Source organism: Akkermansia muciniphila, assembly GCF_002884975.1.
Lineage (GTDB): Bacteria > Verrucomicrobiota > Verrucomicrobiia > Verrucomicrobiales > Akkermansiaceae > Akkermansia > Akkermansia muciniphila_C.
In genome coordinates, this window is the sequence record NZ_PJKB01000002.1 from 57,672 (window position 1) to 172,004 (window position 114,333).

Here is a 114,333-nt window from a genome sequence, read left to right on the forward strand (position 1 = left end):
GCAGCCCGGGACCTTGGCAGAGGAAGGGAAAACCTGGAATTTCATCAAGCCCGCGGCCAATGCCGCCACGACCGTTTCCGCCCTGAAAACCACGGAGGGAGTATCCACGGAAGCCTCCTGCGCCATCAAGCCGGGTTACTGCGCAAGCAATAGTGTCTTTGCGTCAGGCAGGAACCGTGATTATGTGCTCATGGATTCGTGGGCCGGCCTCCGGGGAACGGAAGACGTCGTGATTTCCCAGCTTCCGGATTCCATGGCGGAATACTGCCATGTGGAGATTTACGGGGATTGCAATGATTCGGACCGGGACATGGTTTATACGGCCAACGGCCTCTCCGGAACCATTCAGGACCGCGGCACGTTTTCCGGCGCTTTTCAGGAGGGTGGCAACAAGTTGACGCTGAAGTATGTGCCGGTTACCAACGGAACGATTACCATCACGGGCAACGGGGCATCCCAGACTCGTTCCGCCATCAATGCCGTCCGCCTGACGGCTCCCTCACCCGGCATCGTATCCTTTACGGCTACCCCTGCGGAAATCATGGAAGATTCAGCGTCCGGAGCCGTTCTAAGCTGGAAAACCTGGAAATGCGGAGCGGTTACACTGGGCACCAGGGACGGGCAGGACATTCCGGCCACCACGGAGAACGGTACAGGCTCTGTCACGGTAAAGCCCGGGGCCACGACGACTTACGTTCTCCGCGCCGCTTGTGAGGACGGGACCTTTTCCACGGAAGAAGTGACGGTGACCGTCAAGAAGCAGGAGCCGGAAATCCTTCTCTTTGAATCGGACAAAAAGAAAATTGTTCCCGGCAGTCATGAAAAGGCCACCCTGACGTGGAGCACGGTGAAGGCGCAAACCCTCACCCTGACCGCCAATGGAACGGAGGTGCCCGTCACCAGCACGGCGGGAGCCGGCAGCGTGCAGGTAGCTCCTGAGGAAACCACGCAATACACGCTGACGCTGACTGCGGCGGACGGTACGGAGAAAAGCAAGTCCCTGGTTATTTCCGTTCTGGCGGAGAATGCGCCCAACGTCCTGGTGTTCCTGGTGGATGATATGGGCTGGCAGGATACGTCCGTGCCATTTTACTACAAGGACGGCCAGCCCTTCGTTACAGAGCTGAATTCCTTTTATAAAACGCCCTCCATGGAAAGGCTGGCGGCGCAGGGGATGAAGTTCACGAACGCCTACTCGTGCCCCTTGTGCTCCCCGGGCCGCACGTCCCTGATGACGGGCAAGACCTCCGCCCGCCACCGGGTTACCAACTGGACGGCCGTGAATGCCCCCACTCTTAATGAATTCAGCGGCGGCCTCCCCCACATCCGGGCTCCCCAGTGGAACATGGCGGGCATGAGCGAACAGGAGATTCCCCTCCCGCGGGTTCTTCAGGAGGCGGGTTACAGGACGATTACGGTGGGGAAGGCCCACTTTGCTCCGTCCAACCAGCGTTATTCCAACCCCGCCAATCTGGGATTTGATGTCAACATTGCCGGCTGTTCCGCCGGACAGCCCGCCTCCTACCGGGGAGAGGACCGTTTCGGCTCCGGGAATACCCATGTTCCCAACCTGGAGGAATATTACGGAACGACCACGGCGGAAGACAGGAAGAAGAATTTCCTGACAAATGCCCTGACGCTGGAGATGAAGAAGCAAATCAAGGCTGCCGTGGATGCAAATACGCCTTTCTTCGCGTACATGACCCATTACGCCGTCCACCAGAGGCATGACCAGCCGGACCCCAACGGTGATTATGACACCTACCCCTCGGGAACGTCTTTTGAGCCGGGAGTTTCCATCGGCGGCAACCTCCGCAACTTCGGCACGTTGATCGGGGGCATGGACAAATCCCTGGGGGACCTGATGGATTACCTCAAGGAACTGGGCGTCGCCAACAGGACTTTGGTCATCTTCATGTCCGACAACGGCGGGGACGCACCCATCCAGCAGAGCTATGACGGGAATATTCCATGGCTTGAGAAGATAAGCGCCGTAGCTCCCCTGAGAGGACGCAAGGGCAGCCGTTATGAAGGGGGGACCCGCATCCCGATGATCGTGGGGTGGGCGGAGGTGGACCCTTCCAGCCCCATCCAGCAGGAATACCCCATTCAGCAGAATGCCGTGAATCATGACATCGTGGCGATTTGGGATATTTATCCCACCATCCTGAATATGCTGAAGCTGAAGGTTCCGGTGGGCCAGCAGGTGGACGGGGAGGACATCAGCCCCTACTTCAGGGGAGACGCCTCCTTCCACCGCACCCAGAAGATATTCCAGCATTTCCCTCACCACCATTCCTACGCCAATTTCTATTCCACCTACCGGAAGGGGGACTGGAAAGTCATTTACAATTACATGGACCAGTACGCCCATACCGGCCTGTATTCCGGCAACGGCTACAAGACGGCGGGCCGCTTCCCGTGGCAGCTCTTCAACCTGAAGGATGACCTGGGAGAGAGCAATGACCTGGCCCGGGACCCGGCGCAGCAGGAACGCCTGATGCGCATGGCGCGCGCCCTCATCCGGGAGCTCCGGCAGGTGGATGCGCAATATCCCGTTCTTACCAGGAACGGACAGGTGATCGGCACGGCCTATATCCGCATGCCCGATCTTCCGGACGTGGATTCCGACGGGGACAGCGTCCCGGACCTTGTGGAAGACGCCAATGGAAACGGCCTTATCGATCCCGGGGAAACGGACCCGGATGATGCCTCCTCCGTGGTTCCCATCCGGCAATAAACCTCTCACCAACTGGACAAGACTTATGAAGAAAATACGTTGTTTTTCCGTTCTTCCCGGCCGTCTGCGTCTTCTCAGGATCGGCCTTGGGTCCGCCGCCTTCCTCTCCGGGGCGCTTTTGCTGGCGGATGTGCTGGTCAATGCAGGCGGAGGCTCCAGCAATGCGGATAAAACCGGCAACGGCGGCGGCACGCTGGATTACGGCCAGGTCACGTTCTCCGGTTCCGCCTCCTATGACAACAATACGGTGCGCGGCTTCTCCCAGGGCGGAGCGGTTTATGCAGGCTCCGTGGTGCAGCAGGCCGCCGTTTCCTTCTCCGGCAACAGGGCGGAGGAGGGCAGCGGCGGGGCCATATACAGCCGCGGAAACGTGCAGATAGCCGCTGGTTCCTCCTTCTCCGGCAACGCGGCGGCCCACAACGGGGGCGCCCTGTGCCTGGACGCCAATGACGGGGAAGATGAGCGCACCGTGAGTGTGGAAGGCGGCTGTACCTTTTCCGGCAACAGCGCAGGCAATCTGGGCGGCGCCGTCTATGTCTCCGGCAACAGTGCCGCGGCTCCCACCGTGCTCAATCTCCGTTCCACGGATTCCTCCCGGCCCGTTTCCTTCAGCGGCAATTTCCGGGGGCGTTCCGTGGGTTCCTCCACGGGAGGCGCGCCCAACTCCATCACAGTCATGGGCCATGTAAGCCTGGTGGTGCATGCGGACCGGGACTGCCTGGTCAGCATGGAAGATCCGCTTTATTCCTTCGCCGGATATTCCTCCTCCTCCAGCCTCAGGAAGACGGGGGACGGGACGCTGGGCTTTGGCGACGGAGTTTCCCTGTGCCATTTTCCGGTAAGCGTGGAAGGGGGAACGGTGCGGCTGGGCGCGAATGCCGGCATGCGGGGGATGACGCGGCTGGACGTGGCTGCGGGGGCATGCCTGTCCTTTTCTCTCCCCCGGAACCCCGGCCAGGAGGCCAAGTGGAGCGCGGAGGGGCCGGTGTCTCTGGACGGCACGGCGGAAATTCGCGTGGCTCTCCCTGACATGGACAGGAAGGCGCAGGAGCAAAGCTGGAAGCTGGTGGAAGGGACCGCTCTTTCCATGGCGGCGCTTCCTTCCGTTTCCTATGACGCAGCCAGTGCGGAGGCTTGGAAGCAGGCGGGCGGTTTTTCCCTGAAACAGGAGAATACGGCGGGTAAGAGCGCCCTGGTGCTGGCCTGGACGCGCACGCCTTCCCCTTATGACCAGTGGAAGAAGGACCATTTTCCCGATGGAACGCCGGAGGATCAGACGGTCCCGGGCGCCTGCCCCGCGGGCGACGGCATCACCAACCTGATGAAGTACGCCACGGGCCTGGATCCGGACAAGCCCTGCGGAAGCGTCACAACGCTGGCGGCCCGGGAAGAAAACGGAGGAACCCGCCTGGCGCTGGAATGGCCCGTGAACCCTGCGGCCACGGACGTGACGTTCAGCGTGGAAAGCTCTGAGGACCTGGTTACCTGGAGGGAAGAGACGGTGATTGAGCCATCCGGAAACCGGGCTGAATACCTTGATACGGTAGTGATAGACGGCAATGCTCCGGCGCGGAGGTTTTTGAGGCTGAAGGTGACCAGGGAATAGGCCGTCTTCCCTGCCCATTCTCCGGGCGCGGATGGCACGGGGCTTCAAGGACGGGAGAGGCCACTCCTTCTCCTGTTTTGAACCGCCATAAACAAAGGGCTGTTCCACATGCGGTGAAACAGCCCCTGAAAAGGAATGGCGGCAAAACGCCGCAAACTATTTGGCGAGCACTTTTTGAACAGCGGCAACGACGTTGTCCACGTTCATGCCGAGTTCTTCCAGCACCTGCGCCCCGGGAGCGGAAAAGCCGAAGCGGTTGATGCCCACGGCCTCACCCTGGCAGCCCAGGTATTTCCACCAGAGGTCCGTCACCCCGGCTTCCACGGACACCCTCTTCACGCAGGAGGAGGGGATCACGCTTTCCCGGTATTCCGCAGGCTGCGCGTCAAAGCGGAAGAAGCTGGGCATGGAAACCACGCGGATTCCTTCCCCGATCTGTTCCGCGGCTTTCAGGGCCAGTTCCAGCTCTGAACCGCTGGCCAGAATGACGGCTTTCAGTTCCCCCTGCTCCCGCCGGGCGATGTAGCCGCCTTTCAGCACGCCCTGGCGGCGCGTCTCCACGGGGATGTCATTCAGGGTGGCGACCTTCTGCCGGGTCAGGATCAGGGCGGTGGGGCCTTCGGCGCGCTGCAGGGCGGCCATCCAGGCTCCGGCGGTTTCTTCCGGGTCCGCCGGACGGATGACGTCCAGGTTGGGAATCACGCGGAGGCCGGAAACGGTTTCCACCGGCTGGTGGGTGGGGCCGTCTTCGCCCACGGCCACGGAATCGTGCGTCAGGATGTAGGTAACGGGCAGGCCGCTGAGGGCGGCCACGCGGATCGCGCCGCGCATGTAGTCCACAAACACGCAGAAGGTGGCGGCGCTCACGCGGAACAGCCCGTCATAGGCAATGCCGTTGCAGATGGCGGCCATGGCATGTTCACGGATGCCGAACCAGAAGTTGCGGCCTTCCGGATTTTCTGCGGAGAAGTCTCCCGCACCGGAAAGGTAATTCTTGTTGGAGCTGTACAGGTCCGCGCTGGTGGTCAGGAACCACGGGTCCGCCTTGGCGATGGCGTTGATGGCCACGGAACCGGCGGAACGGGTGGCGTCACTGTAATCCGCGGGGAAGGGGGGGATGTCCTTGTCCGTGATGGAGGCGTCCACGCCCCTGGCGCAGGCGTCCATGCCGGAATCCAGCTCTGCGGCCAGTTCCGGATAGGAGGCGCGCCATTTCCGGTACGTGGCTTCCCAGGCGGTGAAGGCGGCTTCCCTCCCGGCCCGGAGGCTGTTGAAGAAGCTGCGGACGTCTTCAGATACATAATAGCGTTCTCCTGCGGGAATTCCCCAGTTGGCGTGGGCTTCCTCCTGGAGCTTGGCTCCGCCTTCACCGTGGCCCTTGGTGGTTCCTTCAATGCCGGGAATGCCTTTGCCGATGACGGTCTTGGCAATGATAAGCTGGGGCTTGCCATTTTTGGCCGCCTTGGCGGCTTCCACCGCTTCCGCGATGGCCTTGAGGTCATGGCCGTCAATCTGGCGCACGTCCCAGCCCAGGGCTTCATACATGGCGCGCGGGTCCGCAATCTGGGTGCGGTCCGCCGGGGCGTCCAGCGTGATGTCGTTGGAATCGTAAATAAGAATAAGGTTGTCCAGTTTCAGGACGGCGGCCAGGGCGATGGATTCTCGCGCCACGCCTTCCTGAAGGCAGCCGTCCCCCGTCAGGCAGAAAACGTGCTGGGTGAAGATGTCCATGCCGGGCTTGTTGAACCGCGCGGCGGCGCGCCTGGCGGAAAGGGCGAAGCCTACGGCGTTCGCAATGCCCTGGCCCAGCGGCCCCGTGGTGCATTCCACACCCTCCGTATCCCGGAATTCCGGGTGGCCCGGCGTGATGGAGCCCTTGTGGCGGAAGCCCTTGAGGTCTTCAATGCCGATGTTGAATCCCGACAGGTGAAGCCAGCCGTAAAGGAACATGGAGCCATGGCCGGCAGAGAGAATGAAGCGGTCACGGTTGAGCCAGCGGGGCTGCGCGGGGCAGATGTTGAGCAGGTCGCCGAACAGGACGGCCCCGATTTCTGCGCATCCCAGCGGCAGGCCCAGGTGGCCGGAGGCACAGTCGTGAACGGCATCCATGGCAAGTCCCCGCGCCTGGTTGGCGGCTTTTTGGAGAAGGTCAAGATTCATGCCCGGGCAATATGAGCAGATCAGCCACATATTGAAAGCCTAAAATGCGTCTCCGGCAACGCTTTCGGCGTGATGGAACCGTCTGTGAAAGGCCGCAGGCGGAAGGAGCTTTTTTCTTTCTTCCCACGGGTGGAAACTCCGTTGACATGCTTGGAAAATTAGTTTTTAATAATTCTAACTAAAAGACACCATGAGCGACCAAAAGAATTTAACAACCGCCGTCGGAGCGCCCGTTCCGGATAATGAAAACGTACTTACGGCCGGCCCCCGCGGTCCCATGCTGCTGCAGGACGTATGGTTCCTGGAAAAACTGGCTCATTTTGACCGTGAAGTTATTCCGGAAAGGCGCATGCACGCCAAGGGCTCCGGAGCTTTCGGCACCTTTACGGTGACTCATGATATTACCCGGTATACCAGGGCGGCGCTGTTTTCCGGAGTGGGCAAGAAGACGGACCTGCTGATGCGTTTTTCCACGGTGGCCGGGGAGAGGGGCGCGGCGGACGCGGAGCGTGATATCCGCGGCTTCGCCATCAAGTTTTATACGGAGGAAGGCAACTGGGACCTGGTGGGCAACAACACGCCGGTCTTCTTCCTGCGTGACCCGCTCAAGTTCCCGGACCTGAACCACGCCATCAAGCGTGATCCGCGCACCAACATGAGGAGCGCGCGCAACAACTGGGACTTCTGGACCTCCCTTCCGGAAGCCTTCCACCAGGTCACCGTAGTCATGAGCGACCGCGGCATTCCCGCCTCCTACCGCCACATGCACGGCTTCGGCAGCCATGCGTTCAGCATGCTGAACGCGGATAACGAACGGGTGTGGGTGAAATTCCATTTCAAAACCCAGCAGGGCATCAGGAACCTGACGGATGCGGAGGCGGAAGCCATCATTGCGAAGGACCGGGAAAGCCATCAGCGGGATTTGTATGAAAGCATTGAACGGAAAGACTTTCCGCGCTGGACGATGTACATCCAGGTGATGACCCAGGAGCAGGCCAAGGCATGCCCCTTCAATCCGTTTGACCTGACCAAGGTATGGCCGCACGGAGATTATCCCCTCATTGAAGTGGGCGTGCTGGAACTCAACCGGAATCCGGACAACTACTTCGCCCAGATTGAACAGGCGGCGTTCAATCCGGCCAATGTGGTTCCCGGAATCAGCTTTTCCCCGGACAAGATGCTCCAGGGGCGCCTGTTCTCCTACGGGGACGCCCAGCGGTACCGGCTGGGAGTGAACCACAACCAGATTCCGGTGAATGCCCCCCGCTGCCCGTTCCACAGCTACCACCGGGACGGCATGATGCGCGTGGACGACAATGCGGGAAGCACGCTGGGCTATGAACCGAACAGCTACGGGGAATGGAAGGAACAGCCGGAATTCCGGGAACCGCCGCTTGAACTGGACGGCGCGGCCTGGCACTGGGATTTCCATGAGGACGACCATGACTACTATTCCCAGCCCCGCGCCCTGTTCCGCCTGATGGCTCCGGAACAGAGGGAAGCCCTGTACGGCAATACGGCCCGCGCCATGGGAGATGCGCCGGACTTCATCAAGCAGCGCCACATTGACCACTGCATGGAATGCGACCCGGAATACGGGGAAGGCGTTGCCAGGGCCCTCGGCATGTTTAAAGGGTAACCGCACCCGCTGAACCTTTCCCGGGCGGAAGCTTCCTGTTACGGAAACTCCCGCCCGGTTTTTTCTGGTGTTGGGGCGCCCTGTCCGGCGCTTGCCGGGAGGAGGTTCACAGGATGTTCCGGGCGCGGGACAGGCTCCTGCCGCCGTGGTTCCGGCTGATAAGGGGCTAAAAGAATCCGGTTCTGCACCAGGGTTCCCAGGCGGCCCAGCCTGTCCCGGACGGTTTCCATGAAAACGTCCGGAGGCAGGTACACCATCAGGCATTTTTTCTTTCCGCCCTTTATGGCTTTCAGGGAATCGTACATTTCCTGGTCCCTGCCCAGGGGATGGAAGCGGCCTGCCATCCATGTTCCCGTGCGGAACAGAATAACCGGGAAACGGACGTATTCCGGAATTTCCTGGATTTCATAAGGCTGGTCTTCGGGCTGCTGAAACCTCCATGACTGGAAAGCCGGCAATTCAAAAAGAAACACGGGCCCCGGAAAAGCGGGCTTCATGCGGATACGCACGGCATGGGGATACTTGTCCGTAAAGAGGCGGAGACGGTGTTCCAGTTCCCGGAGAGTATTACGGCGGCCAACGAGCAGGAAAGCGCCTTCCGCCTGTATTCCGTTTGCCGGCAGTTCTTCTTTCCCTTCTTCCGCGAAAACGGAAGAAGAGCATATGGCTCCGGCGAACAGAAGGGAAATAGCCCTGGTCATGGTTCAACTATGCTCCCTGCATGCGGTTGGTGTCAACGGACGTCTTTCCTCGGAAGCCTTTGTTACTCAAAAGTTATTTTGAATGGAATCTCCCTGGGGAAAAGAGCTGGCGGGATTTGCCAGGGTTTTTTAATGGAGAGAAAGCGCTTCCCATGCCCGCAACAATGAGGCGCCCGTTTTTCAGGAAAATGGCGGGGCGCCGGGCGGATGGGACTTTGGCCGGGAAGAACGTGCTTTCTCCTTCCCGCGGCAACGGCGCATGATGTATAGTGAGGGCAGACGTATGAAAATCGTAGTGAAGGTAGGGACGGGTGTTCTGACCCGTGAAAACGGGACATTGGACGGTTCTTCCATCGTGCATCTGGTGAGCGGCCTGGCGGACCTGATGCAGCAGGGGCACCAGGTGGTTCTGGTAAGTTCCGGCGCCGTCGGTTCCGGAGTGTCCGTGCTGGGGCTGCCGTCCTATCCGCAGGAGCTGTCCCTGAAGCAGGCTTGCGCGGCGGTGGGGCAGACGCGGCTGATGCAGACGTATGAGAATCTTTTCAGCCATTTTAATGTGGACGTGGCACAGCTTTTGCTGACGGCGGAGGATTTGAAGCGCCGCCGCCCCAACGTGCAGGCCACGCTGATGCGCCTGTTTGAACACGGGAGGATTATCCCGATTGTGAATGAAAACGACACCGTTTCCGTGGAGGAACTGAAGTTTGGGGATAACGACATTCTTTCCGTCCATATGGCGCGCATGGTGGGGGCGGATGCCCTGTTCATCCTGACGAGCGTGGACGGCCTGTACCCCCCCGGCGGCAGCCGTGACGCCATCATTCCCCGGGTGGAGGATGTAGACGCCGTCCTGGCGTTTGCGGAAGATGACCGTGGCCGCTTTTCCATGGGCGGCATGAGCGCCAAGCTCCAGGCCGTGCGGGAGGCCGTGAACGCGGGTATAGGCACTTACATGATGCATGGGCACCATCCGGAACGCATTGGCCTGCTGCTGGAGGGCAAGGCGGAAGGCGCGGGAACGTTTTTTGTACCGAAAGGAGCAGGAAAATGACGCTGGAAAATCCTCTTGAACCCGTAGGGCGCGCGGCCCTGGCGGCCTCCCGGGAGATGCTGGCCCTGGGACCGGAGGAAAAAGCGGACGCCCTGCGCCGCATGGCCGCGGCAGTACGCGCGGCGGTGGCGCGCATCTTGCAGGAGAACGCCTTGGACATGGAGGAGGCCGGGACCGCCGGGCGCAATGCCGCGTTTCTGGACAGGCTGCTGCTGACCCCTGACCGTGTGGAGCGCATGGCGCATGGCATGGAGCAGGTGGCGGAACTTCCCGATCCCGTAGGCGAGCGCATCCGTGAATGGACGCGCCCGAACGGGCTGCATATCCGCCAGGTGCGCGTGCCCCTGGGAGTAATCGGCTTTATTTATGAGAGCCGCGGCACTGTGACCTGTGACGCGGCGGCCCTGTGCCTGAAGTCCGGCAACGCGGTCATTTTGCGCGGCGGGAGCGAATCCCTGCGTACCAACCGCGTTCTGGCGGAGGCGCTGCGCGGCGCGTTAAAGGAGTCCGCCGTTCCGGTGGACGCCCTGCAGCTTCTGGCTTCAGGCAGCCGTGACGAGGTACGGCAGCTGTGCGAGCTGGATTCCTGCCTGAACGTCATTATTCCGCGGGGCGGGAAGGGGCTTATCCGCGCCGTCATGGAGTACGCCAGAGTGCCCGTGCTGAAGCATTTGGACGGCATTTGCCATGTGTACGTGGATGCCGCGGCGGATTTGGAGATGGCCGTCAATATACTGGATGACGCCAAGACGCAGCGTCCGGGCGTCTGCAATGCGGCGGAAACCCTGCTGGTGGATGCCGCCGTGGCGGAACGTTTTCTTCCCATGGCGGCGGACCGCATGCGCCTGCGCGGCGTGGAGTGCCGCGTGTGCGGACGGAGCAGGCCGTTTTTCGGCCCGGAAGCCGTTGCCGCGTCAGAGGAGGACTGGTCTACGGAGTATGAAGACCTGATCCTGTCCGTGAAGGTGGTGGACGGCGTCCGGGACGCCGTGGAGCATGTCAACCGCTACGGCTCCCACCACAGTGATTCCATTATTACGGAGGATGGAAAGGCCCGTGATTATTTCTTGCGGCGGGTGGACAGCGCGTGCGTCTACCATAATTGCTCCACGCGGCTCAGCGACGGGGAGGAATTCGGCTTCGGCGCGGAGATTGGCATAGGTACGGACAAGTTCCATGCGCGCGGACCGATGGCCCTGCGGGAGCTGACCTCCTACAAGTATGTCATTGAAGGCAGCGGGCAGATGAAGGACCCTTCCCGAATTCCGGGGGAAGACCGCGCCTGAACAGGCACGTCCGCAATCAGAAAGGGAGCACCGCAGCATGGCCGCGATGCTCCCCGCTTGTACACACCCCTGAAGAAGCCCCGTTAGAAAGTCAGCCTGTAGCCGATGCTTCCGTTGAAGCTGGTGGCGCGGCTGCGGAAGTCCGCATTGACATCCGCAAAGACGGAGCTGGTGTAACCCACCGGAATGGTGATGCCCGCGCCTGCCTGCACGCCGGTGGCGCCTTCCCTGGCGCCGTTTATGCGGAATCCTGCGCCGGGCACGCCGGCGGGCGCCAGCGCAGCCGTGGTTTTCCGGTCGCCCAGGAGCTGGACAACCTGAACCCGCAGTTCACCCATGGACGCGCGGCCTGTCAGGTTGCTGGAGAGCTCCCCGCGGAGCCTCGCCCCCAGTCCCACGGTTCCGTAGGTGGAATCCATGTCGTCCACGCTCATGCCCAGGCCCCCTGATTCCGTGAAGCCGTCCATCCGGCTCTTGTACACGGAGGCGTTCACCAGGGGCTGGAGCGCGGAGGTTTTGTTCTCATTCAGGTACAGGTCATACGTGCCTTCATAAAAGGCGCCGTAGCTGCTGCCGCTGGTGCTGCCGTGCATGGCGTACATGCCGGCTCCGGGGATGCCTGCGGTGCGGTCCAGGGAAGCGTCGTTCCATCCGTAGGTGAGGATGACGTTGTGCGCCCAGCGGCCTGACTGGATGCGGAAGAACAGATTGCCATAGTAGGAGTCCAGGTCTCCGTTCGCCATGTAGGCGTCCAGGTCGCCATAGTTGGCGGAAAAGGCCGCTCCCCATACGAAGCTGTCGCTGCACGTCACGTCAAATCCGAAGGTGCCGCCCCAGGTGTTAAGCTTGTAGCCTGATTCGTCCATCCGGTCATCCAGCTTGCGGTAGCCGCCTTCCCCTTCAATCCAGGCGTTGAAGCAGGGCAGGTCATCGTTGATGTACTGCGGGGAGGCTCCCATCTGGGTGAGGCGGTTGCGCAGGTGGAGCACCTGGTCCCGGAGGGCTCCCTTCTGGGCGGAGTGCAGGGCGGTGACGCCGCTGCCCGCATAGGAGGAGAGGGCGGATTGAAGGGCGCCCGCGTCCCCTATGGCCTGGGCGGTGCCCACGGCGTTGAGGAATTCCATCATGGCCGGGGTGATGCTTCCGGGGGAGGAAGTGACGGCCCACAGGCTGTCCACCGCGGCTCTCTGGTTTTCCGTGGAGGCGAAGTCCTTCAGCGGGCTGTCTCCCAGTTTGGTGAAGTGGACCTGGAACAGCTTGCCGTCGTCGGAGAGTATCTTGCTGATGTCATAGACGAGGTTGGCGAAGCCGGCATGGGTCAGGTTCACCATGTCCGCCGTCCAGGTTTCCCCGTTCGCCGTGGCCAGGCCGTTTTCCGCATAGAAGGCGTTGATGGTGAATTCCGGCAGGATGGCCCAGTCTCCCGCGGTACCCAGGCCGTAAATGTTGACGTTGATGGACGGGTCCGCCCCGTTGATGCGGATGGAGCCGTTTTCCGCCTTCACGGCGGCCCAGGCGTTGTCCGCGCTGTGGGCCAGCGTTTCCGTATTGACGGTGAGGTCCAGGGAGGCGCCGGAGGCCAGATCGGCCGCCACGCCGCCGTTATTGCCGGTCAGCACGAGCTGGACCGCCCGCTGGTTGGGATTGCCGCCCAGGTACAGCTTGCCGTTGGAGGCGATGGAGAGCGTGTTGGCCGTGGTATTGTTCATCAGGGAGAGGTCCGCCGTGGCGTCCAGGCCGGAGGCGTCCCGAGTGTTGCTGCCGATGGAAATGTTCCTGTAGGTCATGGAGCCGTCCGCGGCCAGGTCCTTGTCTCCCAGGACGAGGTGGCCGCCCGCCCGGGCATGGCTGACGTCCACGCCGCCATTCCCGGAGGAAAGGATGATCTGCGTGCCTTCGCCCCGGTGGGTGATGGCTCCCGTGCCGGTGATATCCCCCTTGAAGGAGTAGGTTTTCCCGTCGTTGGAGGCCAGTTCCAGACGTCCGTCTGCCCCCAGGTGGAGCGCGCCGTTTTCCTGCTCCTGGTGGAGCCCTTCCAGCGCGATCGTGGAGCCGTCCTGCAGGCGCAGGCTGCCGCCCCCCAGATGGAGCAGCACGTCTTCGCCCAGATTGCTGTCCGTGCCCAGAATCAGGTTGCAATTGTCCAGCTTCAGGGTGCCGGAGCCGGTGACGCTCGCATGAAGCGTCAGGTCTGAAAGAGTGTCTCTGGCGATGGTGAGCAGGGCGCCCCCGTTCAGGGTGATGGAGCCGGAGCCCGCCAGGTCCCCGGCGGCCAGGGAGGCGGAGTTCAGCGTCAGCGCGGCATCCTGCTCCACGTTCAGAGCGCCGGAGATGATGGAACTTTCCTTCGTGTTCTGGAGCACGAGCTCTCCCTGCTGCACGTCCAGAGCGGAGGCGGTCACCCTGCCGTCAACGGTCAGCCTCTGTTCCCCGTCCTTGACGAGCTGCGCCGCTCCTTCAATGGAGCCCGCGTAAGCGGTGTTGCCGGGTTTGTCCGGGTCTGCGGAGGTTTCATTCAGCAGCGTGATGATCACGTCGCTGTCCGTTCCCGTGTTCACGACGGCATCGGCTTCCGTGCCGGCCAGGTAGCGGATGGTGGTTGTTTTGTCTTCCGGCGCAGTGGCTGCGGACAGGTCAATGTTCAGTGTTCCGTTATTGGTGACGCTGGGGGTTGCCCCCAGGGTGCTGGCGGAGGTGACGTTTTTGGAAGCTCCCTTGTCAATGACCATGGCGTCCAGCTGGCCGAAGGAGATGATTACCTGGCCGCCTTCCGTCCGGGTAATGTCCCACGCCATGCCGTTGTATTCGCTCAGCGTGATGTGGTTGGTATCCGCGTGCAGGGCGGCGTTGGTGACGTGGAAGGCATAGTCCCCCGGAGCGGCGAGCAGCGCCACGGCATCCGCCGTCAGCGTCAGGGTCAGGTTCCCCAGGGTCAGAGTGGAATTAGCCGCGTCATTGAACTGGATGATTCCCGTGCCGTCCGCGCCCATGTTGGCGGCAGAAAGCCTCAATTGCGTGTCGGAGCCGGACAGGTCCGCATGGCCCGTCAGGCCGGAAATGGTTCCTGTGCCATTGCCCATGTTGATGGAGTTCAGCTTGCTGCCGTCCAGGCCGCCCAGGTTGACGTTTCCGGTAATGCCGGAGACGGAGACGCTCCCGGCTCCCAGTCCCGCCGTATTGGCGAGCGCCCCCGCGGAGATGGATATTTTCCCGGAGACGGCCTGCCCGGCCAGGTCCAGCGTTCCCCCTTCCACCCAATAGGTTCCGGTTCCGGTGTCTGCGGATTTGAGGGTCAGGTTGTGCGAGGTGCGAATCGTGCCATTGTTGGTGATGTCCAGCGTGGCTCCCTGGTCCTGGTTGAACCGGAGGGCGGAGCCTGCATCCACGGTCAGGAAGGCGACCGTGCTGCCCAGGGCCTTGTCCAGCGCAAGGTCTGAATTTCCGGTGACCTGCACCTTGTCAAAGTTCTGGAGCGTTCCGAGGAAGCCGGTAGTGTAGTGGTCGAAGACGAGCTTCTTTTCTCCGTTCACTGTTCCTCCCCCTTTGCCGTCGATGGTGCCGGCGTATTTGTCAAATTTGTGTTCGGAACCGTCTCCGGTGGTGGCGGCAATGTCCTTCAGGGTGATGGCGGTTCCTCCGTTGATGGTGCCGCTGGCCTTGTTGCCGCCGCACAGGAGCGTCCATGTCCAGTTGTCCCCGTCAGCCTTGCCCAGAATGGCGTCCGTGCCCGTGACGGTCAGGCTGGTTCCCTGGGAGATGGTGCCGTCCGTCTTGTTCCCGGCGTAGATTTCATTCATGAACGTTCCGCCGTTGATGTAAAGGGAGGTGGAGCCGGAGATGGTTTTGCTTCCCGTGTAAAGGCCGCCGAAAATGCGGTGGGAGAACACGCCGTCATTGAACACCATGGTGATGTCCCCGTTCACGGCGGTGGCGTAGGCTCCCGCCACGGAGGTGCGGTCCGCCTCCCCGTTGGTGAAGGAGGTGTCATAGGTCCCGGTGGAGGATGAGAATTCCAGGTAAATATCCCCGTGAACGGTACCGCCGTTAACGACGCCGAATACCGTGGATTTGCCGATGGCCCCTTCCGCCAGGCGCAGGTGGATGTCCCCGTACAGGTCGCCCGACGTGTGGCCTCCTATCCAGCCGTTATCGCTTCTGACGCCTTCCCCCAGCGTCACCCACAGGTCCTGGCGGCTGTCCGCGCTGCCATAGGCCCCGTTGTTGGCGTAAATGAATTTGGTGCTTCCCGTTCCCGTGATGCTGGCAATGTTGGAGTTGGTGCCGTTGCGGGCATTATACGTGGCATTGGCCCCGGCCGTGGCCACGGCGGTGGCGGCGGCGCCCGTTGTCCATTCGATCATGCCCGGCTTGAGGGCGGAGGAAGCTCCGCCGTTTGCCAGATAAAGGGCTTCCGGTCCGGTGATGCCGCTGGTGGAGGGCGCGTAGGAGAGGGAGCCGTCCAGCGCCAGATTGGACAGGATGGCGTCCAGCGTGCCGGAATAGCTGAAGGTGAGGCCGGAGGAGCTGCCCCCCGCCGCCGTCTGCGCCTCCCCGATGAGGACGTCCCCCAGCCAGATGTAGTAGCCCGCGTTCAGGCCGTGGGCGTTGTCCCCCGCCACGTAGGCCACGCGGATGGAATCCGCATTGGCGGACATGTCTTTGGAGTACAGGATGGTGCTGCCCCACTGGATGTACGCTTCATTGACGTTCAGCGTTCCGTTACCCAGATTCAGGGAAAAGTTGTTCGTGGTGTCCCAGCCGCCCGTGGCGCCGTTGCCCAGGCGCAGGGTGAAATCCACCGTGTAGCCCTTGTCCTGCCCCTGGGAGGGGCCCCAGTTGCAGGTGAGGGTGCTGCTGCCGGATTTGTTGAAGTTGATCGTATTATTGGAGATGGTGACGTTATTGGCGGTAAAGCCCTTGGCCGTCAGCGTCTGCTGGGTGATGGAGGGCGTCTGTCCGAAGTTGACGCCCAGTTCGTGGGCGGCTTTCCTTTCCTGCCCGGCGGACCGCCCCGCGTACCCCATGCCCTTGGCCAGGTTGCCCGCCATCAGCAGGTCCCCCTGGGCGTTCGGATGCAGGCCGTCCGCCGTGGGGTTGTGGAACATGGAGCGCACCCCGTAGAAAGGGGTGGAGGAGGCCACGTCAATGATGCCCGCGTTGATGTCAATGACTTTGACGCCGTTGGCGGCGTTTTTCGCGCCCCATTCCTTCAGGGATTCGTTGTAGGTGGCTACGGCCTGGTGCGTTTCAGCCAGGTTCCCGTTGGAATGCTGCGTCCAGCAGGGGATGGTCATCACTAAAATGCTTGCCTGGCTGTTGGCGGTGCGGATGGAGGAGACGATGGAATCCATGTCGCTCAGCAGAAGGTAGGTGACCCCGTCCAGCCGCAGGTGCAGCGTACTGTTGTTGTTGTCGGAAAGGAGGTCGTTGGTGCCGGCGAGCAGGAAAAACGTGTCCGGCGTGTCGGCCCCGGTGAAGGTCTGGCCCGTGTAGGTTCCCCCCTTGGTTTTTTCCGTGCTCAGGCCCAGCCAGTTCTTGATGTTGGAGCCGTCAAACCGCCCGTAGCTGCTGCTGTTCGCCCTGCCGGCGATTTCATAGGCCCGCGCGCTGGCCGCGGAGGAATGGAGATTCTGGAAAACCCTGCCGCCGTAGGAAGTCCCCGCGGCCACCCCGCCGCTGTAGTTGCCGGTCATGATACCTTTTTCGGTATAACTGATGCCGTTGTCTGCAAAAATTTTGTGCATGGCCCAGCGCCAGGAGCTGCTGTTGACGCCATGGGTGATGGAGTCCCCTACGTACATGACGTTGCCAAGGTTTCCGTCTGAAACAGAGGCGGAGGCCACGGTAGAGAACAGGGCGCTGCATGCAAGCAGGACGGACCTTAGAGAGAGGGGTAATCTTAAACGCATATCCTAGCAGTATGCGAATTAGGAATCCGGCCTCAACTCAAAATGTTGAAGTTTAGTGCATTATAAATTTCAATACATTGAGATTGAAATCATTGTGACACGTCTGGTCTTTTTGGAGCTTGCTTTTTTCCCTGATTTTTGCAGGGTTGCGGCTTTGCCGTTTTTTCAATGGTAACTGACGGATTCCTAATCCGTTGCAGGATTAGTCACAAAGGCACTGGTTCATGTCCAGCGCGGGATTGTCCGGAATGGAGTCGCTGACGATGACGGCGGGAACGCCTGCCACCGTGGTATGGGGCGGCACGTTTTCCAGAACGACGGAGCAGGCGGCGATCTTGGCGCAGGTGCCGATGGTGACGCGCCCCAGGATTTTGGCCCCCGCGCCGATCAGTACGCCGGATTCCACAATGGGGTGGCGGTCTCCTTCCTCCTTGCCCGTGCCGCCCAGCGTGACCTCATGCAGGATGGATACGTTATCCCGGATAATGGCGGTTTCCCCCACCACAAAGCTGGTGGCGTGGTCCAGCAGGATGCCGCAGCCAATGACGGCTGCCGGGTGGATGTCCACCGCAAAGACTTCACTGGCCAGGCTCTGGAACTGAAGGGCCATGATCGTGCGCCCGTGCTTCCAAAGCCAGTGGGAGATGCGGTACGTGGTGATGGAGTGGAACCCCTTGTAAAAGAGCAGGGGCTCCAGCGGAGTGCGGCACGCGGGGTCCCGGTCCACGATGGCGATCAGGTCATGGGCGATCTGGCTGAGGATATTCTGGTCTTCCGCCAGCGCCTCCCGGATGAGGGGTTCAATCAGTTCCCGCGGCATGTCCCGGCGGGAAAGCTTGCGCGCCAGCCGCGCCGCGATGGAGGTGGCCAGGGAATTGCGGGACAGGCACACGTCATCCAGAATGCCGCGCATGGCGGGTTCTTCCTCCGCCGCCTCGCGGGCGCATTCCACCACCCAGTCCCATACTCCGTTAATCACGCATTCGCAATTGGTGCAGTGCCGGAGTTTTAAGCGTTTCAGGCTGGTCATGGCTGGCGGAAGGTTGAAAAAGGAAGGAGCGGGCTTCCGGGCTGGAAGTCCGCTCCACCATGAGTACCAGAGTGCGCCGCGTTTGAGAACAGGAAAGTACGTCCTATGGCGCTGCGCAGGATATGCCCGTTAGCCGAAGATCACGTGGAAAATGTTCATGAACCAGGCGTCCACGGACCATGGGCCCGGTCCTGTCAGCAGCAGGGCAAGGGCGCAGCCTGCATAAAGAAGGTGGAATTCCACGCCTTCCCCTGCCTTTTTTCCGGACCAGTTGGCAAAGTAGCCGTTTTTGATATGCTTGGTCATGGCGACGGCCATCATGATGATGACCCCCAGGGCCGCAATGCGGGTGAAGAAGCCCAGCGCCATGCAGATGGGAGCGACGAATTCCGTGACCATGGCCACTTTGGCAAGGAAAGGCGGAATGCCCATTTTTTCCGTAAAGGCCTGGTAGGTCCCATTCCATCCCGCACCGCCGAACCAGCCGAGCACCTTCTGGGCGCCGTGGGGCCACAGGATCAGGGCCAGGGTGAGCCGGAGGACCAGCAGCCCCCATGCCGCCGCGATCAGGGTAATGGAATCAATGGTGTCCATGAATTTGAAATGATTGAAGAAAAGACCCTTTTCCTGTCTGCGCCGTTCATTGCGTGGAATAGGAAAGGCCGGAAAAGAAGGTCATTGCCTCCTTTTCCGGCCTTGGGAGCGGAACTGTTCCGGCTGGTTACCGGGGAATGGAGTGGTACAGCTGTTCCAGAGCCAGCACGCAGTAGGCGGTGACCAGCACGGGGTCCGCCTCCCACCAGCGGTTGTTGGTGTTTACCCAGGAGCCGTCGCTCTTCTGGATGGAGATGAGCTTGTTGGCCAGTTCATCCCGCCAGTCCACCTTGCGGCCGTCTTCCAGCGTCAGGGAGTCAATGCCAATGGCGCTCAGCGCCTTGGACATGGCCTGGTAGTAGTAATAAAGGCCCTGGACGCCCATGCCGGGGTTTTCATCCAGGTTGTAGCTGTTTTCCAGCCACTTGAGAGCCAGTTTGACGCGGGGGTCATTCTTGTCCACATTGGCGTAAATGAGGGACTGCATGCCGGCATAAGTCATGCTGCCGTAGGCCTTGGGGGGTTCCGCCTTGTCAAACGCGGCACTCTTTTTGTCCTTGGCGCTGGCTACGCCCGGCCGGTATACGAAGCCGCCGAGCTGGGATTTGTCATCAGACACCCAGGGTTCCTTGTTGACGGCGGGGTTCTGCTGGCAGCGGTTAATGAATTCCGTGGCGGCGTTCCAGTCCAGGTCCGGCTGTTCCCCGTACTTTCCGTCCTTGGCCAGCTTCTGGGAGTAGTAAATGGCTTCCAGCGCCAGGGAAGTGTTGGAAAGGTCCGCGATGGGGGGGGCCTGCTTGTCCCCGTAGCCGATGCCGCCGTTGTAGGGGTTGTCCGGCGCAAAGTGGTTCTGCTGCTTGATGAGGTAGGCGCGGCCCTTGAGGATGGCGGGGGCGTATTCCTCCTTATTGGCGGCCAGCAGGGCCATCATGCACACGGCGGTGTTGTAGGAGGACATGCCGCGGTTGAAGATGGAGCCGTCCTCCTTCTGGGATTTCAGGATGAAGTCATATCCCTTCCGGATGTATTCCGGGACGGGCTTGCCCTGGTTGGCGGGGTCGCGCATGTAGGAGGTGACGGCCAGGGCCGTCAGGGCCGGGTAGGACGGCTGCGCCCAGTAGCCTTCCGGGTTTTGCTTGCTCTTCAGGTATTCGTTCCCTTTTTCAATGGCGCGCAGGATTTCCTGGCTGATGGAGGCGTATTTGGAGGCGGCCGCTTCTCCGGGGACGGCCGTCAGGGTGGTCTGGCCGAAGGCGGCTGTGCCCAGCGCGGCGGCCAGCGTTAATGTAAGTACGGATTTAAACATGATGTCTTATTGCTTGGGTTGAACCGGTTTCTGGGAAATGGTGACGGTGACGTTGGTGCCGAGGGGCAGGTTTTTCTTCGGGTTGACAATCCAGCCCGTGTCGTTGACGCCGTCATGGAAGTCGCCGATGTAGTTGATGGGGGAAGTGCGGCTGGCGAAGATGGAGATTACTTCACCGCTCAGGCTGGCCTGGTAGGCGCCTTCGTAAAAGAAGGAGTTGGTGTAAAGCCAGTCCCTGGGGTCCAGCCCCTTCCGGGTCTGGGAGTTTACGACGATGTCGGAAAAGTCGCTCTTCTGTTCCTTGCCGTTCTCCGTGTAAGTCATGACGACCTGCACGTAACAGTCCGCATAGTCCGCAGGCTTGGGTTCCGTGAAGGGGAGCCATTCAAAGTTTTCATCCCGCACGGGGAAGAACTTTTCAAAGCGGTGGAATTTGAGCAGCGTCATGCCCAGGCTGATGTGCAGGGGGTCCGCCTCCGTCACCAGCAGGGATTCATGCAGCTTGCCGTTGGGCATGCAGCAGACATATTCCAGAATGCCCTCCTTCATGTTGACCTGGGCCTGAAAGCTGACGGTGCGTTCCTTATGATTCACAATCACGTTGCCAATCTTGATGCGGTGCTCGTCCAGGGGTTCGAATTTGGGGACCGTCTTGCCGTCCGGCAAGGGGACTTCCCGTGGAGCTTCCTCCGGCGCGGGGGCGTCCGGGCCACCCGCGGGGGTGGAGACATCCTGCGCATGGGCAAGGCCCCAGGAGCAGGCAAGCAGGGCGATCGTAAATTTCAGGAACATATTTATGGAAATTAGATTGTAAAAAGGAAAGCTTCGGTTCAATGAAAAAGGCATCCGTGATTGATTTGTTACTTTTGAATCACGGATGCCTGAAAGAAGTGGTAGGGCAGGGACCTTAGACCAGTTTCATTCTGGCGAGGTCCTGAAGGTCAATGATGCCTACGGGAGCCATCTCCGCGTTGAGCACCACCAGATCGTCAATATGGCGGTTGCTGACGGCTTTTACCGCCTCGGCGGCCAGGTCGTCTTCCATCACATAAATGGGATTGCGGGTCATCAGGCCGCTGACGGGCTGTTCCCCGATGAGGGGATTGGCTCCGTACGCCCGGACAAAGTCCCCGTGGGTAAAGATGCCGGCCAGCTTGTTATCCGCCGTCAGCAGGATGCAGGCGCCAGTGTGGGCCGTGGTCATCGCCTTCAGGCAGTCGTTCACGGAGGCGGTTTCCGGCAGGATGGCCATTTCTTCTCCCTTCCGCATGATGTCGCCCACCTTGGTGAGCAGGGCGCGGCCCAGAGAGCCGCCGGGGTGGCGTTTGGCGAAGTCCCGCGCGGTGAAGTGGCGCGCTTCCACCAGGGCCATGGCAAGGGCGTCCCCCATGACGAGCATGGCCGTGGTGCTGGAGGTGGGGGCCAGGTTCAGCGGGCAGGCTTCACGGGAAACGCCCGTGTCCAGCACGATGTCCGAGTACTTGGCCAGGGAGGAGGCCGTGTTGCCCGTCATGGAGATGATGGGCAGTTCAAAGCGTTTGATGAAGGGGAGCAGGGCCAGCAGTTCCGAGGTTTCCCCGGAGAAGGACATCGCGATGCAGACGTCCCCGTCCTGGACAATGCCCAGGTCACCGTGCAGGGCGTTCAGGGAGTCCAGAAGAACGGTGGGCGTTCCCGTGGAATTCAGGGTGGCTACGATTTTGGCTCCGATGTTGCCGGATTTGCCTACGCCTACGATGACGATCTTGTTGCCGCGGTCCAGCGCCTGGGACATGAGGTCCACAGCCTGGTTGAAATTGTCATCCAGCCGGGACAGGACGCCGCGCAGCTCTTCAATCTCCATTTCAAAAACGGATTTGGCGCGTGTTAAATGATTCATATCTGGCGGGAATGATGCCAGATGCCCCTGTGGGCGTCAATTTTTCATTGCGGCTCCCTCACGCCCGTTTTCCCGGCATTTGCACGCGGGGTTTGGCGCCAGGGGAACGATGGTGAAGCGCATGCGCAGCGTGTCTGCGGAGAGCATGGCCCCCACCAGCGGAGAGGGAATGCCGGCAAGGTATTTTACCGCTTCCAGCGCCTGGATGCAGCCGATCATGCCCGCATGCGCGCCCAGGATGCCGGCGGCGGAGGCGGTGTCTTCCTCCTCCATGGGCGTGCCGGAGGGAAAGAGGCAGCGGTAGCAGGCGGTACCCTCATGGGGGGCGAATACGGCCACCTGGCCCAGGAACCCCTTCACGGCCCCGTACACCAGGGGAAGGCGCAGGGCGCAGGCGGCGTCCGCCATGGCGAAGCGCGCCGCGTAATTGTCTGAAGCGTCCAGAACAAGGTGGCACCCTTCCAGCAGGCTTCCGGCGTTTTCCGGCGTAAGCCGGGTACAGACTTCCATGACGTTCACGGCGGGGTTCAGTGCGCGCAGGCTCCGGGCGGCGCTGGCGGTCTTGGCTGTGCCCTCTGCGTCCGTGGCGTGCAGGATTTGCCGCTGGAGGTTGGAAAGGCTGACCCTGTCCGGGTCAATCAGGGTGATGCTGCCCACGCCTGCGGCGGCAAGATAAAGGGCCGCGGGGGAGCCAAGCCCCCCGAGGCCCGTCAGGGCGATGTGCGCCCGTTTGAGTTTTTCCTGGCCTTCCTCACCCAGTTCCGGAAGGGAAAGATGCCTTGCGTAGCGTTCGGTTTCTTCCTGGGTGAGGGGCATTGCGCTTATGGGATTTAACGGCGGGAGGAGCTGCCGCTGAAAGCGTACAGGAGCAGTGTCCATCCGGAGAAGATCAGTTCCACCGCAATCAGGGTGCCGATGAACCAGGCTGTGGATTCAGGCCAGCCGAAGATGACCATGAGGCCCAGGATCAGCGTGATGATCACGTTAAACAGGCGCCAGCCGCTGGCGGCCAGGGAACGGGTCTGGAACCAGATGGCCCCCTGGAAGACGGCTGCGATGACCAGTCCCCACCCGATGATGAGCGTGGTGATGGCCAGGGAGACATTGGGGTCCCTGAACAGGAACCAGCCCGCGATGCCGTACAGGATGGCCGTCACCAGGTTCCACCAGCGGGAGGAGGGAACGGTGAAGGTGTGGATGAGCCGGACGACGGCCAGGACCATCAGCATGATGCCGATTACCCAGATGAAGCTGGCCCCGACAATCCAGGGAGAGGCCAGGGCGATAAAGCCAAGAAATAGCTCGATCACGCCAAGGATACCCATCCACCATGAGTTGCCGGATACCGAGGAGCTGCTGACTTGAGGTTGAGTTGTCATATGGCGGTATGACCGGACCCGCAGCGGAAACGTTGAAGAATGACGGTTTTATTTGCCGGGGACCGCCGCCTGGGGAGTGTTTTTGGGGTCCATGGTCTTCAGCAGCTCCGGAGTGACGTTGAACAGTACGGGGCCGCTCCTGGGGTGCGCCTGCGGGGGCACAAAGTAGGAGAACGCCCTGGCGGGGAGCTGCCCCGGGATTTCCGGCATGATGTACACTTCCACAAGGACGGCGCCTTTCTTGCCGTTCGGGCTGTCGGAAAAGTTCAGCGTAAGTGAGTTGGTTCCGTCCCGCAGGCCGCCGGAGATGACTTCCGCCAGGCGCGTGTTGTCAAATTCATGGGGGGAAATGTTGTTCACGTTCGCTTTTACGGTGCGGCCGGGGCAGTCCACCAGAATTTTTGCGATGTATTTGGGCGGGGGGCAGACGGGCGGCACGGCGGGAATTTTTCCAAGGGGCTGGAAGCCGTCCTGTTCCATCAGGACGGTGGCGTCTCCGCGCTTGAGGCGTTCCTTGACGGCGGGCAGGCGGGTGAGGTTGAAAAAGCGCGCCTGGTCGTATTTCCATTTGCCGTTTTCATGGGTGAACAGCAGGACCAGGGCATTCGCGTCCGTAGGTTCCTGGCCCAGGCCCAGGTCCACCTTGCCGTAATAGGTGGCTGCGGCCGTGGGGCCGTCTATTACGGAACCCACGTACATCAGCGGGGAGAGCGCCGGGGGAGCCATGGGCTGCCGGAACAGGGAGGCGGGGAAGGAGCGTTTCTCGGAAACGGCCAGATTGCGCACTTTTACCTGGCGGTAGGCGGAGGTGGTGGCCCTCCACCCGTCATAGTTGCCGCGCATCAGGTGCAGGCGCCAGGTATTGTAGGCCACGTCCAGGTCATCCCTCAGCTTGGCGTCTCCGGGCTGAGGGGCTGCGGATGCGGAAGTGAGAAGGGCTGCGGCGCAGCAGGCCGCGGTAAAAAGGGAACGGAAAGTCATTACACGATTATTTAGACATCAAACTTGCGCGGAGTGCAACACAATTGCATCATGAAGCCGTTCTTATGGAATTGTTCACGGAAGCCGATCATCTGGCGGAAGCCCGGTACAGGAAACTGTTGCGGGACCAGCCCGGCTTTGTGTGGAGGCGGTTTTCAGACGGGGAGGAACTGATGGCGTACGTCTTTTTCCCTCCCGGCCATGACGCGGGCGCGTCTGCGCCCTCCGTGTTGTTTTTCCACGGCGGCATGTGGGTGGGCAAGAGCCTGGGTGATTTTGTGCCGTGGGCTCTTCACCTTGCCCAGCAGGGTATTGTGGGCATTATCCCCATGTTCCGCACCCGGGGCGCCTATGAGGTGGAGCCCATGGATATTCTGGAAGAGGGCCGGGAAGCCTGGGCCTGGGTTTATGGAAATGCGGCCCTGCTGGGGCTGGACCCGGCGCGCATTACCGTGGCGGGGAGTGATGCGGGCGGCCTGATGGCCCTGCATGTGGCCCTGCCGGACCATCCCGCGCGCTGGTCCCTGTTCCGTAAAAAGGCCCCCCTTCCTCCCGGCCCCGCCGCCGTGGCCCTGTTCCGCGGCGTATGTGACCTGGCGGCGCAGTCTGCCTTTAAGCTGGGCGGCATGATGCCCCCGGAGCAGAGGGATGCCGTCAATCCCCTGCGGCGCGTGCAGAAAGGGCTGCCGCCCCTGTTCGCCAGCCATGGCGGAAGGGACAGGCTGCTGCCGTGGCGCAACAGCGAGCGGCTGGCGGAACTGTGGCGGAAAAAGAAGAACCGCTCCAGATTTGAGCTTCTGGATGTGGCGGACCACACATTTTACCATTTTAATGTGAATGCCGCCTACTTTGAGCAATTGCTCAACAGTTGGAGCGCCTTCATGGTGGAACAGGGCATCTGGGAGTATAACGAGGGAATGGACGCCGGATTGCTGGGCTGACCGGAAGGGGAACGTGCCGCCCGTAAAATGTGCGGCGGCAGGGGAAGGGCGCTTTCCTGTCAGCGGCCTCCCAGCATGTTTTCCCGGATTTCCTGCATGTCCCGGCGGAACGCGGGCTGCGTTTGCGGAGTGGGCGGCTGGATATCCCATTCCTTCATCTTTTTGCGGACCTTGAGGAAGGCCTCCTGTTCGCTGGCGCCGTATTTCTTGCAGACGGTGGAGAGGGTCAGTTCCGGCCCCGTAAAATGCCCCTTCAGGAAGAACGGAAGGTCGTGCTGCCAGGCGCGCCGGAAATCCTCCGGGCATCCTTCCGTGCTGATAGGAGAAAAAAGTGCCTTCACCTGGCTTTCCCGGATGCCCCCGCTGTTCATGCAGATGGCGGTTTCCATGTAGGCGAGCGTGAATTCCAGCATGACCCGTTCAATGGATTGCTTGGCCTGGGCCAGTTGGGCCGGGGTAAGGCCCATGACCTCGGCGCGCAGGACGGCCAGGGCGTTCAGAATGGCCTTGGGATCTCCGCAGGTGCGCGGGTCCATGCGGGGGATTTTTTCATCCTCGTCATAAAGGGGGATGGGAGGATGCACCTGCGGATTGATCTTGAACAGTTTACCCTGGAGCCGTTCCCGGAGGTCCTTCAGGCTCACGCCGTACTTGCGCAGGACGGGAGCCGCGTAATTGCGGCCCGGTTTGGCCGTTTGCCGCAGCCATGCTTCCTGAAAATCCGCGGGGCATTGCTGGAGCCCCGCCGCCAGCATGGCGTTCCGGAAGTCCTCCGCCCTGGGCGTCTTGTTGGCATAGGCGTGGGTCCATTCCATTTCCAGCATCCAGATGGCGGTCAGGCCCAGGAATTGTTCAATGGCCTGTTTGGGTTCCGCGGCTTCCGGTTCAGGGAGGGCGGAGGCCGGGGCGTGCCAGCAGAACGGGAGCAGAAGGGCGGAAACCAGGAGGGAGCGGAGCGTATGCATGGGGAAGGAGGATTGGGGGGAAAGAAGTAACGTCATTCAGCCGTCACCGTGACGTCCAGCGGACGGTCGGAGACGGGAAATTGCAATTCATAAAAGCCGTTCCCCAGGTCCCTGACAGGGGTACTTCCCGCCTTGACGGCGCCTTTTCCATGCCAGACGACTACCGGGCCGGATTCCTTGACGCGGAAACGCAGGGTGTCCGCCCCGTATTCCGGAACGGCGGCCAGGGCGCACGGGGCGAGGAACTTGTCACCTCTGCCGATGACGGACCAGCCCCGGACGATGGGCGCCATGATGAACAGGCGGTCCTTGAAGCCCGTGAGCTCCACGTCCAGGTCCGGCTGGTCCTGGGTCAGAGCGCGGCCGCCTTCCGCGGAATAGGCGGCGATCCCTTCCGGGGGAAGGACGGCATACGCCTCCGCCGCCTTGCCGTTCAGCAGGGCGGCGGCATTTTTGTAATCCGCCAGGGAAATCCTGCCGAGGACCGGTTCTGACGGAGAGGGGTGCCTGAGGTTGTACAGCACCACGGCGGCGCTTTGACCGGGCAGCGGGGCGATCACCCGGTACAGGCGGTTCTCGTTCATGGCGTCCAGAAAGACGGAATCCGGCAGGGGGACGGCAGGGGCCAGCGGCCGCAGCAGAAGGCCGTCGGACCAGACCAGGGGCATGATGTTTTCCGGGTTGAGCTTGTCAGCCGGGTCTGAAAGGTAGACGGGGCCCCCGGATACGGCCTTGGAAACGGCCATGAGGCGCGCGCTGGTGGGGTCCGTGGAATGGAACATGTCATGGTCCGGCCACGCGGTCTGCCCCAGCCAGAGCGTATTGGCGTAGGACTGGAGGATGTGGGACTTGCCCATGGCTTCATCCCCCAGCTTGTAGTCAATGCTGCACCGGGTGATGGCGCTGTAGCGGGTATTCTGGATATTGACGGTGCCCTGCGCCATGCAATTCATCAGGCTGAGCCCCGTTTTACGGCAGGCCTGCTCCAGGGCCTCCGAGCACTTGGTGTTGTGGTGCACCGGATTGTCCAATCCATCCGTATGCTTAAGGTATTCCGCCTGCACGTCGATCTTCACGAAATCGAACCCGGCGTTCTTGACGGACTGGAGGAACGGCCCGTAAAACGCCCCTGCTCCTCCGGGGCCGTCACCGGGAAGGATTTTCCCCTTGGAGGTGGTGACCAGCCCGCGGGCCGTCTGGGCGTCCAGCTGGTGTTTGGGATGGATGCCGTTCCACAGGCCATAGTAACAGTTCCACAACCCCATCCATTTCAATTTGGGGCTCTTGTGCTTCATCAGGGGCTCCCATCCCTGGGGGAACTTCTCCTGATTGGTCTGGAAACTGATCAGTTTAAGGTCCTTCTCGGTCTGGAAGCCGTCATCCACCAGTATCCACCGGACGGGAATGGGTGAGGCCTCCAGCTGGCGGGCTGTCTGTTCAAGCAGTTTGGAGGAAATATTCTTTTTATACTGCTCCCAGCTGCACCAGCCCAGGTACTTGAACGGTTCCGGATAGGCCTTTTTTTCACGCGGGAAGGTTCTTCCCTTGATGAAGGGAAGGGAGAGGGCCTTGTTCCATGCGGCGGAACAGGCGCGGTAAATATCCTTGTCCACGGCGGTGACGGCCAGGACAGGCTGCGGTTTTACCGTGGAAGTTCCCAGCGTTCCGTATTCCACCAGAAACCTGCCGTCCCCGTCAAGCTTCAGCCACGCGAGGGAGTCGGGGGTGGCGACGGGCAGCACCGCCATGAAACTCCCGTCCTTCAGGTGGAACAGCGCGAACATGGCGTGGTCCCCGGGCTTGGCTGTGCTGGGGTTCGGTTTGCTGTCCAGCAGGTTGCCGGGAGCTGTCTTGCCGAACCAGGGCAGAACCCGGTTGCCGTCCCCGGGCCAGCGCCCCCGGTCCGCCGCGAACCAGCAGAAGGACTGGTATGGAGGAACCGGCAGGGGACGTGCGGTTTTCCCCGGCAAGGGAGTAATGGAAGATATCCGGGTCTGGGCTGCGGCGGTCCAGACGGTCAGGGCCGCCAGAACAAGGGCAGGGAAGGTAAACGCTCTCATGGAATCATCATTAAGTTAAGGAAGGTGGCGGAAGGGTTGGCGGGAAGCACGCCTCTGTTTTCAGGAAAAAGACGCTGCGTTATGATGGCAGGGCATTTGCCGGAGACGAGAAAAAAATGACTGTTCCGTTTCGTTCCCCCATCTTTTTTCCCATGAAAGAAGGAGGGGAAATCCGATATGGAAAACCCCAAGCGGGGTACGGTTGCATGTCTGGATTTTTGATCTCAAAATGTTTCTGGGAAAGGTTGTTACAGTTTAATGAACAGGCTGCGCCGGAAGAAGGCAAATAAAACCAGCCATTGCAGCAGCAGAAGGGAGGCGGCGAGAAGGACGGGTTGCACGGAAGGGAAAAAATCCGCCGCGCCGCTGAAAATGCGGTTGTTCAGCTCATGCACGTTCACCAGGGTGTGAATCAGGTACGCGGCCAGCGCGTTCAGGCCGATGATGCGGAGGGGGAAGGCCCATGAACCGCCCTTCCACACATCCACGGCCAGGTGGAACAGGGACAGGGCGATCAGGGAGGCCCCGGCTGCGGCCAGGACGAAGGTTCCCGTCCACATGCTTTTAATGATGGGATAAACGCCGTCCAGCATCAGGGCGCCCCAGAACAGCAGCATGCCCGCGGCCAGCGTCAGAAGGCAGAAGCGCATGGGCCGTTCCCGGTTTTTCCGGAGCTGGTTGCCCGCCAGCCAGCCGCCCAGGCACAGCGCGGCGGCGGAGACGATGCAGAGAGGCCCCTCCGGATCAAAGGTTCCCCCGTGCAGGCGCCCGGGGAGCCAGTGTGTGTCCACCCATGAATTGACGGAGCCGCCAGGCGTGAAATTGCCGCCCGTGAATTGGAGAACGGCCACCAGGGCCAGCAGCGCTGCTCCGGCAGCAGCCACGGGGCCCTGCCGCCGGAGCAGCAGAACGCAGGTGCCCGCGATGGCGCAGGAAAGGCCGATCAGCCCCAGCACGGACGCATACCGCATGTCCTCCGTCCACGTGAGCGTTCCGTTGACGAGCATGCCCAGCAGGGCCAGGATGAGGGCGCGTTTCCATATCTTGAGCAGTCCCGGAACGGCAGAGCCGTTCCCGTCCGCATGCCTTGCCAGGGAGAAGGACATGGAAACGCCGGAGATGAACACGAAAACGGGGAATACCAGGTCATACAGCCGCAGCCCTCCCCATGCGGCGTGGGTCATCTGGCGTCCGGCTTCCTGGAGGAAGGCGTTTTCCGGGTTTCTGGAGGCCAGCAGCAGGACCAGGGCGTCCAGCCCCAGGATGATGAGCATGTCCAGCCCGCGCAGGGCGTCCAGGGAATGCAGCCTGGAGGAGCGGACGGGAGCTGGAGAGGTGGAAGGCATGGCGGCGCGGAGGGAGAACGGCAAGAGTTACGGCAGGAAAAGGCCAGGTTTATCAGGATTCCTGAAAACATGCCGGAACGGAGGGGAATCGTGCTTGATTTCCATGGAGGAAGAAGGTAAAGCAGGCCGCATGCCGCGCACCCCTCTTTCTTTTCTTCTTTTCCTGTGTGTCTCCCTGGTGCTGGCTGCCTGTTCCTCCACGCCGAAGACCCCGCATGGCAAGCCGTTGATGAAGGACGGCAGGTACGCCTCTTCCTATGACGCTTTTGTGGCGGATCCCCAGTACCGTTTTACGCGTGACATCTGGTATCATGACGGGCGCATCCGCCAGGCGCAGACGAAGAACAGCAAAATCGTGGTCCGTCTGAAGGACCAGCGCGGCGTGCTGTGGGTGAACGGTGAGCCCGCCATGGATTTTCCCGTATGCACGGGCAAATCCACCCATGAGACGCCCCGCGGCAGGTTCACGATCATCCAGAAGGATGCGGACTACCGTTCCCGGTCCTACGGCAGTGTATTTGATGCAAGCGGCGTGTGCGTGAATTCGGACGCCACTTCTTCTTCCCGCGTGCCGTCCGGCGGCAAATTCATTGGGGCCAAGATGCCGCTGTGGATGCGCATCCACGGGGGAATAGGGCTGCATGTGGGAACCGTGTACCGGGACGCCAACTCCCACGGGTGCATCCGGGTGCCGGTGGAGGCATGCCGCATTTTGTTTGACAAATGCGGCATGGGAACAACCGTAATAGTTCAGGAATAAGCGCGAGCGTGAATAATCGTTGATTCCTTACGGTGCATCTGTCACACTCCTGCAAGCTGATGAAAATGAAGGTTCTGATACGTTCCCTGGCATTGCTGGCCGGGCTTGCCGCCTTGACGGCGCATACGGCTTTGGGCCAGGCCTCGTCCCGTCATTCGTCTTCCCGCGGGGGGACGCCCGTGCGCCAGGCCGCGGCGGAACAGCGCGGAGAGGATGACGCCGTGGAAACGGTGGACCTGGGGGATAAGAAGAGGGAATCCGGCACGGCTTCCGGTGAACGTGAAGGCGTGGCCGACGCTCCGGAAATGCCCACGGAGACGGACAAGGAGCAGAATGGCCTGGATTCCCTTTCCCTGATACCATCCCTCAATGGAGGGAGGCTGGACGCGGCGCGGGAGGCGCATACCAGCACCCGGCCTTCCGCCCGGACCATGGCCCTGCTGATTCCTGCCCCGCGCGGCCCCATCCTGGACCGCCACGGAGAGCCTCTGGCCGTGACCACTGTGGCCTACCAGCTGGCCCTGCGGTTTGAAATTTTTGAAAACCCCGACCGCTCCCGGGTGGTGGAATTCGGGCGCAACTGCCTGGAACAGGCCAAGAAAATTGCCGGAAAGGCGTGGTCCTTTTCCGATGACCAGCTCTGGAAGCATTATGAGCACCGCCGCTGGCTGCCTCTACCCCTTACCAACGTCATCCGCGCGGAGGAAGCGGAAAAACTGAAGGACAAGGTGAAAGGGGTGCGCGGCCTCCAGCTGCTGCCCATTTACATCCGTTCCTACCCGGAAAAGGCGATTGCCGGCCACATCATCGGTTATGTGGGGTCCAAGGGGAAACTTCCTACCGGACCCATCAACCACATGGACCCCCTCTGGGAGCAGGTGGAAGGCCGTGCGGGGCTGGAAAAGGAATTCAACAAGGACCTGACCGGAACGCCCGGCGTATGGCGCCTGATGTTTGACGAAGACGGCAACAAAATTCTGGACGAACTGCAGATACGGCCCAAGCCCGGCGGCGCGATCGTCACCACCCTGAACCTGAAATGGCAGCAGGACGCGGAACGCATCCTTTCCCGCGGCAAGAGGCGCGGCGCCATGGTGGTGCTGGACTGCGTAACGGGTGAAGTGCTGGTGATGGCCTCCACGCCGTCCTATGACCCGAACATGTTCATCCCGAACATTTCCCAGAAGGATTACGACGCCCTGCGCAACGACCCCGCCGGGCCCCTGGGCGCCCGTGCCTTCCAGGGCCGCTACCCTCCCGCCTCCACCTTCAAGGTGATGACCGTGGCCAGCGCGCTGAAGAACAACAAAATCACGGAAAACACGCAGATCTACTGTCCGGCGGCTATCACGATCGGCAACCACGTCTTCAACAACTGGAGCAAAACACCCCTGGGAGACATCAACTGCATCCGCGCCCTGGCGATGTCCAACAACCCGTTCATGTACCAGATGGGCCTGAAGCTGGGTGCGGAAGCCCTGATGGATACGGCCCGCGCCTTCGGCCTGGGGGAACGGACAGGGCTCCCCATTCCGGATGATCCCGGCCTGGTGCCCACCAGCGAATACATGGTCCGCAACTACAAGCGTGATTTCATGTCCGGAGACGCCGCCAACCTGTCCATCGGCCAGGGAACCCTGCTGGTCACGCCGCTCCAGGTGGCCCACATGATGTCCGGCGTGGCGAACGGCTACCTGCCCCGGCTTCAGCTCATCAAGCAGATTCAGGACGGCAACGCCAACGTCATTTACGCCCCCAAGCCCCAGGAAGTCCAGCGCCCCCTGCCTGCTTATGAACGCGCCCTGGCCAGCGTGCGCAAGGGCATGAGGGAAGTGATTGAAAACGGCACGGGGGGGCGTGCGCGCCTGTCCTATTCCAGCATCGCCGGGAAGTCCGGAACGGCCCAGTGGGGGCCGGAACGGGAAGACAAGCGTCTGGCCTGGTTTGCCGGATTCATGCCTTGTGACAATCCCCGTTTCGCCTATGTGGTGCTGTATGAAGGCCGCGCCCACGAACGGCTGGGCGGCGGCGCTGCCGCTGCTCCCATCGTGAAGGAATTCTTTGAGACGGAAAAGAAGGACATCAAGGCCATCATTGATCCTCCCAAGGATGATATTCCCGTGGCGGAACCGGTGGAGGAAACCCCTGAAACGGCTGCCGCAGCCCTCCGGGAACGCGGGGAGTCCCCCGCCGTGGTGCCGGATAACCTGCCTCCCGGCCTGTATGATCCGGAAGGGATGGAGCCCATCAAGGTTCATGAGATACCCGCAGACCTGGATGATTCTTCCGATGCGGAAATCAAGGCTACTCCGGTAGGCGGCTCCCGTTCCGCCGCACCATCCGCGCCTCCCCTTTCGGAAGACCCTTCCGCCGCTCCCCTGAGGCCGCGCCGCGGTGATTCAGACTACATTCCGGGCCTTCCCCGGCAAATCCCCCGTAATCTCAACCATTCCTCCCCTGTGACCGCCCCGGCGCCTAAGGCCCCCATGCCGGAGGATGACATCCCCATGGCGGAGCCGCTTTAAAGTGTGGCTTCTGCCGGGAACCCCTGCGTGGCGATGCTGGGCGGGAAGGGCGTTTTTCCGTACGGGTGTTCCCGGAACGCCGCGGCTTCCCATGTCATTGCTGTTCTTCATTATGCTTGCGCGGTTGGGAAGAACTCCCTATATATGCGGATGATGCACGTCGGTGAGACTGCTTCCGCAAGGAAACGGCGCTTTTTGCCGGATGGCATCATGACCCCCCACGTTTCAAGATAATGAAAACGCATTATTTCTACTCCATACCCTGTTTTGCGCTGACCTGCGCTCTTGCCGCCTGCTCTGACGACAATAAATCCTCTTCCGCCAAGGCCGGACAGGACGCCGCCGGCTTAACTCCGGCTGCCGCTCTTGACCCCTCCGCCCCCGTTGCTTCCGATTTGGTGGCGAAACGCGCCGAACGGCTCGGACTGGCCGCCCTGTTCCCCAGGGACATGGGCATGGTGGCCGGTGTTTACGACATCCCCGGCATCATTAAAAGCGTTCAGAATCTGAACATGGTCAAGACCTGGGGGAACTGCTCCGCGGAACAGAACGCTGACGAATCCGTTGCCATTCCGGGAGAAGATGCCCCCAAGCCCGCCCAGGCCAAATGCTCCGTCAACAGCCCCGTCATTGACGCGATGATCGGCTTTGGTCCGGAATGGGCTCCGTGGATGGACAGTGCGCAGGACGCTTTTACCAGCGTGGGCCTGAACCAGATGCAGGGAATGTTATCCACTTACAAGCTTTTCCAGGCCTCCGCTGATGGAAGCAAGGGCTCCAATGATGCGGCCAAGGAGGCAATGGTCAACAGGTACGCTGAGATGCTTATCCAGTGGGTCGATTTGATGGACCTGCGTCCCTCCCAAGCCGCGACGGCACCTGTGATGGTAGCCGCCAAATTGACGCCGGAGGCCCTGGCCCAGGCCAAGGCCACCCTGAAGGACGCCAATCTTCCGGAGGACATGGAACTGCATGGAATGGTCTCCCTGTATGACAAGACCTACAACGGCCTGCCCTGCAAGGTGGCGGAAGTGGACTGCAAGAAAGTGCGCGTGAAGCTGGAAGAAAAACTGGATGAGGCGAAAGCCAAGATGAACCTCTCCCAGGAAAATATGGACCGTCTTAAGGCGGCACTCAAGCGCCTGGACGAATCCAAACTGTATGTGGCCGTCACTTTTGTGGATGACACCCTGGTGGGCTTTGTGACCACTAATCCTGAAAAACAGGTTCGTCTGGCGGCTTCTCCGCAGGACTCCATTCTGGCGCGTCCGGATTTCTCCATGGCTGACGCCCAGCTCCAGTATCCTGCCTATGGCCTGCTGTTTGCGGACAAGGCTTGCGCGAAGGGCCTTATTAACCTGGACATCGCCTACTACAAGGGCATGTTCGCCGGGCTGAAGGACCTGATGCAGACGGTAGGCACCGACTGGAAGATTGCCGATCTGGCTCCTTCCATGGCCGCGCTTGATTCCATGAAGGGCAGCCTCCTCGGGCTGTATGAAAAGGTGGCGCAGAATGCCACGCCCGTTTCCTACTACGCGTGGCAGGACCAGGGGGTGCATGTGGAAGCCTGCACGTATCCGCTTGAATTCTACCTGCTGGATGCCCCCTCCTCCATGAACTCCGTCCGTCCCGGGGCGGATACGGTGCTGTATTCCTCCTTCCGCATTAATCCGCAGATTGTTGACATGGGCTGTACCCTGTATGAAAGCATCGCGCAGATTGGCTGGGATTACGGCAATGCCTACATTTCCAACCCGAAGCATGACGTAAGCGACCAGATCCGCATGGTCGCCCCCATGCTCCAGATGGCCCGGCCCACCCTTGAAGAACTCTGGAAGGCGTACAAAACCGCTCTTTCCGGCATCACGGATTCCGGCGTTTACATTGTGGACATGAAGGGCGCTCCCAGCCCCATGCTTAAGAATGTTCCGGCTCCGCGCTTCTCCCTGGTGTATGAAGTGAAGAACCGCGCCGCTCTGGGAGAAGCCTGGCAGAAAGTAACTGACGCCGCCAAGACCATCGTTACCCTGGCCAGCCAGGGCAAGATGACGGAACTCCCCGCTCCCAAGTCCTCCGTGGAAGGGGATGTCACCACGTATGATTACGAGTGCCCGCTGGGCGCTGACCTGAATCCGGTGGTGGCCGTGACTGACACCCGCTGGGCCGTCAGCATGCCCAAGGCCTTCGGCATGGAAGTCATCAAGGAATCCATGAAGGCCCCGGGGCAGGTGGCTCCGCTGGAATTCCAGCTTAACCTGGTTCCCGTCCGGGACGCCCTGAAGACCGCCGCGGAAGGCAACAAGGATATCCAGAAGGCTGTGAAGGTGCTGGACGTGATCACTTCCGACGTCACGGGCGTGCACGCCACGGGCCGCAAGGGCGCGGACGGCAGGGACGTGTACCATATTCACGTGATTTCCGCCAAGTAACAGAGGCATTAAATTGAACTGGCGGGCTTCCGGGAAGAAATTCCCGGAAGCCTTTTTGATGGCTGGCGGGGCGTTCGTGCCGTTCCGGAACCCGGGCTTGAAAATTCCCTGGCGGCTGCAAGAAAATGCGGGGAGTGTTCTGCGAGCCCCTTAAGATTGTATACAAATGTTCATAATTTACATGCGTGCCAGGTTTTGGACTTGCCAAGGGAACGGGGAGAGTACACAATTAAAACCGTCAAATAAAGGGGAAGGTACCCCCCCTTTTTCCGTATTTACAGGAGTTGGCGCGAGTAATGGTGAAAGACAGACGATGAGCAGATTTTTCCAGTTCCTGTGGTTGGCGGCGTTGGCAGTGCCCGGCATGATGGGCGGGAGCGCCTGTGCGGCGGAGGAAGGCGCGGGACACGGACTGGAGCAGGCCGCCCCCCAGCTATTTTCCATTCCTCTTCCCGGTGGCATTGAACTGCCGGTGTCCAACTCCATGCTGATGCTTTTTCTGGCGGTGCTCCTGATAGGCATAGTCGTATGGTCCGCCACCCGCGCCATGCGCATCCTGCCCTCCCGGCTGCAAAATGCGGTGGAATACTTTTTTGAGACCCTGTACAATTTTGTGGAGTCCCTGCTGGGGCCGCGCCTGACGCGCAAGTACTTCTGGTACTTCGGAACCATTTTCACCATCATCCTGGTCAGCAACTACATGGGGCTCCTGCCCGGAGTGGGCACCATCACCTACAATGGGGTGCTGCTCTTCCGCGGCGCGAATGCGGACATGAACGTGACGATGTTCCTGGGCATCTTTTATGCGCTGATGTGGCTTTACTGGTGCATCCGGGAACAGGGGGTGAAAGGCTTCTTTGTCCACTTGTTCGGGCCCAAGGGAAGGCTCCCCGGCTTCATGGGGTTTGTGCTGGTGCTTATCTTCCTGTTCGTGGGGCTGGTGGAGGTCCTGAGCATCACGATCCGCCCGATTGCCCTGGGCGCCCGTCTTTACGGCAACATCTACGCCGGGGAAACGATCATTGAGACCATGGCCAATATGTTCGGCCCGGTGCTCAGCTCCCTGTGCGTGCTGCCGTTCCTGGCTATTGAACTGCTGGTAGGCTTCATCCAGGCCCTGGTGTTCCTGCTCCTGACGGCCATTTTCCTGAAACTTCAGGTGGGGGACGGCGACTCCCACAGCCACGCGGCCAGGGATGGAGAAAAGGAACCGCCCGTGCCGGACAGCCTGCCGCCCGGAAAGGCTTCATAAGCCGAACCTTCAACTTTCCGTTCCGGACCATGGGCAACCTGTGGGGGAACGTTCAACAAAAACATAAAACCATACAACAACATGATTGATCCTACTGCAATGACCTCCCTGGCCGAACTGTCCGGCAACGTGGGCTTCGGCCTCGTCACCATCGGCGCCGGCATCGGCATCGGCCTCATCGGCGCGAAAGCCGCGGAAGCCACCGGGCGCAACCCCGGCGCCTCTTCCCCCATCATGGTGATTGCCATTACGCTGGCCGCCCTGATTGAAGGCGTGGCCCTGATCTCTATCTTTGTGAAATAACCCGGACGCTCCGTTCCCGGAGGGAGCTTTTTCCGCTCCGGGGCGGCGCAGCCGTTCCTGCCGGTCCGGAAAACTTCCGGCATGTTTCAACCCGCTCATTTTATGCTGAATCTCATAGCCGACCAGTCCTGGAATCCCTTTGCTCCCTTCGGGGTGACAAGCTGGGAGCCCTTTCTTGCCAACCTGATCGCCTTCATCCTGATGGTGGTGATCCTGCGCTACCTGGCGTTCAAGCCCATCCAGAACGTTCTGGAAAAAAGGCGCCAGCGCATTGAAGAAGGGGAGGAAATGCGTGAGGAAAGCGAGCGCCAGCTTGCTTCCGTAAAGGAGCAGACGCATGAAATGCTGGTGGAGGCTGGTGAAAAGGGACAGGAAAAAATAGAAGCCGCCAAGGAAGCCGCCTCCCGCCTGCTGGAAGAACAGGAAGCGGAGGCTGCCCGCAAGGCGGAGGAAATCGTCAAAAAAGCCCGAGAGCTTGCGGAACTGGAACAGCAGAAGGAGCGCGACGCGCTGAAAGAGCAGTTCGGCCAGCTGGTGGCCCTGGCTACGGCCCAGGTCACCGGGAAGGTGCTGACGGAAGAAGACCAGCGGAGAATCAACCGGGAAGCAATCGACAGCCTGGATTCCTGAAATAATTTATGAAAATCGGAAAGGACACGCAAAATGCCGCCCGCAGGCTGTTCCGGCTCTGCCTGGACGGGAATACCGTGGCGGAGGACCGCGTGCGCCTGATCGCCCGGAAAATTGCGGAACGCAAGCCGCGCAATTACGAAGCCCTGCTGGCGGCCTTTTCCCGCATGGTGGAATATGCCGTGAAGAGCCGTACGGCCACCATTCAAAGCGCCGTGCCGCTGACGGAGGAGGAGCGCTCCCGGATTCAGACGAAACTGGCGGCCAAATACGGCGACGGCCTTTACTACAACTGGGAAGTGGCGCCTGACCTGCTGGGGGGCGTCCGCATCCAGGTGGGTGACGACGTGAAGGACGGCTCCGTGCGTTCCAAAATTGACCGCCTGGCCGACCTGGCCCGCACCCTTTCCAATTAACCAACGAACTTTTTTCCCATGAGCAACATACTTCAAGAACTCGAAGCAGAAATTAAAAAAGCCACGGCTCCCGTCAGTCAGGAAAACGTAGGCGTCATCCGTTCCGTAGGGGACGGCGTCGCCAAGATCGAAGGGCTGAGCGACGTGATGCTCAATGAAATGATTGAGTTTCCCGGCGGCGTGATGGGCCTGGCGATGAACCTGGAAGAACATGAGGTGGGCGCCGTGATTCTGGGGGATGATTCCAACTTGAAGGAAGGGGACCTGGTCAAATGCACGGGGCGCCTCCTTTCCGTGCCTGTGGGCCGTTCCCTGCTGGGCCGCGTGGTGAACACGCTGGGAGAACCCATTGACGGCAAGGGACCGATCAAGGCGGAAGCCTACTACCCCGTGGAAAAGATCGCCTCCGGCATTATTTCCCGCCAGCCCGTCACCGTTCCCGTGCAGACGGGCATCCTCCCCATTGACGCCATGATCCCCATTGGCCGCGGCCAGCGTGAACTCATCATCGGGGACCGCGCTACCGGGAAAACCGCCATTGCCATGGACACCATGATCGCCCAGGCGGAGCAGAACCGCATGGCGGAGGAAGGCAGGCTGCCGGACCACCAGCCGCTGTACAACATTTACGTGGCCATCGGCCAGAAGCGCGCCAACATCAGCCGCCTGGTGGCCAAGCTGGAGGAAACCGGGGCCATGAAATACTCCATCGTCGTGGCGGCTTCCGCGTCGGACCCCGCCGCCATGCTCTACCTGGCCCCGTACGCCGGCTGCGCCATGGGGGAATACTTCATGGACAAGGGGGAGGACGCCCTGATCGTTTACGATGACCTCTCCAAGCATGCCGTGGCCTACCGCCAGATTTCCCTGATTCTGCGCCGCCCGTCCGGGCGTGAAGCATATCCGGGAGACGTCTTCTACCTGCACAGCCGCCTGCTGGAACGCGCCGCGCGCATCAACAAGGAACACGGCGGCGGCTCCCTGACGGCCCTCCCCATCATTGAAACGCAGGCCGGGGACGTTTCCGCCTACATTCCCACCAACGTCATTTCCATCACGGACGGCCAGATCTTCCTGGAAACGGACCTGTTCTACCAGGGGGTGCGCCCCGCCATCAACGTGGGCATCTCCGTCTCCCGCGTGGGTTCCTCCGCCCAGACGAAAATCATCAAGAAGCTGGCCGGCTCCATCAAGCTGGACCTGGCCCAGTTCACGGAATTGCAGGCCTTCGCCCAGTTCGGGTCTGACCTGGACCCCAGTACCAAGGCCAAGCTGGCCCGCGGGGAGCGCATCGTGGAGCTCTTCAAGCAGAACCAGTATGAACCCAAGATGCTGGGGCTGGAAGCCGCGGACCTGTACGCCATGCAGAAAGGGTACTTTGACGACGTTCCGGTGAACAGGATCAAAGAATGCCAGAACGCGTGGGAGGCCTACATGCAGGACCAGCATCCGGACCTGCTGGAAAGCATCCTGAAGGAAAAAGACCTGACGCCGGAAATAGACGCGGGGCTTAAAGACGCCATTGAATCCTTCAAGCTCAGTTGGAACTAACCATTACGGGAGCACTGAACCATGGGCAACCTGAGAGACATCAGACGCCGGATCAAGTCCGTCAAAAACACGTCCCAGATCACCAGGGCGATGCAGATGGTGGCCTCCGCCAAGATGCGCCGCGCCCAGGACCAGGCCGTGAAGGGGCGTCCCTACATCCGCGCCCTGGCGGAAGTGCTCTACCACCTTCAGGATGAAATTGACACCAGCAACAGCCCGCTGATGCAGACCCACGGCGGCGCGGACCTGGTGCTGCTGGTGAATACGGACCGCGGCCTGTGCGGCGGCCTGAATGCCAACCTGATCAAGATGACCAGGGAACACGCGCCGGAAAACGCCCATTACATCACCATCGGCCGCAAGCTGAACGCCGCGCTGGCCAAATGGAATGAACGGCTGGAAGCCACCTGGAGCCTGACGGACCCGCTCTCCCTGCTGGAATTGAAGCCGGTGTTTGACTTCATCGTGCAGAAATTCAAGGCGGAGGAATACGGGCGCGTCTTCATTGCCTTCTCCGGTTTTGTGAACACGATGGTCCAGAAGCCCATCTTTCGCCAGCTTCTCCCCATTGAAGCGGAACCGTTGATGAAAATGGCGAAGGCCGGAGGCGCGGCCCTGGACGGGGAAAACGCCCACAAGCAATTCCTGCTGGAACCCAGCCCCTCCGCCCTGCTGGATACCATCCTGCCCCTTTACGTCTTCCACGGCCTGGTCCAGATCGTGCTGGAAGCCCGCGCGTCCGAGCACTCCGCCCGCATGGTCGCCATGAAGGGCGCCACGGAAAACGCCAAGAACATCATCGACGGCCTCACCCTGGACTACAACAAGGCCCGCCAGACGCAGATCACCAATGAACTGCTGGAAATCACCACGGCCATGCGCGCCATGGAATAACGCCGGACTCCGCTTCTTCACCCACCTTTCAAACAGAACCCTCACTCCTCTTATTTCAACACCAAGTTTTTCTCATGATGAATAACACAGGCACTCTCGTTCAGATCATCGGCGCCGTGGTCGATGCGGATTTTTCCCAGGCTGAAACGCTTCCGGCCCTGCTCAATGCGCTGGAAGTGGACTATGAAGTTGACGGAAAGCGCAAGACCCTGGTGCTAGAAGTCCAGCAGCACATCGGCGATGGCTGGGTGCGCGCCGTGGCCATGAGCTCCACGGACGGCCTGCGCCGCGGCATGCCCGTGCGGGATACGGGGCACCCCATTGAAGTGCCGGTGGGGCAGTGCGTCCTGGGCCGCATCTTCAATGTGCTGGGTGACGCCGTGGACGAACGCGGCGCCCTTGACTGCGCCGGGAAAAAGAGCATCCACCGCAGCGCCCCTCCGCTGGAGGAACAATCCACCAGCACGGAAGTGCTGGAAACGGGTATCAAGGTGATCGACCTCATCTGCCCCTTCCTGAAAGGCGGCAAAATCGGCGCCTTCGGCGGCGCGGGGGTGGGCAAGACCGTGCTCATCATGGAACTCATCAACAACATTGCCAAGGCGCGCAGCGGCCTCTCCGTCTTTGCCGGGGTGGGGGAACGCACCCGTGAAGGGAACGACTTGTACAATGAAATGATAGAATCCGGCGTGATTAACCTGGAAAAGCCGGAGGAATCCAAGGTGGCCCTGGTGTACGGCCAGATGAACGAGCCTCCCGGCGCCCGTCTGCGCGTTGCCCTGTCCGCCCTGACCATGGCGGAATACTTCCGCGACGAGGAGCACAAGGACGTACTTCTCTTCATTGACAACATTTTCCGTTTCTCCCAGGCGGGATCGGAAGTGTCCGCCCTGCTGGGCCGCACGCCGTCCGCCGTGGGCTACCAGCCGAACCTGGCGGAGGAAATGGCGGATCTTCAGGAACGCATCACCTCCACCAAGCACGGTTCCATCACCTCCATGCAGGCCGTTTACGTTCCTGCGGACGACCTGACGGACCCGGCCCCGGCCACTACCTTCGCCCACCTGGACTCCACGGTGGTGCTGGAACGCTCCCTGGCCGCCCAGGGCCTGTTCCCCGCGGTGGAGCCGCTGTCCTCCACCTCCAAGGCCCTGGCCCCGGAAATCGTGGGGAATGAGCACTATGAGGTTGCCCGCGGGGTGCAGATGGTGCTGCAGCGCTACAAGGACCTTCAGGACATGATCGCCATTCTGGGCATGGACGAGCTTTCGGAAGAAGACAAGCTCATCGTGAGCCGCGCCCGCAAGATACAGCGCTTCCTGACGCAGCCTTTCCACGTGGCGGAAGTCTTCTCCAGCATACCCGGCGCTTACGTGCCCGTCTCGGAAACCGTCCGCGGCTTCAAGGAAATCCTGGAAGGCAAGCTGGACATGGTTCCGGAAGACGCCTTCTTCATGCGCGGCGGCATAGATGACGTCCTCAAGGATGCAAAGGATGCCAAATAACCCCTTTTCCCGCAGTTCCACACCATGAGCATGGAGTTCAAAGTCATTACCCCGGATGAAGTGGCCGTTGCCGCCACGGTGGAATACGTGTACCTGCCCGGCAGCCTGGGGGAGATGGGCGTGCTGGAACACCATACGGCCCTGATCACCTCCCTGGAACCGGGGGAACTCCGCTATAAGCCGCTGGACGGCCCGGAGGAAAGCATGGTAGTGGGGACTGGCTTTGTCCAGGTCAATGACGACCATGTCCTGATGGTGACGGACCTGGCCCTCAACTCCTCCCAGATTGATGAAGGCAGCGTGGAACGGGCCATTCAGGAAGCGCAGGAAGTGCTGAAGGCCCGCTCGGAAATGTCCCGCGAGGAACAGGCCCGGTTTGAGGCGAACCTGACCAAGCAGATCATGATGCTGAACTTCAAGCGCAAACACAAATCCCCGGGCAGATGATGGCGGAAGACTGGAACGACACGTTTTACGACCTTTTCCGCGAGGCGGTGGGGCGTTACCATGAAGGCCACAGGAATGTGGACGGCTTCTTTACGGACCAGGAAATCATCTTCCTGTCCTCCATCGGCTGCCGCACGCGGGAACTGTTTGACTTTGTGGAACTCTATGCCCGCACGGGAGAACCTTCCCCCACCACGGTACTACTGATGGCCGCGGTGCGCAGGGACTTCTTCCTGACCATCCAGCACGGGCAATTTTACCAGGGCAAGCCCGTGATCGGGTATGATTTGCCAGGCTTTGGAGACGAATTAAGCGGCCTTCCCTACCTTCCGCGCCTGATTGCCAAGGCGCGGGCCAAGCTGGTCGGCTCCATGGGGGATGACATCATCTACTGCTGTGATAATGACCGCCGCTTCTTCCGGGAACACGGCAACATCCATCCCGCCGATTTCCTGCGGGTAGTATGGGCCGCGGGAGACAGTGACCCCAAGGTGTACGACTACGTGCGCCAGTGCACGCTGAGTTCCACGGCCAAGCCGGTCGATGGTGAATGATGTTTCTGCATCGTGCCTCCTTTTGGAGGGAGGAGGCCTGATAAAGCAGGGCGTCTGTAGAACTACCTCCAACTGAATGGTGTTTTCACACAGGTCGTACAGGGTGAATAATATAATAAAATGGATAAAAAATAATAAGAAAATCAGTTTTTCTATTATAGCATTATTGGCCTTGCTCATCTTTTTCCTTTATCCTGGCAATGATATTACATGCCTGGACATAGTACCCCCTGCGACAGCCAATATTCAATCTGCCCAGGCCGGAGATGTGTTAAAAATGGATATTCCCGATTCGGAACACAAGCTCACCTTGATTTTCATTCCAAAAGGAAGCTACCCAATTGCAAAATCCGACCATCGTACGGAAATTACTTATCCCTACTGGCTGGGGAAGTACGAAATCACACAGGAGGAATGGGAAAAGATGATGGGATGGATCCCGATTCCGGAATTGGAAGACAGATGGACCATCACAACGGGCGCACGGTACCCCATGTGCCAGGTATCCTATGATGAATGCCTGGATTTTTGTGATCGATTAACCGAGATTGCACGACAACAGGGGATTCTTCCGGAAGGATATTGCTTTTCCCTGCCTACGGAGGCACAGTGGGAGTTAGCCTATTCCTGCGGCAAGGAAACCGTTCTTCCCGATAATCTTGAGGAAGTAGCATGGATGAATCCTCACGATGCCAATACAGGGGCCTATCCTGTGGGACAAAAAGAACCCAATGCATGGGGGTTTCATGACATGTTGGGCAACGTATGGGAGTTATGTGCGGATTTTTATCATTCTCATCGTTTGCATGGCAGCAATCCCGTCAACTGGAAAACGGATACCGGCAATTTATCAACCGATACTGGTTTATCAGTCACCTCCCTCGGGGGAGGAGTGTTTTCTTTCATACCCGATAATGAGAAAGATATACCTCGTGAAAGATATCATGCTGATTCAAGAAGAGCCAGTACCGGATTGAGAGTAGCGTTAGTCCCGGTTCAGCAACATCAATTGTTGAAAAAAAGGTTAAAACACCTACACCCTGTTCCGGATTGGCTGATAGACATCAAGGGTTCATTCGAACTGATCTGCATGTATATGAAAACATATTGGAAGACTTTAATGAATTATTGTTGAAGGTATAGACAAGATGAATACAAAAAATGTTATAACTTGGGTCATTCCCATTATTTTGTTTGTTGTTAATATATGTGTTACGTATGTTCTACAGCAATTTTATAATAAAAATAATGACACGCAATTGGGGTATTTGGTTTTCTATTTAATTCTTGTTTTTTTGATCTTTTTGTTTTGTTGGGTGTACTCTTTCTTCTCAAACAGGAAAAAACCATTGATATTTATTGCTGTTTCCATGGTTTACTTTTTTGTTATATTTTCAATATTATCATTAATTTTTCCGTTCCTTTAAGAGTCTATTACTGTTTTAATAGTATCCTTAATGCATGATATTTTACTTAAATTAATCCATGCTGAATGTGCTTGATCGAAATAATAAGGAAATCCATGAAATGACATGTGTTTCATTTTAAACAAGCGTTATAAGTTTTAACAAAAACAAGCCCTCCGGGAGCAGCAACTTTCCGGAGGGCTTGTTTTTGTAGATTCGTATCAAATAATTTTGATGGTTGTATATTCTTTTAAGCTGCGCCTTTCTCAATAAGGGTGGCAGCATGAGAGTTATCTATGAAAATTACTGATTTTGAATGCAGAAAGCCCTTTCATTATGACGTCGGTGGGTTCTGCGTCTCATAGAGAATCAATTCAAGCTGGCCCAGCGTATCGGGGCGGCCTTTCAGGGCCATGCGCTTGAGGTATTTGGCGAAGGCGGGGCGGCGGTGGTATTTGCCGACGACTTCGCCCGTTGTTTTCAGGCGCAGGAGGTACTTGTACGTGGTGACGCGGATGGCGTCCGGTTTGGCGGCGGCGCAGGGGACGGCCCCTATTTCCCGGCAGATTTGTTTCCACCGCGCGCCGTGGGTGCGTTCTCCGTGGCGCGTCCAGGCCAGGGCGTGGGCTATCTCGTGCAGGATGGTGTCACGGATTTCATGGGGGGCTTCCAGATTGGCGCGGACAAAGTGGACGGAAATGGAAATGCTTTTTTCCAGCAGGCGGCATACGCCCAGCCGCCTGCGGGCACGGTCCCAGCCGAATTTCCAGTCCGGGAGGCCCAGTTCATCCATTTTCAGGCGGGCATAAATTTCAATGTCCCGGAAGCTGTCGCGGTTGCCGGATTGGAGGTTCCCGATGGTCATGCTGCGGGGAGAGCATAGCACGGAACGCAGGGAAGGAAATACGGAGAAGGGCATCATGACGGAGTTGCCGCAGAGAATATGATTTTTTATGGGAACAGCCGTTTTTCTCTGCAGACCCGCGAAAAAAGAACGCATGCGGAAAGGTTGAAGGGCAGTGCGACGTAATAGGAAATATCGCCATGAGTTCAGCTTCCGATACCAAGCCGCAGAGGATTGCGGCCATTGACGCCCTGCGGGGTTTTGACATGTTTTTCCTGACGGGGGGGCTGGCCCTGGTGGTAGCCGGCATTAATCTTTTTTATGACCAGAGCCCCGCATGGCTGGTGAAGCACAGCACGCACGTGAACTGGGAAGGGTTTGCGGCCTGGGACCTGGTGATGCCTCTTTTCCTGTTCATTGTGGGGACGGCCATGCCGTTTTCCTTTTCCAAGCGCATTGGCACGGAACCCATGTGGAAGATTTACCTGAAGGTGGCCAAGCGGGTGGTGGTGCTTTTTTTGCTGGGCATGGTGGTGCAGGGGAACCTGCTGAGTTTTGAACCGTCTAAAATGTCCCTGTACTGCAATACTCTCCAGGCCATCGCCTCCGGCTATCTGATTGCGGCCATTTGCCTTCTTCATCTGTCCATCCGGTGGCAGGTGGTCGTCACTGGCCTGCTGCTGGCCGTTTACTGGCTGGTCATGAAGTTCATTCCCTTTTCCGATCCCGTGGTAGGTTCATGCCCGGCCGGCATGCTGGAGCCGGGAAGGAACCTGGCCCTGCTGCTGGACAAGTACCTGATGGGAGACTGGCAGGATGGAACGAATTACGCCTGGATTCTGGCCCAGTTCGGTTTTGGGGCCATGACCATGCTCGGGCTGCTGGGCGGGCAGATATTGAAAAGGGTGCAGGGGCATGGAAAAAAATTGCTCTGGCTTCTGGGTTCAGGCGCGGGCTGCCTGGTCCTGGGGTATGTCTGGAGCCTGGATTTTCCGATCATCAAGCATCTGTTTACCAGTTCCATGGTGCTGTGGGCGGCGGGCTGGTGCTATTTCCTGCTGGCCCTGTTTTACCTGCTGACGGACGTGCTGAAACTGAACTGGCTGACGTTCTTTTTCTCCGTGATCGGGAGTAACGCCATTTTCGTATACATGTGGGCGGAGTTGTGCCCTCCCACACGCAATTTCTCCCGCGTGCTGTTCACCGGGTTGAGCGAGTGCTTCGGGGATGCGAACCGGTTTGTCTTTTATTTGTGCAATTACGCCCTGATTTGGGGCGTGCTGTATTACATGTACAAAAACCGGACCTTCATCAAGGTCTAGGCTTGTTTTCAGCACTCCGTTCATAGTAGGGTCTTCCGCATGCGGGGGCGTTGCTTCTGGAACGTCCTCCGCAGGACCGGCATGCCCGTGCCGGGCGTTCATCATGAGCCGGTCCTTTCTGGAAGCCATGGAGATTCCCTTCAACCAACCTCACAAACACGGTCCCGAACTGGATTACATCCGGGACGCCATCCAGCGTGCCCATTTATGCGGGGACGGCTATTATACGAAGAAATGCCATGAATTGCTCGTGGAGCGCACCGGGGCCGGGAAGGCCCTGCTGGTCCATTCCGGAACCGCGGCGCTGGAAATGGCCGCCCTGCTGATCGGCTGCCAGCCGGGAGACGAGATTATCATGCCTTCCTACACATTCGTTTCCACGGCGAACGCGTTTGTCCTGCGCGGCGCCGTTCCCGTCTTCGTGGACATCAGGCCGGATACCCAGAACATTGACGAAACGCTGATTGAAGCGGCCATTACGGACCGTACCCGCGCCATCTGCGTGGTTCATTACGCGGGGGTGGCGTGCGATATGGATGCCGTCATGGACATAGCCCGGCGGCACCGCCTGTATGTGATTGAAGATGCGGCCCAGGGCGTAGGCTCCTGCTACAAGGGACGCAGGCTCGGTTCCATCGGCCATTTGGGGTGCTACAGCTTCCATGAAACCAAGAATGTTATTTCAGGCGAGGGCGGCGCCCTGCTGGTGAATGACCCGGACCTGATGGAACGTGCGGAGATTATCCGGGAAAAAGGGACCAACCGGGCCAAGTTTTTCCGCGGCCAGGTGGACAAGTACACCTGGGTGGACGTAGGTTCCTCCTATCTTCCCGGGGAAATGACCGCCGCCTATCTGTACGCCCAGCTTGAGCACGGGCAGGAGATCAACGGGGAAAGGTTGAAGTGGTGGAACATGTACCACCGCGCGCTGGAACCTCTGGAAAAACAGGGCGTCCTGCGGCGTCCATGCGTTCCGGAACACTGCGTGCATAACGCGCACATGTATTACATCCTGCTCAATTCTCTGGAGGAGCGCACCAGCCTGATTGGCAAACTGGCGGAATGCGGAATCAAGGCCGTGTTCCACTACATCCCCCTCCATTCCTCCCCCGCCGGGGTGAGGTTCGGGCGTTGTGCCGGGCCCATGCCGCACACGGACCGCACCAGTGAAACGCTGCTGAGGCTTCCCCTGTATTATGACCTGGGGGAAGAGGGGTGCCGGGAAGTGCTGCGGGCCGGGTTTGGCCTGGAAGAGTTTGAAGAATGATGAAGATTCACCTGGTCAACGTGTCCGATGTGGACGAGGCCATGCGCATGCAGCTCCGCATGTGGCGCAATTCCGATGCGGTCAGCCCTTTTTTTCTGCTGGACCAGGTGACGGAGGACCAGCACCGGGCATGGCTGGAAAGGAATATCCGCGGGGAGGACGCCCTTGCCTGCGTGATTTATGCGGACCGGGTTCCGCTGGGGCTGGTGTACCTGCCGTGGTTTGACCGCGCCGCGCGCCGCGGGGAGATAGGCATTTATCTGTATGACCGGGGATTCAGGGAACTGCGCCCGGCTTCCGCCGCGTATGCGCGGATGATGGAGCTGGCCGCGGGAGATTTGGGACTGGAAAGGCTGTGCGCACGGATTTTGGAAGACAATTCCAGCTCCATCCGCTTTCATGAGCGCATGGGGTTCGCCCATGCTCCGGAAGAGGACGGGGAATGCGCGAAGAACGGAGAGAGGAAGCGCGTTCTGATGTACGTAAAAACGTTATGACTGATCCACAGGTTCAACTGTCCATCGTGGCTACCGTGTATTGCACGGGTTCCTATCTGGCGGAATTCTGTTCCCGCAGTTTTGCCGCCGCGCTTGAGGCGGGTTACGATCCCTCCCGTACGGAGGTGGTGCTGGTCAATGACGGCTGTCCGCGGGGAGGGCTGGAAGATGCCCTGAAGGAACGGGAAAAGGACAGCCGCGTGCGCGTGGTGGATTTGTCCCGCAACTTCGGCCACCATCTGGCCATGTATGTGGCGTGCGAGGAAGCACGGGGAGAACGTGTGTTCCTGATTGACAGTGATTTGGAGGAAGCTCCCGAGTGGCTGGGGGATTTTTCCCGGGAGATGGAAGGGACCGGGGCGGATGTGGTTTACGGCGTACAGGAGAAGAGGAAGGGCGGTCTGTTTGAATCTGTCTCCGGAGAGTTGTTTTATACGGTGTTCAACCTGCTTTCCGACCAGCAGATTACAAGGAACATGGTCACGGCGCGGCTGATGAGCGCGCGTTTCCTGCGGGAAATGCTGAAGTTCCAGGACCGGGAGCCCTTCTTCTTCGGCCTGTGCGTTTCCGCCGGCTTCCGGCAGGTGCCGTGCATGGTGAAGAAAGCCTCCACCTCCCCCACCACGTATACGTTCCGCAAGAAGATGGCGCTGGCGGTGAATTCCGTGGTCTCCTACAGCGCCAGGCCGCTGGTGTACATTTCCTACTTCGGCATGGGGGTGACGCTGGTTGCCATGCTGTACGTCGCGTGGGTGCTTGTCCGGCAGCTTCTGTATAATGTGGCCCCTCCGGGGTGGGCCTCCTCCGTGGCCTCCATCTGGCTGGTGGGTGGCCTGATCCTGATGTGCCTGGGAGTCATCGGCATCTACATCTCCAAGATTTACAATGAAACCAAGCACAGGCCCGCCGTGGTAGTGGCGCGCCGGTATGAGTGAGTTTCCCCCGGCTCTTTTCCCCTATGATCAACTACCTTGTCCTTCACCTCCTATTTGTCATTTACGCCCTGAATACCGTCCTGGGGCGCATGGCGGCCCCCTATGGCTGGACGGACTGGCGCAAGTACGCTTTCCTGGCCGGCGTGCTGTTCCTGCTGGGCATTTATGCGGCGGGATGGCAGGTGATGCTGAAAAAATTCAATCTGGGCGTGGCCTACGCCAACCGTTCCGCCGTCGTCCTCTGGGGTATTCTGCTGGCGTGGCTCTGCCTGGGGGAAACCCTCTCCTGGACGCTGGCGGCGGGGGCGGTGCTGATCATCAGCGGCATTATTCTGGTTTCCACGGAGGAGGACGCGCATGAATGAGGAATTCTACATCGGCCTGAACCTGTTTTCCGTTTTTCTGGCGTCCTGCACGCAGGTGATTCTGAAAAAATCCGCCATGAACGAACGGCTGACCGGCATTTCCTATTTCGTGAATCCGGCCACCGTGACGGCATATTCCATTTTCTTGGGCTGCTGCCTTCTGACGTTTTACTGCCTGTCCCACCTGCCGATGATTACGGTGAACGTGCTGGAGTGTTCCGCGTACGTGTACATCCTTTTCTTTGACCGGATTTTTTTCGGCAAGCCGATTACCTTGCGCAAGATAGGGGGGAACCTGATGATTATTGCGGGCATCATTATCTGCCTGAACCGCTGAGGCGGGTGCAACGGCCTTTTGACTTTCCCTCCGTGTGCGCCGGGATCGGCTCTTGACTTTCATTTTCCCCGTTTCTAGTATGCGGGCCCGGGCAGGGAGAATAGCCCCCAAAGTCAGGGAATTTGCTTATGTTGAAACAGGTTTGGAGATGGACATCGCTTTTTCCGCTGCTCCATCCCGTATGGTTCAACCTCCTGCTGCTGGTGCTGGCCTGGAGCATTGCGGGCGTGGCGTACCAATCCAATGATGATCTGGTGATTGCGTCCGTGCTTGACGGCTGGGGCGATCCTTCCTACGCGGACGCCCACGTCATTTTCGTCAATCCCCTGCTGACCGGGCTGCTGCTGAAAGCGGCCCCCGTGCTGGGCGGCCTGTCCGTGTGGCCCGTGTTTCTGGCGCTTGCCACGCTGTCCAGCGGCGCAGGCATTTTCACGATGTTGACGGCGCATGCCCGCAAGGCGCGCAAGTATGATTTCAATACGCTGGTCCTGCTGCTGGTGTGGCTGCTGATCATGCCGGGGTTTTACGCCGCCCTGCAATTCAGCCATGCCGCCTTCCTGGTAGGGTTCACCGGGGTGCTGATGTGTCTCAAGTACGGCTCCTCTTCCTGGAAGAAATTATGCGCGGGGGGCTTCCTGTGCGTGCTGGGCAGCATGATCCGGCTGGACGGCGCCCTGGTGTGCGATGCCTTCTGGGGAGCCATCCTGCTGGCGGGAAGCCTGGACGGGTTTAAACCGTCCCGGGAGAAGCTGCTTGCCCGCGGGCGTCTCTGGCTTGCGCTGGCCTGCGTGCTGGCCGTCTCCTTCGGGCTGAATGAGTATAACAAGTACGCCCACCGGAGTGTGCTGGAAGGGTGTGACGTGGCGGCGTGGAACCAGGCCCGCGCGCAGCTCTCGGATACATGCCCCATCAGGCAGGAGAGCGAGTACCAGTGCGAGAAGTACGGCGTGTTTGCCAATGATATCAAAATGGTGAGGATGTTCACCAACTGCGATATGGGGGTGTTTAATACGGAGTATCTGGAAAGGCTGCTGCTGGCGCGGGACGGCGCTGAATTCTGGCCCAGGATGTGGGCCCGTGCGGAAAAGGCCCTTCATCTGTTTTCCTGGAATTCCATCATGGACCTTCTTCCGTGCTGGATTCTGTTCGGCCTGGCCTGCCGCGTGTCTTTCCGGCGCGGGGATGCCCGTGCCCTGCGGTGGTGCGTGGGCGCCCTGCTGGTGCTGATCCTGCTGTACATGTCCAGCATAGACCGCCTGTATTTCCGCGTGGTGTATCCCACCTTCCTGATTGCGGGGCTGTGCCTGCTGTGGTCTGAGAAGTACCGCCCCATCCGCGTCAAATGGACGGGGCGGGGGGCCTTGACGGGCGGCGTTCCCATGTTCTGCGCGTTTGCCGTTTCCCTGTCACAGGCGTGCGCCGCCGTGTGGGAGGCCAATCTGGAATCCTTTTCTCCGGATGCAGGGCGTTTGCTGTGCGAGCGGGTGGACCGTGAACCGGACTCCCTGTTCTGCATCCAGATGTCCGGAGGCACCATTGATGACCTGGCACCGGGGCAGTCCGTCTTCCGCAAGGCATGGAGCTGCTCCCGGAAGAATGTCGTGACGCTGGGCGGCTGGAATTTCCCATTGAAGCCCGTGCAGCGGAAGCTGAAGGAAATGGGCTGGGAGGGCCAGTCCTCCCTGAACCTGTGCAGGGATAACGTGTACATCGTCTGCCTGACTCCGCAGGGAGACGTTTCCGACATGGACAGCAAGTTCATGGGGATGCTCAGCCGCCATATCTGGGAGCAGCACGGGATACGTACGGCGTGGCATCTGGATGAAAACATCCATGGACTGCGGATTTACCGCCTGCGCAAGACGTGGTTCCAGCCCGGCAGGTAGGGACCGCCTTTTTCCCGGCAATCCGCCGTTCCGGAAAACAGCATCCCCGGTGCGCGCGGCACACCGGGGATGGAAAGGAACATCGCTATTCAGGTTCCGTTAAAAGCGCGGGCCGCGCCTGTTGTTCATGCGTTCTTCCCGGAGTTTCGCCTGTTCCGCCGGGGTAAGGAGCAGGAATTCCAGGTCACGGATGGCGCGCTGCTTTTCCGCGGGGTCCTTGATGCCGGAAATCAGGCTCTTCATCTTTTCAAGGGCCGCCACCTGGTCGCCAAGTTCAAAGCAGGCCTTTTCCCGTTCCCACTGCCTCTTGATCAGGAAATTGTTTTTTTCCACTTCCGCCGTTTTCTTGTCACTGGCGGAATTGTTCTGCAGCAGGGTGGCTTCCAGGCCGATGCGTTTGTTCCAGAGCTTCCGGAAGTTTTCCACGTCCTTCTTCTCCTTGTAGGGAGCCAGCAGCACGCGGTCGAAAATGGTGTTGAGGTCCATCATGTTATCCGGGAGCGTTTCCGAACGGTAGTCACTGATGTTCAGATAGGAACGGATTACTTCGCTGGCTCCTCCCACCATGGGGAGCTGTTCGCCCACGTCCTTGGCGTTGGCAGCCACCTCATCCAGCATGGAGAGGACGCTGGAGGAAACGTTGAATTCGCGTTCATTTTTCTCCGCATCCGCCTTTTTCAGGCACAGGAGCATCCATTTGCACTGCATCTGAAGGGCCTTTTTGAAGCCGGGGGCCACGTTGTTTCCCGTATTCTGCTTGCGCCAGTTGGAAAAAGCGGTGCTGGGGCTGTCAGGCTTGCTGTTGCCGTTGCTGCCTCCTCTTCCACCGGAGCCCGGCATGCGCATCATCCGGAAGCCCCCGCCGCCCCTGTTCAGCATGTGGGACATCATGCTGGTGGGGTTCAGGAAGCGGTCCTTCATGGCGTCCACGTAAAGTTTCATGGCGGCGTTTTCCGTGCTGATGGCCGTGGTGAGGGCGGACACGGCCTTCTGGATACGGGCGGAGCTGGTGTTCAGGTAGCCGGATTTGACTTCCTTAAGCCACTCGGAGGCTTCCTTCCTTGCGGAGTCGGTAAGCATTTCCTGGGCCTGGCAGAAACCGGAGCCCAGAATGAGAAGCATCAGCGCGGAAAGCGCCGGACGTTTGCGGAACGGGGTTAAGTGTATCATGACGGTATGAGGTTACAGGGTATTCTTACAAACCCCCCTCGTGAAGAAAAGTTGCAGCTTTTCTTCAAAAAAAGGAACGGGCATATTGTTGCGGGGGAATAAATGTTTACCCCAGCACCTTGCGGATGCAGGCGGCGCAGATGTTTACGGCCTCCTGCATTTCCTCCGGGGAGATGACGAGAGGCGGATTGAAGTAAAGGACATCCCCCAGCGGGCGCAGGAGAAGACCCTGTTTAAGCGCTTCCTTGTAAATCTGGTAGCCCAGCCGCCGTTCGGACGGGAAACTCTTTTTGGTCTCCCTGTCCTCCACCAGTTCAATGGCGTTCACCAGGCCCAGGCTGCGGATTTCCCCCACGTGGGGATGGTCCCCCAGGGCGTCTGCGATCATCCGGCGGAATACGGGGGCCTTTTCCTGCGCCCGGGGAATAATTTGTTCCTCGTCCAGCACTTTCAGCACGGCCAGGGCGGCGGAGCACCCCAGGGGATTGCCGGAATAGGTATGGCTGTGCATGAAAGCCTTCCCCTCCCGGTAGTCCGCATAAAAGGCGTCATAAATTTTCTGCGTGGTGACGGCGATGGACATGGGCATGTAGCCGCCCGTCAGCCCCTTGGAGAGGCACATGATGTCCGGGGAGATGCCGGCTTGGTCACAGGCGAACATGCTGCCCGTGCGGCCGAAGCCGGTGGCGATTTCATCCGCAATGAGATGTACGTTATAGGCGTCGCACAGGGAGCGCAGTTTTGCCAGATAGGCGGGGGGGTACATCCGCATGCCCGCGGAACCCTGGAGCAGGGGTTCCACCAGCAGGGCGGCGCATTCGTCCCCATGGCGCGCAAACGCCTCCTGGGCAGCGTCAATGCATTCCGCCTGGCAGCAGCCGCGTTTTTTCCCCCTGGGGCAGCGGTAGCAGTCCGGAGCGGGAATGCGCACGATGTCCAGCAGGAGGGGCTTGTAAAGTTCCGAATAAAGGTCCAGCCCTCCCACGGAAAGGGCTCCCAGGGTTTCCCCGTGGTAGCCGTCGCTCAGGGACATGAAGCGCACCTTCTGGCGGTTTCCGGTCTGGTAATGGTACTGGAAGCTCATCTTCATGGAGGATTCAATGGCTCCCGAGCCATTGTCGGAAAAATTGAACTTGCAGAGCCCCTGCGGCATCTTCTTCATCAGCTCCTCGCACAGGGTGATGGCCGGCTTGTGGGAGAAATTGGCGAAGATGACGTGCTCCAGGGAATCAAGCTGGTTCTTGATGGCCTGGTTGATTTTAGGGTGGGAGTGCCCCAGCAGGTTGCACCACCAGGAACTGACCACGTCCAGATAGCGCTTCCCGTCCACGTCGTACAGGTTGATTCCCTGCCCGCGCTCAATCACGATGGGGGGCAGCGTTTCATAATCCTTCATCTGGGAACAGGGGTGCCAGATGTATTCCAGATCTTTTTTTGACCAGTCTGAGTGATTCATGGTGAAAGGCGGCGGAAGCGGGACGGTCCTTACTTCATGCGGACTTCATAGCCCAGCTCCGCAAGCATGGCCAGGTCTTCCCGGATAGTGACTCCGGAGGTGGTGAGCATGTCCCCGGAGATGGCCGCGTTGGCTCCGGACATGAAGATTTTCCTGCCGTGGTCCTTCATGGTATTCCGCCCTGCGGCGATGCGGACGAAGCCGTCCGGCATGATGAACCGCACCAGGGCCACGATGCGCAGCTGGTCTTCCTCCCCCAGCGGGATCATGTCCGCGTACGGCGTACCGGGGATGGGCGTCAGGAAATTGATGGGTGCGGACTTGATGCCCAGCGCGGCGATGTCCATGTACATGTCTATCCGGTCCTCCAGGGTTTCCCCCAGCCCCATGATGCCGCCGCTGCACACTTCCAGCCCGGCTTCCATGGCCCACTTGATGGTTTGCAGCTTGTCGTCGTACGTGTGGGTGGTGCATACGTTCGGGAAATTGCGGCGGGAGGTTTCCAGGTTGTTGTGGTAACGGGAGACGCCCGCGGCCTTCAATTGCTCACAGTGCTTTTTGGAGATGAGGCCGTGGGAGGCGCAGAGGGAGATGCCGCAGCGTTCCGCAATGTGCCTGTAGCTGGCGCAAAGCTGCTCCACGTCCGCATCCGTCAGCCTCTTGCCGGAGGTGACGATGGAGTAGCGCAGGATGCCCCGCTCATCATTGTACCTGGCGCCCGCCAGCAGGGCTTCATCACTTAAGAGGGGGTATTCCTCCACCGCGGTGGAGTAATGGGCGGACTGGGCGCAGTACTTGCAGTTTTCCGAACATTTGCCGCTGCGCCCGTTGATGATGGTGCAGAGGTCGAAGACGTTTCCGCAGAAGTGCTCCCGGATGGCGTTGGCCGCCTGGCACAGCTCCTCCAGCGGTTCCCGGCTGAGGGCTATCAGTTCTTCTCTGGTGCAGGAAGTGCCATGGAGCACCCTGGAAAGGAGGGAAGAGGTCAGACTCATGCGTGAAAGACTACCCCCGGCGCGGTCCACGTCAAGGGCAGAATGCCGGGGGGGTACGTATCGTGGGGAATCCTTTCCCTTTTCCTCATTTGACCGTCTGTTCCGGGGCCTTGTGGCGCAGAGCGGGGAAGCCCGGAGCGGGCCTGTATTCCTTCCCCGGATGGCGGCACGCCTGTCAATGAGGAGTGGAAGGTATCTTCTTCATGTGGCGCCACAGGCTCGCGCCGCAGATCAGGAGCAGCGTTGCGAGGATGATGCCGTAGTAGGTGTCCTGGCGGTGGTCCCTGTACTGGAGAAGGACATGCGCGGGGGTGTCCGCGGCGGCCAGCGGAACGGTAATGCCGTAGTTTTCCGTGCATTCCACGGGGACGGGCTTTCCTCCGTTGATGCGGGCCGTCCAGCCGTCCGAGTAGCTTTCCAGAACATCCAGGGCCGTGGTTCCCGGTGGGACGGTGAAATCCATTTGATTGTACGTGATCCGGCCGGGCTGTACGGGGGTGCTTTCTCCCGTAGCGTGGTTCGCCGCAAAGTATCTTCCCTTGTAATCGGGATTGGCAAGAAGGATGTACCGGGAGTTATTCTCCACCAGATCCCAGCCTTTAGTCTGCGGCAGGCTGTGGCGCGGATTGACGATGATATGGGAAATGCCGGCCCTGGCGGCTGCTTCCGGATGGGCCAGTTTGTCCTGGAGGGAATGAAGCCTTCTGGGTGCGACGGTTTCATAGCCCTCGGCCAGCTTGATTCCGAAGGTGGAAAGATGGTTGGCGTGAAGGTAATCCTTGTCCCCCTGAGTGGAGTAAAAGGAGACGGAACCGTCACCTACCTGCTGTTTCAGGCGCGGCATCCATTCAGGTTCCTTGTACAGTCCGGCGGATTCAGGCTTGTCCGCATATTGCACCCAGGTGGCCTGCACCAGAAGCAGTTCCCCCAGGGAACAGAGAATGACCAGGGAGGCCAGCAGCAGCTTGTGCCGTGCGCGGACATGAATGCGGGAAGCGGCCCAGAGGCCGCCCCACAGCAGCGCCAGCAGGGCAAGCGTGCGCGGGTACCAGATGCAGCTTTGCTCCAGCAGCCGTTCCGTCCGGAGCAGGTACCAGTTTTCCCTCCCTGTTTCAGCGGCGGAAAGGCGGGAGAGCAGGTTCCTCTGGAGCATGGAGAGGAGGTCCTGGTGGAAGATTTGAATCAGGACGGAGCAGAGAAGCCAGCCCAGCGTCAGAACCCCCAGGGCAATGAAGATTTTCTTCCAGACGGTTCTTGCGGGTTCCTGCGTGAGGGCGTGGAGCTGCCACGCCGCCAGCCAGGAAGCGCCCAGGGCATACACCGCGGTGGACCGGGAGTAAAAGTAGGTAATGAGAGGGGTGAAAACCAGCACCAGGCTGATGACCATCAGGAATTTGGCCGTCAGCGGGGCTTTCCTGTTGAAGAGTCCCAGAACGGAAAGGACAAAAATGACACCTCCGGTGAATTTCAGGTCAAAGAGGTCCTGTCCCATGAGCTTGAACAAGTCGATGGTTTCCGGAACGCCCAGAAGGGTGGGGAACAGGACGGTGACCAGGGAGGGAAGGTGGGTGATGCCCGTCAGGAAGGGAAGCTCTTTGACCCCTGCCATCAGCGGAGGAATGGTCTGGGCCAGCACGTCTATGGAGAGCAGGGCCCCTCCGATGCCGGATACCAGGTAGGGCAGGGAAACGCGCCAGAGGGTTTTAAGATTCCAGCGTGAAGGGGAAGACCACCAGTCCGCCAGCCACACGCAGCCCGTGAGCAGGACGATGAACAGGCACGCCTGGAGGTGGCCGCCCCGGAACCCCAGAGCAATGAAGAGGATGGAGGGAAGGTCGATGATTCTTTTTTCCCTGTTGCGCATCAGGGCCCAGAGTATCCAGGGGGCCCAGCACATGGTTCCCAGCACCCACCGGTGGTAGATCCACATGACGAATTGGGAGTAAAAGCCATAGCCCGCCGCTCCCAGCAGGCAGTAGGGAGCCGGAACCTTCCGGTTCCGCAGGAAGACGATCATGCCCAGGCCCGCGATGAAGAATTGCAGGATGATGCCCGTGTCCCATGCCGTCCAGAAGGGCAGGAAAAAGTAAAGGGCGTGGTGCCAGTCTCCGGGGCACAGCATGGTGTTTTCCGCAATGGGGGTGCCGTTATGGGCGTATGGATTCCAGCCCATGTAGCCGTCCTGCCGGAAGCTCTCCGCTACGGAATAGTTGTAGGGCAGGTATTGGGAAATGGCGTCCACCGTGAAGTGGTTGTGGACGTTTTCCATGGGCTGCGTGGCATACGGGGAAATGAGGCATTCCATGATGTCCATGGGGGCCAGTACCTTGCCCCCGAAGATGGCCGGGGCAAAGAACACGGCCACCATGGCGGTCCAGAGGAGGCAGCAGAGCCAGAAAGAGCGCCTGGAGAGGGAGTCAGTGTTTTTCATGCTCAAGATTGCGTTCGTCCCAGTGCATGAGGGAAAGGACGTGGTCGTACCGCTGGGAGGTCCGCAGGCCGTGGAGAATGAAGGCGATGGTCAGGGCAAGCGCGGATACGGTGAACAGCCCCATGGACAGGACGGCAAGGGGAAGGTGGAAGACGTACTCATACCGGAAATAGTCCAGAACCGCCGGAAGGCCCGCCAGGATGGCGAGGATGAGCAGGATGGCACTGATGATGGAGAAGAAGAACAGGGGGCGATGGTTCATCAGGACGGAGAAGATGGTCTTGATGACTTTCACCCCGTCTGACACCGTGGAAAGCTTGGAAACGGACCCTGCCGGACGGTCCATGTAGTTCGTGGGCACTTCCACGATGGAGTAGCCGTTGTCCAGGGCGTGGATGCTGATTTCCGTTTCCAGTTCAAAGCCCGTGGAAAGGATGGGGAAGTTTTTGACGAACCTTTTGGAGAAGACGCGGTAGCCCGTCAGGATGTCATGCAGGTTCCCCTGGAACAGCTTGTTGATGAGCATGCGGACGGCCTTGTTCCCCGTATCATGCATGGGGCGCTTGTTTTCACGGCTGTAAATGCCGGCGTCATGGCGGTCACCGCATACCATGTCCGCGTCTCCGCGGAGGACGGGCTCCAGCAGGCGGTGGAGGTCGGCGGCCGGATAGGTCAGGTCCGCGTCCACCATCACGTATACGTCCGCATCCACTTCCCGGAACGCCTTTTTAACGGCCATGGCCTTTCCTTTCCGCCTTTCTTGAAGCAGCGCGCCGGAACACCCTAATTCTTCATACGTTTTCCTGGCTATTTCCGCAGTTTTATCGGAAGAATTATTATCAATGACATAAATGGCGGCTTCCGGACAGTGGTTATAAAAATCCTGCATCACTTCCCGGATAGTCAATTCTTCATTATAGGCGGGGATAATGATGGCAATGGAAATCATGTAAGACCTTTTGCAAAATGAATATCTTACCAAAGATTACGGATTGCGAATTCGAAGTCAACATGTTTTTCTGAACCCAAATTGGTTAGCAGAAAAGCACACTTATACCAGAAAGAGAGGCAGTCTTTAATCCGAAGGTGCGGCCAGTTGGCAAAATACTGCTTCACAAAAGATTTCAGGGTTGCATGAAGCGCCTGCCGTTTGTCCGGATTCGCAATCCGCTGTTTCTTATCATGCACGGAGGCTGTTCATTAACCACCGGAGCGTGCCTGCCGCCGGAGCCGGAAAATGCCTGGCGGATTCTTCTCTGCGGGAAGAGGAAAAAGAACCTTTTTCTCCGTTTTCCCATCCGCATCCGGATGGGACGGAATACCCTCCGGATGGGGGAGAGGGTCAGGAGAGGATGATTCCTTCCACGGCGGCGCGGAGGGGCTCATCACTGAACTTCTCCAGGGCATGCTTCAGGAAGCCCTGCGCTATCATTCTGCGCGCCGTCTGTTCCGGAATGCCGCGTGAAAGCAGGTAGAAGATTTCTTCCGGAGAGATGGAAGAGGTGGCGGAACCGTGGGAGCACTGCACCCTGTCCGCCAGGATTTCCAGGCCGGGAATGGAGTTGGCTTCCGCGCGGGGGCTGAGGATCAGATTGCGGTTGCTCTGGTAGGCGCTGGTGTCATGCGCCCCCTCCGCCACCAGGATCATGCCGCTGAAAATGCTGGTGGACTCATCGTCCAGAACATTGGCGTAAAGCAGGTTGCTGGAGGCTCCGCGGTAGAGGTGCTTCTGGTAGGTTCTCTGGTCCAGTTCCTTGTTTTCCTTCAGGTGGTTGGCGGAAAGCAGGCGTACGTTCGCGCCGTCTCCGTTCAGGAGGCAGACCGTCTCCTGCCTGGCCCACGCCGCGCCGGGATGGCTGGTCAAGTGTTCCATTTCCGCGGAATCGTCCGCCATGATATGGCAGAGTTCCACGGCGCGGGAACGTCTGTTGAGTTCCTGGACCAGGGCGTATTTGACGGAGGAAGAGGAGGAAAGATGGTGCTGTTGCAGCGCTCCGCAGAATTGGTTGCCATGGTCCGCGCTGATGTGGCGTTCCAGAATGTGCAGGCGGCTTCCGGTTTCCGCAATGACCAGCGTGGCGGGGAAGACGGCCACCTTGTCCCCGGAGATGAAGTGGAAAACTTCCAGTGGACGGGAGATTTCCTTTTCCGCCATAATGACCAGCCCGTTGTGCTGGAGGGCGGTATTCAGCGCGGCCAGCTTTTCAGACCCCAGCGTTTCCGGCGTCGTTTCCAGATGTTTGCGGGCGGCGTCCGGGTATTGCAGCACGAAGTCTTCCATATCCATCACGGAGAGCCCTTCCGGCAGTTCATCCGGGATGGAGACGGGAAGCCCGTTGGCGTAAACGATGCGGATGGCGTCCGGCATGGAGGCGTGCTCCGTGATGATGGAGGCCAGGGCTTCCGGAGCCAGGGGGGGCGCTGCTTCAAAGTCTTCCAGGGATTCGTTGCCGGGGGCGCCGAAACGCCAGGATTCCATGCGGCGGGAGGGTTCCGGGAGCTGGTCCGCCTGTTCCAGGGCGCGGCGGTGCCTGGCTTCAAACCATGCGGGAAGGAAGCCTGCGGGGAATTGTTCTTCGTTGAGCAAGTGGTTCATCATTTCCTTCCTTATCCGATGCTGTCTTCCATTTCCAGGTCAATGAGCCTGCGCAGCTCCACGGAATATTCCATGGGGAATTCCTGGACAAGATCATTAATGAATCCATTGACGGCCAGGGACATGGCCGCCGCCTTCGGGATGCCGCGCTGCTGCATGTAAAAGAGCATTTCTTCAGAGACCTGGGAGACGGACGCTTCATGCTGCACCGTGTTTTTGTCCCCCTTTACCGTGATGGCGGGGTAAGTGTCCGTGCGGCTGTTGGCCGCCAGCAGCAGGGCGTCACATTCCGTATTGTTCTTGCAGCCCTTGAGGCCTTTCCCCATGACCACCTGGCCCCGGTAGCTGGCGCGCCCTTCACCGATGCTGATGGATTTGGAGACAATGTTGGACGTGGTGTCGTCCGCCGCGTGAATCATTTTGGCCCCGGTATCCTGGTGCTGCCCCGTGTTCGCCAGAGCGATGGAAATGACCTCTCCCCTGGCGCGCCTGCCCTTGAGCACCACAGCCGGGTATTTCATGGTGAGGCCGGAGCCTATGTTGCAGTCTATCCAGCGGATTTCCGCATCTTCCATGGCCAGTCCGCGCTTGGTGACCATGTTGAAGACGTTGGAGGACCAGTTCTGCACGGTGACGTACTGGATTTTGGCGCCCTTCAGGGCTACCAGTTCCACCACGGCGGAGTGGAGGGTGGACGTTTCAAACTGGGGGGCCGTGCACCCTTCCATGTACATGAGTTCAGCCCCTTCATCCGCAATGATGAGGGTACGTTCAAACTGGCCGAAGTTTTCCGAGTTGATGCGGAAGTACGCCTGGAGCGGGTGCTTGAGCTTTACGCCCTTGGGCACGTAAATGAAGGAGCCGCCGGAAAATACGGCGCTGTTCAGGGCGGAGAATTTATTGTCACCCGTGGGAATGACCTTCCCGAACCACGGGCGGAAGACGTCTTCATGGTATTTCAGGCCTTCCGCGGAGTTCACGAAGATGACTCCCTGGCTGCGGAGCTCCTCCTTCATGTTGGAGTAGGCGGACTCGGAATCATACTGGGCCTCCACGCCCGCCAGGAACTGGCGTTCCTGTTCCGGAACGCCCAGGCGTTCAAAGGTGCGCTTCACGTCTTCCGGCACGTCATCCCAGCTTCGCTTGGGCCGTTCCCCGTCGGAAAGATAGTAGCGTATCTTGGAAAAATCTATTTTTTCAATTTCCGGAGAAGCCCAGTGCGTGGGCATGGGCTTGCTTTCAAAAACGGCAAGGGCGTTCTTGCGGAACTGGCGCACCCATTCCGGATCGTCCTTGACGTCGCAAATATAGTCAATGGTGGCCTCCGTCAGGCCGTAGCCGGCGTCGAATTTATGGCGCTCCGGGAAGGAGAAGTCCCCTTTGCTCCGGTCAAAGTCAAACAGGTTCTGTGTGTTCCCGTCTTCTGACGTGTCAGGTTTATCGCTCATGAGATGACTGCCGGATTAGCGGCGTTAGGCCTCTTCCTTTTCTTCCGTCTCCTTCAGGAATTCGTATCCCCTGCTTTCCAGTTCATCCACCAGCTCTCCGCCGCCGGTACGGACGATTTTGCCGTCCGCCAGCACGTGGACCACGTCCGGCTTGATGTAGTCCAGCAGGCGCTTGTAGTGGGTGATGACCAGGAAGCTGCGGAATGGGGAACGCATGGAGTTGACCCCCTCCGAGACGATGCGGAGGGCGTCTATGTCCAGGCCGGAGTCCGTCTCATCCAGGATGGCGTAAAGCGGGTCCAGGAGGAGCATCTGCAATACTTCATTACGCTTTTTCTCACCGCCGGAAAAGCCCTCGTTGACCGCGCGGGAGGTGAATTTGCGGGACATGCCGAGTTGGTCCATTTTTGCATACAGCGTCTTGTAGAACGTGACCGCATCCAGTTCTTCCCCCTGGGGCATGCGTGCCTGCATGGCCGCGCGCAGGAAGTTGGCGTTGGAAACGCCGGGCACCTCCATGGGATACTGGAACGCCAGGAACAGGCCAGCGCGGCTGCGCTCGTCAATGCTCATGTCCAGCAGGTTCTGTCCGTCCAGCCAGACTTCCCCTTCCGTCACCTCATAGTCCGGGTGGCCGCAGAGGACTTTGGAAAGGGTGCTTTTTCCGGAACCGTTGGGCCCCATGATCGCATGCACCTCTCCCTTGGGGATTTCAAGGTTGATGCCTTTAAGTATTTCCGTGCCTTGCACCTTGGCGTGCAAATTTTTAATGACCAGACTCATGATGTTAAAAGGGGATTAGCCCTGCGGCGTGATGATGGAGCCTCTCAGGGTGATTTGGGCTTCCTCCACGCATACGTCGTCAGGCAGGTTGATGAATTCCTTCAGGTCCACGCCCTCCTTGATGGTGATGTCGTAAATGCAGCCGGTCCGGGTGTCCTGGAAGTGTCCGTGATCAACGAGGTTGGGACAGAAGCGGGAAGAACTGCGTTCAAAGTTGACCTGATTGACCAGGCCGTGTTCCACCAGCGCCTCCAGGCAGTTGTAAACGGTAGCCAGAGAGATGCTGGGCAGCTTTTTGCGCACCCGGTGGTACACTTCATTTGCAGTGGGGTGATCCCTCTGTTCCAGAAGCACCTGGTATACTTCCTGCCTTTGCTTGGTGAGCCTCAGACCGGAAATTACCGGGAGGGTGGAGGTGCTTCTAACGGCTTGCTTGGAATCTGTTTTGGGATTCATATCTTATTTTTCATGCTCTGCGTGGATAGTGGGGGAGGGGTAATTGTTTTGCAAGAACAATTCCTGTTATTTATTTGGGTTCTGGGGAGGGTAAAAGAAGGGCGGTCATCCCTGTGGATGGCCGCCCCTGCAGGGAGATAGAGTTTATCCGTAATTTAGTTGGCGGCGTCGGAAGCTTCCGGAGCCACATTAACGCGGCGGCCTTCGCGGTCAAAGAACACGCGGCCGTCCACGAGGGAGAAGATGGTGTAGTCACGGCCCATGCCCACGCCCTTGCCGGGGTGCCACTTGGTGCCGCGCTGGCGGATGATGATGTTGCCCGCGATCACTTCCTGCCCGCCGAATTTTTTAACGCCGAGGCGCTTGCTGCGGGAGTCGCGACCGTTCTTGACAGAACCTTGACCTTTCTTGTGAGCCATAAGATGAAGATAAAATTAAGGGTTGAAATTAGGCGTTGATAGCGGTGATTTCCAGCTTCGTCAGGGAGCGGCGGGAACCTTTCTTCTTGTGGAAGCCCTTGCGGCGCTTGAATTTGAAAGCGATGATCTTCTTGTCGCGGAACTGGCTGACGACCTTGGCGGAAACCGTAGCGCCCGCCACCGTGGGGGTGCCGAGGGTCACGTTTCCGTCATTTTCCACCATAAGCACCTGATCAAAGCTTGCTTCAGCACCCTCTTCGAGGGTATTGATGCATTCAACGTCGATCACGTCGCCCGCCTGAACGCGGTACTGCTTGCCACCTGTTTTGAAAATTGCGTATGCCATTGCTATCACTGTTAAGGTTCACCCGCGGATGCGGGAGCCGCAATAAACCATATCATCTTCTTTTAGACAAGCAAAATTTCATGAAAAAATGAGCGAATGGTATAAAATTTTTAAAAATGGCCCCGTTTTAACTCATTCCCCGGAGGAAATGCGGGAGCTGGGACGCCGGATAGGTAAAATTTTAATGCCTGGGGAAGTGCTGGGCGTGGTGGGGGAGCTGGGCGCCGGAAAGACGCACCTGACCCAGGGGGTCATGGAGGGGCTGGGAAGTTCCGATGCGGCGGCCAGCCCGACGTTTTCCCTGGTGCACGAGCATACGGACGGGCGCCTGAGGGCGTGCCATTTTGATTTTTACCGGCTCAGGGATGAGTCCGAGCTTCTCGGCATCGGCTGGGATGAGTACCTGGATGGTGATGCGGTGCTCATTGTGGAATGGGCCAACCTGTTTCCGGACGCCCTGCCGGAGGAAACCTCCTGGCTGCTGCTGGAGCATGAGGGGGAATGCCTGCGCCGGGTGTCCCTGGCTCCTGCGCATGGAGCGGATCAGTAGCTGATGCTTTTGGAAAACGCCTGGTCAAAGCCGGGGCTGAGCCAAATGGTATTATGCATGGCGCCGGGGAATTCCCGGTAGCTGACTGGAGTGGAGAAGCAGTCCCGGAGCCGTTTGGCGTGGTCCGGGGGAATGACTTCATCCGATCCCGCCGCCAGAATGCTCACGGGGCAGGATACCCTGGGAGCCGCCAGGTCAGACCGGAAGTGGTCCGGCAGGAGAAGTTTGACGGGAAGATAGGGGAAGAGCCCGCGGGCGGCTTCCAGCAGACTGTCAAAAGGAACCAGCAGGACCAGTTTTTTCACGTTCCTGACGGAAGCGATCTGGGTGGCCACCCCTGAGCCGAGGCTTTGCCCCACCAGGATGACGTCATCCGGAGTTCTTCCGGTTTCCTTCAGCACGGAATCAAGAATCGCCAGGGAGTCCCCCATGATGTCCTGTTCCGTGGGGGAGCCTGTGCTGAGCCCGTAGCCGCGGTAGTTGACCAGGAGCTTGGCGTGGGGGAAGCGGTCCAGATACGGCAGCATCATGGAGATGTCCATGGCGTTCCCTCCGTAATATACCAGCAGGGGCTGTCCTTTCTTTTCAATAAGCCAGCCGCTGAGTTTGGCCCCGTTATGGTGGAAGGTGCGCCGGTGCGGTTCCCAGGCGGCGCGTTTTTCCAGATAGACGGTTTTGTCCTTGGGCTGCGGAGGCAGGTAAACGAGGGAACGGACGGAACATTGGGAACATGCCAGAACAAGAGCGCCGCTCAGCAGGAGCGCTGCCCTTATTTTCCATTTTCCCGGTTTCAGCATCCGCATGAAGTTCATTGGTCAGGAGTTTCCGTGGTCATGGTTCCGGCTGTCCCGGTGCGGGGCAGGGGCGTTTTCCGTTCCTGGCAGCGCCAGCTGTCCAGGGAGGCTGTTTTGCCTTCCGTGTCCAGGCGGCGCACGCCGCTGAGGATGATTTCACGTGTGGAAGTTTTAAAATGCAGCGCGGTGGGGGAGGCTCCCTTTTGGCTGGTTACCGCCGCCGTTTCCGGGATTGCCCCGTTGACGGACAGGGTCCCCCGGCCGTCCCCCAGGGAATGATATAAGAGAGTCATGCCGGAAACCCCGCGCTGGATTTCCCGTGCGGGGGCAGGTTCCGTTTCACCTTCCAAGACAATGGACGTGCGGCTGCCGTTGGGGAACCATTCCGCCTGGACGTTATCCGTTTCAAGCGTAGCGCCTCCGCGCCCGCAGGCGGAAAGCGCCAGCAGAATGCCGGGCAGGAGTAGGGAAGCTGGTCGCATGGAAACAGTGTCCCTGAATTCGGTTGAGAAGGCAATCTCTCTTTTCCCCGGCGGGCGGCTTTCGGGCGCGTTGCATTTTTTCTGATAGAAGGAAAATGGAAAAAAGGTATAATGAAGGATATGTTCAACCGAATGTTTTCATGGAGTTTTGTGGCCGCAGCGTGCGTTGCGGGGTCATTCCCGGTGGTATGCCGGGGACAGGAAGGCGCGGGGAAGCCCGGCTCCGTGCCCGTGGAGGTGTCGGCCGCCAGCCTGCTGATGGCCCGCCAGGAGGCAGGGGAAACCCGGTTGAACCGGTCTTTCAAGAATGAGGAATTGAGTGTGGGCGGCAAAAAATACGCCACGGGCATTGGCACTCACGCCACGTCCATGATTCCCCTTCCCGTGCCGGAGCGGAAGGGCGCAAGAGTGGTGAGCCTGGAAGGAGCGTGCGGCATTGACGACGGTACGGACGGGGACGGAAGCGTGGAGTTCCGCGTGATGAGCGGTTCCGGGGTCCTGTGGAGTTCCGGCGTGATGAAGCGGGGCATGCCGGCGAAGAAGTTTTCTGTTCCGGTGGCGGAAAACGGCATACGGCATCTTTACCTGATGGCTGACCGGGTGGAAAACAATTCCTACGACCACGCGGACTGGGTGGACCTGGCCTGGAAGACGGGCCCGGAACAGCCAGGCGCGAAGGGCGCCGTGGTGAATGCCGCCAAATTCGGCATGGTTCCCGGCGTCAGGAAAGATCAGGGTCCGGCGCTGCGGTCCGCTATTTCCGCGCTGCGGAAGCAGGGTGGGGGCGTTTTGAACATCCCCAGGGGGGTATACCATTTTTATGCGGAGGGCGCCCTGAACATGAGCTTCAATATTTCCAACCATGACCAGCCCCTGATTCATCCGGTGTGCGTGGCCCTGACTGATTTGAGGAATGTCCGCCTGGAAGGCAACGGCTCCCTGTTCCTCTTTCACGGCAAGGTGATTCCCCTGCTGGTCATGGACAGTGAGAATATTACCATCAACCGTCTGGCCGTGGATTATGAACGTTCCTGGTGCACGGAAGCGCGCGTGGTGAGTGTGGACGACAAATCCACGGAGGTGGAAATAGATAAAAAGGCCTACCCTTATGAACTCAGGAACAACAAGTTCGTTTTTCTGGGGGAAGGCTGGGAGGAAGGAATGGCTAGCTGCATGGCTTTTGAGAAGGGGACGGGGCATATCATCGCCAATACGTCTGACATGGGCTGGAACGGCCGGGTGGAGCCCCTGGGGGGGAACCGTCTCCGGATGGCCTGGAACCTCAAGCAGAAGGGAATCAAGCCGGGAGACACGCTGGTGCTCCGGAACTACAACCGCCCCCATCCGGGCTGCGTGGTTTACCGGGCAAAGAAGACGGTCATGAATGATGTGTCCCTGCACCAGAGCACGGGCATGGCCCTGCTGGTTCAGCGGTCTGAGGATTTCCATATGAAGGGCGGCGGCGTCATGATCAGGAAGGGCACGGGGCGCGTGCACACGGCCGGAGCGGACGCCACCCATTTTTCCAATACCCGGGGTGAAATCATCGTGGAAAAAGCCCTGTTTGAAGGAATGATGGATGACGCCATCAATGTCCATTCCACCTGCCTGGGCGTGATGGAGGTGGTGGACGGCCATACGCTGAAGTGCAAGTACATGCACCGACAGGCGGTGGGTTTTGAAGTATTCCTTCCCGGTGAAAAAATCCGGTTCATCAACGGGCCTACGCTGGAGCCCGGCGGCACGGGCACGGTGAAAACCGCCGTGAAAAAAAGTTCTACGGAACTGGTGATTACGCTGGAAGAACCGCTGCCTGATTCCGTGAAGGCCGGGGACGCCGTGGAGAATGCGGATTTTTACCCTTCCGTGGTATTCCGCAACAACATCGTCCGCAACAACCGCGCCCGCGGGACGCTTTTTACCACGCCTGAGAGGGTGCTGGTGGAAGGCAACTTGTTTGACCATTCCTCCGGTTCGGCCATTCTTCTGGCCGGGGACGCCCAGGGGTGGTATGAGAGCGGCGCTTGCCATGAAGTGGTGATCCGCAAGAATACGTTCATCAACAACCTGACCTCCCGCTACCAGTTCACGAACGCCATCATTTCCATTTACCCGGAAGTCAAGCAATTGAACAGGCAGAAAGATTATTATCACCGTAATGTGCTGATAGAAAACAATGTGTTCAAGACGTTCGACGTGCCGCTGCTGTTCGCCATTTCCACGGATAATCTGAAATTCATTAATAACAAAGTCATTTACAATGATGATTTCAAGGGCTGGGGACAGAAGCCCTTCCAGTTCAGGAGGTGCGCCAACATCCTGATAAAGAATAACAAGGTAGAGCCCCCCCGCACGTGGACCATCGCGGACTGCAAGCTGGAAAATACTCCGGCAGACCAGGTGCGCGTGGAGAATTGATGTCTGTGTCCGCACCGCGGTTTTACCGGAAACCCCGGCCTTTGCGAAAATTCCGTTCCGTAAAGGCCGGGTAATACGGTGTGAAACAGCCTTCCCCGGAGGGGGGAATGCCCGGAGTTTTTTGCGGTTGTTTCAACGTATTGACGCAGAACGGTGTCATTACCGGAATGATGGATATTCCCGCTGATCTGGTCAAACGCTGCAAAAAATTCATTGAGCCGTACCGGGTGACGGACGGGGAGGGCTTCAAACTGTCCCGCTACGATCCGGGCGACCTCGGCAAGTTGGACAAGGACAGCAAGAAGGAGGCCGTTGACAAGCTGGAGAAGGGAATTCAACTGCTGGAACAGCTTCAGGAGGTGTTATATGCCAGTGAATCCTATGCGCTTCTGGTGGTTCTCCAGGCGATGGACAGCGCGGGCAAGGACGGCATCGTGAAGCATGTGATGGGAGGCATCAATCCCCAGGGCTGCGTGGTCAGCAGCTTCAAGCCGCCCACCACCCTGGAACGGGGCCATGACTTTCTGTGGCGGTGCGTGTGCCGTCTTCCCCGCCGCGGGATGATCGGCATCTTCAACCGTTCCTATTATGAGGAGGTGCTGAGCGTGCGCGTGCATCCGGAATTTCTGGTGGGGGAGGGGTTTGATCCCGCCCATGCCAAAAGGTCATTCTGGAAGGAGAGATTCAAGTCCATCAACAACCTGGAGCGCCACCTGCTTGCCAACAAGACGCGGATCGTGAAAATATTTCTTCATATTTCCTCCGAGGAGCAGAGGAAGCGCCTGCTGGCGCGGCTGGATACCCCGGACAAGAACTGGAAATTTTCAGAGGGGGACATCCATGAACGCGAGTTCTGGGACGACTACCAGAAGGCTTACCAGGAAATGATACGGCACACGTCCTCTCCGGACGCTCCGTGGTATGTGGTGCCGGCGGACAACAAGTGGTTTTCCAGGCTTGTCTGCATGTGCGCCATGGTGGAAGCCCTGGCAGAAATGAAGCTGAAATATCCGAAGGTGTCCGGGGAATTGAAGGAGTTCTTCCCCACGTTCCGTAAGGAACTGGAACGCCCCCTGTCCAAGGGCAGGGATTAGGCGGAGGGCTTCCTGAACGGAGGTGCGGAGGTAAGCAAGTCCTGGAACGGGAAAAGCGGCGCATCATGAGGGATTGGTTCCCATCCGCTGCGCCGCCGTTCCGTGCCCGGCAAGGGCTTTGCCGCTTTCCCTTCCGGGGTCAACGCCTGCGTTCCCAGGATTTCACCTTGCCGTTGATGAACAGCACGTAGCCGGTATTCACCGGAACGTAGGTTACATCATTGTAATACGGGTAATAGGGGCTGTAGAACCCCGGCCCCCAATAGGGGCCGCCCCAGTATGGGCCGGCCCAGAAAGCGGGCGGCGGAGAGTAAACCGGCTGGAGGGAAGAATAAATCCAGCGGGTGGCGGGCTTCCCGTCAAGGTTGCCTTCAGCTACGGCGGAGGGGTCTCCCCAGGCCAGGAAAACGGCGGGTGGAGACATGCCTTCAGCAATTTGCCCGGCTTCCACCAGCGTCTTCTGGGAGGATGGCAGGGAATTGAAAAGAACCGGGTTTTTCTGGATGCGGGATGCGGGGGTGGACACGCAGGAAGCAAGGCTCAGAGCGGCGGCCAGGGTAGTGAAAAGTAACTTCCAATTCATGATGTACATACGGATAACACTCACTTTGACTCTTGCCAAGGGTCTTTTGTTGAGTAAAATGCACATATACGTTATGAAAGCGCTCCGCAATCTGGCTTTAATACTGATGGTCCCCGCTCTGGTTTCTTCCCTGTACGCAGCAGAAAAGCCGGAAATTATTGATGAATATCTTCCGGTAGGCAAAATGGTGGAGGCCTCCGCCGTCAGCGTTGTGCTTGATGAAAGCCTGCAGCCGTTCATGGAGAAAATTGACGGTGTTTTTGCCGCTTTGCCGGACAAGGACAAAAAAGAACTGGTCAGCCAAATCATTCCCGGACAGCCCGTCCCCTATGACGAACGCCTGGGCTGGACCAAGGATGAATATGCCAAGTACCTGGAATGCTGGAAGCTCAAGCAGGTGCAGGAAGTGGCCCCGGTGGCTCTGGGCGTTTTCCCCTCCGGGGAACGCGGCATCTGGAATCTGGCCGCCGTGGCCCAGCAGGGGCCGCTGCCCATGAGCACGCTGAAGTATGACTCCAATAACAAGACCTGGATTTCCCCCAATGGCGTCCTGACCCTGAAGGGGGACGTGTCCTATGATGACCTGAACGTGTACGGCGCATGGAGCGGCAAGGAATGGACCATGGAAAAGAAGACCATCCTTTCCACCCTTACGGAAACCATCATTGCGGGCAAGACCAAGGACGGCAAGTACGCCTATTTCGTCTACAACATGTCCGAGAAGAATCCGGACAATATTGCCATTGCCAACCAGTCCATCGTGCTGCGCGTTCCCATCACCCGCGTCACGGGAGACCCCCTGCTGGAAAAGGCCAAGGCCAAGGCCCGCCAGTAGGGACATGACGTTCCTTTCATTTCCGGTAAAAACATGCGTATCATCAGCGGAAAGGCCGGCGGCATAGCCCTGTCTGTCCCCAAAGGGGAAGTACGGCCCACGACCGACCGGGTCAGGGAAGCCCTTTTTTCCATCCTGCACCCGTTGATTGAGCATGCCGAGGTGCTGGATTTATTCACCGGTTCCGGGGCGTTCGGCCTGGAGGCCCTGAGCCGCGGGGCCGGAAGCTCCCGCATGGTGGACTTTTCCCGTCTCTCCTGCGCCACGGCTAAAGCCAACCTTGCCAAAACCGGGCTGGAAGGAGGAACCGTCATCCAGGGTGACGCCGTCCAGTTCGTGAAAAGGGAACTGCTGGCCAGAAGGAAATACGACATTATTTTTGCGGACCCCCCCTACTGCAAGGGCCCGGCGGACCGTGATTTTATTGTGGAGCTGGCGCAGGCCGGAATTTCCGGACTGCTGAAGAAGGGCGGCCTGTTTATCGCGGAAGTGCAGGAAGGATGGGGAACCGGCAGGGAAGGCGCCGCGGAATTTGACGGCCTGGACCTGGTGGATACGCGCCGGTACGGGAAAAACATGCTGCTGTTCTATCGATTGCCTGAGAAGTAAAATGAAAGCCTTCCTATTCTCTCTCTGTTACAACATCCTGTACACCGTCGGGTGGCTGGTGACGCTCCCCTCCTACCTGCTCAAGCAGAAAAGGCGCGGCGGATTCGGCACGGGGCTGCTGGAACGCTTCGGCCTGTACCGGGTTTCCTACAACCGGGAGCCCAAGGGAGTGCTGTACGTCCATGCCGTGAGCGTGGGTGAAGTGGTGCTGGCCCTCAAGTTTCTCCGGGCGTGGCTCCGGGAGCGCGGCGGTTCCGCCGTGCTGGCTACGAGCACGGCTACGGGGCATGACACGGCGGTGAACGCCCAGGTGCCCGGGGTGCGCGTGATTTATGCGCCTTTTGACCTGCTGGGGCTGCCGGGGCGGTGCTTTGACCGTTTTGAACCGGAAGCCATCGTGCTGGTGGAGGCGGAACTATGGCCCAATTTTGCCCGTGCGGCCAAGGTGCGCGGCATCCCCATGGCGATGATTAATGCCCGCATGTCCGCGCGGTCTGAAAGCCGTTACCGCGCTTTCAAATGGATATCACGGTATTATTTCTCCGCGCTGGACGCCATGGGCGTGCAGGACAAGGGGGACGTGCGGCGCTTTGAATCCGTGGGGGTGCGCCCTGCCATCATTCATGTGACGGGCAGCATCAAGTTTGACCAGCAGATGGCGGAACGGCGGGATACCAATCCGGAGTTTTCCGCCATTCTGGAAAAGCTGAAGAGGGGCAAGCCCGTGGTGCTGGCCGCCAGTACCCATGACGGAGAGGAAGCGCTGATAGCGGAGGCGGTGCGCAAAGCGGGAGGCTTCCCCCTGATCGTTCCCCGGCATGCGGAGCGCCGTCATGCGGTGGTGCGTGATCTGGAAGCCCACGGCTGGCAGTGTGTGCTGCGGACGGACGGAGAACTTCCGGAAACCCTGAAGGAGCAGGTTTGCTACATTGCGGATACCACCGGGGAGCTGAGGGACTGGACCGCCCTGGCGGATGTGGCCGTGATCGGCAAGAGCTTTCTGGCGGACGGGGGACAGAACCCGGCGGAGGCCGTGGCCTGCGGCGTGCCCGTGCTGACGGGGCCGCACATGGAGAATTTTGACGCGCTGGTCCAGCTGCTGGAAGGCGTGGACGGCATTACGCGGTGTGAGGAAGACCACCTGGCGGACGTTCTCAAGGAGATGCTGGACAATCCGCTGCTGGCTCACGCCCAGTCCTCGCGCGCCCAGGTGGCGCTGAAAGCCCATTTCGGCGCTACGGCGCGCACCATCCGCATGATCTGCATTATGCTCAAGATTCCCGTTTGACGGCGGGAGCCTTTTTCCCGCGGGGCTCCGGCCTGGAATGGGGAGGCAGGGCGAAGACTTCCCCCTGCGGAGCGTCAATGATGATGTCAAAATGCTTGAGGGTATCCACGCCTATCTGGCATCTGCCGCCTGTTCCGGTCACGGCAAAGGAGAGGCCTTCCAGCTGGAAATCCGGACCCATGCGGAGCGTGGAGGGAATGCCCAGCTTCATGACATTGCGGTCTCCGCTGTGTCCGTTGATGTCAGACGCCTTTGCCGTAAGCTGGCTTCCGTCCGGGTTTGCGGGCCAATGTTCCAGTGGGGCCAGGGAGAGGGATGAGCCGGAATCCAGGGCCAGCAGGAAGGGAGCCCCTCCGCGGGAGCAGCGGACATAGAAAATTCCTGAAGCATGGCGTTCCACGTCCAGGGGCTTCATGCGCTGTGCCGGAAAGCTGGAGCGTTCCAGGAATTGCAGGGAGGCGTCCTTTACGGACAGCAGGAACGGGGAGAAGCCCAGGTAGTTGATTCCCAGAATGCCGTCCACCTTGACCTGCATGTCATTTTGAAGAGGAGTCAGGTCCATGGCAAAGCCGAAAAAGTTTTTAATCTGGAGCCCTCCGATGGAGAAAGACTGCATGGGAAACAGCTGGGGGACGGTATTGACGTTGGAGCCGGGGGCGATCTGAGCGTTCTGAAGCGGCAGCCCGGGAAAATTCTTCTTAATGAATTTAATGTCAAAGGTGGTATGTGACGCCGCCGTATCTACAATGAGGCTGCACGGAACGTCGTTGATGGTGCATTGAGCCACCAGAAGCTTGCTGTGGGCGTCCCGCATCAGCCGGACGGGGGTCAGGCTGGTGATGGAAACCACGGGTTTGGCCTGGGCGGGGTCGGCTGGTTCCGCCGCGGAGAGGGGGAGCGCGCCCAGCGCCAGAACGGCCGCGGAAATACGGAAAAGGCGGAGAGATAGAGGCATCCTCTACAGGTAGGCGAACCCCTGTGGTTTGACAAGTTAATTTGACTTGGAATCAGTCATGGCTGCGGTGGTTGGGCTTGTGGCGGCGTTCCAGGTCCACGCGGTCCTCGTAATTGCGGGCCTGCACCTTCCGGTCCCTCTTTCCGGCCCGTTCCACGTTCATTTGCCTCTTTTTCTGGCGTTTGGCCAACCGGGCTATTTCATCTTCCAGATTCAGGAAGTTGAGATACCGTTCCTTGTCCAGCCGCCCTTCCTCCACGGCTTTCCTGATGGCGCAGCCGGAATCCGTGCCGTGGCTGCAATCCGCGAATTTGCACTCATGGGCCAGCTCCGTCAGATCCGCGAAGCTCTCCCGGAGGGTATGTTCATCCGTCCACATCTGGATTTCCCGGATGCCGGGATTGTCAATCAGCAGGCCGCCGTGCTTGAGGAGCACCAGTTCCCGCGCCACGGTGGTGTGGCGTCCCTTGCCGGTCACCTCGTTCACTTCCCCCGTCCAGAGCCATTCATCCCCCAGCAGGGTATTGACCAGCGTGGATTTTCCCACACCGGAGGAACCGACGATGGAGATGGTCTGCCCCTTGGAAAGGCATTTGCGGAATTCCTTGATTCCCTTGTTGTGCAGGGCGCTGATGCTGATGATGGAGCATTCCGGGGACAGCTCCCGGAGGGTCTGCATGGCTTCCTTCACTTCTTCCCTGGAAAACAGGTCCGCCTTGTTAAGCAGGATAAGGGGGGTGGCCCCACTGCGCCGGATGAGTGTAAAATAGCGCTCCATGCGCCTGGGGTTGAAATCCGTGCCGGGTTCCGTCACCACGGCTACGATGTCCACGTTTGTTCCCAGTACCTGTTCCGCGCTGCTTTTCCCCGGCGCCTTGCGGGAAAAACAGGTCTGGCGGGGAAGAATGGCGCGTATGACGGCTTCATCCCCGGCTTCTCCCAGATCAATCGCCACCCAGTCTCCCACGGCGGGCAGTTCCGCATCCGTGGCCGCGTCATGCCAGAGTTTGCCGCTGACGACGGCCTCCACGTCTTCCCCCCCGTCCAGCAGGGCGGTGAAATTGATTTTTGTTTCCCGGATGAGGCGCCCCGGAATCCAGCCGGGCTTGGCGACGGCGTTGAAAGCGCGTTGAAAGTGGTCGTTCCAGCCTAAATCCTGAAGAGTGACGGGCATGAAAGGTAAAGCTGCGGTTCTGGGGAGGGGTGAGGGCGTCCGGAGACGGTTAGTATTCAATCATGTGAAAAACTCCGTCACGGTTCAAGCACGGAACGAGTATGCCGGTCAGCATGACGTCCCTTTTTCCTGCGCCAGACGGGAGGCGTGCTCAATGATCCGGAGGGCGATCTGCGTTTTAGGCGCTTTTTCCAGCAGTTCCGTCCGGTCCGGATAGACAAGCATGACTTCATTTTCCGAGGAATCAAAACCTATGTCCCTGCGGGAAACGTCGTTGGCTACAACCATGTCGCACCGTTTGCGTTCCAGTTTGCCGCGGGCGTAGTCCTCCACATCGTGGGTTTCCGCCGCAAAGCCTATCAGGACGCCGCTGAAGCCGAATTCCGTACGCATGGAACCCAGGATGTCTCCGGTGCGTTCCAGCTCCAGAATCATGCGTTCCCCCGTTTTCTTGATCTTGCGGTTCGGAACGAAGACAGGGCGGTAATCCGCCACGGCGGCGCTGAGAATGGCGGCATCCGCATAGGGGGCCTGGTTCTTCACGGCGTCATACATTTCCTGCGCGCTTTCCACCGGCAGGAAGTCCACGCCGTGCGGAATGTCCAGGGAGGTGGGGCCGGAGACCAGCAGGACGCTGTGGCCTTCATGCACTGCCGCTTCCGCCAGGCAATACCCCATTTTTCCGGAGGAACGGTTGGTGAGGTATCTGACGGGGTCAATCGCTTCCCTGGTGGGGCCTGCCGTGATGAGAAAACGCATGAGCGGCATTATGCGGAATCACGGGTAAAAGTGAAGAGTGATGTTGTGCAGCCGGGCATAATGTTCCGGCTTGACTCCTTCCCGCGATTGGGGGAGTTATGAAGACGTGATTTATTGGGACAATAACGCCACCACTCCGCTGGCTCCGGAGGTTTACGCGGCCATGGAGCCGTTTTTGAAAGAACGGTTTTTCAACCCTTCCGCCGGTTACGGCTGCGCCAGGCTCGTGCGTGAAGCGGTGGAGGAGGCCCGTGCGGACGTGGCCGCCCTCCTGGGGGCGTTTCCTTCGGAAATCGTGTTTACCTCCGGCGGCACGGAGGCCACCAATGCGGCATTCCGCCAGATGGCCGGGGAGCGGGGCCGGGGCATAGGCGTGCTTTCCACGGATCATGACGCTTCACTGAAAACGGCTCTGGCCCTGGGCCATGGCCGTGTTTGCCCCGTGGACCGGGAAGGCCGCGCCGTTCCGGAGGAGTGGGAGGCTGTTTGTGCGGATGGTGCGGCCGGGGTCTCCTTTGCTTGGGCCAATAACGAGACGGGCGCATTGCAGGATGCGGCGGCCTTGTGCTCCGCAGCACGGCGGCATGCTGTTCCCGTGCATTTGGACATGGTGCAGTGCGCCGGGAAAATTCCCGTGAACCTGCACGGGATGGAGGTGGATTACGCCTCCGTATCCGCCCATAAGTTTCATGGCCCCAAGGGGGCGGGCTGCCTGTACAGGCGTTCCGGCGCTCCGCTGGCTCCCTCTCTGTTTGGCGGGGGGCAGGAGCACGGCCTGAGGTCGGGGACGGAGAATGTTCCGGGGATCATCGGCTTTGGCGCGGCGGCGCGCGCGGCGTTGCGGCATTTGGAGGAGGACGCCGGGCGTCTGGCCCGGATGCGTGATTCCTTTGAATCCCGCCTGAAGGCGGAGGTTCCGGGCGTAACCGTGCATTCCGGAGGGATGGCGCGCATCCCGAATACCTCCAATCTGGCATTTGACGGCTGTACGGCGGAGGCGCTGATGCTGTTGCTGGAGCCCGCCGGACTGCTGTGTTCCGCGGGGTCCGCCTGCCACACCCTGCAGCCCATGCCGTCCCACGTCCTGACGGCCATGGGGCTTTCTGACGGGGCGGTACGCTCCTCTCTGCGTTTTTCCCTGTCCTCCATGACCACGGAGGAGGAAGTGGCGCAGGCGGCGGCCCTGGTGGCCTCCGCCGTCCGGAAGGTGCGCGGCGTGCAGTCCTCCCGGACTGGCCCGGTGCTTGTTTATAAGCCGTAATGCGTTCCACTCTCCGGAAGAGGCGTCCGGCCGGAACGGGCGGCTCCGCATGAGTCCTTTTTCTGCCCGCAGACGGTATTTTCCTTCTTGAATCTGTACGGTTCTTTTGTTAGCCTGTACAAACTGCGGAGGAATGTGCCGCCCGCGTGTTGTCAATGTATGAAGATAGAACATTACCAGAGCAAGGATGAAACGGAGGTCCTGAATATTTGGATGAAAGCGTCCGAACAGGCCCATGCTTTTGCAGGGGTGGGGTTCTGGTGCGGCCTGGTGGAGGAGATGAAACAGGTGTACCTGCCCAGGGCGCGCACGTGGGTATGCCGGGCCGGAGGAGGCGTGGCCGGATTTGCCTGCCTGGTGGGGGAAGGGGAGCTGGCCGCCCTGTTTGTGGCTCCGGAGCGCCAGTGTGAGGGGATAGGCACGGCGTTGCTGGATTGGGTGAAAGAGCACAGCAAGGGAATGCTGACGGTGGGAGTGTATGAGGAAAACCCCCGTGCCCGCGCGTTTTATGAACGCGGCGGCTTTGTGGAGATCGGCTCCAGGGATGATGAGCTGACAGGAAGCCGGGAGTACCGGTTGGAATGGAAAAGAGAGAGTAACCAATAAACATAAAAAAGGCGGAGGTTCCAGTGAACCTCCGCCCGGGTGAAGCAGATAAGCGTCAGGCAAGTTCCACCTTGACGCCGCTCTTCTCAATCTGGTCAGCCATTTCAGGAGAAAGGGCTTCATCAGTGATGAGCATGGAAATCTGGGAGGGCGCAACGGTGTAGAATGCCGGGTTGTTCGCCACGCTGGTGGAAGGCGTGGCGATGATCACCTTGGCATCCGGAGGGATGACGCTCTTGATGAATTCGGATTGCAGCATGTTCTTGTATCCGGCTCCATGCTTGGGGGAATAGCAGTCCGGCGTCAGCACAACCATGTCAATGCTCAGGGAACCGGCGGCCTTGGCGGCTTCCTGTCCCACATAAACCAGGGCTTCACGGTCAAACCGTCCGCCTGTGCAGTAGAAGCTCAGGTTCGGAATGCCTTCAAGCCGGGTCAGCAGCGTGGGGTTGTTGGAGACCACATGCGTGTCCCGGGAATTGATATGGTTGCAGATCTGGTAGCCCATGGTGCTGCTGTCAATGAACATGACCACGGAAGCGGGGATGTTCTGGACCGCTTTTTTTGCAATCCTTATGGAAACATCGTCCTGAGTGACGATGTCTTCATGGAGGGATTTATGGGTAAGCGCCAGGGCCCCGCCGTGGACACGCTTGAGAAAGCCGCGTTTTTCAAGGTTAATTAAATCATTGCGGACGGTTTCGTCCGTGACCTTCATCTGTTTGGCCAAGGCGATAGTTCTTGCGGCTCCATGCTCGGCCAGGGTTTTCAGAATGAACTCTTTACGTTGGGATGCTAAATACATTGCGTTCTGTTTTTCTATGTAGAATATTTACACATTCTATGTGTTAAGTCGTTTTCTAACAATTTTTCACTATGTCAGTCAAGCGTTAGAAATTCTAAGTTTTGATTGTTATTGTGAATAATGCCGTTTTTGTAATGATGGGACAATTGAATACCGAGAAATGTACAAAAATAATTTTATGATGCACAAACTAGTTATCGGTATGACAGAGTTTATCAATCTGGAATGGTGATGGAAGCCGGGTCGAAGTTGGGAGTGGGGAACGTGAGCTGGAGATGGCGGAGCTTTTCCACCATCAGGCGGGCGACGACAAGGTTCCGGTACCATTTCCGGTCTGCCGGGATAATGTACCAGGGAGCGTCCGGAGTGGATGTCTTTTCAATGAGATCCTGATAGGCCGTCTGGAATTCTTCCCAGCGGTTCCGGTCATCCAGGTCGTCCATGCAGAACTTCCAAAGTTTATCCGGGTCCTGGAGCCTGGATTCCAGCCTTCTTTTCTGTTCCGCCTTGGAGATATTCAGGAATAGCTTAATAATGACGGTACCTTCTTCCGCAAGCATGGATTCAAAATCCAGAACGTGCTTGTAGCGGCGTTTCCAGACGGGGTCCGGAAAGATCTTTTTCACGCGCACGGCGATGATGTCTTCATAGTGGGAGCGGTTGAAGACGGCGATCTGCCCCTTGGACGGCACTTCCTTGTGCACGCGCCACAGGAAGTCATGGTCCAGTTCTTCAATGGTGGGTTTTTTGAACGGGACCACGTGCAGCCCCTGCGGGTCCACACGGGAAAAGACGTGCTTGACGCAGCCGTCCTTGCCGCCCGCGTCCATGGCCTGGAGGATGAGGAGGACTCTGTGCTTGTGCTGGGCAAAGAGTTTTTTCTGCAATTCCTGCAATTCCTCCCTCAGCTTGTCGAATTCGATCAGGGATTCCTCCTTGGTTCCGGAGAAGAGAGATTTATCATCCGGGGAGTAATCCTTTAAACGCAGTTTTTTGCCCGGAGGCACCAGGTAACGGTTCATTGTATGCGAAGTTAATGTTGGAGAGGCGGTAGAAGCTGGGGAAGATGTTTTCACGGCGGAGGGTTTGGCTGACGGATCCAGGCCAAAGAATTGTTCAAGGGCGTCCTTGATGACTTTCCTTTTGAATTTGGGGAACATCTCCAGCTTGATATTCTGGAGCGGAATCCATTTCGTTTTGGAGAATTCGGGGCTGCGGTGCAGGTCCGTCTTGGGCCGCCTGGTCTTGCAGCGTACGAGGAAGTAGGTTTGTTCCTGGCCTACCCAGCGCGTGACTTTCCGGTTGCTGGACGGGTATTTGTAACGCAGTCCGGAGAGACTGCTCACGATGGTGTAGTCAGAGGGGCGCAGGCCCACTTCCTCCCATACCTCCCTGGCCAGGGCGTGTTCAATACTTTCATTTTTAATGACGCCCCCCTGAGGGAAGTGCCAGTACGGGTTGCGGCCGTTGTCCTTGCCCAGCAGTACGTAGCCGTCAGTGTCCATGATGATGGCGGCGGCGTTAATTCTCCAGGTTTTGTCTGTGGGAGGCGTGTCCATGGCGGGAGGGGAAGCGGCTTACCTGGCTGTTTGCTCCGGAGTTTCCGGTTTTCCGGCTTCCGGGGCGGCTTTTTCCGGTTCATCCTGCCAGATGAAGTGTTCCAATTGGATGCGGCGCGCATAAGCCGCCGCCTCTCTGGCCCGGGGGCCGGACGTTTGCGCCAGTTTTTTAGCCAGTGCCAGCGCGCCGTCCCAGTCCTGGAGCTGGCCCATCAGGCGGATGGAGGCGAATCCGGCATTGTAGAACCAGTGCCAGTCCCGGCGCTTGTTGGCGGAACTGCCGCTGGGCGTATGAGCCAGGATGGAGGCGTAGTCATCCAGCGCTTTTTTCTGGTCGTTCATCCGTTCATAGAACTGGGCGCGCTGGGTAAGGGCCTTGAATTTCCAGGCCAGGCCCAGGTTTGGGGTGTCCAGGATTTCCGTGCACAGGTTGATGGCTCTGCGGAGGGTGTTTGAGTTGGTGTCCTCCTTCGTCACCCAGGCGTCCGCCTGGATGGAGAGGGCCAGGAGGCGCATGTACCGCGGCAGCGGAGTGGAGAGCAGGTTTTCCAGGGCGGCGATGCACTGGTCCGCCTTTCCCATGCGCAGCAGGACGGAGGCTTCCTCTATTCTGGCCGGCTGGGCGAACGGGGTGTCCCCTTCCCCCAGGGTTTTGAAAATATTCAGGGCTGCTTGAAGCGTGTTCCCGGTATTGCTCTGCTGGGCGGCTTTCCCGGCCAGGAAGAGGGCGGCGGCTTGCAGCGGGCTGTTCGGATATTTGGAGGCGAAGGGCTGGAGGACAAGCTGCGCTTCATGGAAGTCCCCGTTTTTATACAGGAGTTCCCCCAGCTTGAGATAAAGCAGGTCCGCCTGTTTGCCTTCCGCATCCAGGGAGATGGCCTGGCGGCAGGCCTGGATGGCGCTGGCCCATTCCTGCCGGTTTTCCGCTTCCAGGATTTTCAGCCGGGCAAGCTGCATGGTCTGGTCCGGCGTGAGCTGTTCCTTTTCCAGGGAGGGAAGAAGGGCCTGCACGGTTTCCAGGTCCGGAGGATTGAGGTTCAGGGCCACCTCCGCCTGGTCCAGCCGCGCCTGGGTTTTCAAGGCGGGATCTTCCGCCAGGGCCACGAAGCGGGCCAGTAGTTCGGGCGCCTGGGGAGTTATTCTTTTGGCGGCGTAATGGGCCTGTTCAAAGAGAATGCGCTCCCGGAGCTGTGCGGAGCCAGCGGCTTCCTTGACCAGCGCGGCGGCTCCCGCGGCGTCATTGGCGTTCAGCGCAGCCAGGTTTTCATTAAACAGGGCGCTTTCCGCCGTCTTTTCCGAGGCGCGGCGGGCTGCTTCATGGAAAAGCTTTTGCGCCAGCTGGTAGTCTCCCTTGCGGAAGGCCAGGGCGCCCTGCTGGAAGACAAGGCCGGGGGCCGTGCCTGGATATTTGGAAATGAGGCGTTCCGCATCCTCCACGCGGTTATTGTTCAGCAGGGCCGTGATGGTGTTCAGGCAAAGAGTCTGAACAGGAAGGCTCTGCGGGTATTTGGAAAGGCCCTCTTCCGCAATTTTCACGGCTCCGGGCAGGTCGTCCTTTGCCAGAAGCAGGCTGCCCATGGCGTACATGGCAGCCGGCTGGCGCGCGGCGTCCCGGGCATTCACCCAGCCGGTGAGTTTTTCCAGCGCCTGGGGATTGGTGCGGAAGGTGTCTTCCTCCAGCAGCATATTGAAGGCGTCCATCAGCAGGGAGGATTCCGACTTGCCGCCAATGAACGCCAGCAGGCGTTCCTCCGCCGTTCCGGCCGTGTGCGGCGCTTCCTCTGCCTGGGGCTGGGCGCGCGTTTCCTCTTCCGCCTGTTCCGGATTGTTTTTCTCCCGGATGATCTCCGCTTTGGCAAGGGCCAGGCGTCCCAGGTCCCGGATTTTCCCCGGATAGGCCTTGTTGTCCATCACGGAGGCAAAAATCTTTATGGCCTGTTCCGGGTTCCCCTGTTTGTCCGCCAGTTTGCCTTCCACCAGCTCTGCATAGGAGCGCATGGGCAGGTCTTTATCCGCGTTGCCTTCCATTCCCGCCTTGAGCTGTTCCAGAATGGCGGAGGCCTCCGGGTAGCGTTCCGCATTCACCAGGGTGTCAGCCAGCAGAACCTGCGCTGTCCGGGAAATGGCGGGGGAATCCGCCTGTCCCAGCCGGGAGAGGGCTTCCACCAGGAGCTGGCGGTCCTGGAGCTGGCGCGCCAGCTGGGCTTTCAACTGGACCCCGTAGAGAAAAAGGGGATCGGCCTCCGGAATGGCGGATATTTTTTCCAGAGCTTTCGTGAAGGAGCCCTTGTTGAAGAGGCCTGTCGCCATCCAGTAGGCTTTCATGGAAGAATCCGGCAGTTCTTCCCAGGCTTTCAACCCTTCTTCCGTTTTATTGGCGCGAATGAGGGCTTCCGCCAGGAAGGGGCGGATGACGGCTTTCTGAGCTTCCGGAAGGCTTTTGGAATTCAGGCATTCCTGAAAGTGCTTGCTGGCTTCCAGGGGAAGGCGGTCTTCCAGGGCCTTCAGCCCCTGCTGGTATTTTTTATTTTTCAGCAGGGCCTGGCGTTCCGGTGAAAGGGCTGGCGCGGGAGAGGAAGTTGCCGCGGCTCCGGCGCCCGGGGACAGCAGGAAGACCGCGCAGGAGGCGAGGACGGCGTGAAGAAAACGGGAGGAACTGGAAAAGGTGGGCATCATGGTAGGATTACGGTTCGGGCCCCATGAAGATGAGCCGGATGTAGCGTTTGCCGGAGGCGGTCAGCTTCGGTTCCTTGCTGGAACCGGAAACGCGGTTGCATGTCCTGTACAGTTGGGAGAACGGGTGCGGAACAGCCCGGATGACGGTGGGTTCCGTGCACGGCTGGGCGGAAGGCGTCACGGAAACGGGAACTCCCGTTCCCGTAAAGCTGATTTCCCAGGATTTGGGGTTGTCCGGTCCCGGTTTCAACATGAAGGGGTAGCGTGTGACAAGGTTGGGCGCGTTTCCCGTTGATGGGACGCGCACCACATATTGGACCGGAAGACTGGAGATGTGGCGGGAGAGGGAGAATTCCGCGCCGTCCTTGCACTGGATGAGAACGGGCGCCGGGTCAAACCCGGCCAGGTTAAGCCCATTGTAGGCGCCGTGGCGGTTGGGGGTGCCCAGTTTCAGGCTGGAGTACCAGGTTTCAAAATCGTCCTGAAGCTTGAGGCAGAGTTCCAGATGCACATGGGAGCGTGTTTTGTTCAGGCCCACCCCGGAGTAACCCAGCCTGCCGATGACGTTTCCCGTTCCTACCTGGTCTCCTTCCTTGCAGGAGACGGACGCCAGGTGGGCGTACAGGCTGTAAAACGGTCCGTCCGCCGGACGGTGTTCAATAACCACGTAGCGGCCGTAGTTGCTGTGCGTGGGATTGGAGGAGGCGTGGACCACGGTTCCCCCGGCTACGGGGTGCACGTCATCCAGCGGTGTGCCGGAGGCATCCCGCTTGAGAGGCTTGATGTCAATGCCCTCATGGAATTTGACCGCCACGGGGCCGGCCTGGGTTCTGACGAGGGTCCGGGTGAAGCCGTAGGCTCCCGCTTGCCAGGGCTGGGATTTTACCCCTTCAAAGTTCCGGTCCACGTACATGTAAAAGTCCTGCGGGCGGTTGTCCAGCAGGGCCGTGTTTTCCGTGGGGAAGCGCACGACGGTATCCGCCATCAGGAATGGCATGCTGCACGAGAGCAGGAGAATGACGATCAGGAAAGGAAGGAACTTGCCGTGCATGCTCATACTGGGAGTGCTGGATCAGATCCGCCCCCGGCGGGTGCTGACCACGGTGCGGTCCTTATGTTCTTCAGGCTCCTTGACTTCCTTCTTTTCCTGCGTGGGGTCCTTGGCGGGAAGAAGGGGCTTGGTGACGGGGGCCAGCTTGTTGATGGGTTCCTCCCTTTTGAGGTCCGCCGGAGGAATGAATTCCGCCATGGCTGCCAGGTCCGCCGGGGAGAAGCCGCCCATGACGGCCAGCTTGCCGGAGGTGACGGGCTTGTTGTAAAGGCGCAGGGGCTGCATGGTGTGCCCGTTGACTACGGGAAGAATCTGCCTGCCCAGGTTCTGGGCCGTCATTCCCTCCACCCGGCTTTCCAGGCCCTTCTTGACGTTGACCACAATACCGTAGGTATTGTCCTGCGCCGGGAAGGAGTAATAGGATTCAATGTCTTTCTGGGAGATGAAAGGAGCCTTGCTGTAGTAATGCCCGTCATGCATGAAGGCGAATTTTTTGCTGTCCGTTGATCCTGTCTCCATGTGGAAGCTGACGGGGTATCTGTCCGGCCCGCAGGAACAGAGCATGAGAGTCCCAAGGAAGTAGAGGAGCATTTTCATAATGCCCATGATAAAAGATTTACTTCTCCCGGGGCAAACCAATAAACAGGCATGGAGGTAATTTTTACGCAGCCGTTACGGCAGGAGGGAGAGCGTTTCTTGAACAATCCGGTCCACCGGCATCAGTTTTCCCGCCCCTTCCGCGCCGCAGGCCAGAACGCCGGACTCACAGGGGCCCAGGATGTGGTGGCCTTTCCGCTGCTTCAGGATGGCCGCATTCTGCTGCGTGGCCGCGTGTTCCCACATGTGGACGTTCATGGCCGGGCAGATGAGCACGGGAGCCTGGCAGGCCAGGTAAAGGGAACTGAGCATGTCCGGCGCGAAGCCGTGGGCGAAGTTGGCCATGGTGTTTGCCGTGGCGGGAGCCACCACCAGAAGGTCCGCCCGCTGCGCGAGCTGGATGTGGGGGGGGACCCAGTCTCCCTTTTCATCCTCAAAGGAAGAAAAAACGGGGTTGCGGGAGATGGTGTGCAATGTGAGGGCCGTGACGAATTCCTGGGCCTTGGCCGTGCAGACGCAGTGCACCTCATGCCCGGCTTTAACCAGGGCGGAAGCGATGTCCGCCGCCTTATACGCGGCAATGGAGCCGGAGATGCCCAGGATGATGCAGGCCATGGGATCAGAATGGTCAGGATTTGGAGGCGTTTTTGCCTTCGTCAATGAGTTTCCAGAAATGTTTGGACTGGCTCAGGATTTCATCTTCCCCCGCAGAGGGAGAAATGTTGGTGCGGAACAGGAAATCGTTCAGGCTGTTGGCGTGCAGGACACGGTGGACGACCACCTTGCCTTCAATGACTTCAAAATAGATGCGGTAGTCTCTGGCTACGTAACGGTAAAGAATTTTACCGTCCTTTTCCATCTTGCCGAAACGGGCGTCATCCAGGGTTTGCAGAGTGGATTCAGAAACCTGGAAGTCTCCGAGCAGGTCCAGTTGTTCCAGAGTAGGGATGCTGGATACTTCCGCAGCGCTGATTTTATTGAAGACGATTTGAAGCACGCCCTTTTTTAAGTGCGCCGGCGTCCGAGTTCAAGCCTGAAACAAGCCACGGAACGATTTTGGACCGGGCCGTGCGGGGGCTGCGGCGTTTCCCCGGGAGGCGGGTTTCCGCATTACCGGGCATCCTGTGTGGGAATGATGCCCTTGCTTTTTACCACCTGGGTGCCGCGGATGACTTCAACGGTCAGGGGCTTGTCTCCCGTGAGGTAATAGGTGGCGTCCAGCATGTCGCCATAGTTGCGGATGGCGGAGCCGTTGATGCTGATGAGGATGTCTCCGGTCTGGATGCCTCCCCGGGCCAGGGGGCCTCCGCTAATGAGGCCTTCAATGACGGGGGTGGAGGCGTTAATGTCCAGAAGGCACCCCAGGCGCACTCTTTTGGCTTCCGGATGGTCCGCCAGGAAGGAAATGGCCTGGGCGGGCAGCAGATGGCACGTTCCCCTGCGGGAGACTCCCAGCACGATGCCGACCAGGCGGTTTTCAGCGTCATAGCAGGGCTGGCCGATGGGCGGTGCCGCCAGCTTGGGGAATTGGGCGCGGACAAGGCGCAGCGGGAAGCTGGTGTCTCCTATGGAATGCTCCATGCCCACGTAAATTCCCAGCGTGGGTTCGTTGCGGTTGCTGGTAAAGGCCAGCCGTGCGCCGCGCCTGAGAGTGCCAGCGGGCGCCAGGATTGCGGGATCTCCGCTGATCCGGGCGGCGTCCACCTTGAAGATGGTCAGGCCCGTGAGTTTTTCCTGGGCCCATACTTGCAGGGGCGGAGTGTCCTTGTCCCCAAGATAGTAGGCTACCCCTCCGTTTTTAAAGACCCTGTACGGAATCAGGGAGGCGATCAGGTCTTTTCCGACCTGCGCCGCCATGGCAGTGTACGGCGCTCCTTCCGCCTGTTGCGGAATGGCTTCTACCTTAAAAGGGGCAGGCACGGCCGCCGCTTGATAAATCAAGCCTGCAACGGCTATGCCCGCCAATATCGGAGCCAGGTTCATCATGGATTGTTACATCTCAATGAGAACGCGGGATACCGGTTTTTTATCGGTATTGGAATCAGTCTTCAGCTGACTGTCTTTGGCCGATGTTTCATGTGAAGACGCTCCCGTGGTGAATTCGGGTTGTTCAGCGGGGGCGGCTTCGGTTGAAGGTTTTTCAATAGTTTCGATACTTACGGGAACGGAGTTCTGAATGATCTTTGTTTCATTATCCTTGGTGGATACGTAGGAATCAGCAGGTTCATCCATATTCCCGGATGCGATAATAACGCCGACAGCAGCCAATGTCACGATGGACATGGAGGCGTAGACCCACTGCCAACCGCGAAAGTTTTGCAGATAGTTGTCCAGGCGTTCGAGTAGCAATTTCCAAGCAGAGTGGGTAGCCGGATCGGTTTCCTTTCTTAAGTGAAAATTACGGAGGAAATCTTCCTCAAAGTTGTCATGGTAACAGGCTTCCTTGCGAAAAGATGCCAGCATGGCAACCAGAGTTTCCTCATTGTGTTCTGTGGATTGTTTATCCATCGTCGTTGATTTTAAGTGTAATAAAGGTTTGGGGTTTTAGTCCTAAACCTAGGACTATGCATTTTGACAGGGCGGGGGGAACCGGCGTTCAATATTTTTTTCACCGTTAACTCAGATATTCCGCCAGCAGTCCCTGGAGTTCCTTGTGGGCGTAATGCAGACGTGATCTGAGCGTTCCTTCGGAGATGCCCAGCAGGGCGGATATTTCCGTATGGTTAAGACCCTTCACATCATGAAGGACAACGACTTCCCTGTGCTTGGTGGAGAGTTTCTTCAGGGCTTCATTGATCTTGAGCTGAAGTTCGTTCAAATGGGTGCGGCGTTCCGGGTCCGCCCCATCCGTTTCATCAGCCATGTTCATGTCCTTTTCCGTATGGTCGCCGTACTCGTCGTCGTCCAGGCTGTAGGTCATCCTGCGGTTTCTCTTTTTCAGGAAGTTCCTGGCGTGGTTGACGGCAATGGAATGCAGCCAGGTGTAAAAGGCGCTTTGCCCGTTGAAATAGCGCAAGGCCCGGTAGGCTTTGGAAAACGCTTCCTGAGCGATGTCATAAGCATCGTCATAGTTGTCCGTCATCTGGTACAGAGTGGCGTGGAGCTTGCGGCTGTGACGAACGACTAGTTCATCAAAAGCACGCGAATCTCCTTCCCGCGCCCTGGCGACCAGTTCAGTGTCTTCCAGGGTCGTATATGCAATGGGTCCCGACATATTAGCAGCAGAATACCCAAAAATAGGTACCCGCTACAAGGGCAAATCGTATGCACGGCCCCCTTTACCCTCAAACCAGCGCATGTATGCCACATTAACTGTGGTATATCCGCCCGGAGTCGGGTAGTCCCCAGTGAAATACCAGTCTCCGCAGGGGCCTTCTATGGAGGCGTGCAGGTTTTCAATGGTCTGGAAAATGACTTCCACGGGGCACGGAGCGTCATGCGGCGTGACTAGGCGCGTGATTTCACGGGAGATTTCAGCGTCCGTCAGGCCTTCGTAAATGGCCTTGACGCAGTTGCGCCGTTCTTCCCTGGGCTTGGTCAGTTCCTCCTTGCATGCCTTGTACACATCTTCCAGCAGCCGGGCCTGTCCGTGCTGCTTGAGCAGGGAGACCGCCGCCTGGAAGGCGATGAAGTTCCCCAGCTCGGACATGTCAATGCCGTAGCAGTCCGGATACCGGATTTGCGGAGCAGTAGAGGCGACGACGATTTTCCGGGGATTGGTGCGTCCCAGGATGCGGAGGATGGACCTTCTCAGCGTGGTGCCGCGGACGATGGAGTCGTCTATGGCGACGAGCACGTCTTCCGGACCCACGGCCCCGTAAGTGAGGTCATACACGTGGGAGACCAGCTGCGCGCGGCTCTTCTCCTGCGTGATGAAGGTGCGCATCTTGATGTCCTTGTGGGCGATTTTTTCACCGCGCGGCCACCGTTTCAGGATGGCGCTGTCCAGCATCTTTTCATCCAGGGTCCCGTTTCTCAGGGCGTCCAGAAGCTGGGCGTGCACGCGCTTGCGGCGGTAGACGCGCAGGCCTTCCAGCAGGCCGTAGTAGGCGGTTTCCGCCGTGTTGGGGATGTAGGTGATGGCGGATTTGTCAAAGCGGTCTTCCAGGGAATCCACGATTTGGGGGGTCAGCGCCGCGCCCAGGGCCTTGCGTTCCCGGTACACGATGGGATCATTCCCGCGGGAGAAGTAGATTTTTTCAAAGGAGCACGGGGTGGGCTTCAGCGGAGTGGTGAATTCCGTGATGTTATGCGTGCCGTCCGCCTTGATGGAGAGCATGTGGGCCGGGGGCAGTTCCTGCACCTGTTCGCTTTCCGCTTCAAAGACGGTCATCAGCGGAACGCGTTCGGAGGCTACGGCTATGTATTCATCCGTGATGAGGTAGTGGCAGGGGCGGATGCCGTGGGGGTCCCGCAGGCAGAAGTAGTCCCCGTTGCCGATGGCGCCCATGATGGCGTAGCCGCCGTCCCACTGTTTGGCGGAGTTATGAATGATTTCCTGGATATTGAGCCGGGAGGAGATGGCATGGGGGATTTCCGGTCCGGGCATGCCGCCGTCGCGCAGGGCGCGGTAAAGGTCCGTGTGGGCCTCATCCAGGTGGTAACCTATTTCTTCAAGGACGGTCTGCGTGTCCGTGCCGAAGACGGGGTGCTGCCCGCGTTCAATCATGCGCTGGTTGAGCTCCGGCGTGTTGGTCATGTTGAAGTTCCCCAGCACCATCAGGGTGCGCGTCGGCCAGTTGGTGCGGCGCAGGTAGGGATGGCAGGAACCTTCGTCAAAGAGGCCGGAGGTGCCGTAGCGGAGGTGGCCCATCAGGATTTCACCGCCGTAGTCAAAGTTGTTCTTGATGTCTTCCGCGTCCTTCAGGTTGACCTGGCCGCGGCGGACTTTTTTGTTGAGCTTCTTGATTTGCCCGTTGAAGATGGTGGTCAGGGCGTCCTTGCTGGCGTCCCTGGTGCGGAACAGGTAGGGCTGCCCCAGGGGCATGTTCAGCTTAACGCAGCCGATGCCCGCGCCGTCCTGCCCGCGGTTGTACTGCTTTTCCATCAGGATGAGCAGCTTGTTGAACGCCCAGAGGGTGGAGCCGTATTTATCCTGAAAATAAGAGAGAGGCTTAAGCAGGCGAATGGCGGCTACGCCGCACTCGTGTTTAAGAAAATCGCTCATGGGATTGTGATGAAAAGATTGTCCTGTGAAGTGTGGTGTATCCGCTGCAAGGAAATGGCTCCGTCTCTATTCGCCCTGTACCTTGACATGAATGCCGCGGCCTTCTCTCAGCGTGCCGATGACCGTGCCGCCGGGGCCTGCCTTCAACGCGGCTTCCACGTCCTCCGGCTTTACGATGGCTACCCAGCCGATGCCCATGTTGAAAGTGTTGAAGCGGTCCTGGGGGTCCGCATGCTTCAGGATTTTCTGGGCTGCGGGGTTATCCCAGAAGGGAATGGTGAGGTCCGCGCCGTAGTCGCCCAGAAAGCGTTCCAGGTTTTCCGGAAGGCCGCCCCCGGTGATGTGGGCATAGGCCTTGGGGATGACATTGGAGCTGCGCATGTCCGCCACCACATCATGGTACAGGCGGGTAGGCTGCAGCAGGGAGCGGAGTTCCTCTTCATCAACCACGTCCGGATTTTCTTCCAGGATGCGGCGGATGAGGCTCCAGCCGTTGGCATGGAAGCTGTCGGATTTGTAACCGATGAATACGTCACCGGGCTGGACGGTCTTGGGATCAATCAGCTTGCTTTTTTCACAGCAGCCGATGCAGAAGCCGGAAAGCTCCACGATGGATTCCGGAACCACGCCGGGCATTTCCGCCGTTTCCCCGCCTGCCAGAATGCAGTTGCAGGATTCCAGATAGTCGCACATCCCGGCCACCAGGCGGGTGATGCGCGTACGTTCCTGTTCCAGGTTGGAGATGCCCAGGTAGTCCAGGAAGAGAAGAGGGTCCCCGCCAGTGGTGAGGATGTCGTTGACGTTCATGGCCACCAGGTCCTTGCCGGCGGTTTCCACCATGTCCAGTTCAAACAGGATTTCCGTCTTGGTGCCCACGCCGTCGCATCCGGTGACGATGACCGGTTCCTTGTAGGAGCTGAGGTCATAGGCGGCGGCAAAAAGACCAAAGGCCTGGTGCAGGGAGCGCTGCTTTTGCGTTCTTTTAACGTGAGAGCTGATGTCGGATACAAAAGCGGCTGCTTCTTTGGTATCGACCCCCGATTGCTTGTAGGTTAATTTGCCGGACATTGAACGGATGGACTGGGTGTGCCAGCATCCTAGAGGAAGGCTCCTGCCGCGGCGAGTGAAAAAAGAAGTATTTTTGCCATAGGCCGGGCAGGAGGAGGCCTTTTTATTCCACTTCTATCTTGCAGTCGCGCCAGAGCCACCAGGCATCCAGGGAGAATTTGCCCGGCCCCGTGTAGAAGAGGGTCAGATAAATCAGCAGGTAGATGGACGCGAGTTCCTGGGCGCCCCAGCCGGAGAGGCCCAGGACGAGGAAGAGCGCCACGCACATGTTAATGATCAGGATGAGGGCGGCCAGGCGGGTAAAGAGGCCCAGGAAGATCAGGATGGAGCATCCGAATTCCGCGCCCACGCACAGCAGCAGAGACAGGAAGTTGCCGATTCCGAGCGGGTCCTGGAAGGCGGCCCAGTTTCCGCTGATGAGCATGTTCAGCTTGGGGATGCCGTGCACAAGCATCATTGCGCCTACGCCCAGGCGCAGCAGCAGGACGCCGAAGTCCATGCTGGTGTTAGTGGCAAAGGAGCCAAGCAGGCAGCATGCGGGTGATTTGCATTTATTCTGTTCCATGCACTGTAGACCGTTCGTGCGGCAGAAATGCTCAAATAAAATAGGATGAAATGAAATATCCGGAACCAGGAGGAAGCGGCCTGCTGCGCGGACGTTCCGTTTGAGGAGAAGCCGGGCACTTTCCACAGTTTCCGGTCTGCCGGCAGATACTGCCGCGCGCGGGTGGAGAAGGAGATAATGTTTCTTATTGAAGAGGCTGTCAGACAGCCTCTTCAATAGGTTTTTCAAGGGGTGTTCAATGCTTTTTTGCGGGAATCAGGCGGAAGGCGGAGGGGGATTTGGCGGATTTGATTTCCAGGGGCTTGGTTGGGTCCTTTTGAGTTTCCGCGCCTATGGTGATGATAAGCCTGTCTTTGGGGTGGATGACGGTGGCGTTTTCAAAGACGAGCGTATTGGAGCCGTCCGTCAGCTTCCAGCCGTCCAGCAGGATGCCGGAGTCTCCGGGATTGTTGATAATCACGTTGCCGGTGCCAGGTTCCAGCTTGGGAGCGGGCTGCTTGAGCTTCATGCTTTTTGCCAGCTTGGCGAAGGTGATTTCCGCGATGCGCCGCGCGCCCGGCTCCGTGGGGTGCAGGCCGTCCACATACCATTCCGGATGGTCGGAAAGGGGGTGCAGCGCGTCAAAGAGGCCGACCTTGTGCTTGCGCGCCACGGTGGCGATCAGTTTTTCCGCTTCCGGACGGTTGGCTGCGGAGCCGTTGTCCGAGCCTGCGTATTTGCGCACGTCCGGGTAGCAGTTGCCGGGGAACGCCTTTTTGTTGAGCGGGCCGCGGTAGTCCGGACCCAGCAGGCCCCAGGCGAAGAATCTGGCCTTGGGATTGGCGGATTTCCAGGCATTGAACAGGTCGTCATAACCCTTGGCGAACAGCTTGGGGTCCCACCAGCGGCCCGTGTCATTGATGCCCAGGTTGCAGATGTAAACGTCCGCCTTGAATTCCAGGGATTGCTTGTGTTCCTTGGTGCTGCCGTACCAGCGGCCCACCTGGCCCGGATAATCCCCGGCCGTTTTTCCGGGATTGCCGAAGCCCCTGACGTCAAAGTCCGGACCCATCAGCGTGCCGAGCACCTGCGGATACCGGGCATCTCCGGGTTTGAGGCCGGAGCCGAAGGTGATGCTGTCCCCCACGCAGGCTACTTTGGTGGGGGCGGCCTGTGCCGCGATGCCCAGGGAAAGGGCCGCGGCCAGGGAAGCGAAGAGAAGATGAAGGTTCATGGCAGGGTGGAATGACGAGAGTTATTTTTTAAGAGCGGGCGCATCCGTCCGGAAGGGCCGGGCCGGGAGCTGGTCTCCGTTGACCAGGTTGGGGGTTACGAAGCGGTTCCAGCAGTACCGGGCGTTCCTGGGGGATTTGACCTCCGGGGAAGTAAGGCGGATGACGGCGGTGCTGCCTTTTTTATTCACGATTTCCGCCGTGGCGGAATGGTAGGTCCCGTCCGCTCCGGCAATTTCAAACTGGGCCGGTTCCTTGCCGTCCGTCGTGGTCAGGCCTTTGGCATGTTCCAGTTGGATCAGAAGGGAGTTGCCGGAGGGTTTGAAGGCTTTGAAGGAGGGGCCTTCACAGGGAACCTTTTTGCCGTAAACCTTGTTGAGTGCCGTGTTCCCCGCGCGTTCTCCCACGGGACGCTTGAAGGGGGGGTGGACATCGGCGTTGGTGGAACCCAGGTCAATGGTGTTGACGCTGTAGACCTGCGGGACGGTTTTGGCTACCGTGTCCTGCATTTCCCGGAATTCCGGCCAGCCGGCACGGATTTTTGACGGATCGTTGATGCGGGGGAGCTGAATCATGACGAAGGGCATTTCCGGATTGCGGAAGGCTTTTCTCCAGGAGGAGATCATGGTTTTCAGCAGCATGCCGTTCTGTTCGTTGTCAATGATTTCAGCGTCGGATTCGCCCTGGTACCAGATGACGCCCGTGATGGGAAGGGCTGTCATCCACGCGATGCCGGATTCATAAAGGAACGCCGGTTTGTAGGGATGGTCAGGGGAGCCCTGGTCCAGGCGCGGGGAGATGTTCTTTTTGGCGCGGCCCCTCACCCAGTCGGAAATAAGGGGGGAATCCAGCCAGTGGTTGCCGCGCAGGGTGCGGAAGCTGTTGTTGGTGTTGATGACCTGCCGGGGTATCCACGCCGCTATTTCCGAACCGCCGAGCGAGGAGTGGATGATGCCCACGGGCATGCCAAGGCCTTCCCGGAGCTTCTTGCCGAAGTAGTAGCCCACCGCCGTCATAGGGCCGGAGGTGGAAGGGGTGCTGGCCTGCCACTGCCCCTTGTAGAAATTATCCGTGGTGACGGAGGCGAAGTCCTTGTCTGAATAAGGGGCGTTGTTGGTGTGGGCCTGGGGGACGTTGTTGAGCAGGCGGAGCTGTTCATCCCCGGAGGCGGCCATGTCTTCCCTGGCGGTATTGGTTTGGTTCAGGCGGAACAGCATGTTGGATTGTCCGGAGGCCAGCCACACCTCTCCCACCAGAACGTCGTCCAGCTTGGAGGAATCTCCGTTCTGGGTAGCCGTGAGCGTCTGTCCCGTGCCGTTGGGCTGCATGGGGGGGAGCATGACGCGCCACTTGCCCCGGGCGTCTGCCTTGGTGTTCAGGGTGGAGCTTCCGAAGGTGACGGATACCTCTTTGTTGGGGTCCGCCGTTCCCGAGACAGGTACGTTTTTTCCGTGGGGAAGGACCATGTGGGAGCCGTAGATGCGGTCGAATTGAGGAGCGGCCGCCCAGGCCGCGTTCAGGGCGACGGCAGCAATCAGGATGAATGGAGTATGGAGGTGCATGGTTTGAGCGGATTATCTGAGAAGGAGTTCATCCCGGGTGAGTCCGGTGAGCTGGCCGAGGCGTTTGATCAGGCGCAGCATGATGAAGACGAGGGCTGCCAGGATGGGAACGCCGATGATCAGGAAGCCCCACCAGGTAATGCTGCCGATAGCTACATTATAGGCCACCTGCTGTTCCGCCTCCGGCTGGCGCATGACGGAAGACATGAAGGAGAGGCTCAGGAAAAAGTTGCCGATGGATGAGGCCACGAGCGTGCCCGCCAGCACCCAGGATGAGCTGGCCAGCAGCCGCTGGTAGGCCTGCTCCGCGTCGTTGGCAGCCACCTTCTGTTCTATTCTGGATACGTCAAACAGCTCCGGCGTGTAAATGAATATGTTAAGCAGGGGGGAGCCCGTGGAACGGGAGACAATGACCGCGGCGGCCAGGATGAGGGGGATGAGGGCTTCCTTTCCGGCGAACAGCCAGGGGGTGGCGCTGTGGATGCGCCCTTCCGGTCCGATGACGAAGATGCTGATGACGCCGGTAAGCAGCACGCCGGCCATGCCTACGCCGGACATCAAGTCGAATTTCCGGGTGACGACCAGGGAGCGGATTCCATAGACAAGAGGAAGGGACAGGGCGATGACGAGCGCCCACACGGGGCCAAGGTGCCAGAAGCTTTCCCCCGCCGGGCGTTGCAGGGGATTGGCCGGACCCGCGCTGCAGTAGTCCAGAATCAATACCGGCAGAAGGATGTTGATAAAAATTCCCAGGAGGGAGGAACGTGAGGTGTTTTGCTTCTTATCCATGAATTCGGAGGCAGGTACTTGTATCATACGCGGATATGCTCCCGCAAGTTGCAACCCCGTGTGTGAATGTAAAGACCAGAAGCAGGGGGGAAGGCGTTTTTTCCTGCACTGGCGGCCCTGCGGAAATCGTGGCATCCCACGGTATTTTCCGTTCTTTTGGCTGGACACAGGTGTGAATAATGTTCAGCTTCTCCCGTGACTCTGACAGATCATTTTTCCCCCATGACTCAAACATCTTCTTTTTCGACGCTTGGCATTTCGCCGGAGATTCTGGAAGCCGTTGAAGTGCTCGGCTTCGATACTCCTTCCGCCATTCAGGAACAGGCGATTCCCGCCGCCATCGGAGGGTCCGATATCGTTGGTCTGTCCCATACGGGGTCCGGCAAGACCCTTGCCTTTGCCATTCCGGCCCTGGAATGCATTGATCCGGATGAACGCAGCGTCCAGGTGCTGGCCCTGTGCCCCACGCGGGAACTGGCCGTCCAGATTTGCCGGGAAGTGGATAAGCTGGCGCTGTTCATGGACGGCGTTTCCGCAGTGCCCATTTACGGAGGGTCCTCCTTCCGTCCCCAGCTTGACGCCCTGCGCCGCGGCGTGCAGTTCGTGGTGGGAACGCCAGGCCGCGTCATGGACCTGATGGAATCCGGAGCGCTGAAGCTGGACAATCTCCGCATGCTGATTCTGGATGAAGCGGACGAGATGCTGGATATGGGATTTCTGGAAGATATTGAGCGTATTGCTGAGTTTATGCCGGAGACGAAGCAGACCCTGTTTTTCTCCGCTACCATGTCTCCGGAAATCAACCGCCTGGTGAGCCGGTTTATGAAGGACCCCGTCCAGATCACCATTGAGCGGCCCACGCTGACGGTGCCCACCATTGAACAGTCTTATTATGAGGTGGTGTTTTCTTCCCGGATTGAGGTGCTCAGCCGCCTGCTGGATACCGGAAAGATCAAGATGGGCCTGGTCTTTGCCAATACCAAGAAAGTGGTGGATGACATTGTGGACGGCCTGACGGCCAGGGGATATCCCGTGGACCGCCTTCACGGGGATATGCCGCAAATCATGCGGGAACGCGTGATGGACTCCTTCCGCAAGGGCAGCCTGCGCCTGCTGGTAGCCACGGATATTGCCGCCCGCGGTCTGGACGTGGATGATGTGGATGCCGTGGTTAACTTTGAACTGCCCCGTGATCCGGAGGATTACGTGCACCGCATCGGCCGCACGGCGCGCGCCGGGCGCAAGGGGAAGGCCATCACGTTTGTAGGCCGCCGCGATTTTTCCCTGATGAGCCGCATTGAACGCTTTATCGGCGTCAAGCTGACTCCGGAACCCGTGCTTACCGCCGTGCAGGTGGACCAGCTCCGGACGGAATCCCTGGTGGATGACATTCTGGAACGCCTCAAGCCGGATGCCGTGCTGCCGGAAGAACTGAAGGATGTGGAGGCAGCCCCTGAAGCCCTGGCCGCCGCCCTGTTTGATTTGCTCCGGGAACGCACCCACCGGGAAGTGCAGCCCATTCCGGAAGACAAGCCGGCCCGCAAATCCCGCCATGTAGTCCAGCCCGGAGAAGAAACGGAAAGCCCGCAGAAGGGTGATTCCTGGCAGCATAATGGTGATACGGTCACGCTGTTCATGAACGGCGGCCGGATGATCGGCCTGAGGCCCAAGGACATCGCCGGACTGTTCTACAATACGGTGGAAATGGAAAAGGGCGCCGTGGGAGACATCAGGATTTTCCCCAAGCACTCCCTTATTGAAGTGGACGCTTCCGTGGCTCCCCAGCTTCTGGATGCCCTGGCTAACGCCACCGTCTGCGGGTATGAGGTTAATGTGCGCGAGGACAAGGGCACGCCGGAATATTCCGACGGACCGCGTCCGCCCCGCCGCAGCGGCGGATTCCGCGGAGGCTACCGTGGAGACCGGGACCGCGGTGGATTCAGGGGCAGCCGTGGCGGCTACCGCGATGACCGGGGCGACCGCCGGAATGACCGTTTCCGGAGGGATGACCGGAAGAAAAGATTTTAACCGTTTTTCCGGGCTGACGGGCAGGAGAACTGTTTCCTGGTCTTTTAAAGGGAAACAGGATTCTTCTGCGGCTGCGGGAAAATGAGCCAGGAGAAACCCTGGCCCTTGAATTTCTTTTTCTCTGCTGCATAACTTTCAGCTTTAAGGTCAAACCGGGAAGTCTTCTATTTCCTGACGGAATAGGGAATATTGCCGTATAGGCACAGGCGCGCCGTATGGGACGGTTGGTGCGTTCAGGAAAGAAGGAGAAATTCAGGAGGATATCCTTGGGAAGCTGGAATCAAGCAGGGTTCCATGTATTTTTTAACGGAGTCATAAGTGGATATGCTTTCCGGAGCTTCATCGTCTTCCGGATGCCAAGAGCCGCTTTGGCAGATGATGGATAGACCCTTAGGTTGTCCGGCAGCGTGCCGGAGTCCTTTAATAGGGTTATAGCTATTGATAATCAACTGCCAATGGTGATGTTTCGTTTAATTCTCTTGAGAGTGGGCCGGTTTTCTGTAAGATGGACTAAATCTTTAACGTTTATCTTTCATATCATATTTCCTTTTTAAGATGAAGCTGTTGTCCTTTCTAACCGTTTTGTTAACCGCTGCCGTTCCCTGCATGGCAGCTCCGGGGAAACCCGTAAAAACTTCCGCCAACGCGGAGAAAGCCGCGCGGCCCAATGTTATTTTCATTCTGGTGGATGACATGGGCTGGGGGGATCTGGATTCCAACTGGAGCCAGCAGAAATTAAACGGCCGGACGGTAGACAGGAAGAACGAGTTCAAGACTCCGGCCCTGTCTGCCATGGCGCGGGAGGGGATTCAGCTGCGCCGGCATTATTCCGCCGCTCCGGTCTGCGCTCCGGCGCGCGCCTCCCTGCTGCTGGGGGTGCACCAGGGGCATTCCCGCGTGGTGAGGAACAACCGCTTTGACTATCCCATTGAAGATTCCCATACGCTGGGAACCGTGATGCGTGATGCCGGATATGATACCGCCGCCATCGGCAAGTGGGGCGTGGGCGGCGGCGGGGAAAGCCACGGCCCGGTGACGGGCGGCCCCCACCAGCGCGGCTTCAATTATTTTTACGGAATCCTGGACCATCTGGCCGGGCATTTCCATTACCCTTCCGAGTCCCGTGACATTTTCGAGTATAACGGTTACGCTTCCAATCCCGAATGGAAGAATATCAAGGACCAGGTTCCGCAGACCGCTTATTCCACGGATTTATTCGCCGCCCGCGCCAAGCAGTGGATTGTGGACCAGCGCAAGTCCGCCCGCAAGACCGGCAAGCCGTTTTTCCTGTACCTGGCTTTTCCGGCCCCTCACGGCAACCTGGTGGTTCCCGGAACGCCCTATCCTGCCGGCGGCGGTTTGAAGGGCGGCCTGCAGTGGGTGAAGAAGAACGGCACGGAATCCGTAAATACGGCTTTTGACGTCAAGGCGGAAAAGGACAAGGATACTTATATTCATCCGGACAACGCCCGCTTCCCGAATGAGGTGGCCAAACGGCATTCCACGATGATCCGCCGCGTGGATGATGCCGTGGCGGATTTGATCCATCTGCTCAAGGATTTGAAGATCGACAATGATACGATGATCGTCTTTACGTCTGACAACGGCCCCCATAATGAGGGAGGCGCCGATCCCAAGCACAGGCACGGAGCGCAGAATCCGCAGTTTTTCAAGAGTTACGGCATGATGGACGGCATCAAGCGCGACTGCTGGGAGGGCGGCATGCGCGTTCCCGCGCTGGTACGCTGGCCCGCCCGCATTCCCAAGGGGCAGATCAGCCTGCAGCCTGGCCAGTTCCATGACTGGCTGGCTACCCTGGCGGATGCCGCCGGAGTGCCGGTTCCCGCCCGCAGCGACGGCGTTTCCCTGCTTCCGACGCTGACAGGCCATGCGGACCAGCAGAAGCCGGGAATTATTTATTCCGAATATAATGTTGCCGGCAAAACACCTGGTTACAAGGATTTCCTGGGAGAACACAAGGGAGCGGAACGGGGCCAGCAGCAGATTGTCTTTGTGGACGGCCTGAAAGGCTTGCGCATGGGCGTGAAGGATGCGGATAAGGATTTCATGATTTTTGACACCCTGAATGACCCGCAGGAAAGCAAGGACCTGGCTTCCTCCAGGCCGGAGCTCCAGGCCCGCATGAAGGCCGCCGCCCTGTCCAACCGCCGTACCTTCCTTCCTGCCAAGACGGTGTTTGATACGGAGCTGGTTCCGGCAGTGGAAGTGAAGGGCGCCGCCTCTCCCGGCTTGAAGTGGTCCGTTTATGAAGGTGAGTTCCCGTGGGTCCCGGATTTCCGCCAGATGAAGAAGCAGCCTGCCGCGCACGGCGTGGCTCCGTCACCGTCCGTCAAGATGAACGGTCCCCGGAAGCGCGGAGTGGAGCTGACGGGGTTGGTGAAGATTCCCGCTGACGGGGAGTATACTTTTTACCTGTCCACGGACGCGAACAAGGGAAGCAAGGCCTTTGTCCGCCTGCACGGCATGGAGCTGATTGACGCGGACAAGACTTACGAGCCGGGCACTGAAGTTTCCTCCGATCTGGGCGACCGGAAGAACCCCGTTTATTTGAAGGCCGGGCTGCATCCCATCCGCATCAGCTATGTAGGTAATGCTGGCCCCGCCTCCAAGCTGGTCTTGAAGTGGGAAGGTCCCGGCCTGCCCAAGCAGGAGATTCCGGCATCTGCGTTCAGCCATGACAGCGCAGGCAAGTAAGAGCCTCAGATGAGCGATCTTTACGAGTACCAGGCGATCGACGGTTCCTCCAAGGGGCCCGTTTCCCTGGTGCTTCTGATCCAGGCCCGCAATCACGGGCGCCTGTCCAACCGCACCATGGTGAGGAAGCTTCCCGCCGGGGGCTGGCAGCCGTTGTCTTCCTTCATTCCGTCCATGACCGTCATGGACGCTGATATGGAGGAATCCGCCATGCCGGAGCCTGAAACGGGGTTCGAGCCCGCCATTCCTGCCTGGACCCGGAAGAAGTATTGGATGCGCATCATTAAGGGATGGTGCAGTTTTGAAGGGCGCGCCGGAAAGCAGGAGATGCGCGAGGTTTATTCCATCGTGGGCGTCGCGTGGCTGGCCGTGGCAGGGGGGCCGGCCATCGTGAAAAGCGGCTTTTTCTCTGTGTCTCCCATGATGGAGCTGTTTTTTCCCCTGGCTTACGTAGTGCTTCCCGTGTTGTTTCTCCCCCTGGCGGCTACGATGGTGCGCCGCCTGCACGATGTGGGGAAAAGCGGCCTTTCCCTGATATGGCTGGCCGTGCCCGTAGTAGGCTGGCTGCTGTTGCTGTATTTGTGCTACGGGGAGAGCCTGCCGGGAGAGAACAAGTATGGGGAGCCGCCCTGGAATTGAAGACCCGCAGGTTGAAAGTCGGGGATTTTACGGCATGTGCACATCATTACCAACATGATCAGGATGAACGGGTTTTTAATGGTATGGATCCTTGTTCAGGGGATTACCACCGGATTTTCCCAGACTGAGTTTTTCACTTGTTAACCGGCAATCCTTGATTTCCTCCGGTAATTCACGGATGGCCGGTCGTATGTCTGTTGCGCGTATCTCCCGGCTTCCGGTAATGAAAAGGGCTGTCCCATTCCTATGGGACAGCCCTTTCCGGGTTAAGGTTGCAGGCAGGTTTACGCTTCCACGGCTTTGGCGAATTCTTCCACCGTGTCACAGGTGCAGACCAGGTTGCGGTCTCCGTACACGTTGTCCACACGGCCGACGTACGGCCAGAATTTATGGATGCGCAGGCCGGATACCGGGTAGGCAGCTTCACTGCGCGAGTAGGGGTGCCGCCATTCGTCGGCGGAGACCATTTCCGCGGTATGGGGGGAGTTTTTCAGGACGTTGTCTTCCTTGTCCGCCGTACCGTTGATAACGGCCATGATTTCCGCATGGATGCGCTCCATGGCTTCAATGAAGCGGTCCAGCTCCTCCTTGGGTTCAGATTCCGTAGGTTCCACCATCAGGGTTCCCGGAACGGGGAAGGACATGGTGGGACCGTGGAAGCCGTAGTCCATGAGACGCTTGGCGATGTCATCCACGGTGAGTCCGGCGTCATGGGTGAGCTGGCGCGGGTCCAGAATGCATTCATGCGCTACGAGTCCCTTGTTGCCGGAGTAGAGAACCGGGAAGAGGTGGCCGAGCTTTCTGGCGATGTAGTTGGCGTTCAGGATGGCCATTTCCGTGGCTTCCTTGAGGCCTTCCGGTCCCATCATGGACAGATACATCCAGCAGATGGCGGCAATGGAGGCGCTGCCCCATGGGGCGGAGGCCACGGCTCCTTCTTCATGGCCCAGAACGAGGTGGCCCGGCAGGAAGGGGACGAGGTGTTCCGCCACGCCGATGGGGCCGATGCCGGGACCGCCGCCGCCGTGTGGCATGGCAAAGGTCTTGTGCAGGTTCAGGTGGCAGACGTCGGCGCCGATGCGGCCGGGGCAGGTCAGACCTACCTGGGCGTTCATGTTGGCGCCGTCCATGTACACCTGGCCGCCGTTGGCGTGGACGATGTCGCAGAGTTCCCTGATGGTCTGTTCATACACTCCGTGCGTGGAGGGGTAGGTGACCATGATGCAGGAGAGGTTATCCCGGTGGGCTTCCGCCTGGACCTTCAGGTCTTCCATGTCAATGTTGCCGCCTTCGTCGCATTTGACGGGCACCACCTTGAGTCCGGCCATGGCGGAGGAAGCGGGGTTCGTTCCATGGGCGGAGGTGGGGATGAGGCACACGTCCCGGTGGCCTTCCCCGGCGTGCTTCTGGTAGCGGCGGATGGCCAGCAGGCCCGCGTATTCCCCTGCCGCGCCCGCATTGGGCTGGAGGGAGACGGCGGCGAAGCATGTGATTTTCGCCAGGCGGTCAGCCAGGACGGTGAGCATTTCCCGGATGCCTTCCGACTGGTCTTCCGGAACAAAGGGGTGCAGGGAGCTGGTTTCCGGCCATGTGATGGGGATCATCTCGGAGGCGGCATTCAGCTTCATCGTGCAGGAGCCCAGCGGGATCATGGCTTCATTCAGGGCCAGGTCACGGGATTCCAGACGGCGGATGTAGCGCATCATTTCCGTCTCGGAGTGGTAGGAGTTGAAGGCCGTTTCCGTGCAGAAGGGGGTCTGGCGGGTATGGACAGGGGCCCAGGCGGGAGTCTCGCAGCAGCAGGGAACAGAAGTTTCCGTGCCTGCAAGAGCTGAGGCCAGCGCCGCTACGTCTGCGCAGGTGGCGGTTTCATCCAGGGAAATAGTGACGTGGTCGGCATCCACCTTGCGGATGTTGTAGCCCGCTTCCAGGGCTTTCCGCACCATGGCGTCCGCCTGACCGGGGACGGTCAGCAGCAGGGTGTCAAAGAAATCCTTGTTTTCAATGGTGATGCCGGCTTTCGTGAGCGCCTTGTACAGGCTTTTGGCTTTCCGGTGGATTTCCGTGCCGATGCGCTTGAGGCCTTCCTGCCCGTGGTATACGGCGTAGAAGGCGGCCAGCACGGCCAGAAGCACCTGGGCGGTGCAGATGTTGGAGGTGGCCTTGTCACGGCGGATGTGCTGTTCCCGCGTTTGGAGGGCCAGGCGGTAGGCCGGGCGTCCCTGGGTGTCTATGGACATGCCGATGAGGCGTCCGGGCATGCGGCGCTTCAGGGCGTCCGTGCAGGACATGTAGGCGGCGTGGGGGCCTCCGAAGCCCATCGGGACGCCGAACCGCTGCGTGTTGCCGATGCAGATGTCAGCGCCGAAGGCGCCGGGTTCCCGGATGACGGTGAGGGCCATCAGGTCCGCCGCCACGACGCAGAGCGCGCCTGCGGCGTGCACGCGGGAGAAAAAGTCCGTGTAGTCACAGATGCGGCCGAGCGTATCCGGGTATTGGACAAGCACTCCGGCCAGGTCTGCGCCGATGGATGCAGGGTCAAAGGAGGTCCAGTCCCCCACCATGATGTTGACGCCCTGGAAGGCGGCGCGGGTGCGGATGACGCTAATGGTCTGGGGATGGCAGGTGTCCGCCACAAAGAAGGTGTTTGCCTTGGGCCGGGCGTTCCGGCACATGGTGACGGCTTCAGCCGCCGCGGTGCCTTCATCCAGAAGGGAGGCGTTTGCCACCGGAAGCCCCGTCAGGGAGGAAACCATGGTCTGGAAGTTCATGAGCATTTCCAGGCGGCCCTGGGCGATTTCCGGCTGGTAAGGGGTGTAGGCCGTGTACCAGCCGGGATTTTCCAGTACGTTGCGCAGAATGACGGAGGGCGTGATGGTGCCGTAGTACCCCTGGCCGATGAAGGTTTTCAGCAGTTTGTTTTTCCGGAGGATGGCGCGGAGTTCCGCCAGGGCGTCCGTTTCCGATTTGGCCGCGGGCAGGTCCAGGAGGGCCTGCATCCGGATGTCTGCGGGAACGATGTCCGCAATGAGTTCGTCAAGCGTCTGGTACCCGAGGGCGTTGAGCATCTCGCGGCGTTCTTCCCCCTGGGGGCCGATGTGCCGGCTGGCAAAGTCTGAGTTGGTTTTCATGTGGTGTCTGGCAGGTATGGGCCCGGCCGTGGGGCCGGGTTAAATTAAAAGGCCCCGGGATGGAATCACCGGGGCGGGGGGAGGAAGGAATGGGTCAGGAGCAGTATTCCTCGTAGTCCGTGGCGTTCATCATGTCTTCCGTTTCCGTGGGGACGTCCAGGCGGATTTTGTACAGCCAGCCTGCGCCGTAGGGATCGGAGTTGATGAGGGAAGGATCATTGGAGAGTTCTTCATTCACTTCCAGAATCTCACCGGAAACGGGAGTGTATACGTCGCTGGCAGCCTTGACGGATTCCACAACGGCGACGGGGTCGCCGGCGGCAACGGTGGCGCCTACTTCGGGGAGGTCTACAAAGACTACATCGGAGAGTTCGGCCTGAGCATGGTCTGAAATACCGATGGTGCCGATGTCTCCGTCAATTTCAACCCATTCATGGTCTTTGGAATACAGCAGGTTTTCTGGTACGTCGTGCATAAGATGTAATTGTTTGAGATGAGAGTGTAGTAAAATACGGTGTTTGTCAGTTTATTTCTGCGCAGTAGTGTCAGCCTTTCTTATAAAAGGGTTTTTTAACTACCACGGCGGGGAATTTTCTTCCCCTTACGTCAATTTCCAGCTCCGTGCCGACCTTGGCATGGGCGACAGGCAGGTAGGCCAGGGCAATGCCCTTCATCAGTGAAGGAGAGAGCACGCCGCTGGTAAGTTCTCCGATGGCTTCTCCTCCGGGAACGTGAACGGTATAGTGGGCGCGGGGAGGGGCTCCCTTGCCGGTGTATTCAATAGCCACCAGGCGCTTGCTGAGGCCATTGGCTTTTTGTTCACGAAGAATGCCGGCGCCGATGAATTCCGTATCCAGCGCGCAGAAGAAGCCGAGCCCGGCTTCCAGGGGCGTTTTGTCCGGAGCGAGGTCGGAACCGTTCAGAGGATAGCACATTTCCAGGCGCAGGCTGTCGCGTGCGCCCAGCCCGCAGGGCTTGGCTCCTGCGTCAAGAAAGGCTTCAAACCATTTGACGCCTTCCCCGGCCGGGCAGAAGAATTCAAAACCGTCTTCCCCGGTATAGCCGGTGCGGCAGACGATGAGGTCCGTTCCATCCACCGTGATGCGGGAAATGCCGTTGCGGGGAGGAAGTTCCACGCCGGGAATGACGCGGGCGAAGACTTCCCCGCATTTGGGACCCTGGACGGCCAGGCCCACATATTCGTCGGAGTGGTTTTCCAGGACCACTTCCGCGGGTTTGTGGGCGGAGAGCCAAGCAAAGTCTTCATCAATCTTGGAGGCGTTCACCACCACGAAGAAGGTTTCCGGTTCCATCCGGTACAGGATGAGGTCATCAATGACGCCCGCCTGCTCATTAAGCATGATGGAGTATTGCCCCTGGCCGATGTCCAGCTTGTTGATATCATTGGTCAGCATGGAGTTCAGCCATGCCGCGGCTGCGGCGCCGGCTACCGTGAACTGGCCCATGTGGGAGATGTCAAAGATGCCGCAGGCTTCGCGCACGGCTTTGTGTTCGTCCAGGATGCCGGTGTATTGCACCGGCATGTTCCAGCCGGCGAAGGGGACCATTCTGGCACCCAGTTCAACGTGCTTGGCGGCCAAAGGTGTGGATTTGACGTCGGAATCAGTCATGAGGCGATGTGAAGGTTATGAGCAATCTGCTCTCTGCATTACGAAAAGTCAATGGAATTCCGGGAAAGCTTTGGGCTAAACATTGAAGCGGAATTCGACTACGTCTCCGTCCTTGACGACATATTCCTTTCCTTCAATGCGCAGCTTGCCGTGTTCCCGCGCTCCGGCCTTGCCGCCGCAGGATACCAGGTCATCGTAATGCACCACTTCCGCGGCGATAAAGCCGCGTTCAAAATCCGTGTGGATGACGCCCGCCGCCTGAGGGGCCTTGGCCCCGGCCGGGATGGTCCAGGCGCGCGTTTCCTTGACACCGGTGGTGAGGTAGGTACGCAGGCCCAGCAGATGGTACACGGCGCGGATGAGGTCGGAAACGCCGGAGTCCTGTACGCCCAGGGATTCCAGGAATTCGCGGGCTTCCTCTTCCGAGACGTCGATGAGCTCTTCCTCAATCCGGGCGGAGATGACGATGGCTTCCGCATTGTGGTGTTCCGCCACGTATTTCTTCACCTGGGAGACGTAGGGGTGCGCGTCCGGGTTGTTGATGGCGTCCGCCAGTTCGTCTTCATTCACGTTGCAGGCAAAAATGCTCTTTTTGTCTGAAAGGAGCTGGAAGGAATGGAGAAGCTTGCGTTCGTCGTCATCCAGCTGCGCTTCAAAGGTGAGAGCCGGATTGCCTTCATTCAGGTGGGGCAGAAGCTTGGTGATGAGGGCTACCTCCGCCTTGGCTTCCTTGTCTCCGCTGCGGGCCTTGCGCTCCCGGGAGGAAAGCCTTTTGTCCATGGCGGCGATGTCCGCCAGGATGAGTTCCGAGTTGATGATTTCGATGTCGCGCAGGGGATCCACGGAACCTAGTTCGTGGATGATGTCGTCATTGTCAAAACAGCGGACCACTTGCACGATGGCGTCCACTTCCCGGATATTCGCCAGGAACTGGTTGCCCAGGCCCGCGCCTTCAGAGGCCCCTTTCACGAGGCCGGCAATGTCCACGAATTCAATGAGCGTGGGAATGATCTTTTCAGAGCCGGACATGTCGGAAAGCACCTGCAGGCGTGCGTCCGGCACGGTCACCATGCCCACATTCGGGTCAATGGTGCAGAAGGGGTAATTGGCCGCCTGGGCCTTGCGGGTTCTGGTGACCGCATTGAAGAGGGTGGATTTGCCGACGTTGGGGAGACCTACAATACCTGCCTGTAACATAGGCAGGACTGATAGCGGGTCACGCCGTGAAAGTCAAATACCAATTGCCGCCGGGTGCCTATGCGGCGTCACCCAGGGCCCATTTGAGCAGGTTTTCCGATTCCGTCCAGATGCGGGACGGATGGCAGCCGAGGACCACGACGATGACATGGCGGCCATTGAAGCCGGCGGAGGAGACCAGGCAGCGCCCTGCGGCGTTCGTGTACCCGGTTTTCATGCCGGTGACCCAGGAGTGCTGGGAAAGCAGCTTGTTGGTGTTCCTCAGGAGAAGCGTCTTGCCGTTGGCGCGGGTAAAGGCGTACTGGCGTTTGCAAATGATGCTGCGCAGTTCCGGATTGCGGTAGACGTAATAGGCGCAGCGGGCCATGTCAATAGCAGTGGAGTACTGGTCTGCGGGAAGGCCGTTGGGATTGACGAAGCGGGAATTATACATGCCCATCTGGCGGGCCTTGGCGTTCATCAGTTGGGCAAAACGGGGGACGGAGCCGGCCGTGTCGCGGGCCAGGGCCACCGCTACGTCATTGAAACTGCGGACCATCAGGGCATTGAGAAGTTCCCGGCGGGAATAGACTTCTCCGGCGCGGAAACCCAGCTTGGTGGGGTCCGCCTTGGTATCGGAAGGCTGGATGACCACTTTTCTGTCCAGGCTGCCGTGTTCCAGCACGACCATGGCCGTTACCAGTTTCTGGGTGCTGGCTACCTGGCGGTGCTGGAGGCCGTTGTGGGAGAAAAGCACTTTTCCGGTGAGTGCATCCATGACGCAGGCGCTGGCGCAGCGCGGTGTGCGCGGAGCACTGGGCGGAATGGCCACCGGGCGCGTGGGGAAATTGGCGGGGCGGGGAAGAGCGTGGGCAACGGGCTGGGAAAGCTGTGGGGGGACAGGCGTTGCCAGGGGGATGTAATCACTTGAATCCCCATACGATTGGCAGCTCGTTGAGCTCAGGCAAAGGGTGAATCCTGCGAGAAGGGCGAACAAACGCATGTCTTGTTGCTACAGTAAGAAGTTTCATTCATCAAGCCCAAACTCCGCATTTGAAAGGGGGATTGGACAAAAAAAGGCCGCGGGTTGTTTGATCCGCGGCCTTTTCTCTCTATTAACTACCTATGGAACCAAAAACCACCCTGGACGGATTTTGAGTTACTTTTCCCACCCGTCGGATAGATCTTGTAAATAATGAGACTTTCTCCTGTGAAAAGACGTTCAAAATATGTCCGTGGACAGTAATTTTTTTAGGAAGTATTCTGATACATTTACAATTATAATTGAATATAAATATGTTATTATGAACTTTTGCGTGCGTTTTGAGTGTTGGGGAATGAAGACTTCCGGAAGGGCGTTGTTTCTTCCCTTTCTGATCTTTTTATTTCTGGAATAATAATTGTTAGGAACAGGATCGGAGGTTGTTTTGCGATGTTTAAGGGCGTTCGTCTTGCGTCCGGAACCGAAGGTTTTTTATGCCGGAAGGAGCCCGGAACCAAAGAAAAAAGTCATTGCGGAACATAGGTGATTATGATTGTCTACTATAAATTCTCTTCATGATGAAAGTTCCCGTTATACTCCTGTCTCTAGTGGCCGCCTGCGTGGCCGGCGCCGAAATTCTTCCCTTCAGTACACCGTGTTTTGATACCAAAAGATGTGCGGACAAAGCCAAGTCCTCCTTGTCCATGGAGCAGAAGGAAACTTGCGTGGAAGTGAAACTTGCGGATGGGGGAAACAACATGGAGATCATGATTCCCTTCCGTGACAAGAATGGTTACAGCAACCTGGCTGTTTTTGAAAAGGCGTTTGCCAAGGAAAACATTGCCAAGAAGCTGGATCTTCTGAAAAAGGTGGAGCCCCGTCTGGTTAAAACCATTATCCGCGGCAAGGAAGTAAAGTGCCCGGTGCTGCCGCTGGTTTCCCCCATCAAGGGGGAGGATGGACTGATGCTGGCGTTTTTCCTGGCGTCTTATGAGAAAATAGATTTCAAGGCCCAGCAGGAGGGCCGTTTCCAGAAGAAGAGGAATCCGGATGACATCAAGTTTGTGTACGGAGTAATTTTTGAAATTTCCGACCCCGTATCCAAGGAAAAGGTGGCCTCCCCGATCAAGTGGGAGCAGGCGGAAACCGTGTCCGCCTGGATTGACGCCGTGCGCAAGGAGGTCAAGCAGTAGGGGACCTTACGGTTTGCAGGCTATTTTAACGCAGGCTGTCTCCGGAGGGTGGCAGACTGCGTTCTGTTTAGCGTTCCTTGCGGTTGATGGAAAAGTATCCCCCGGCGTCCGGCGTGATTTGCCCTGTAACTTGCATTCTGGCCAGCAGCGGAGTGATGGCGCATGCCGGTTTTCCCAGGGCGGCGCATAGGGTGTCAATGGTATTGAAGCCCAGCCTTATGGCATGGAGGGTTTCCTCTTCCTCCGGCGTGGGGGCAGCGGGACGTGCGGCAGGAGAAGGAGAGTGCGGAGAGAAAAGGGGCAGGCCCTGTTCCGGCGCCGTCCATTTCATGTCGTGAAGGATGTCGGAGGCGTTGGTGGCCAGCGTGGCTCCGTCCCGGATGAGGGCATGACAGCCGTCGGAAGAATGGCGGTCAACCGGGCCGGGAATGCAGAAAACGTCCCGCCCCTGTTCACCTGCCATCCGTGCCGTGATCAGGGCTCCGCTGCGTCCGGAAGCTTCCACCACCAGCGTGGCCTGGCTCCAGCCGCTCACGATGCGGTTGCGCATGGGAAAGGTGGTGCGGGATGGGGGCATGTCCATGGGTAATTCGGAGACCACCGCTCCATGGCCTTCCGCGATGCGCCGCGCCAGGTTTTTGTTTTCCTGGGGGTAGAGTCTGTTGAGGCCTGCGCCGATGACGGCAATGGTGCGGCCCCCTGCATCCAGGGAGCCCAGATGGGCTTCCGTATCCACGCCGCGCGCCAGGCCGGAAATGACGGTTACTCCGGCTTCCGCCAGGTCATGGGAGATGGTTTTAGCGCATAGCCTGCCGTAGTGGGTAGCCATCCGGGAGCCTACGACGGCGATGGAACGTTCGGAGTCCGCCTGAGTCCAGGCCCCCCACGAGTAAAGGACGATGGGCGCGTCCGGAAGGTAGCGCAGGGCGGCGGGATAGGCGGCGTCAAAGACCGTGGTAATTGCGGCACCCGCCTTGTCCGCCAGTTCCAGTTCCCGGTATGGGTTGGCAATGCTCCGCCAGGAGGAGATGAGGCGTGCCAGTTGCTGCCCGATGCCGGGAATTTCCGCCAGCATGGAGGCTGGGGCTTCCAGAATCGGTTCAGGGGAGGCGAATACCTGCATGAGGCGCGTGACCCTGACCGGGCCCAGCCCCGGGATCAGGTTCAGGGTGATGGCGGCTTCCTGCGGCGTCATGAACGGGATGCCAGTTCCTTGTAAACGTCAAGATGGGCCTGAATCATATCCTCTATATTATAAGGGGAGGGGATTTGCCGGGGCAGAGGGGGCGGCTGGGCGTACCACCGGGCCAGCAGGGCGGCCATGGCGGAGGTGTCCCCCACGCTGATGTTTCCTTCCGGCAGGAAGGCGTCCAGCTGTTCCTTGACGCCGCCGTGGGCGTATCCGGCGACGGGCCTGCCCAGGGCGAGCGCTTCCAGGGTTGATTTGCCGAAGGCCTCCGGACTCCGGGTCAGGGAGAGGGTGACGGAGCACGTGGAAATGATGTCCCTCAGGTCCTGGCGGTGGCCCGTCCACGTGAAGGCATGGGAGACGCCGGCGCGTTCAATTTCCCGGAGGACTTCATTTTTATATTCTTCCTTTCCCTTTTTGGTTTCTCCCACGATGACGGCGTGGGCCGGGATTCCCTGTTCCAGAAGTTTTCTGATGACGGGGATCAGGTCCAGCTGGCCTTTCAGGCGCGTGATGCGGCCCGGCAGGCACAGGGTGAATTTCCCTTTGAGCTCCGGATAGGCCATGTACCAGCCCGTGAGCCATTCGCGGGAGGGGGAATAACCCGGATAGTGCTGCTCCGGGGAGATGGCGTTGGGGATGACTCTGATGCGGTCTTCAGGGGTGGACGGGTAATGGGAGAGGATGTAGTCCCTGATGCAGTTGGATACGGCAATCACCCGTTCTCCGCGGCTCATGATGGCGGAGTACCTGTTGACGGAGTAGAAGCCGTGAACGCTGGTGACGAGGCCGGGGCGGTCTTCCGGCGGCAGTTTTTTCCATGCCAGGTATCCCACCCAGGCGGGAACGCGGGAATGGAGGTGCAGGATGTCCGGCCTGATGGCCTGGAGCAGTGCGCGGAGGGCGCCGATGCGGAAAAAGGTGGCGAGGCTTTTCTTGCCGATGGGCATCAGGATATGGCGGGAGCCTTCCTTTTCCAGCTGGGGAACCAGGCGGCCGCCTGCGGAGACAACGATGTTTTCCGCGCCCCGCGCGGCAAGGCCGCTGCCCAGTTCCATGACGACTTGTTCCACGCCTCCAGACTCCATGGAGGGGACGAGATGCACTATTTTCATAAGGCGCGGTATTGGGGGAAGAATCTGGTGATGATGTAGTCTGCGGCGCGGTCCGCCTCCAGGAGGGGGGCGCCGGGTGTTGCCAGGTGAAAGCCGTTCTTTTTCCATTCCCGGTATCCGGTGACCAGGCCCTCCTTTTCCAGCATTTCCAGGCCGGAGAGGATGCGGGATTTACGTTTGCCGCTGCGGCGCGGAACGGCCAGGACGCCTACGGGAGCGCCTGCGCCCAGCGCTTCATACACCATGGAGACGCTGTCCTGGCTGACCCATGTGGCGGAAGCGTGCGCCAGATGCCGCGCCACCCAGCCCGGCTGCGTTTCCTCCACGGGAACGACGGTGATTTCCGGAACGGCTGTCTGGATTTTTTCTGCAAAGCCCTCCGGAGTCCGGCGCGAGGTGGTCAGCACGATGTTGCCCGGTGTCCGGATGCTGATGTCTGAAAGCTGGTTGAGCATGGCTTCGTCATCCCAGTCAAAGTCTTTGCTTGGCCCTCCGATGAGGATCAGCGTAATGTCCTTCGGGATGGAAGGGTCCGGCCTCATGGGATGGAGCGCTCCCCGGGTGGGGAAGATGCCCGTGTCCGTATAGTCGCGTGCGGGGCGCAGGTCATGGCGCGGAATGAGGCAGAGGTCAAAAAAGGTGCAGGGGAGCGTGGGTTTCATGCACAGGACGGCCCGGGTCTTGAAATGGTGGCGTGCGCAGATGAGCGGGATATGCGTGCCATGCCCGGCGGAGATGAACAGGTCCGGCCGCGGCGTGTCGCTTCCGGAGACGGTCTTCCGGATTTTCCCCAGGAGGGAAAGTCCTTGCAGGTCCACCGTCTCCACGGTGCCCCCCGCCTTGGCGATCAGGGCCTGGGCCAGCCCCAGGGACTGGTTGAGGTGGCCCTGTTTCCCATCGCTCAGAATCCGGATGTTCATATAGGTTTATTATGAGACGGAGGAAGTGTGCAGGCAATCCAATTTCCACCGGAGTGAAGAAAATTCTTGGTGGAAGGGGCGCTCTTGTCCATGATGCGGGCGTGCTGACGCCGGATCCCGCTGTGATTAAAGATTCCCTGTGCGCCGTATCCCGGCTGCTGGGGTTTTCCGGCTGCCGCGTGGCCCGGGCCGGAAAGAGTCCGCATGCGGAAAAATTATTCCAGTGGCTGGAACGCGGGTGGCACGCGGGAATGGAATGGATGGCGCGTTCCCCGGAGAGGCGCGTGGATCCCGCGGAAGTCCTTTCCGGCTGCCGTTCCGTCATTTGCCTGTCCTATGATTACGACAGTTCCCGGGAGCGGCCGGAAGAGCAGGGAAGCATCTGCCTGTACGCGCACGGAAAGGATTACCACGGCATTCTGGAAGAGAAGCTGGCGGACTTGCTGGAACTGCTTTCCATTTACGGAGGGGAGCACAAGGGGTATGTGGACGCCGGCCCGGTCATGGAACGGGACCACGCGGAGGCTTGCGGAGTGGGGTGGCGCGGGAGAAGCGGCCTGATCGTGCGCAGGAAGGGCGGCTCCCGTTTTTTTATCGCCACCGTGCTGACCACGCTGGAACTGGAGCCGGACGCTCCGGTCTCCCACGGATGCGGAAGCTGCCGCCGCTGCGCGGACCTGTGCCCTGCGGGCGCGATCATGGAAAACGGGCAGGTGGATGCCGGGAGGTGTCTCTCCTACTGGACGATTGAACACCGGGGTTCCATTCCGGAGGAAATACGCCCCCTGATAGGCTCGCGCCTGTACGGGTGCGATACCTGCGTGACGGTCTGCCCCTGGAACGGAAAGCCCCTGCCGGATGCGGATGAACGGTTCCGCATGTCCCGGTACCTGGCCTCCGTACCTCTGCGCGATCTGCTTTCTCTGGATGCCAGTGGTTTTGCTGCCCTGTTCCGGAATTCCCCCATGAAAAGAATCAGGAGGGAGGGGCTGCTGCGCAACGGATGCATTGTCCTGGGGAATACCGGGACGCCGGAGGACATTGATTTTTTAAAGGCGCTTTCCGGGGAGTCTTCCCTGGTGGCGGAACATGCCTCCTGGGCCGTGGAGCGCATCCTCCGCCGCCATGGGCCCGGTGCAGGACCAAGCGCCGCAAGAGATTAAAAATAGAAAAAATGATGTTTTGCTCTTGTCAAAACCTCAATTTATGGTATCCATCTTGCCCCAAGCAATAGCTCTGCGCGAGGCAGAGAAAAATAACAGCTAGCAAATCCAATCCATTATGGCACGCCTTTTCGGTACAGAAATACCCAACGAGAAGCGCATCGAGGCTTCCCTTCCGTATATTTACGGAATCGGTAGCTCGACTTCTAAGAGAATCCTGGAACAAGCAGGCATCAATCCCGACATTCGTACGGGACAGCTTACCGACGAACAACTCACGAAGATTGTTCAAGTGATCACCACCGACGGCATCCTGATTGAAGGTGACCTTCGTCGTGAAAAGCAATCCATTCTCAAGCGTCTGACTTCCATTAACTGCTATCGCGGTCAGCGTCACCGCCGCGGCCTTCCGGTTCGTGGACAGCGTACCCGCACGAATGCCCGCACCCGTAAAGGCAAGAAGAAGACTGTTGGCGCGCAGGCCAAGAAGAAGTAATCCGCCAACCTGAATTTTACTATATAGCTTTACTATGGCTAGCGAAGAAATCACCAACGAAACCGCTGAACAGCCCGTGGAAACGGCAGCTCCCGCTCCCGCTCCGGTCGCTGAAACTCCGGCCGCCGCTGCTTCCGCTCCTGAAGAAACCACCAAGAAGCCTGAACCCCGCAAGGACATTTTTGCGGAACTCGGCCTTGGCGGCGATGACGACAAGCCCAAAATCCTGAAGGCCAAGGGCAGCAAGAACGTTTCCTCCGGCGTGGTTCATGTTTCCTCCACGTTCAACAACACCGTCGTGACCGTGACCGACCAGCGCGGCAACGTGATCGGCTGGTCCTCCGCCGGCAAGATGGGCTTCAAGGGCTCCCGCAAGAGCACGGCTTACGCCGGCCAGGTGGTATGCCAGGATGCCTGCCGCCAGGCCATGGGCCACGGCCTGCGTGAAGTTGAAGTGCGCGTGAAGGGGCCGGGCTCCGGTCGTGAATCCGCCGTGCGTGCCGTGCAGACGATTGGTATTGAAATCACCTCCATCAAGGACGTGACCCCCATTCCCCACAACGGCTGCCGTCCTCCGAAGGCCCGCCGCGTCTAATTGAATCCTTTTACCTATAGATCTAATATATCATGGCTCGTTATACCGGTCCCCGCGATAAAGTGTCCCGCCGTTTTGGCGTTGCTCTTTTCGGTTCTACCAAGGCTCTTGAAAAGCGCCCCTTCCCCCCCGGCCAGCATGGCATGCGCGCCGGCCGCAAGAAGAAGTCCGACTACGGCGTGATGCTTGCAGAAAAGCAGAAGCTGCGTTTCCAGTACGGTGTGCTTGAAGGCCAGTTCCGCAAGTATTATGCAGAAGCTGCCCGCCGCCGCGGCATTACCGGCGACATCCTGCTTCAACTCCTTGAACTCCGCCTGGACAATGTTGTGTACCGCCTCGGTTTCAGCAACACCCGCGCTGGCGCCCGTCAGCTCGTTTCCCACGGCCATATTACCGTGAATGGCAAGAAAACGAACATCGCTTCCTACTCCTGCCGTCCCGGCGACGTGATCGCCGTTGGAGGCAAGGCCTCCTCCCAGCAGCTTGCCACCCGTTCCCTTGACCTGACCCAGGCCACGGTGGTTCCGGACTGGCTGGAATGCGACCGTGACAAGCTCACGGGCAAGGTTGCGCGTGTACCTTCCAAGGAAGAGATTGCTCCCATCGTCAACGAGCAGCTCATCGTGGAATTCTACTCCCGTTAATCTTATCTCCTTCTGGATTTGCTTCAAAACCCCGGTTGCCTTTCGGCGGCCGGGGTTTTGGGCGTTTAAGGGAGAGTTGAGAGTTGAGAGTTGAGAGTTGAGAGTTGAGAGTTGAGAGTTGAGAGTTGAGAGTTGAGAGTTGAGAGTTTGGGGCGGGGGGTATAGGATGGACGGCATGACGGATGATTTGAACGGGAGGGGCGTGGCCCTCTTTGATATGGACGGAACGCTGCTGCCGTGGGATACGCAGTATGTTTTTTCCTGTTTCGTGGTGAGGCGCCATCCATGGCGGCGTCTGCTGGTGTTGCTTTTCCTGGCCTGTATCCCTCTTTACATCCTGGGAATATGGGATGAAAACCGGATGAAGCGGGCTTACCTCATTTACCTGTGGGGCCTGCCCGCGGAAACGGTGGCGCGGTATGGAAAAGAGTTCGGGCTTCTGGCGCAGGAATGGATT

The 114,333-nt window shown here is 59.2% G+C and carries 99 protein-coding genes (2 of these 99 running past the window's edge); 43 read left to right on the plus strand and 56 right to left on the minus strand.

Annotated elements, in window-relative coordinates; genetic code table 11:
* Both CXU21_RS06320 and CXU21_RS06325 read left to right on the plus strand, forming a co-directional pair.
* Window positions 1-2,740, plus strand: partial view of a sulfatase-like hydrolase/transferase gene (locus CXU21_RS06320; RefSeq protein ID WP_102725478.1) — the 3' portion only. It extends 131 nt beyond the left edge of the window; the window shows 2,740 of its 2,871 coding nt (coding positions 132-2,871); its start codon lies off the left edge, out of view; its stop codon occupies window positions 2,738-2,740.
* 25 nt (window positions 2,741-2,765) lie between these two features.
* Window positions 2,766-4,346 (plus strand): hypothetical protein, encoded by a 1,581-nt coding sequence (locus CXU21_RS06325; protein ID WP_102725479.1) that lies wholly within the window; start codon window positions 2,766-2,768, stop codon window positions 4,344-4,346.
* A 156-nt stretch (window positions 4,347-4,502) separates the two neighbouring features.
* Here the strand turns inward: CXU21_RS06325 and tkt are convergent, their stop codons facing one another.
* Complete coding sequence (tkt, locus tag CXU21_RS06330) at window positions 4,503-6,506, minus strand: transketolase (RefSeq protein ID WP_180972691.1); 2,004 nt, start codon at window positions 6,504-6,506, stop codon at window positions 4,503-4,505.
* 190 nt (window positions 6,507-6,696) lie between these two features.
* Between tkt and CXU21_RS06335 the strand changes: the two genes are divergently transcribed.
* Complete coding sequence (locus CXU21_RS06335) at window positions 6,697-8,145, plus strand: catalase (protein ID WP_102725481.1); 1,449 nt, start codon at window positions 6,697-6,699, stop codon at window positions 8,143-8,145.
* A 38-nt stretch (window positions 8,146-8,183) separates the two neighbouring features.
* Here the strand turns inward: CXU21_RS06335 and CXU21_RS06340 are convergent, their stop codons facing one another.
* Window positions 8,184-8,846: a hypothetical protein gene (locus tag CXU21_RS06340; protein ID WP_102725482.1), complete on the minus strand. Its 663-nt coding sequence runs from the start codon at window positions 8,844-8,846 to the stop codon at window positions 8,184-8,186.
* A gap of 283 nt (window positions 8,847-9,129) precedes the next feature.
* On the opposite strand from CXU21_RS06340, the gene proB reads away from it, so the two are divergent.
* A complete protein-coding gene (gene proB / locus CXU21_RS06345) occupies window positions 9,130-9,897 on the plus strand; it encodes a glutamate 5-kinase (RefSeq protein WP_102725483.1) in 768 nt (255 codons plus the stop codon).
* A complete protein-coding gene (locus CXU21_RS06350; RefSeq protein ID WP_102725484.1) occupies window positions 9,894-11,183 on the plus strand; it encodes a glutamate-5-semialdehyde dehydrogenase in 1,290 nt (429 codons plus the stop codon). Before proB ends, CXU21_RS06350 begins: the two co-directional genes overlap by 4 nt.
* A gap of 83 nt (window positions 11,184-11,266) precedes the next feature.
* On the opposite strand, the gene CXU21_RS06355 is transcribed toward CXU21_RS06350, so the two are convergent.
* The 9 genes from CXU21_RS06355 to CXU21_RS06395 all read right to left on the minus strand — a co-directional run bounded on the left by CXU21_RS06355 (window position 11,267) and on the right by CXU21_RS06395 (window position 24,261).
* Window positions 11,267-17,092 (minus strand): autotransporter domain-containing protein, encoded by a 5,826-nt coding sequence (locus CXU21_RS06355; RefSeq protein ID WP_102725485.1) that lies wholly within the window; start codon window positions 17,090-17,092, stop codon window positions 11,267-11,269.
* Between the two features lie 202 nt (window positions 17,093-17,294).
* A complete protein-coding gene (gene cysE / locus CXU21_RS06360; protein ID WP_102712115.1) occupies window positions 17,295-18,122 on the minus strand; it encodes a serine O-acetyltransferase in 828 nt (275 codons plus the stop codon).
* Window positions 18,123-18,251: 129 nt separating this feature from the next.
* Window positions 18,252-18,716 (minus strand): DoxX family protein, encoded by a 465-nt coding sequence (locus CXU21_RS06365; RefSeq protein ID WP_102712113.1) that lies wholly within the window; start codon window positions 18,714-18,716, stop codon window positions 18,252-18,254.
* A 127-nt stretch (window positions 18,717-18,843) separates the two neighbouring features.
* On the minus strand, window positions 18,844-20,022 hold the full coding sequence (locus tag CXU21_RS06370) for a prenyltransferase/squalene oxidase repeat-containing protein (RefSeq protein ID WP_102725486.1): 1,179 nt from the start codon (window positions 20,020-20,022) through the stop codon (window positions 18,844-18,846).
* Window positions 20,023-20,028: 6 nt separating this feature from the next.
* Window positions 20,029-20,814, minus strand: a complete 786-nt coding sequence (locus tag CXU21_RS06375) for a YdjY domain-containing protein (protein ID WP_102725487.1) — start codon at window positions 20,812-20,814, stop codon at window positions 20,029-20,031.
* 115 nt (window positions 20,815-20,929) lie between these two features.
* A complete protein-coding gene (locus tag CXU21_RS06380; RefSeq protein ID WP_102712107.1) occupies window positions 20,930-21,901 on the minus strand; it encodes a KpsF/GutQ family sugar-phosphate isomerase in 972 nt (323 codons plus the stop codon).
* Window positions 21,902-21,937: 36 nt separating this feature from the next.
* Complete coding sequence (locus tag CXU21_RS06385) at window positions 21,938-22,717, minus strand: HesA/MoeB/ThiF family protein (protein ID WP_180972692.1); 780 nt, start codon at window positions 22,715-22,717, stop codon at window positions 21,938-21,940.
* 14 nt (window positions 22,718-22,731) lie between these two features.
* On the minus strand, window positions 22,732-23,280 hold the full coding sequence (locus CXU21_RS06390) for an HdeD family acid-resistance protein (RefSeq protein WP_102712103.1): 549 nt from the start codon (window positions 23,278-23,280) through the stop codon (window positions 22,732-22,734).
* Window positions 23,281-23,328: 48 nt separating this feature from the next.
* Window positions 23,329-24,261 carry a hypothetical protein gene (locus CXU21_RS06395; protein WP_102725489.1) on the minus strand — a complete coding sequence of 311 codons (933 nt, stop codon included), beginning with the start codon at window positions 24,259-24,261 and terminating at the stop codon, window positions 23,329-23,331.
* Window positions 24,262-24,326: 65 nt separating this feature from the next.
* Between CXU21_RS06395 and CXU21_RS06400 the strand changes: the two genes are divergently transcribed.
* Window positions 24,327-25,202 (plus strand): alpha/beta hydrolase, encoded by an 876-nt coding sequence (locus tag CXU21_RS06400; RefSeq protein WP_102725490.1) that lies wholly within the window; start codon window positions 24,327-24,329, stop codon window positions 25,200-25,202.
* Between the two features lie 59 nt (window positions 25,203-25,261).
* On the opposite strand, the gene CXU21_RS06405 is transcribed toward CXU21_RS06400, so the two are convergent.
* From CXU21_RS06405 to CXU21_RS12170, 3 genes are all read right to left on the minus strand, one after another.
* Window positions 25,262-26,167 carry a hypothetical protein gene (locus CXU21_RS06405; protein WP_102725491.1) on the minus strand — a complete coding sequence of 302 codons (906 nt, stop codon included), beginning with the start codon at window positions 26,165-26,167 and terminating at the stop codon, window positions 25,262-25,264.
* A 32-nt stretch (window positions 26,168-26,199) separates the two neighbouring features.
* A complete protein-coding gene (locus CXU21_RS06410) occupies window positions 26,200-28,227 on the minus strand; it encodes a Sip1-related alpha-galactosidase (protein WP_102725492.1) in 2,028 nt (675 codons plus the stop codon).
* A 248-nt stretch (window positions 28,228-28,475) separates the two neighbouring features.
* Window positions 28,476-29,573, minus strand: coding sequence for an acyltransferase family protein (locus CXU21_RS12170; protein ID WP_146016994.1), 1,098 nt, complete (start codon window positions 29,571-29,573; stop codon window positions 28,476-28,478).
* A 103-nt stretch (window positions 29,574-29,676) separates the two neighbouring features.
* On the opposite strand from CXU21_RS12170, the gene CXU21_RS12175 reads away from it, so the two are divergent.
* From CXU21_RS12175 to CXU21_RS06485, 13 genes are all read left to right on the plus strand, one after another.
* Window positions 29,677-30,333: a L,D-transpeptidase gene (locus CXU21_RS12175; protein WP_180972288.1), complete on the plus strand. Its 657-nt coding sequence runs from the start codon at window positions 29,677-29,679 to the stop codon at window positions 30,331-30,333.
* Between the two features lie 59 nt (window positions 30,334-30,392).
* On the plus strand, window positions 30,393-32,858 hold the full coding sequence (locus CXU21_RS06430) for a peptidoglycan D,D-transpeptidase FtsI family protein (RefSeq protein WP_146016561.1): 2,466 nt from the start codon (window positions 30,393-30,395) through the stop codon (window positions 32,856-32,858).
* 233 nt (window positions 32,859-33,091) lie between these two features.
* Entirely contained in the window at window positions 33,092-35,290 is a 2,199-nt protein-coding gene (locus CXU21_RS06435) for a hypothetical protein (RefSeq protein ID WP_102725495.1), read from the plus strand.
* Between the two features lie 313 nt (window positions 35,291-35,603).
* Window positions 35,604-36,542, plus strand: coding sequence for a F0F1 ATP synthase subunit A (atpB, locus tag CXU21_RS06440; protein WP_180972693.1), 939 nt, complete (start codon window positions 35,604-35,606; stop codon window positions 36,540-36,542).
* Window positions 36,543-36,623: 81 nt separating this feature from the next.
* Window positions 36,624-36,845, plus strand: a complete 222-nt coding sequence (locus CXU21_RS06445; RefSeq protein ID WP_102712081.1) for an ATPase — start codon at window positions 36,624-36,626, stop codon at window positions 36,843-36,845.
* A gap of 102 nt (window positions 36,846-36,947) precedes the next feature.
* Window positions 36,948-37,475, plus strand: coding sequence for an ATP synthase F0 subunit B (locus CXU21_RS06450; protein ID WP_180972286.1), 528 nt, complete (start codon window positions 36,948-36,950; stop codon window positions 37,473-37,475).
* A gap of 8 nt (window positions 37,476-37,483) precedes the next feature.
* Complete coding sequence (locus CXU21_RS06455; protein ID WP_102725497.1) at window positions 37,484-37,891, plus strand: F0F1 ATP synthase subunit delta; 408 nt, start codon at window positions 37,484-37,486, stop codon at window positions 37,889-37,891.
* 18 nt (window positions 37,892-37,909) lie between these two features.
* A complete protein-coding gene (atpA, locus tag CXU21_RS06460) occupies window positions 37,910-39,442 on the plus strand; it encodes a F0F1 ATP synthase subunit alpha (RefSeq protein WP_102712075.1) in 1,533 nt (510 codons plus the stop codon).
* A gap of 21 nt (window positions 39,443-39,463) precedes the next feature.
* Window positions 39,464-40,336 (plus strand): ATP synthase F1 subunit gamma, encoded by an 873-nt coding sequence (atpG, locus tag CXU21_RS06465; RefSeq protein ID WP_102712073.1) that lies wholly within the window; start codon window positions 39,464-39,466, stop codon window positions 40,334-40,336.
* A gap of 77 nt (window positions 40,337-40,413) precedes the next feature.
* Window positions 40,414-41,841 (plus strand): F0F1 ATP synthase subunit beta, encoded by a 1,428-nt coding sequence (atpD, locus tag CXU21_RS06470; protein ID WP_102712257.1) that lies wholly within the window; start codon window positions 40,414-40,416, stop codon window positions 41,839-41,841.
* Window positions 41,842-41,865: 24 nt separating this feature from the next.
* Window positions 41,866-42,288, plus strand: coding sequence for an ATP synthase F1 subunit epsilon (atpC, locus tag CXU21_RS06475; protein WP_102712071.1), 423 nt, complete (start codon window positions 41,866-41,868; stop codon window positions 42,286-42,288).
* Window positions 42,285-42,842 (plus strand): DUF5069 domain-containing protein, encoded by a 558-nt coding sequence (locus CXU21_RS06480; RefSeq protein WP_102725498.1) that lies wholly within the window; start codon window positions 42,285-42,287, stop codon window positions 42,840-42,842. Before atpC ends, CXU21_RS06480 begins: the two co-directional genes overlap by 4 nt.
* Window positions 42,843-42,945: 103 nt before the next feature.
* Window positions 42,946-43,977 carry a formylglycine-generating enzyme family protein gene (locus CXU21_RS06485; protein WP_180972694.1) on the plus strand — a complete coding sequence of 344 codons (1,032 nt, stop codon included), beginning with the start codon at window positions 42,946-42,948 and terminating at the stop codon, window positions 43,975-43,977.
* Between the two features lie 605 nt (window positions 43,978-44,582).
* Here the strand turns inward: CXU21_RS06485 and CXU21_RS06490 are convergent.
* The gene (locus tag CXU21_RS06490; RefSeq protein WP_219723163.1) at window positions 44,583-45,170 is read right to left on the minus strand and encodes a SprT-like domain-containing protein; all 588 of its coding nucleotides are present in this window, start codon (window positions 45,168-45,170) and stop codon (window positions 44,583-44,585) included.
* A gap of 122 nt (window positions 45,171-45,292) precedes the next feature.
* Here CXU21_RS06490 and CXU21_RS06495 point away from each other — a divergent pair, with 122 nt between their 5' ends.
* The 7 genes from CXU21_RS06495 to CXU21_RS06525 all read left to right on the plus strand — a co-directional run bounded on the left by CXU21_RS06495 (window position 45,293) and on the right by CXU21_RS06525 (window position 51,701).
* Entirely contained in the window at window positions 45,293-46,414 is a 1,122-nt protein-coding gene (locus tag CXU21_RS06495; RefSeq protein WP_102725500.1) for an acyltransferase family protein, read from the plus strand.
* Window positions 46,415-46,541: 127 nt separating this feature from the next.
* Window positions 46,542-47,681, plus strand: a complete 1,140-nt coding sequence (rffA, locus tag CXU21_RS06500; RefSeq protein WP_102725899.1) for a dTDP-4-amino-4,6-dideoxygalactose transaminase — start codon at window positions 46,542-46,544, stop codon at window positions 47,679-47,681.
* Window positions 47,678-48,178 (plus strand): GNAT family N-acetyltransferase, encoded by a 501-nt coding sequence (locus tag CXU21_RS06505; protein ID WP_102712063.1) that lies wholly within the window; start codon window positions 47,678-47,680, stop codon window positions 48,176-48,178. Before rffA ends, CXU21_RS06505 begins: the two co-directional genes overlap by 4 nt.
* Entirely contained in the window at window positions 48,175-49,113 is a 939-nt protein-coding gene (locus tag CXU21_RS06510) for a glycosyltransferase family 2 protein (protein ID WP_102712061.1), read from the plus strand. Before CXU21_RS06505 ends, CXU21_RS06510 begins: the two co-directional genes overlap by 4 nt.
* 23 nt (window positions 49,114-49,136) lie before the next feature.
* The gene (locus tag CXU21_RS06515) at window positions 49,137-49,478 is read left to right on the plus strand and encodes an EamA family transporter (RefSeq protein ID WP_102712059.1); all 342 of its coding nucleotides are present in this window, start codon (window positions 49,137-49,139) and stop codon (window positions 49,476-49,478) included.
* On the plus strand, window positions 49,471-49,815 hold the full coding sequence (locus CXU21_RS06520) for a multidrug ABC transporter (protein WP_102712057.1): 345 nt from the start codon (window positions 49,471-49,473) through the stop codon (window positions 49,813-49,815). Before CXU21_RS06515 ends, CXU21_RS06520 begins: the two co-directional genes overlap by 8 nt.
* Before the next feature lie 128 nt (window positions 49,816-49,943).
* The gene (locus tag CXU21_RS06525) at window positions 49,944-51,701 is read left to right on the plus strand and encodes a hypothetical protein (protein WP_102725501.1); all 1,758 of its coding nucleotides are present in this window, start codon (window positions 49,944-49,946) and stop codon (window positions 51,699-51,701) included.
* 99 nt (window positions 51,702-51,800) lie between these two features.
* On the opposite strand, the gene CXU21_RS06530 is transcribed toward CXU21_RS06525, so the two are convergent.
* The 11 genes from CXU21_RS06530 to rplU form a co-directional block, all read right to left on the minus strand.
* Complete coding sequence (locus CXU21_RS06530) at window positions 51,801-52,871, minus strand: hypothetical protein (RefSeq protein WP_102712053.1); 1,071 nt, start codon at window positions 52,869-52,871, stop codon at window positions 51,801-51,803.
* A 106-nt stretch (window positions 52,872-52,977) separates the two neighbouring features.
* Window positions 52,978-54,327, minus strand: coding sequence for an adenosylmethionine--8-amino-7-oxononanoate transaminase (gene bioA / locus CXU21_RS06535; RefSeq protein ID WP_102712051.1), 1,350 nt, complete (start codon window positions 54,325-54,327; stop codon window positions 52,978-52,980).
* A gap of 29 nt (window positions 54,328-54,356) precedes the next feature.
* The gene (gene bioB / locus CXU21_RS06540) at window positions 54,357-55,322 is read right to left on the minus strand and encodes a biotin synthase BioB (protein WP_102725503.1); all 966 of its coding nucleotides are present in this window, start codon (window positions 55,320-55,322) and stop codon (window positions 54,357-54,359) included.
* Window positions 55,323-55,497: 175 nt separating this feature from the next.
* Window positions 55,498-57,753 (minus strand): hypothetical protein, encoded by a 2,256-nt coding sequence (locus CXU21_RS06545; protein ID WP_102725504.1) that lies wholly within the window; start codon window positions 57,751-57,753, stop codon window positions 55,498-55,500.
* Entirely contained in the window at window positions 57,740-58,702 is a 963-nt protein-coding gene (locus CXU21_RS06550) for a glycosyltransferase family 2 protein (protein WP_102712045.1), read from the minus strand. The genes CXU21_RS06545 and CXU21_RS06550 overlap by 14 nt, the downstream gene beginning before the upstream one ends.
* A 393-nt stretch (window positions 58,703-59,095) precedes the next feature.
* A complete protein-coding gene (locus tag CXU21_RS06560; protein WP_102725506.1) occupies window positions 59,096-60,352 on the minus strand; it encodes a SufB/SufD family protein in 1,257 nt (418 codons plus the stop codon).
* A gap of 8 nt (window positions 60,353-60,360) precedes the next feature.
* Window positions 60,361-61,797, minus strand: coding sequence for a Fe-S cluster assembly protein SufB (gene sufB, locus CXU21_RS06565; RefSeq protein ID WP_102725507.1), 1,437 nt, complete (start codon window positions 61,795-61,797; stop codon window positions 60,361-60,363).
* 24 nt (window positions 61,798-61,821) lie between these two features.
* Window positions 61,822-62,580, minus strand: coding sequence for a Fe-S cluster assembly ATPase SufC (sufC, locus tag CXU21_RS06570; RefSeq protein WP_102712037.1), 759 nt, complete (start codon window positions 62,578-62,580; stop codon window positions 61,822-61,824).
* Window positions 62,581-62,595: 15 nt separating this feature from the next.
* Window positions 62,596-63,036 carry a Fur family transcriptional regulator gene (locus tag CXU21_RS06575; protein WP_102712035.1) on the minus strand — a complete coding sequence of 147 codons (441 nt, stop codon included), beginning with the start codon at window positions 63,034-63,036 and terminating at the stop codon, window positions 62,596-62,598.
* A gap of 155 nt (window positions 63,037-63,191) precedes the next feature.
* Window positions 63,192-63,455 carry a 50S ribosomal protein L27 gene (rpmA, locus tag CXU21_RS06580; protein WP_102712033.1) on the minus strand — a complete coding sequence of 88 codons (264 nt, stop codon included), beginning with the start codon at window positions 63,453-63,455 and terminating at the stop codon, window positions 63,192-63,194.
* 28 nt (window positions 63,456-63,483) lie between these two features.
* A complete protein-coding gene (rplU, locus tag CXU21_RS06585) occupies window positions 63,484-63,801 on the minus strand; it encodes a 50S ribosomal protein L21 (RefSeq protein ID WP_102712031.1) in 318 nt (105 codons plus the stop codon).
* 88 nt (window positions 63,802-63,889) lie between these two features.
* Between rplU and tsaE the strand changes: the two genes are divergently transcribed.
* Entirely contained in the window at window positions 63,890-64,351 is a 462-nt protein-coding gene (gene tsaE / locus CXU21_RS06590) for a tRNA (adenosine(37)-N6)-threonylcarbamoyltransferase complex ATPase subunit type 1 TsaE (RefSeq protein ID WP_102725508.1), read from the plus strand.
* Here the strand turns inward: tsaE and CXU21_RS06595 are convergent.
* Window positions 64,345-65,163, minus strand: a complete 819-nt coding sequence (locus tag CXU21_RS06595) for an alpha/beta hydrolase (RefSeq protein WP_102725509.1) — start codon at window positions 65,161-65,163, stop codon at window positions 64,345-64,347. The genes tsaE and CXU21_RS06595 overlap by 7 nt on opposite strands.
* Window positions 65,160-65,627 (minus strand): hypothetical protein, encoded by a 468-nt coding sequence (locus tag CXU21_RS06600; protein ID WP_102725510.1) that lies wholly within the window; start codon window positions 65,625-65,627, stop codon window positions 65,160-65,162. Before CXU21_RS06600 ends, CXU21_RS06595 begins: the two co-directional genes overlap by 4 nt.
* Window positions 65,628-65,747: 120 nt before the next feature.
* Between CXU21_RS06600 and CXU21_RS06605 the strand changes: the two genes are divergently transcribed.
* Both CXU21_RS06605 and CXU21_RS06610 read left to right on the plus strand, forming a co-directional pair.
* Window positions 65,748-68,045, plus strand: coding sequence for an NPCBM/NEW2 domain-containing protein (locus CXU21_RS06605; protein WP_180972695.1), 2,298 nt, complete (start codon window positions 65,748-65,750; stop codon window positions 68,043-68,045).
* A gap of 167 nt (window positions 68,046-68,212) precedes the next feature.
* Window positions 68,213-69,139 carry a polyphosphate kinase 2 family protein gene (locus CXU21_RS06610; RefSeq protein WP_102725900.1) on the plus strand — a complete coding sequence of 309 codons (927 nt, stop codon included), beginning with the start codon at window positions 68,213-68,215 and terminating at the stop codon, window positions 69,137-69,139.
* A gap of 139 nt (window positions 69,140-69,278) precedes the next feature.
* Here CXU21_RS06610 and CXU21_RS06615 read toward each other — a convergent pair whose 3' ends face one another.
* Entirely contained in the window at window positions 69,279-69,722 is a 444-nt protein-coding gene (locus CXU21_RS06615; protein ID WP_146016559.1) for a hypothetical protein, read from the minus strand.
* Between the two features lie 73 nt (window positions 69,723-69,795).
* Here CXU21_RS06615 and CXU21_RS06620 point away from each other — a divergent pair, with 73 nt between their 5' ends.
* The 3 genes from CXU21_RS06620 to CXU21_RS06630 are packed head-to-tail and all read left to right on the plus strand — an operon-like array spanning window position 69,796 to window position 72,454.
* Window positions 69,796-70,557 (plus strand): hypothetical protein, encoded by a 762-nt coding sequence (locus CXU21_RS06620; protein ID WP_146016995.1) that lies wholly within the window; start codon window positions 69,796-69,798, stop codon window positions 70,555-70,557.
* 33 nt (window positions 70,558-70,590) lie between these two features.
* A complete protein-coding gene (locus CXU21_RS06625) occupies window positions 70,591-71,166 on the plus strand; it encodes an RsmD family RNA methyltransferase (RefSeq protein ID WP_102725513.1) in 576 nt (191 codons plus the stop codon).
* Between the two features lies 1 nt (window position 71,167).
* A complete protein-coding gene (locus CXU21_RS06630; RefSeq protein WP_102712016.1) occupies window positions 71,168-72,454 on the plus strand; it encodes a 3-deoxy-D-manno-octulosonic acid transferase in 1,287 nt (428 codons plus the stop codon).
* Here CXU21_RS06630 and CXU21_RS06635 read toward each other — a convergent pair.
* The 3 genes from CXU21_RS06635 to CXU21_RS06645 form a co-directional block, all read right to left on the minus strand.
* Window positions 72,438-73,409, minus strand: a complete 972-nt coding sequence (locus CXU21_RS06635) for a retropepsin-like aspartic protease (protein WP_102725514.1) — start codon at window positions 73,407-73,409, stop codon at window positions 72,438-72,440. The two genes, CXU21_RS06630 and CXU21_RS06635, sit on opposite strands and share 17 nt — an antisense overlap.
* A gap of 52 nt (window positions 73,410-73,461) precedes the next feature.
* Window positions 73,462-74,583, minus strand: coding sequence for a ribosome small subunit-dependent GTPase A (gene rsgA / locus CXU21_RS06640; protein WP_102725515.1), 1,122 nt, complete (start codon window positions 74,581-74,583; stop codon window positions 73,462-73,464).
* A 108-nt stretch (window positions 74,584-74,691) separates the two neighbouring features.
* Window positions 74,692-75,342, minus strand: coding sequence for a phosphopantothenoylcysteine decarboxylase (locus CXU21_RS06645; protein WP_257997365.1), 651 nt, complete (start codon window positions 75,340-75,342; stop codon window positions 74,692-74,694).
* 70 nt (window positions 75,343-75,412) lie between these two features.
* On the opposite strand from CXU21_RS06645, the gene CXU21_RS06650 reads away from it, so the two are divergent.
* Complete coding sequence (locus CXU21_RS06650; protein ID WP_102712008.1) at window positions 75,413-76,603, plus strand: cysteine desulfurase family protein; 1,191 nt, start codon at window positions 75,413-75,415, stop codon at window positions 76,601-76,603.
* A gap of 159 nt (window positions 76,604-76,762) precedes the next feature.
* The gene (locus tag CXU21_RS06655) at window positions 76,763-77,209 is read left to right on the plus strand and encodes a GNAT family N-acetyltransferase (RefSeq protein ID WP_102725517.1); all 447 of its coding nucleotides are present in this window, start codon (window positions 76,763-76,765) and stop codon (window positions 77,207-77,209) included.
* 55 nt (window positions 77,210-77,264) lie between these two features.
* On the opposite strand, the gene CXU21_RS06660 is transcribed toward CXU21_RS06655, so the two are convergent.
* The 16 genes from CXU21_RS06660 to CXU21_RS06735 all read right to left on the minus strand — a co-directional run bounded on the left by CXU21_RS06660 (window position 77,265) and on the right by CXU21_RS06735 (window position 94,286).
* A complete protein-coding gene (locus CXU21_RS06660) occupies window positions 77,265-78,014 on the minus strand; it encodes a DeoR/GlpR family DNA-binding transcription regulator (RefSeq protein ID WP_102712004.1) in 750 nt (249 codons plus the stop codon).
* Between the two features lie 215 nt (window positions 78,015-78,229).
* On the minus strand, window positions 78,230-79,573 hold the full coding sequence (locus tag CXU21_RS06665) for a PPK2 family polyphosphate kinase (protein ID WP_102712002.1): 1,344 nt from the start codon (window positions 79,571-79,573) through the stop codon (window positions 78,230-78,232).
* Between the two features lie 18 nt (window positions 79,574-79,591).
* On the minus strand, window positions 79,592-82,249 hold the full coding sequence (locus tag CXU21_RS06670; RefSeq protein WP_102725518.1) for a tetratricopeptide repeat protein: 2,658 nt from the start codon (window positions 82,247-82,249) through the stop codon (window positions 79,592-79,594).
* Window positions 82,250-82,256: 7 nt separating this feature from the next.
* Window positions 82,257-83,306, minus strand: coding sequence for a M23 family metallopeptidase (locus CXU21_RS06675; protein ID WP_102711998.1), 1,050 nt, complete (start codon window positions 83,304-83,306; stop codon window positions 82,257-82,259).
* A 15-nt stretch (window positions 83,307-83,321) separates the two neighbouring features.
* Window positions 83,322-83,819: a hypothetical protein gene (locus CXU21_RS06680; RefSeq protein ID WP_146016996.1), complete on the minus strand. Its 498-nt coding sequence runs from the start codon at window positions 83,817-83,819 to the stop codon at window positions 83,322-83,324.
* A 153-nt stretch (window positions 83,820-83,972) separates the two neighbouring features.
* On the minus strand, window positions 83,973-84,512 hold the full coding sequence (locus CXU21_RS06685; RefSeq protein ID WP_102725520.1) for a flavoprotein: 540 nt from the start codon (window positions 84,510-84,512) through the stop codon (window positions 83,973-83,975).
* Between the two features lie 13 nt (window positions 84,513-84,525).
* Entirely contained in the window at window positions 84,526-84,894 is a 369-nt protein-coding gene (locus CXU21_RS06690; protein WP_102711992.1) for a hypothetical protein, read from the minus strand.
* A gap of 113 nt (window positions 84,895-85,007) precedes the next feature.
* Window positions 85,008-85,817, minus strand: coding sequence for a PDZ domain-containing protein (locus CXU21_RS06695; protein WP_146016556.1), 810 nt, complete (start codon window positions 85,815-85,817; stop codon window positions 85,008-85,010).
* A 72-nt stretch (window positions 85,818-85,889) separates the two neighbouring features.
* Window positions 85,890-86,405: a hypothetical protein gene (locus tag CXU21_RS06700; protein WP_102725521.1), complete on the minus strand. Its 516-nt coding sequence runs from the start codon at window positions 86,403-86,405 to the stop codon at window positions 85,890-85,892.
* A gap of 106 nt (window positions 86,406-86,511) precedes the next feature.
* Window positions 86,512-87,111, minus strand: a complete 600-nt coding sequence (locus CXU21_RS06705) for an RNA polymerase sigma factor (RefSeq protein ID WP_102711986.1) — start codon at window positions 87,109-87,111, stop codon at window positions 86,512-86,514.
* 33 nt (window positions 87,112-87,144) lie between these two features.
* Window positions 87,145-89,064, minus strand: a complete 1,920-nt coding sequence (locus tag CXU21_RS06710) for an amidophosphoribosyltransferase (RefSeq protein WP_102711984.1) — start codon at window positions 89,062-89,064, stop codon at window positions 87,145-87,147.
* Between the two features lie 66 nt (window positions 89,065-89,130).
* Window positions 89,131-90,132, minus strand: coding sequence for a phosphoribosylformylglycinamidine cyclo-ligase (purM, locus tag CXU21_RS06715; RefSeq protein ID WP_102725522.1), 1,002 nt, complete (start codon window positions 90,130-90,132; stop codon window positions 89,131-89,133).
* A gap of 103 nt (window positions 90,133-90,235) precedes the next feature.
* On the minus strand, window positions 90,236-90,697 hold the full coding sequence (locus CXU21_RS06720; protein WP_102712249.1) for a DoxX family protein: 462 nt from the start codon (window positions 90,695-90,697) through the stop codon (window positions 90,236-90,238).
* A 235-nt stretch (window positions 90,698-90,932) separates the two neighbouring features.
* A complete protein-coding gene (locus tag CXU21_RS06725; protein WP_102725523.1) occupies window positions 90,933-91,910 on the minus strand; it encodes a GDSL-type esterase/lipase family protein in 978 nt (325 codons plus the stop codon).
* Window positions 91,911-91,931: 21 nt separating this feature from the next.
* On the minus strand, window positions 91,932-93,470 hold the full coding sequence (locus CXU21_RS06730; protein WP_102725524.1) for a sialate O-acetylesterase: 1,539 nt from the start codon (window positions 93,468-93,470) through the stop codon (window positions 91,932-91,934).
* Between the two features lie 12 nt (window positions 93,471-93,482).
* A complete protein-coding gene (locus CXU21_RS06735; protein WP_102711976.1) occupies window positions 93,483-94,286 on the minus strand; it encodes a VC0807 family protein in 804 nt (267 codons plus the stop codon).
* Between the two features lie 195 nt (window positions 94,287-94,481).
* On the opposite strand from CXU21_RS06735, the gene CXU21_RS06740 reads away from it, so the two are divergent.
* The 3 genes from CXU21_RS06740 (at window position 94,482) to CXU21_RS06750 (ending at window position 99,641) form a co-directional block, all read left to right on the plus strand.
* A complete protein-coding gene (locus CXU21_RS06740) occupies window positions 94,482-96,287 on the plus strand; it encodes a DEAD/DEAH box helicase (protein ID WP_146016997.1) in 1,806 nt (601 codons plus the stop codon).
* Between the two features lie 555 nt (window positions 96,288-96,842).
* Window positions 96,843-99,002 (plus strand): sulfatase-like hydrolase/transferase, encoded by a 2,160-nt coding sequence (locus CXU21_RS06745; protein WP_102725527.1) that lies wholly within the window; start codon window positions 96,843-96,845, stop codon window positions 99,000-99,002.
* Between the two features lie 9 nt (window positions 99,003-99,011).
* Window positions 99,012-99,641 carry a DUF805 domain-containing protein gene (locus CXU21_RS06750; protein WP_102725528.1) on the plus strand — a complete coding sequence of 210 codons (630 nt, stop codon included), beginning with the start codon at window positions 99,012-99,014 and terminating at the stop codon, window positions 99,639-99,641.
* Between the two features lie 284 nt (window positions 99,642-99,925).
* Here CXU21_RS06750 and gcvP read toward each other — a convergent pair whose 3' ends face one another.
* The 5 genes from gcvP to CXU21_RS06775 all read right to left on the minus strand — a co-directional run bounded on the left by gcvP (window position 99,926) and on the right by CXU21_RS06775 (window position 106,582).
* Entirely contained in the window at window positions 99,926-102,772 is a 2,847-nt protein-coding gene (gcvP, locus tag CXU21_RS06755; RefSeq protein WP_102725529.1) for an aminomethyl-transferring glycine dehydrogenase, read from the minus strand.
* A gap of 94 nt (window positions 102,773-102,866) precedes the next feature.
* Complete coding sequence (gcvH, locus tag CXU21_RS06760) at window positions 102,867-103,247, minus strand: glycine cleavage system protein GcvH (protein WP_102711966.1); 381 nt, start codon at window positions 103,245-103,247, stop codon at window positions 102,867-102,869.
* A gap of 70 nt (window positions 103,248-103,317) precedes the next feature.
* On the minus strand, window positions 103,318-104,403 hold the full coding sequence (gene gcvT, locus CXU21_RS06765) for a glycine cleavage system aminomethyltransferase GcvT (RefSeq protein WP_102711964.1): 1,086 nt from the start codon (window positions 104,401-104,403) through the stop codon (window positions 103,318-103,320).
* A gap of 75 nt (window positions 104,404-104,478) precedes the next feature.
* Window positions 104,479-105,600: a redox-regulated ATPase YchF gene (gene ychF / locus CXU21_RS06770; RefSeq protein ID WP_102711962.1), complete on the minus strand. Its 1,122-nt coding sequence runs from the start codon at window positions 105,598-105,600 to the stop codon at window positions 104,479-104,481.
* A gap of 58 nt (window positions 105,601-105,658) precedes the next feature.
* Window positions 105,659-106,582 (minus strand): D-alanyl-D-alanine carboxypeptidase family protein, encoded by a 924-nt coding sequence (locus tag CXU21_RS06775; protein ID WP_102711960.1) that lies wholly within the window; start codon window positions 106,580-106,582, stop codon window positions 105,659-105,661.
* Between the two features lie 554 nt (window positions 106,583-107,136).
* Between CXU21_RS06775 and CXU21_RS06780 the strand changes: the two genes are divergently transcribed.
* On the plus strand, window positions 107,137-107,754 hold the full coding sequence (locus tag CXU21_RS06780) for a hypothetical protein (RefSeq protein ID WP_180972696.1): 618 nt from the start codon (window positions 107,137-107,139) through the stop codon (window positions 107,752-107,754).
* 67 nt (window positions 107,755-107,821) lie between these two features.
* Here the strand turns inward: CXU21_RS06780 and dprA are convergent, their stop codons facing one another.
* The 3 genes from dprA to CXU21_RS06795 are packed head-to-tail and all read right to left on the minus strand — an operon-like array spanning window position 107,822 to window position 110,978.
* Window positions 107,822-108,949, minus strand: coding sequence for a DNA-processing protein DprA (dprA, locus tag CXU21_RS06785; protein ID WP_102725531.1), 1,128 nt, complete (start codon window positions 108,947-108,949; stop codon window positions 107,822-107,824).
* Window positions 108,946-110,058, minus strand: a complete 1,113-nt coding sequence (locus tag CXU21_RS06790; RefSeq protein WP_180972697.1) for a glycosyltransferase family 4 protein — start codon at window positions 110,056-110,058, stop codon at window positions 108,946-108,948. The genes dprA and CXU21_RS06790 overlap by 4 nt, the downstream gene beginning before the upstream one ends.
* The gene (locus tag CXU21_RS06795; RefSeq protein ID WP_102711952.1) at window positions 110,055-110,978 is read right to left on the minus strand and encodes a mitochondrial fission ELM1 family protein; all 924 of its coding nucleotides are present in this window, start codon (window positions 110,976-110,978) and stop codon (window positions 110,055-110,057) included. Before CXU21_RS06795 ends, CXU21_RS06790 begins: the two co-directional genes overlap by 4 nt.
* A gap of 53 nt (window positions 110,979-111,031) precedes the next feature.
* Here CXU21_RS06795 and queG point away from each other — a divergent pair, with 53 nt between their 5' ends.
* The 5 genes from queG to CXU21_RS06820 form a co-directional block, all read left to right on the plus strand.
* Window positions 111,032-112,141, plus strand: coding sequence for a tRNA epoxyqueuosine(34) reductase QueG (gene queG / locus CXU21_RS06800; RefSeq protein WP_180972698.1), 1,110 nt, complete (start codon window positions 111,032-111,034; stop codon window positions 112,139-112,141).
* Between the two features lie 118 nt (window positions 112,142-112,259).
* The gene (gene rpsM / locus CXU21_RS06805) at window positions 112,260-112,637 is read left to right on the plus strand and encodes a 30S ribosomal protein S13 (protein WP_102711948.1); all 378 of its coding nucleotides are present in this window, start codon (window positions 112,260-112,262) and stop codon (window positions 112,635-112,637) included.
* Window positions 112,638-112,671: 34 nt separating this feature from the next.
* Window positions 112,672-113,232: a 30S ribosomal protein S11 gene (gene rpsK / locus CXU21_RS06810; protein WP_102725534.1), complete on the plus strand. Its 561-nt coding sequence runs from the start codon at window positions 112,672-112,674 to the stop codon at window positions 113,230-113,232.
* A gap of 32 nt (window positions 113,233-113,264) precedes the next feature.
* Window positions 113,265-113,876 (plus strand): 30S ribosomal protein S4, encoded by a 612-nt coding sequence (rpsD, locus tag CXU21_RS06815; protein WP_102711944.1) that lies wholly within the window; start codon window positions 113,265-113,267, stop codon window positions 113,874-113,876.
* Window positions 113,877-114,051: 175 nt separating this feature from the next.
* Window positions 114,052-114,333, plus strand: the start of a protein-coding gene (locus CXU21_RS06820; protein ID WP_180972699.1) for an HAD family hydrolase. The gene runs 486 nt beyond the window's last position; the window shows 282 of its 768 coding nt (coding positions 1-282); it begins with the start codon at window positions 114,052-114,054; its stop codon lies beyond the right edge, outside the window.

Excerpts from the sequence above, each read along its gene's own strand:
- CXU21_RS06325 (WP_102725479.1), top strand. The coding sequence starts at position 2,766 with ATGAAGAAAATACGTTGTTTTTCCGTTCTTCCCGGCCGTCTGCGTCTT.
- tkt (WP_180972691.1), bottom strand. The coding sequence starts at position 6,506 with ATGAATCTTGACCTTCTCCAAAAAGCCGCCAACCAGGCGCGGGGACTT.
- CXU21_RS06335 (WP_102725481.1), top strand. The coding sequence starts at position 6,697 with ATGAGCGACCAAAAGAATTTAACAACCGCCGTCGGAGCGCCCGTTCCG.
- CXU21_RS06340 (WP_102725482.1), bottom strand. The coding sequence starts at position 8,846 with ATGACCAGGGCTATTTCCCTTCTGTTCGCCGGAGCCATATGCTCTTCT.
- proB (WP_102725483.1), top strand. The coding sequence starts at position 9,130 with ATGAAAATCGTAGTGAAGGTAGGGACGGGTGTTCTGACCCGTGAAAAC.
- CXU21_RS06350 (WP_102725484.1), top strand. The coding sequence starts at position 9,894 with ATGACGCTGGAAAATCCTCTTGAACCCGTAGGGCGCGCGGCCCTGGCG.
- CXU21_RS06355 (WP_102725485.1), bottom strand. The coding sequence starts at position 17,092 with ATGCGTTTAAGATTACCCCTCTCTCTAAGGTCCGTCCTGCTTGCATGC.
- cysE (WP_102712115.1), bottom strand. The coding sequence starts at position 18,122 with ATGACCAGCCTGAAACGCTTAAAACTCCGGCACTGCACCAATTGCGAA.
- CXU21_RS06365 (WP_102712113.1), bottom strand. The coding sequence starts at position 18,716 with ATGGACACCATTGATTCCATTACCCTGATCGCGGCGGCATGGGGGCTG.
- CXU21_RS06370 (WP_102725486.1), bottom strand. The coding sequence starts at position 20,022 with ATGTTTAAATCCGTACTTACATTAACGCTGGCCGCCGCGCTGGGCACA.
- CXU21_RS06375 (WP_102725487.1), bottom strand. The coding sequence starts at position 20,814 with ATGTTCCTGAAATTTACGATCGCCCTGCTTGCCTGCTCCTGGGGCCTT.
- CXU21_RS06380 (WP_102712107.1), bottom strand. The coding sequence starts at position 21,901 with ATGAATCATTTAACACGCGCCAAATCCGTTTTTGAAATGGAGATTGAA.
- CXU21_RS06385 (WP_180972692.1), bottom strand. The coding sequence starts at position 22,717 with ATGCCCCTCACCCAGGAAGAAACCGAACGCTACGCAAGGCATCTTTCC.
- CXU21_RS06390 (WP_102712103.1), bottom strand. The coding sequence starts at position 23,280 with ATGACAACTCAACCTCAAGTCAGCAGCTCCTCGGTATCCGGCAACTCA.
- CXU21_RS06395 (WP_102725489.1), bottom strand. The coding sequence starts at position 24,261 with ATGACTTTCCGTTCCCTTTTTACCGCGGCCTGCTGCGCCGCAGCCCTT.
- CXU21_RS06400 (WP_102725490.1), top strand. The coding sequence starts at position 24,327 with ATGGAATTGTTCACGGAAGCCGATCATCTGGCGGAAGCCCGGTACAGG.
- CXU21_RS06405 (WP_102725491.1), bottom strand. The coding sequence starts at position 26,167 with ATGCATACGCTCCGCTCCCTCCTGGTTTCCGCCCTTCTGCTCCCGTTC.
- CXU21_RS06410 (WP_102725492.1), bottom strand. The coding sequence starts at position 28,227 with ATGAGAGCGTTTACCTTCCCTGCCCTTGTTCTGGCGGCCCTGACCGTC.
- CXU21_RS12170 (WP_146016994.1), bottom strand. The coding sequence starts at position 29,573 with ATGCCTTCCACCTCTCCAGCTCCCGTCCGCTCCTCCAGGCTGCATTCC.
- CXU21_RS12175 (WP_180972288.1), top strand. The coding sequence starts at position 29,677 with ATGGAGGAAGAAGGTAAAGCAGGCCGCATGCCGCGCACCCCTCTTTCT.
- CXU21_RS06430 (WP_146016561.1), top strand. The coding sequence starts at position 30,393 with ATGAAAATGAAGGTTCTGATACGTTCCCTGGCATTGCTGGCCGGGCTT.
- CXU21_RS06435 (WP_102725495.1), top strand. The coding sequence starts at position 33,092 with ATGAAAACGCATTATTTCTACTCCATACCCTGTTTTGCGCTGACCTGC.
- atpB (WP_180972693.1), top strand. The coding sequence starts at position 35,604 with ATGAGCAGATTTTTCCAGTTCCTGTGGTTGGCGGCGTTGGCAGTGCCC.
- CXU21_RS06445 (WP_102712081.1), top strand. The coding sequence starts at position 36,624 with ATGATTGATCCTACTGCAATGACCTCCCTGGCCGAACTGTCCGGCAAC.
- CXU21_RS06450 (WP_180972286.1), top strand. The coding sequence starts at position 36,948 with ATGCTGAATCTCATAGCCGACCAGTCCTGGAATCCCTTTGCTCCCTTC.
- CXU21_RS06455 (WP_102725497.1), top strand. The coding sequence starts at position 37,484 with ATGAAAATCGGAAAGGACACGCAAAATGCCGCCCGCAGGCTGTTCCGG.
- atpA (WP_102712075.1), top strand. The coding sequence starts at position 37,910 with ATGAGCAACATACTTCAAGAACTCGAAGCAGAAATTAAAAAAGCCACG.
- atpG (WP_102712073.1), top strand. The coding sequence starts at position 39,464 with ATGGGCAACCTGAGAGACATCAGACGCCGGATCAAGTCCGTCAAAAAC.
- atpD (WP_102712257.1), top strand. The coding sequence starts at position 40,414 with ATGAATAACACAGGCACTCTCGTTCAGATCATCGGCGCCGTGGTCGAT.
- atpC (WP_102712071.1), top strand. The coding sequence starts at position 41,866 with ATGAGCATGGAGTTCAAAGTCATTACCCCGGATGAAGTGGCCGTTGCC.
- CXU21_RS06480 (WP_102725498.1), top strand. The coding sequence starts at position 42,285 with ATGATGGCGGAAGACTGGAACGACACGTTTTACGACCTTTTCCGCGAG.
- CXU21_RS06490 (WP_219723163.1), bottom strand. The coding sequence starts at position 45,170 with ATGATGCCCTTCTCCGTATTTCCTTCCCTGCGTTCCGTGCTATGCTCT.
- CXU21_RS06495 (WP_102725500.1), top strand. The coding sequence starts at position 45,293 with ATGAGTTCAGCTTCCGATACCAAGCCGCAGAGGATTGCGGCCATTGAC.
- rffA (WP_102725899.1), top strand. The coding sequence starts at position 46,542 with ATGGAGATTCCCTTCAACCAACCTCACAAACACGGTCCCGAACTGGAT.
- CXU21_RS06505 (WP_102712063.1), top strand. The coding sequence starts at position 47,678 with ATGATGAAGATTCACCTGGTCAACGTGTCCGATGTGGACGAGGCCATG.
- CXU21_RS06510 (WP_102712061.1), top strand. The coding sequence starts at position 48,175 with ATGACTGATCCACAGGTTCAACTGTCCATCGTGGCTACCGTGTATTGC.
- CXU21_RS06515 (WP_102712059.1), top strand. The coding sequence starts at position 49,137 with ATGATCAACTACCTTGTCCTTCACCTCCTATTTGTCATTTACGCCCTG.
- CXU21_RS06520 (WP_102712057.1), top strand. The coding sequence starts at position 49,471 with ATGAATGAGGAATTCTACATCGGCCTGAACCTGTTTTCCGTTTTTCTG.
- CXU21_RS06525 (WP_102725501.1), top strand. The coding sequence starts at position 49,944 with ATGTTGAAACAGGTTTGGAGATGGACATCGCTTTTTCCGCTGCTCCAT.
- CXU21_RS06530 (WP_102712053.1), bottom strand. The coding sequence starts at position 52,871 with ATGATACACTTAACCCCGTTCCGCAAACGTCCGGCGCTTTCCGCGCTG.
- bioA (WP_102712051.1), bottom strand. The coding sequence starts at position 54,327 with ATGAATCACTCAGACTGGTCAAAAAAAGATCTGGAATACATCTGGCAC.
- bioB (WP_102725503.1), bottom strand. The coding sequence starts at position 55,322 with ATGAGTCTGACCTCTTCCCTCCTTTCCAGGGTGCTCCATGGCACTTCC.
- CXU21_RS06545 (WP_102725504.1), bottom strand. The coding sequence starts at position 57,753 with ATGAAAAACACTGACTCCCTCTCCAGGCGCTCTTTCTGGCTCTGCTGC.
- CXU21_RS06550 (WP_102712045.1), bottom strand. The coding sequence starts at position 58,702 with ATGATTTCCATTGCCATCATTATCCCCGCCTATAATGAAGAATTGACT.
- CXU21_RS06560 (WP_102725506.1), bottom strand. The coding sequence starts at position 60,352 with ATGATGAACCACTTGCTCAACGAAGAACAATTCCCCGCAGGCTTCCTT.
- sufB (WP_102725507.1), bottom strand. The coding sequence starts at position 61,797 with ATGAGCGATAAACCTGACACGTCAGAAGACGGGAACACACAGAACCTG.
- sufC (WP_102712037.1), bottom strand. The coding sequence starts at position 62,580 with ATGAGTCTGGTCATTAAAAATTTGCACGCCAAGGTGCAAGGCACGGAA.
- CXU21_RS06575 (WP_102712035.1), bottom strand. The coding sequence starts at position 63,036 with ATGAATCCCAAAACAGATTCCAAGCAAGCCGTTAGAAGCACCTCCACC.
- rpmA (WP_102712033.1), bottom strand. The coding sequence starts at position 63,455 with ATGGCTCACAAGAAAGGTCAAGGTTCTGTCAAGAACGGTCGCGACTCC.
- rplU (WP_102712031.1), bottom strand. The coding sequence starts at position 63,801 with ATGGCATACGCAATTTTCAAAACAGGTGGCAAGCAGTACCGCGTTCAG.
- tsaE (WP_102725508.1), top strand. The coding sequence starts at position 63,890 with ATGAGCGAATGGTATAAAATTTTTAAAAATGGCCCCGTTTTAACTCAT.
- CXU21_RS06595 (WP_102725509.1), bottom strand. The coding sequence starts at position 65,163 with ATGAACTTCATGCGGATGCTGAAACCGGGAAAATGGAAAATAAGGGCA.
- CXU21_RS06600 (WP_102725510.1), bottom strand. The coding sequence starts at position 65,627 with ATGCGACCAGCTTCCCTACTCCTGCCCGGCATTCTGCTGGCGCTTTCC.
- CXU21_RS06605 (WP_180972695.1), top strand. The coding sequence starts at position 65,748 with ATGTTCAACCGAATGTTTTCATGGAGTTTTGTGGCCGCAGCGTGCGTT.
- CXU21_RS06610 (WP_102725900.1), top strand. The coding sequence starts at position 68,213 with ATGATGGATATTCCCGCTGATCTGGTCAAACGCTGCAAAAAATTCATT.
- CXU21_RS06615 (WP_146016559.1), bottom strand. The coding sequence starts at position 69,722 with ATGAATTGGAAGTTACTTTTCACTACCCTGGCCGCCGCTCTGAGCCTT.
- CXU21_RS06620 (WP_146016995.1), top strand. The coding sequence starts at position 69,796 with ATGAAAGCGCTCCGCAATCTGGCTTTAATACTGATGGTCCCCGCTCTG.
- CXU21_RS06625 (WP_102725513.1), top strand. The coding sequence starts at position 70,591 with ATGCGTATCATCAGCGGAAAGGCCGGCGGCATAGCCCTGTCTGTCCCC.
- CXU21_RS06630 (WP_102712016.1), top strand. The coding sequence starts at position 71,168 with ATGAAAGCCTTCCTATTCTCTCTCTGTTACAACATCCTGTACACCGTC.
- CXU21_RS06635 (WP_102725514.1), bottom strand. The coding sequence starts at position 73,409 with ATGCCTCTATCTCTCCGCCTTTTCCGTATTTCCGCGGCCGTTCTGGCG.
- rsgA (WP_102725515.1), bottom strand. The coding sequence starts at position 74,583 with ATGCCCGTCACTCTTCAGGATTTAGGCTGGAACGACCACTTTCAACGC.
- CXU21_RS06645 (WP_257997365.1), bottom strand. The coding sequence starts at position 75,342 with ATGCGTTTTCTCATCACGGCAGGCCCCACCAGGGAAGCGATTGACCCC.
- CXU21_RS06655 (WP_102725517.1), top strand. The coding sequence starts at position 76,763 with ATGAAGATAGAACATTACCAGAGCAAGGATGAAACGGAGGTCCTGAAT.
- CXU21_RS06660 (WP_102712004.1), bottom strand. The coding sequence starts at position 78,014 with ATGTATTTAGCATCCCAACGTAAAGAGTTCATTCTGAAAACCCTGGCC.
- CXU21_RS06665 (WP_102712002.1), bottom strand. The coding sequence starts at position 79,573 with ATGGACACGCCTCCCACAGACAAAACCTGGAGAATTAACGCCGCCGCC.
- CXU21_RS06670 (WP_102725518.1), bottom strand. The coding sequence starts at position 82,249 with ATGATGCCCACCTTTTCCAGTTCCTCCCGTTTTCTTCACGCCGTCCTC.
- CXU21_RS06675 (WP_102711998.1), bottom strand. The coding sequence starts at position 83,306 with ATGAGCATGCACGGCAAGTTCCTTCCTTTCCTGATCGTCATTCTCCTG.
- CXU21_RS06680 (WP_146016996.1), bottom strand. The coding sequence starts at position 83,819 with ATGGAGACAGGATCAACGGACAGCAAAAAATTCGCCTTCATGCATGAC.
- CXU21_RS06685 (WP_102725520.1), bottom strand. The coding sequence starts at position 84,512 with ATGGCCTGCATCATCCTGGGCATCTCCGGCTCCATTGCCGCGTATAAG.
- CXU21_RS06700 (WP_102725521.1), bottom strand. The coding sequence starts at position 86,405 with ATGGATAAACAATCCACAGAACACAATGAGGAAACTCTGGTTGCCATG.
- CXU21_RS06705 (WP_102711986.1), bottom strand. The coding sequence starts at position 87,111 with ATGTCGGGACCCATTGCATATACGACCCTGGAAGACACTGAACTGGTC.
- CXU21_RS06710 (WP_102711984.1), bottom strand. The coding sequence starts at position 89,064 with ATGAGCGATTTTCTTAAACACGAGTGCGGCGTAGCCGCCATTCGCCTG.
- purM (WP_102725522.1), bottom strand. The coding sequence starts at position 90,132 with ATGTCCGGCAAATTAACCTACAAGCAATCGGGGGTCGATACCAAAGAA.
- CXU21_RS06720 (WP_102712249.1), bottom strand. The coding sequence starts at position 90,697 with ATGGAACAGAATAAATGCAAATCACCCGCATGCTGCCTGCTTGGCTCC.
- CXU21_RS06725 (WP_102725523.1), bottom strand. The coding sequence starts at position 91,910 with ATGAACCTTCATCTTCTCTTCGCTTCCCTGGCCGCGGCCCTTTCCCTG.
- CXU21_RS06730 (WP_102725524.1), bottom strand. The coding sequence starts at position 93,470 with ATGCACCTCCATACTCCATTCATCCTGATTGCTGCCGTCGCCCTGAAC.
- CXU21_RS06735 (WP_102711976.1), bottom strand. The coding sequence starts at position 94,286 with ATGATACAAGTACCTGCCTCCGAATTCATGGATAAGAAGCAAAACACC.
- CXU21_RS06740 (WP_146016997.1), top strand. The coding sequence starts at position 94,482 with ATGACTCAAACATCTTCTTTTTCGACGCTTGGCATTTCGCCGGAGATT.
- CXU21_RS06745 (WP_102725527.1), top strand. The coding sequence starts at position 96,843 with ATGAAGCTGTTGTCCTTTCTAACCGTTTTGTTAACCGCTGCCGTTCCC.
- CXU21_RS06750 (WP_102725528.1), top strand. The coding sequence starts at position 99,012 with ATGAGCGATCTTTACGAGTACCAGGCGATCGACGGTTCCTCCAAGGGG.
- gcvP (WP_102725529.1), bottom strand. The coding sequence starts at position 102,772 with ATGAAAACCAACTCAGACTTTGCCAGCCGGCACATCGGCCCCCAGGGG.
- gcvH (WP_102711966.1), bottom strand. The coding sequence starts at position 103,247 with ATGCACGACGTACCAGAAAACCTGCTGTATTCCAAAGACCATGAATGG.
- gcvT (WP_102711964.1), bottom strand. The coding sequence starts at position 104,403 with ATGACTGATTCCGACGTCAAATCCACACCTTTGGCCGCCAAGCACGTT.
- ychF (WP_102711962.1), bottom strand. The coding sequence starts at position 105,600 with ATGTTACAGGCAGGTATTGTAGGTCTCCCCAACGTCGGCAAATCCACC.
- CXU21_RS06775 (WP_102711960.1), bottom strand. The coding sequence starts at position 106,582 with ATGCGTTTGTTCGCCCTTCTCGCAGGATTCACCCTTTGCCTGAGCTCA.
- CXU21_RS06780 (WP_180972696.1), top strand. The coding sequence starts at position 107,137 with ATGATGAAAGTTCCCGTTATACTCCTGTCTCTAGTGGCCGCCTGCGTG.
- dprA (WP_102725531.1), bottom strand. The coding sequence starts at position 108,949 with ATGACGCCGCAGGAAGCCGCCATCACCCTGAACCTGATCCCGGGGCTG.
- CXU21_RS06790 (WP_180972697.1), bottom strand. The coding sequence starts at position 110,058 with ATGAAAATAGTGCATCTCGTCCCCTCCATGGAGTCTGGAGGCGTGGAA.
- CXU21_RS06795 (WP_102711952.1), bottom strand. The coding sequence starts at position 110,978 with ATGAACATCCGGATTCTGAGCGATGGGAAACAGGGCCACCTCAACCAG.
- rpsM (WP_102711948.1), top strand. The coding sequence starts at position 112,260 with ATGGCACGCCTTTTCGGTACAGAAATACCCAACGAGAAGCGCATCGAG.
- rpsK (WP_102725534.1), top strand. The coding sequence starts at position 112,672 with ATGGCTAGCGAAGAAATCACCAACGAAACCGCTGAACAGCCCGTGGAA.
- rpsD (WP_102711944.1), top strand. The coding sequence starts at position 113,265 with ATGGCTCGTTATACCGGTCCCCGCGATAAAGTGTCCCGCCGTTTTGGC.